A 115343-nucleotide genomic window follows, 5' to 3' on the forward strand; every position below is an offset into this window, starting at 1 on the left:
CCATTTCGGCGATGCGAGACGCCAGATCAGCTTGTTGAAGTCGTGACGGTTCTTGTCGTAGCCCGCGTAGCCGCGGTCGGTCGTGAAGTAGAACTGATACCACCAGGCCAGTTCCGCTTTCGGCGGCAACGGTGTCTTGTTGGCTTCCTGGCTGCCGATCAGATAGCCGCTCACCGACACCAGCGCCTTGACGCGCTCCGGCCACAATGCAGCGATCACATCCACGGTACGTGCGCCCCAGTCGAAACCGCCGAAAATGGCCTTATCGATTTTCAGCGCGTCCATCAAGGCCACGATGTCGACGGCAACCACTGCCTGCTGGCCGTTACGCGGCGTGTCCGCGGACAGGAATCGCGTCGTGCCGTAGCCGCGAAGATACGGCACGATGACGCGATAGCCCTGCGCGACGAGCAAGGGCGTGACTTCGGCAAAGCTATAGATATCGTAGGGCCAGCCGTGCAGCAGGATCACGACCGGGCCATTCTGCGGACCCGCTTCCGCATAACCCACGTTGAGTGTGCCGGCGTCGATCTGTCGTAGATTGTCGAACGAGGTGACGCGCGCGCCCGCTTTGGTGTCAGCCGTCTGCGCATTGGCGATTCCGCTCAAGCCCAATTCCAGCAAGCTGAGGCCCGCAACGGTGGTGCCGAGCAGACGGCGGCGGCGGATATTGATCTGATCAGACATGGCTCGTTTCCCTTTGTGTACGAAAGCTGTGAAGGAGGTAGCGGCAGTCAAGGGCTCCTGTGAGCCCTGCCACGCCTGGCAGCGCCTACTCGACTAGCATGGACGCATTAGACCCGGCCGACGTATCTGACTTATGTCCGCTTCGGCCGCCGGTGCAACGTTATGTATCGCTCAACGATCCAGATACATTGCGATACAAAAGCCGATAAGAGCGAATGTGCCGACGCTCGCACTCGACTCATGCGTCGATCCGGCGAAAGCCAATTGACAGAATTGTTTCTCGATGTGTACACCGTTCGCGCTGATACACAGCCTTGCAGAGAACTACCTCGGCTTCCCCACCGGCGTATCGGGCCATGAACTGGCGGGCAACGCGTTCGTGCAAGCCGTGAAGTTCGGCGCAGCTACAGGCCAAATCCGAAGTCCTCAATCTGGGCGGCGCCATACCAATCAACTTCAGGACAAACTGCGGCGCGCCACGGAAACCGCGAAGCGGGCGCTGAAGAAACTGGACGCGCACATCTTCAAGGAAAGCGACCAGAGCATGTATTTGTGGGCTGCGCTGCCCGAGTGGCCCGACTCGTTGAAACTCGCCAAGGCGATGCTCGAGCGCGGCGTCACCCTTGCACCGGGCGCCGTGTTTTCGCCCACACCGGACCAAGTGTCAGCATACTGTCGGTTCAACGTTGCCTATCTCGCCGACGAACGGTTCGTCAACGCCTTGCGGGCGGTTTCGGCTTAGGCTTTCATAAGGGTTCGGCGTCATGCGACCATTGAATGCACTCTTCGTGCTGGCCGGCACCTTGCTCGCGGCGAGTGGCTATGGCGCGACGTTTCTGCTCTCCATGCATTTCCGGACCGCCGGCGGCAGCGATCTGAACACGGGTGTCGCGCTGGTCGAAGCCATGATCGGCACCTTTCTCAGCTTGCCGCTGGTCGACTGGTTCGCGCCGCGCATCGGCGCCGCTCGTCTGAGCGCGCTCGCGGCCCTGTGTATTGGTCTCGGTGTCACCGCCTTCGCATTGGTCCCGCCGATGAGCGCGCTGGGTTCGATGCCCGGCTTCCTGGTAGGCTTCGGCTGGGGTGCATTCAGTCTGGCCGCGCCCATGACGCTCTCGGAGCGCACCAGCGATGCCGAGCGCGGCGCCTGGTTTCTGCGTTTCGGCACGATCCAGATGATGGGCATCGGCGGCTGCCCGGCGGTGGCGGCGTTTGCGATTCGCTCGTTGCACTGGTCGGTCGGTGGCGTGCTCTATGTCGTCGGTGGTCTGTGCGCGGTTGCGGCGCTACTGCTGGAAATATTTGCCCGGCGTTCGCCGCATTCGTCCACCTCGCTCGTCCAGGTGCAGGGGCTGCGCAATATCGGAGCCATTGTCCGCACGCGCGCGGCTTATCCGATCCTTATGATCGCGCTGTGCGCCTGCGTCTTTTCGGGTTTGATGACCTTCCAGATGTCGCTGATGCAAGGCACCGGTTCACAGGCGGGCGCCTTTTTCAGCTTCTACACGTTCACGGTCGTGGTGGCGCGTTGGCTGCTCGGCCGGCTGGTCGTCAACGTGCCTCGCGAAGCTGCCACGAAAGTGCTGCTCGGCTTGATGGTGCTCGGCGTCCTCGCCATGTTCGCCGCGCCGTATCACCCGATGTTCCATACCGCGAGCGCCGTGTTGCTCGGCACGGGTTATGGCCTTGCCTATCCGATCATCCAGGTGCAGGCCGTCAACGATTCGCATGCGATACACCGCCAGGCTGCGTTGACGTGGTTTGTGGTGGCGTACTTCGCCGGCGTGTTCGGCTTTCCGGCTGTGGGAGGCTGGGTGCTGGTCCACATGGGCAAGGTCGCATTGATCACGCTGATCGCGGCTTGCGGCCTGACAGCCTTCCTGCTGTCGATCATGCGCGACAGACGTAGCGCCGGGTCGCTATCGAAGGCTTAGCCGCCTGCCGTGAGCGCATGTTGCGTTTGATGATTGACCTGCGCGCGTCAACCGAGATCAGGCCGAGCGCCGCCGTTGCGTAATAGACTGGTCCGGGCGCGAGTCTTCAGGCAGCGGCGGTAGCGTCTGCGGCGACCCGCCGAGATAAGCGGGCACGATGTCGCGATGAGGAACTGCTGAGCTGAAGTGCCGGGAGCACGCACGTGTGGTCGAGCGTTCCTGACAGGTTGAGAGCTACGGGATTTTCGCGATCGACATGACCACGTATCAGGCTGGAACGTTCAATTCTATTCGCTTCACTGCGCGCAGCAACCCTTTTGTTGTTTCGAACCCAACACCGCTCACGTCGCCCGGCAGGTTTGTTCTGGATGTGCAACGATAGACGTGCAACTCGCACTTGTCTGAGGACGCTAGACAACTCAACGGGGTGGTAGATGAGAGAAAATGCCGAGACGCTATTCGTCGCTTCAGAGGACATTGCCACAGCGTTAAATCTGCTGGAGAGCATCGAGGTTGAGGTCGGGTTCGATAGCGATGACCCGGAGAGCGTCGAGCAGGCGATTCTCTCCGTCGAGGCGGCAATCAATACTCGCCTAAGTGGCCATCGCGGCGATGCACGCATCGAATCAGCCATCCTGCGCGTCAAATTGGACTTCCGGTGTGCGATCCTCGACCACGCTTCTTCCGATGAAGACGATGATGAGGCTATCAGCAGCGTCCACGCCCTGCACTGATGTTGTCAAACCCCTATCACTCGATCCCCACTGGGGATCGAGCGACGCACGTCACGAAGCACTGAGCGCGGTTGCCGGTGAAAGCGGTTAGGACCTGCACGGTCCGGACGAGCACGCTAGACAATACTGCCCAACGCCTTGGCAAGCCGGCCCACCGCGCCTTCAACGTCATGCAGTTTGTCCAGGCCAAACAATCCGATCCGGAAGGTCTTGAAGTCTTCAGGCTCGTCGCATTGAAGAGGAACACCGGCCGCAATCTGCAGACCTGCGTCGGCGAATTGCTTGCCGGATCGTATGCCGTCATCGTCCGTGTAGCTGACCACGACGCCCGGAGCCTGAAAACCTTCGGCTGCAACGCTTCTGAAACCCGCACGAGTCAGCAGTGAGCGAATGCGCTTGCCGAGTTCAAGCTGCTCTGCTTGCACCTTGTCGAAGCCGTATGCCTCGGTTTCCTTCATGACGTCGCGCAGCGTCGCGAGGCTGTCTGTGGGCATCGTGGCGTGGTACGCGAAGCCGCCACCCTCGTAGGCTTCCATGATCTGCAGCCATTTGCGGAGATCGCAAGCGAAGCTGGTGCTGGTTGTTGCGTCGATTCGCTCGCGGGCAAGGGGGCTCAGCATGACCATTGCACAGCAAGGCGAGGCGCTCCATCCTTTTTGCGGTGCGCTGATCAGGACGTCTATGCCGCTGGCCTGCATGTCGACCCAGATCGTTCCGGAGGCGATGCAATCCAGTACAAACATCCCGCCGACGGCATGAACGGCGTCGGACACCGCCCGCAAATAGGCGTCGGGCAACATGATCCCGGATGCGGTTTCGACATGCGGCGCAAAGACCAGATCCGGTTTGTTTTCCTTGATCGCCGCGACCACTTCTTCGATCGGAGGCGGCGCATAGGCGGCCTGCCTTCCCGGTTCGATCGGACGAGCCTTCAACACGATCGATTCAGACGGAATGCCGCCCATGTCGAAAATTTGCGACCAGCGGAAACTGAACCAGCCATTGCGGATGACCAGACATTTTTTGTTAGTCGCGAACTGCCGGGCCACGGCTTCCATGCCGAATGTCCCGCTGCCCGGGACAATGACGGCCGACTTTGCGTTGTAGACTTTTTTCAGGCTGCTGGAAATATCGCGGACCACGCCCTGGAAGAGCTGCGACATATGATTGATTGATCGGTCGGTGTAAACGACTGAATATTCGAGGAGTCCCTCGCGGTCGACATTGGGAAGTAAGCCTGGCACCGTCGCCTCCAGTAATAGACGAATAATTAAATCGAGAGCAGATTTTAACGAAAGCCACCTGCAACGACATCGGCTCGGACGCCTGTTGCCCATCCGGCAAGTTTCGGCGTGAACCGGCCGTCGAGCCACGCCGGTTTGGAACGCTCCAGTGCGAGTGTGCCATGAAGACCGAGGGGGATTGGAACAAGGGCTAGCCGGTGCCCAGAGTTTAATCCCCGCAATCGACCGCCGACCGCGCAGCTGTGACCTCTTCGATCTGCGGGTTTGCGATGTCACCCGCATCGATCGTGCCTTGCCGCGGAAAACGTTTCGGTCTATTTCAGCAACGATCCAGGTTACCAACGAAAGGTGAGGCCCGCTTGCGCTCCCACGCAGTAAGCGTATATGATCTGTATATGTTTCATATATCGAGGATGCCATGGGCATTGTAAATATCGACGACGATCTGCACGATCAGATCCGCAAAGCGAGCCAGGTTTCGTGCCGTTCGATCAACGCGCAAGCGGCGTTCTGGATCAAGATTGGCATGCTGTGCGAAATGAACCCGACACAGAGTTTCCATGAAATCGTTACGCAAGAACTGCGAGCAGCCGGCGTGAAGCCGCAGGCCGTCAGGGTGGCGTCGACGTGACCAAGCGGCCAGAAGAAATCCTGTTGCTCGCAGAGTCCGGCAAATTGCTAGCCGATGTGTTTGAGCATCTGGACGGGTTGAACATGATCGGCATGTCGACGATGCAGGTGAACGATCTGGTCGATGGTCTCATCGTCAACGAACTCAATGCCCGCCCCGCAAGCAAAGGTCAGTATGGCTATGCCTACGCGCTGAATTCCTCTCGTAACAACGTGGTTTGCCACGGCGTTCCGTCGGCGACCGAGATATTGCAAAGCGGCGATATCGTTAATTTCGACATCACGTTAGAGAAGAACGGCTATATCGCGGATTCCAGCAAAACGTATCTGCTTGGTGAGGTATCGCCTGCGGCCAGGCGGCTCGTGGAAATCACCTATGAAGCGATGTGGAAAGGCATCAAGGCCGTTCGTCCCGGCGCGCGACTGGGGGACATCGGGCACGCGATCGAGCGGCACGCACGGAGAAACGGTTATTCGGTCGTGAGGGAATATTGTGGCCACGGCATTGGGCGCGAAATGCACGAGCTTCCTCAGGTACTGCATTGGGGAAAACCGCGAACGGGTCTGGTGCTACAAGAAGGCATGGTGTTCACCATCGAGCCGATGATCAACCAGGGACGGCATGCCGTTCGGACCGAGGACGATGGCTGGACAGTCGTTACGCACGATGGACAACTGTCCGCGCAATTCGAGCATACCGTCGCCGTGACGGGAAACGGCGTGCGCATCCTGACGCTGCGTTCAGAGGAAAAGATGTTGAATTGACGTCTTGCTGAACGTGAGAGACGTCCTGACTCATAGCGGGCAGCGTCATAACCGACGTTTGGACTGCGATAATCGGCTCGCGGCGCTGTCGGCGCCAAGGCGTTAAGCGACTTAGTTACGCTGGACTGACTTGAGCAATCGCAAGGAGACCTGGATGATACGCAAGATGCTCAACGCTTCGCAGCTTCAGCAAGAGGTCAACCGGCGGATCCATCGACTGCAGGAAATCGTCGAAGATGGCGTGAAGATTCGTGTGCCTCGGCCACAGTTGCAAGAGGCTGACAAGACCGGCTGCAACTGGAACATGGCTCACTTCGGCAACGCGGTCGGCTTCGAGCGCGACATAGAGAACGTGCTCAAGGCTGTGCGTGCGGAATACAACCTCAGTATTGAGGTGAAAGACACGGGTAACCCGTTTGGGGACTAACGGTGAGGAATACCGTTCCTGTCTTTTGTATTCAACACTGCTCCCGAAGCGCTGGTTAGAGCGCGCGCCCGCGCGCCCTCCAATAAAGCTCAGCCAGCCGGTTTTTCAGCTTGCACAAACGACGACTCGACCGCGCCAAACTCCGAGGCGTCAACTGACCCGTTGTGGTTAGTGTCCATCAGTTGAAGAATCGATTGAGCGAATGGACTACTGCCGTCCTTCAATGTACGGGCGAGGCCGACCAGAAACTCTTCGTTCGAGATCGAACCGTCCTGGTTGGTGTCGAAGGCCTCAAACATTTGATCCGCTTCGTCTTTCGTCGCACCGAGCTTCGAGGCGAATTTCTCGAAGTCCGATTGCGACACGGAACCCTGCGCTGTCGGACCTGCCTTCGCCACTTTCTGCCACAACGCGCTGAATTGCTCAGGGGTTTGTGCGTTCTGGAAGTCGTTAGCCGTTAAACCCATACTCGCAAAGCTTTCCGTTTCAAACGTGATGCCCGCCGCTGCGAGCGACGCGAGTCCCTGAGCCCCGGGAGTGAGCGAGATCATGCTCGACGAGGACTGGGAGTCCGTTGAAGTTGACGCCCCCGTGTTTCCGGAGGATTGCGCGGCATCGCCGGCGGCCGCTGCGCCTGACGAGTCAGCTGTATTGGCGGTGTCCGAGGACTCTGCGCCTGTAGGCTGATACGTTTGTCCAACCAGTGTACTAATGGATGAAACAGACATGATGAGCTCCGGTCAAGTTATAGATAGACGCTTCTTCTGAATTTATGACAGACGGTCCCGCTGTAGGAATAGTGCTGCCTGCTCGCCAATCACCACACTGGGCGCCATCGTGTTTCCCGTCGTCACACGAGGAAGAACCGAGGCATCGGCGACACGTAGACCTTCAACGCCGTATACCTTCAATTCCCCGTCGACCACGGACATTTCGTCACGGCCCATTTTTGCAGTGCCGCACTGGTGCCAAAACGTACTGGCTGCATCGCGGAAAAACTGTTCGATTCCATTCTCGTGCAAAGCGCCTTGCATGATTTCGCGGCCGCTATAGGGGCGTAAAGCTTCCGAATTGCCGATCGCTCGCGCGGTGGCGAGCCCCGCCATCAGATCTTCGAGGTCCTGCGCCTCGGCGAGATAGTTTGCCTCGATTCTCATCGGGTCCGACGGGCTTGCGCCAGTCAGATGGACCGAGCCTCGACTACTCGGCCGCATACCCACTACCAATGACCAGGAAGACGCAGGCGGACTGAAGCGCTTCGCGATCTCCGGCGTCGTTACTGGACCTTGAATGGCATACGCGTAAAAATTAGGGCTCCCGATATCGTCACGCGACTTCCAGAAGCATGCAGTCTGACTTCTCGGTTCAGCGGGCAAGGTCTTGCCGGTGTTTTCCCACGCCCACCCAAACGAAACATGATCGTGGAGATTACGCCCAACACCCGGGAGCGATTGCACGACTGGAATGTTGAAGCGGGCCAGTTCTGCGCGGTCGCCAATACCGGACTGCATGAGCAACTTCGGCGTGTGAATCGCACCCAGAGAGAGGACGATTTCGCCCGTGGCATCGACGTGGATCGATTTGCCCCGGTGTTCAAAATCGATACCTGTGGCACGGCGCTTATCGAAGGTAATCCGAGTCACCAGTGCGCCAGTCAGTACGGTGATATTAGGCTGATCCATCAACGGATAAACATAAGAGCGGAATAGCGAACGTCTTTTGCCGTCCGTCACTGTTTCGTCGACGAGCGCGCACCCGCCCTCCGCTTCCATCATGCGACCGTTTGCGTTGGGAAAGCGGCTCAAGCCCGCCGATTCGGCACCCTTGAGCAGCGCCGTGGAAAATTCGTGAGGATTCGCTGCCGGCTGGACATGCACTGCGCCACCGGTACCGCGGTAATCTGGATCGGGGTTTCCGTTCCAGCTTTCGATTCGATTCCGGTAGAGCGCGAGAACGTTTTCGTAACTCCACGCTGCATGCTCTGTTTCAGCGGCATAAAAATCCCAGTCCGCCTGATGCCCTCTTGACCAGGTTGATACGTTGATACTGGACCCGCCGCCGAGCCCTTTCCCCATCGAGTAAGGAATAGCTCTTCCGTTGAGATGCGGGTTGGGTGCCGCGGCAAAGCCCCAGTCGAATTCGCTACCCAGCGTCATTGGCCATTTGTTGGGATCGGAAATCAGATCGGCTTCGTCGTCGAGGCCTGCTTCGAGAAGCAGCACCTTGACCTTGGGATCAGATGCAAGTCTTGCTGCGACCACGCAACCTGAAGTCCCTGCTCCACAAACAATATAGTCAAACCTGGATTCCAGATTCAACAGAAGTTCTTCCTGGTTCTTTCGCGCTCGTTCTGTAAAGCCTGACACGGTGTCGTTTCTCATGATTCCGGTACCTACATTTCTTCAATTGAAGGGGTGCGGCGAACCAATGGTCATTCCCCTGCACTGAATACGATGCGGGACGAACGCGCTCGAGTCGCGATCCGCGTGCCCAGATGATTGCGTCGCGTCTACTGTAGAGGAACTGCTTAGGCGCACGAGCATTCAAACGGCTCAAAAAATAGCGCGTTCGTCTCAAACTCGCCATCTGGAAGATTCGTGCACGCCTTCAGAAGGCCTACACCGGGCGGCCGTGTAGTAGCGTGCGATCAAATAGAGTTGATTACAGCCACAGCGCTGAAAGAAGAGGATTGCAAAGCGGCCACGGCAATATACTGTCGGCATGAGAACAACCGGTTCGCGATGTTCTAGATCGCAAGATCTCTGCGGCTACAGACAGATCACGACGAATTTCTTTTTACAACGGCGCCCATGACGGAATTGACCGACTATTCACTCGTCCTGCTTCGCCCCGCGCCGCGGGTGCTGCAGCGTGGCACGAGTCCTACGGCGGCACGGGCTCTGTTCGCGTCGATCGAAAACCCACACGCTGAACGTGACGCTTCTCGCCGGCTACATCACGAATACGATTTGCGCGCCGAGTTACATTCACCCTGGGCGGCACGGCCAACCGACCTGCTGCATCAGAACAACAAGCTCGTGCTGATGCTGGACGATCCCGGCGGCGACCTGCTCCGTGACAAATGCCGGGCGCCCTTGCCCATCGACGTTTTCCTGCGACTGGCAACCGGCATCAGTTCCGCGTTGAGCGGTGCGCATGAGCAGGGTCTCGTTCACTGCGACCTGAACCCCGATAACATTCTCGTGACCCCGGACGGCGCCGCGCGGCTGACAGGATTCGGCTGTGCGTTTCGCAACGACCCGAAACATCGCGAAAGCGACTTGCGGCATGCGGGTCAGGGCGCAGTGGAATATATGGCTCCCGAAGTGTGTGGGCAGATGAATCGTCGCATCGATGCACGCGCCGATCTGTACTCGCTCGGTTGCACGTTCTATGAAATGCTGACGGGCAGCTTGCCGGCCGCCGGCGACGACCGGCTGGCGCTCGTGCATGCGCACCTCGCCCGGCGCCCCGCGCTGCCATCCGAGCTGGTCGCGGGACTGCCCAGACAGATCGAGATAATCGTCATGAAGCTTCTCGCGAAAGGTCCCGAGGAGCGGTATCAGTCAGCCGCCAGCCTGAGCGCCGACCTCGAACGCTGCGAGACGATGTGGAGGGCCGGCGAGTGGATCAGCCTGTTTCCGCTGGACATACCCGGCCTGTCCGGGTACCAGCGCACCTCGCAGCAACTGTTCGGACGAGAAGGCGAAACCGGCGTTCTGCGAAGCGCGTACGAGCAAACTGCCGCCGGCGAAGCGTCGCAACTGATTCTGGTGAACGGATATTCGGGTGCCGGCAAGACCTCCCTCGTGAGCCAGTGGACCAAAGAGCTCGGTGCGTCGTCGCATCTGTTCGCGGCCGGCACCTGCGAGCAGGTCAATAGCTCGACGCCTTATGTGGCGCTGATTCAGATCATCGAGCAACTCGTCCGTCCCATTCTCGGCGAAGATCAGGATACGTTTCTGGTATCGCAGCGTCGTCTGCTCGACGCGCTCGGGTCCAAGGCACGCATGCTGTGGACCGTCATCCCCGACCTGAAACTGATCCTGGGCGATAAGTTCGCGGATGACGGCGCGACCGTGCCCGTCGATCGGGAGCGATTCCTGACCGCCGCTGCCGATCTGATCCAGGCGTTCTGCAAACCCGAGCGTCCACTGATTCTTTTCTTCGACGATCTTCAGTGGTCGGACGAAGGCACGATGAGCGCACTCGTGCATCTGAGCGAAAAGTCATGCGCGCCCTATCTTCTTCTGATCGGTGCTTATCGCAGCAATGAGGTTGGCGCGGATCATCCGCTGCGGCAACTCATGGCATCTGAGCGCGCCAATCTGCAACACCTCGAACTGGCGCCGCTCAGTCGTGACGACACCGCACGGTTGATCGCGAGCACCCTGCAATGCTCGCTCGAACAGGTCAATCCCGTGGTCGATCTCGTCGAGGAGAAAACCGGCGGCAATCCATTTTTTGCCACTCAGTTCGCAATCGAACTGGCGCAGGAAGGCCTGATCGAATTCGAACACCAGTCCAGCTTGCACGTCCGCGACATCGACCGCATTCGAGCCAAGGCCTACACGGACAATGTCATCGACCTGATGCTGCGCCGCCTGGACCGGCTCGGCGCCGCGACACGGTCGGCGCTGAGACATTTTTCCTGTCTGGGCAGTTTTGCGCCGGTGACGACACTCGCAACAGCCATGGAGTGTTCCGAGGCCGATCTCCACGATTCGCTGATCGACGCCGTGCGCACCGACCTCGTGTATCTCGCCGAAGACGCATATCACTTCAGACATGACCGCTTTCGCGAAGCCGCCTATGGTTCGATGACGGAGCACGGGCGAATCGCCCTGCACCTCGAGATCGGCCGGCGCATGATCGCGCGCGTGATCGACGACCAGACCGTCGAGGATGTGTTCGACATCGTCAGCCAGATCAATTTCGGGATTGAGCAGGTTGCGCCGGGCGACGAACGGCGGCGCTTCGCCAGGCTGAACATCATGGCTGGCAGGCGAGCCAAAGCGGCGACGGCCTATGCTTCGGCACTGACCTATTTCGTCGCTGCGGCTGCGCTATTGAACACCGAACCCGAAGACGAGACCACGCATTGGGCCGAGTTCTACCGTGCCGACTGCGAATGCCTGCTAGGCATGCTCAAGCCCGCCGAGGAACGGCTGCTAAGGCTGGGCACTCGCGAGATCAGCATGACGTTGCGCGCCGAATTGACGCGACTGATAACGGGTCTTTACACCGCGCAGAGTCGCGCCGATCTCGGCATGGAAGCGGGCCTCGACTATCTGCGCCGCCTTGGCCTGCATATCGAAGCAAGGCCGACGCACGCGCAGGTCGACGAGGCATTTGCCAGTCTGCAGCAGCGTATCGGCGACCGGACAATAGCGGAGCTTGCGCAGTTGCCCACGATCAGCGATCCGCTCTGGCACAGCGCCATCGAGGCGCTGGCGGACATGATCCCACCCGCGCTGTTCATCGACGTGAACCTGCTCGACATCATCCTGCTGCATGTAGCGAACCTTAGCGTCGAGCACGGCTTGTGCGATGCATCGAGCTTTGGATTCGTCTTTCTGAATTTTGTGTACGGCGCGCGCTATGGCGACTATCCAAGCGGCTATGAATTTGGGAAGCTGGCCATTCAGGTGATCGACCGTTGCGGCCAGTCGCGCTACAAGTCGCGGGTCTACATGCGCTTTGGCAGCCTCGTGATTCCGTGGACCCGACCGCTCGACGAGTGCACGCTGTTTGTCGAACAGGCTTACCGGATTTCGTCGGAAATCGGCAATCTGGTATTTGATGTCTCCAGCGCGAGAAACGTGGCGAGTCTTCTGCTTCTTGCGGGCGCGCCGCTCGAAGAGGTTCAGCGCGAGGCGGAAAAAGGCTTCTCGATCGCGAGCGCTTCACGGTTCGCTCTGTACCTCGGGGTATTGGGCGGCCAACTCGAACTCGTGAAAGCCCTTCGCGAAACGGGCATCGTGGGTCACCCCTCTATCGACGAACCCGCGCGGGACACGACGACCAGCGTGGCATTTTCCGAGTGGACGTACCGTCTGCAGGCCCGCTTCACATTCGGACAGACCCATGCGGCGCTCGAAGCCGAACAGATGGCCCGGCCGTCGCTTGGTGCGTCGACAACCATTCTCGAAGTCATCGACTATTACTTCTACGGTGCGCTCACGCGAGCCGACGCTTATGCGGCGGCCGTCGATGAAGACGCCCGCCGCATTCATTGGGACGCGCTCGCAGCGCATTCCGCCCAGTTGGCTACCTTGGCGCAAGCCTGTCCAGTCAACTTCGCGGGCCGCAGTGCCCTCGTCGCCGCACGGATCGCCCAACTCGACGGGCAAGAGGATGCTTCTGCTCGCGCGGAACACCTCTACGACGAAGCGATCCGCCATTCAAAAGCGAACCGGTTTTTGCCGATCGAAGCAGTGGCCAATGAACTTGCGGCTTCGTTTTTCCTGACGCGCGGACTGAGGGAAAACGCGCACGCCTATCTGCGCGACGCGCGTCATGCTTACGCGCAATGGGGCGCCCACGCCAAGACCGATGAGCTGGATCGTCGCTATGGCTCGCTGCGCGAAATGGATCCCCCCGCCATGGCACCACGGCTGGAAGATCCGGCCTTTCAGCAACTCGATATCGCGGCCGTCATCAAGGCGTCGAACGCTCTCGCCAGCGAAATCGTTCTGGCCCGCCTGATCGAAACATTGGTCACGACCGCGCTGCAACACGCAGGAGCCAGGCGCTGCGTGCTAGCCCTGGCGCATGGCACGGAGATGCGGATCGAAGCGCAGGCGCGGGTAAGGTCGGAACGCATCGACGTTAGCGTCGCCTCCTCGCCGATTTCGTCTGCCGATGTGGCGACCTCGGTGGTACACGCCGTCGTTCGCACGGGCAAGCACGTGGTGCTGGACAATGCCTGTGAGATCGGCGCATTCGTTCGCGACGAGTATGTGCAGCGCAACCGCTCCCGCTCGATTGTCTGCACGCCGCTCCTTAAACAGGCGAAGCTGGTCGGGGTGCTCTACGTAGAAAACGAACTGGCCGTCGGCGCGTTCACGGCCGACAAGACTGCCGTGTTGTCGGTACTGGGAAGCCAGGCTGCGATCGCCGTGGACAACGCCCGACTCTACGAAGACCTGATCGAGCAAAACCGGGCGCGGGCGAAAGCCGAAGAAGCGCTGAGCAGCGCACTGGCCAACCTGGCGCGAATGACGCGGGTGACGACCATGGGCGAACTCGTGGTGTCGATCGTCCACGAGGTCAGCCAGCCGCTCATGGCCATTCAGACGTCGGTCGGCGCCGCTTTGCGCTGGCTCGACCGGCCGACGCCCGAGGTCGCCGAGGCGAGGGTCATGCTCACCAACGTCGCCGAAGACAGTTTGCGGGCGTCACAAGTCATCAAAAGTCTGCGGGCGATGGCGAAGCAATCGGAGCCGACTTTCAGCGTGTTCGATCTCGGCGATGCCGTCTTTGAAGTGCTGACGATGTTGCGCGGCCAGATACAGGACCATCGTGTCGAAGTCATCCACCGCCCGCCGGACGAAGTACGGGTGAATGGCGATCGTATTCAGGTACAGCAGGTCGTGCTGAACCTGATCATGAACGCGACCGAAGCCATGAGTGCCGTGGACGAACGCCCTCGCGTCCTGACCTTGGCATGCGAAGCGCTGCAGGGACAACGCGCCCTCGTACGAGTCGAGGACACGGGGCCGGGGCTCGCCCCCGAGGTGGCCGAGCGGCTCTTCGAACCATTCGTGACGACCAAGCAATCGGGCATGGGCATGGGGCTGTCGATATGCCGGTCCATCGCCGAAGCCCATGGCGGTGAACTGACGGTCGCGCCGGGCGATCCTCACGGCGCCGTGTTCAGTCTGGTCCTGCCCGCTGGCGGGATGGCAGAGCAGGACGGCCGCGCGCTTCAATAAGTTCGTGTTTGCGTGCGGTCGTGCAGGGTGCACCTACCGCACGCACACTTTCACTACGGCTTCTTGACGAGTGGGCAAGTACTTTCGGCGAGCGGCCGGAAAGCCTTGTCCGCGGGTATCACCGCTTTGACACTATAGTAATCCCAGGGATAGTGGGATTGCGCCGGGCTCTTGACCTGCACGAGATACATGTCGTGCACCATCCGGCCGTCTTCGCGAATCCGGCCGTTCGTGGCGAAGAAGTCGTTGATCGGCATTTCTCTCATTTTCTTCATCACGGCGGCCGTGTCGTCCGTGCCCGCCGCCTTGACGGCCTCGAGATAATGCATGGTCGATGAATAATCGCCGGCCTGGATCTGGGTCGGCATGATTTTCATCTTGTCGTAAAAGCGCTTCGACCATTTGCGGGTCGCGTCATTCAGGTCCCAGTAGAAGCCCGTGGCGAACTGGAGGCCTTGCGCGGTTTGCAATCCAAGCGCGTGAATGTCGGAAAGGAACACCAGCATGCCCGCAATCTGCTGCTTGCCGGAGCGGGTGACACCGAATTCATTCGCGCTCTTCACCGCATTGACGAAATCGCCGCCCGCGTTCGCGAGCCCGATTACCTTGGCGCCGGAGGACTGCGCCTGCAGCATGTACGACGAAAAATCAGCCGTTTCGAGCGGCGCGCGCACGGTGCCGAGCACGGTGCCGCCGTTCGCCTTGATGGCCTCGGTCGTGTCCTTGACGAGTGCCTCGCCGAACGCGTAATCGGCCGCGATGAAAAACCAGCTGTTGCCGCCGCGTTTCGCCATGGCCTCGCCCGCGCCGTGAGCCAGTGCGTAAGTGTCGTAGACGTAATGCACGCTAACGGGCGTGCACTTCGTGCCGGTCAATTCCGAGGTAGAGGGTCCGGTGGCAATCGCTATGCGGTTTTTCTGATTAGCGACGTCGACTACCGCAAGGCCCGCGCCCGACGAAGCCAGATCCGTAATCATGTCGACCTGCTGCGTATCGAACCATTCCCGTGCTTTGCTCGCCGCGATATCAGCCTTGTTCTGATGATCCGCGTAGATGACTTCGACCTTGATGCCTGGATTGGCCTTCATGAAGTCGTCCGCCGCCATTCTCACGGCTTCGACGGCGCCCCGTCCGCCCACCGCCGAATAAAGACCCGACAGGTCGGTCAACACGCCGATCTTGACGATCCCGTCCGACAAGCGAAGCGGCTGAGCACTGGCGTAACCGGAGCCGATCAATGCGGCCGCCGCGAGACTGAGTAAGGCGACCGACTTGAGTTGCACCATGAATGGCATCTGTCCCGTCTCCCTTCTAATCGAGAAGTTATGTGGTCCTGCGAGACGGGCATTGTCGCATCGTCAGCAAACTTCGGGAATCCTTGAAAAGACCAGGGGCAGAAGTTCGAGTCTTCTGGCTTAAGGGACGGCGAGTGTGCGTGCCTGTGTACGTGCAGTCAGCGAATGCACGCACCAAACGACGAGTCGTGAAAGTTCATCTTTCAATCCAGTCGTGGAGGTGAGTTGTCATAGCGCATTCGCGCAGTTGATTCAGGAACACCTGACCAGGTGTACTTATTCCCGATGGCGACCCGTCCCGTTATCTGCGCCTCGCGACCGTCACCATCGGATTGGGTCGATACAGCCTTGCCGTCGCGCGACTCGAAAGTCAAGGCAACCCCAACGCACGCGTGAGGCAATCGGCCAGGGCGGCGGCGTCAATAGGTTTTTCCAGAATGGCGACCACGCCCGGCTCCTGAAGCTTGGCGTTGAGCGCCGGCGTAGTGAACGCCGTGATGAAAATGGTGGTCAGCGAGTAGCCGGCCTGCACGAGCCGGTTGTGCATTTCGATGCCGGACATGTTCGGCATCCGCACGTCCGACACCAGACAGTCGGTTTGCGCGATGCCGGCCGACTGCAGAAACATACTGGCCGAGTCGAACAGGCGCACGTGCCATCCAAGCGAGCGGACGAGACCGCCCGTGGCGTTCCTGATGGCCTCGTCGTCTTCCACGACGGCGACAATCTTGATGGGTTCGGTGCGCAATCGGTGCTCGATAGAGAATGCCTGCAGAGGCCGGGACGGCACTCGACGAGGGCTTGACCTCAGCCTATCGACTGCGTCGTCTGACGAAAAGCATACTAAAGTATGGGACGCGATGCGCCTCTTGCCGCCAACAGTCGGGCTGCGCCGATCGGCACGGAGACCAGCTCGCGAACACCCCTAGACCAATGGATAGTGGCGCATGCCGCTTGCCCGGCCACTGCCACACTCAACCCGCCCCATCGCCAGAAGTAATCGCTCTATTGGCGGTCCAACCGTGTGCCGGGTCAGCTCCGCGACGACATGGCTTCCTTACACTTCGTTAGCATGCCGGACCGTCCCCCGCGACCGGCGACAGGTTCCTGCTCCGTACGTCCCGAAAGTATCGCGGGGCTCTGGCGCGGCAGGGTCATGCTGGCCTAAAATGAGCCAGCGCAGCGTGATACCACCGATTCGATGCACCGCGCGCCGTGACAACCGACTGAGTCAGTCAAACCTAATAACAATCAACGAGCGCGCGCCGACCGCAGGTCCGGTCAAGCAAGCCAGTGCGTCGCACCGATGGACGAAGGAGCACCCCAGATGATTCCACCGCGACATCCCGCCGCGAACCAATCGAGCCCAAATATGGAAACATCGATCGTCTATGTCGTCGACGACGACGAATCCGTGCGGCGAGCGATGGTTGGCCTGCTGCGATCAGTGGGGCTCTCGGTCGAGACGTTCGCGACGTCGCAAGAATTTCTCGATCATCAGAAACAGGACGTGCCCAGCTGCCTGATTCTCGACGTCCGCTTACGCGGCGAGAACGGACTGCAGTTTCAGGACGCAATGGCGAGCCGCAACCTGCGCATGCCGGTTGTTTTCGTGACCGGCTACGGCGACATTGCCATGACAGTCAAAGCCATGAAAGCCGGGGCGCAGGACTTCCTCGCGAAACCATTTCGCGATCAGGACATGCTCGACGCGGTGTCGCACGCGCTGGCGAAAGACCGTGAAAGAATGCTCGTCGAGCAATCCGAGTTGTCGTTGCGGACGTCTTATGAATCGCTCACGCCTCGCGAGTGCGAAGTGGTGAGTTTCGTGCTGGCCGGCCTGCTCAATAAGCAGATCGCCTCGGAAATGAATATCAGTGAAGTCACGGTGAAGATGCACCGCGGACAGGCGATGCGGAAGATGGCAGCCCGCTCGGTGGCCGATCTGGTCCGCAAGGTGCAAACGTTGGGTATCGAACCTGGCATCAAAAGCGACACGCTTCGCCGTAGCCCGGTTTGATTCAGGCTTGCTTATCCCGCACACGGACTGGAGCCTGGTGAGACCGACCTGGCGTGTGCGAGCGACAACGAACGACGACACATGCGATGGAGCGCGCCGCGCTCCATCGTTTCCCTCTGGCGCCTGCCGCAACGTTCAACCGCCTTTCGAATAGGTGAACCCCCTGCTCTGGAGGTCGACCATGAACGACACCACGCTCGGGACCAGCACGACATCGGGAATCAGATTGTTAGACAGATCAGCCGCAATTTTATCGGCCGATGCCGCAGGCTGCCCCGCCGAACTCTGAAGCATGCGCGAGATGGCGTGAATGGAATCGTGACAGGCGATAAAGACCGCCCCACGGCGCTGCAGCGAAGTCACGTTGTTATTCGCCGGCCCATAGAACCCGGCTACGTCTTCAACGCTGTCCGATCGCGAAGCCCCTGGTTTTTCCACGATCAGCGTGTTCGTTGCGAATTTCGGCCCCGCAAGCGTGGAGAGTTTGTACTTGTCCCACATCGGTTGCGCGAACAACGCCAGGTGCGCAAGACCGTGGGTCGCCGAAACCGCCAGAAAATCCGCATTGCCGTTGGCGAACACCTGCCCGTTCATCGCCTCGCGCATCAGTCCCGGCCACGGGCCGGCGAGATCCGTGTTTTCCCAGACCTGACGGGCTTTGTTCCGATAGCGTAAAAGCTCCTCGGCGGCGTCGAAATCCCAGTATTGACGATCCGTCAGCATGAATGGCACAGACTCGAAATTGCGACGACGCGGCGCTGCGGCGAGGCGCTTGCCGAGTTGCGTCAGCGCCGTCGCACCATCCAGCCCGGACAACATCTCGATGTCATGTGCGTCCTTCGCTTCTGCTCGCCGTTGCGGCAGCAGCGCGGTGACGGAGAGCGCGGCAAAGCCCATTGTTCTGAGAACGTCCCGGCGTTTCGAACCTTGCAGAGTGGTCGACATGTCAAACCTCATGATTGGTATTGGTGTATTTGTCAGACGGTGAGTGTCTGGCGGCGCTGTGCGCACGCCAGACCGATCACCCGGTTCAATAGGCACTGCTCGATTTGCGCACGAGCTCAGCAACGCCGGCTTTCATGGCTGCGATAGTCCTGGCGTCGTGGATGCCATAGCGCTCCGCAAGCCGGTCGAAATTGGTGTAGCTCACCCACGTTCTGCCGCGCTCGTCTTCCCAGACCGCGACGCGCAACGGCAATTCGCTGGCGATACCCGGTTGTTCCTGCATCAGTCGCGTGCCGGCTGTCGGATTGCCGAACACGAGTACTTCAGTCGGCCGCATCGTGAGTCCCGCCTGCTGCGCGTTCATCTGGTGATCGAAGTGCGCGAAGATCTGGCCGTTCGCCGCTTTGATGTTCTTTTCGAGGCGTGCCGCCGTTTCCTTCACGCCGAATACACTCTCATACGTGGACGTTTGCGCGGGATCGTTACCCGAGCCCAGACGGGCGTCATAGGCTGCGGCAATGCGCCGTGCGAGATCGGTCAGATCGACACCTTCGGTGTTCGCCAGCAGCGTCACGCAGACCAATTCATCGGGATCGGTAAAGCGGCTCAGGTAAGCGCTATAGCCCGGCGCGTTGCCCTTGATATCCATGAAGCCCTTATGCTTCGTGAACTGCCAGCCGGCCATAGCCGGAACCACCGTGCCGTTGTCGAGCCGGGTCGGCTTGTAGACGAGATCGCGGTGCGCTGCATCCTTGATCACCTCGTTGCCGGCCAGCGCGATATCCCAGGTGCTGACATCTTCCGCCGAAGCCCACAACGAACCGAACGCCAACGAGCTCGACGAGGTTGCGGGCGGCGCATCGACCAGCTTTCCATTGACCAGCCGGTAGCCGGCAGATGGCTCCACGGGGTTGATATAGTGGCCGTCGGTGGTGAACATGTGGTGGCGCATGCCGGTCTTCTCGACCGGGTCGATAGCGGCGTGCGCGGGAAAGTCTTCAATGAACATGGTGTGCGTCAGATTCAACGGCTTGATCTGGTCGTTCCAGATGAAGTCGTGATAGCTCATGCCGCTAGCCGTTTCGATTGCCATACCCAGCAGCAGAAAATTCGTCGCGCTCTGGGCCACCGCGGTCCCCGGCTTGAATGCCAGCTTGTTGTCCTTCACCAGATCAATGAGCTCCTGCGGCTGATACTCGTGGGTCGCGTCATAGCCCGCCGCTTGTCGATAGTCAGCGAGACCGGTAGCGTGTTGTAGCAATTGCATCACCGTCAGCTTCGACCAGGCGGACGGCAGGCCCTGAACATAGTGGGCGATCGGTGCGTGAAGATCCATCTTTCCGGCTTCGACCAGCTGCATCACCGCGACTGCCGTATAGCCTTGCGTGATCGGGCCGATGTTCCAGAGCGTTCCCTGAGACGCGAGCAGTTTTTTGGTAGTGTCGCTTTCGCCATAGCCTGCGACGCGGGGAATATAGGGCGCTTCGACGATGGCCATGCTCAAGCCGGAAATGTGTTTTTCCTGCATGAAATCGGCAATCATCGTGTCGATGCTTTGTCCGTAATATTCGAGACGCGCGTCGCCTCGTGCTGCGTAGGTCGCCGGCGATACGACCGACAATGCCATACCGAGGGACAAGACCGCGGCGGCCAGGCTGATGCTGGAAGTTTTCATTTGATCTGCTCCGCAAATAGAACGTTGTTTATTCGTGGGATGCGCTTTTTCAACGTTGTCGCTGATTCGCTGGGTCCCAACCGGAAGCCGGATTCATCTGTATCCGGATGTGACTAGCGTAGATTTGGCGGAGGCTGACGACCATCGTACCTTCGGGGTTCGAAGGGTAGTCTTATCAGTACTTCAGGGTAGCCTTTGGTATTGGATAAGGCCGTTTTCCGGCCTGCGCGCGGCGGTTAGTCGGGGCTTCGCCGCAGCAGGGAGCTAGCTGGCGAGAGCACCGAAGTCCAGACGGGGGCGTAGATACAGAGCGAATAGAATCGCTGGACGTGAGAGTTCGATCCGCTCCGACGGATGACGCAATCGCTCGAGTACTTTTGCGGAGCGTACTTTCTAATCGCTCGCCGTAAAGGCAGGATTTTCCGCGATGATTTTTAGTAGAAAGTCCATGACCGCCCGCACTTGGGGCAATCGGCGCAGATCCCGATGCACGGCCATCCAGATATCTCGTGTAAATCGTTCGCCGTCGTAGGCGACTCGCTGCAGATTCGGGTCGGCGTCGGCCAGGAAACACGGTAGGCCGGCCACGCCGGCGCCAGCTTGAGTCGCGGCGACATGACCCGTGATGTCGCCGATTTCGCATGCAATCGGTCGCCCTCTTGCAATGTTCATCAACCAGGTTTGCTGTGGCCTGTCCGCGAATCCGGCATCGTAGACGATGAACTCCCAGGCAGCCGGATTATGCAGATGCGGGTAGTCCTTGCTTGCGTAAAGGTCAAACGACATGCGCCCCAGCTTACGTACCACCGTGGTCGCTTCGGTTGGCTGAACCAGCCTTAGGGCGATGTCCGCTTCGCGCCGACTCAGAGAAACTTGCCGGGGCTCGCCCGAAAGAGACAATTGCACACCGGGATGCGCAATCCGGAAATCCGCCAGATGCTTCACCAGATAACTGGCCACCAGCACAGGCGGTGCGCTCAGTGTGACCTTGCCCTGCAGCGGGGAAAGGCTGACATCGAGGAAGCGTTCGATTGAATAGGCGTTGTCTTCCATTGCCTGCGCCAGTTCGAACACCCGCTGGCCCGCGCGAGTGAGCTTGCAGGATCGGGGGAGACGCTCGACCAGGCGCGTCTTCATCTCGTCCTCCAATGCGCTCAAGCGTCGGCTCACCGTCGCGTGATCGACCTTCAGGCTTCGTGCGGCCCCCGAAAACGTACCGATGCGGGCGAGCGCGAGGAAATGACGCAAATCTTCCCAGTCGAACATCGGTGCATTTTCTCAAGGATGGTGCGCAGTTATGGGGAATATTCGCACAAAGCTAAAACCCATACCATGGGGAATACCTCAGCCGAAAAGGTTAATTCCCGATGAAAACATCCCTGATCCAGCATCGATGCGCCGAGGCCCCCGATAGGCGGCCAGTCGGCCTTGTACGTCGACTGGCGCGGCATTTCCCGCCTGGCTTGCCGATTCGGCTTCGCACGACATACAGGTCGGCAGCATGAGAATGACCGAATCTCAGCGTGTCATGTCAGCCGTGCTTATTTCGCTCTGCTTCATGGGCGGGATGGCCGGAGCCGCATCGGCGGCCGGCGTGGCTCTGCTCCTTTTCCCCGAGTTAGCCGCGCTGTCCTACGACGTGTTCATGCGACCGCGCGGCACCTGGGCCCGTGCGCCCTGGATGCTCGCGTTCTCTCCGGCGGCAACCGCTGTGCTGGGTGTGCTCGTCACGCGCTATCTGCCGTATTCCGCTGCATCCGTTGCGATCTGCATCATGGGGGCGATAGTCATCCTCAAGTTGATGCGCTCGCCGATCGCGCCGGCCATCTCGGCCTGCGTTCTCGCGCTTTCGCTTGGCGAAAAAAGCTGGCTGTACCCGCTGGCGATTCTGCTAGGCACGGGTGCGCTTGCCGTCCTGTCCTCGGCATACCGGAGATTTTTCGACAAAGGCGCACACGCTGCGCCGAGCAGCGCCGATCGGGTCAACGACGAAATCGAATCGCTGCCGGGGCAGTTCCGCTGGGTGCCTTATTACGTCGCGTTTCTCAGCGCCGCTTACCTGCTCTCAATGGCGACCGGAATGAGAATGGTATTTTTCCCGCCACTTGTCGTGATCGCCTTCGAAATGTTCGCACATGCCGACGTCTGTCCCTGGGCCCAGCGGCCGGTACTGTTGCCCGCGGTATGCACGCTCGCGGCGGCAGCGGGCGTCGCCGCGCTAACGGTATTTGGTCCGGGCGTCATCTCCACTTTGCTGGCCATGCTGTTCGGCGTCGTCATGCTGCGCGCGACTCGCCTGTATGCAATCCCCGCACTTGCCATAGGACTCCTGCCACAAGTCATGACTCGCGCTGACTGGCATTTCCCGCTAGCGGTTGCTATAGGCAGCACGCTCCTGACGGCGAGTTTCCTGCTCTTCAAGAAAGCGTCGGGAGTTGGACGCCAGGTCGCGCTTTGAGGATTTGCCGCAGCAAGGTGGCGTGCTCATGCTGACGGGACCTGAATGCGCAACGTGATCGATGAACCAGAAGCCGGCGCACGGCCGGTCGGCGATGCACGTCTCGCCATGTGCGCCGGCAAGGGCCTACCTCCACCTTGGTATGGGTGACCCCGTCGAAGGATCATGCGGCGCCACACGTTTGCAGAATGGCGTAGACACGTCGCCGCCTCTACGCTTCTTACAGCACGGTCGAATACGAACGCGGACAAAACCGGATCGCAGAAGCGATATCCGTGCACCGTGTTCGTTATCGACCGGCTCGACGTTCGTGCATCGCCTGGCCGACAAACTTCCGGACGGCAGGCGCTGTACTCGCCGCTCTTTGCTGCACTCACTCGCCACCATGCGTTCAAAGGAGTTGCCATGAAGTCCTTCGCTTCCCTCGTCGTCGCGACGAGCTTTCTCATCGTCCCGTTGTGCGGATTCGCCCAGCAAACCAGCGCTCCGCTCACCCGCGCCGAAGTTCGCGCAGACCTGGTTCGGATCGAACAGGCCGGGTACTTGCCGGCAAGCGGCGAAAACCAGGCGTATCCCAACGATATCGAGGCTGCTGAAGCCAAGGTGAGCGCCGAAGGCACGGCGCTCGCGACAGGCAGCGTAGGCGGTTCGACCAACCGCAGCGAATCCGGGCGGCGTCCAAACCATGCGATGAACGACAACTGCGTGGGCCCGACCAGCTACTGCATGCCGTATTTCGGAAGCTGAGAAACGGTAAGCAAATCTACCGGTTCGCCTGAACGGCCCAATGGCCGGCCGGAACACGGCGAACCGCCTCTCCTTTTTTTTTCGACGACCTACGTATGATCAACTATAAGATCGGCGCTTCCCCTCCCGCAAACACGAACGTCTCAAAGACTTGTTCATTCGGCTCAATTGATTCCACGGTTCGCACACCTTGAATACTGGCCGCGCTGCTGGTCGCATCAAGGCACGCGCGCAATCAATTGATGATGCGCCGTCTCACCGATCGCACCACGCTCGCTGCCGTGCGTCTCATTGTCAGAGTGGTACACGACGAGCACTGCGTTGGCATGGGTCATCTGAGCGGGCGCAACCATGCTGACGCTCGCAGAGCCAGTCGAATCCGCGACGAAGGAGTTGCCGTTTCCGGTGCCGTCAACCGGCGTGAACCCAATGGGTTGCTGGTCGAAGTGATTTTCGAAGAGGCTGAATTCGCCACCGGGCTTCAGACCGTGCAAATGCACCGTTACGTCTTCCCGGCCATCCGCACGCGCCGTCAAGGTCACGGTGCCACCGGCGGTGAACCACTGCACAGCCGTCATCCCCAAGGGGGCACCTCTGGCCGTATAGAGATCAGTTGCGGCGGGGTCATCGATGCGTGCGTTGCGGACACCCGCGACATGTTCGATACCCTGCCAATGGCGCTCCGCCTGCGCGCTTTTGTCGTGCACGAAGACCTGTGGGTCGAGAATCGTTTGTGACGCCACTTCCCGGGAAAAATACGCGGCATGTGTTTCGAAGGGCAGTGTGACCGCCGGGATGGCTTGCGCGTGCGCGAAGCCTGATAACAAGGAAACGGCACCGATGAGTATGTAGGTCAGTCGCATGTTCAATGAGTAATCCGGGAAAATTTTGTTATGCAGACGTAGCCGCATTGCCTAAAAGGCGAAGGGTGGCCTGAGACCAGCTATGAAGAAAAAACCCGTCGGAAACTGAATCAATGCTGCGCGACGGCCGCCGATTCGGCGTAGAGCCTCTGAAGCGCCTGCTCGAAGGTTGCTCGCGAGAACGGCCCCAGATGCACCGCCAGCAGCTTGCCGCTTCGGTCATAAAACAGCGTGGTCGGGAACGCTCGCGCCCCGACCGCACGCGCAACCGACAGGGTTGGATCACGCGCGAGGTGGTGCAGCACAAGCCCGTGCTCCGTTACGAAGTCGTTCACCGTGGCTTCCGATTCGCCCTGGTTGATAAAGGCAATGTCCACCTGCGCGAAGTCTCTTTGCGCTTCGGCTAGAACCGGCATTTCGGCTCGACAGGGTCCACACCAGCTCGCCCACAGATTCATGACTAGCGGTTTGCCGTCTCTATATGCAAGGGGCTGCGGGTTGCCATTCATATCGAGCACCTTTACCGCGGGCAGAAAGGCTGCGTCCTTTCCGGTGTCGGCGAAAGCTGTCGCCACGCCCCAACTCGTGCAACCGGCGAAGACCGCGATCACCGCAGCGCGGCGCACGTGTCGCCGCTTCGCGAGCATCCCTAGTAGAACCAACCCACCGGCTACGACGCCAGGTACCAGGTCGAAGCCTAGATCGCGGAAATCGAGCATTGTCAGCAGATCGCCCCGATAGGCCGGCAGATATTGCCCGACGAACGCGAGTCGGGACACCACCAGCCCGGCCACCACGCTATACAGAATGGTCGTTTCCGCCGCGGCCGCGCCATTGCTGGCTTTGCGCGCCACGAAAAGAGCAATGCCGATGCTCAGCAAAAGGATGAGCGGCGCGACAGGGAACGAGTAAGGGCCGATGCTCATTGATTGGTGGCGCGTGCCGGAACCTTGCCCAGGAGGATATTCAGGCCTTCTGAAATCAACGGATGGGCGATGATCGCGTCGCGTACAGCCGTATAAGGGAGCTTGCCGATCATGGCCATCTGCACGGCCGTCACGACGTCGCCGGCATTCGTGCCCAGCATCGTGAACCCAAGGATCTGGTCCGAATGCTGATCGACCAGCACCTTCATGAAGCCTTTCGTCGCCCCATTCGTGCGGGCGCGCGGCACCGCTGCCATCGGAATCTTTGCTACCCGCACTTCGATACCGCGTGCCCTGGCTTCGGTTTCATTCAGTCCGATTCGGCCGAGTTCTGGTTCGATGAACAGCGCGTAAGGAATGATGCGGTCCTTCGTCGTCATGTTGCCGCCAGCAAGTTGGGACTTCAGGACGCGATAGTCGTCAAAGGACGCGTGGGTAAACATCGGCGTGCCCGCCACTTCGCCGATTGCCCAGGTGTTGGCGGCTGTCGTCGCGAGCCGCTCGTCGACCTTGATGAAGCCTCGTTCGTCGGTTTCGACGCCGGCAGCGTCGAGCGCCAGGCTCTTCGTCACAGGCGTGCGTCCTGCGGCGACGAGCACGTGCGTGCCGGACACCACCGCGCCACTTTCCAGTTCGATCGTGACGGCATGACCCGACTTGCCCGTCACCTTCACCGGCTTGGCGCCGACCAGAATCTCGACGCCCTCGTCGGCGAGCGCAGCTTGAATTTCCGACGTGACGTCTTCATCCTCGCGCATCGCGACACGGGGACCTTCCTGAATGAGCGTGACGCTGCTGCCCAAACGCCGGAAAGCCTGGGCCATTTCGAGCCCGATATAACCGCCGCCGATCACGACGAGACGGTCCGGAAGCGACTCCAGTTGCAGCGCTTCGACGTGCGTGAGCGGTTGCGCGTCTTTCAGACCCGGCACGTCGGGAATCGCGGCCGTCGTTCCCGTGTTGATGAAAACGTGCTGGCCCTCGATGATCCGGGCGGCACCTTCGTTCATCTCCACCTGGATTCTGCGTGGGCCGACAAACCGGCCGGTTCCCAATACCAACTCGAGGCCTGAACCGAGAAACGCTTTCATATTGATGTCCACCATGCCGGCGACCACCGAGCGCACGTTGTCGATCACCTTTTTCATATCGGTTTTCGGGCGCTCGGTCACTTCGCTGTCGCGCAGATGGGCGTCGTGCAAATGGGCGATCCGCGCATTCTGGATCAACGCCTTCGTCGGGATACAGGCGATATTGATACACGATCCGCCGATCATTCCACGCTCGATCAGCGCGACGCGCTTTCCGGCTTGAGCCAATTCCATTGCGAGCGTTTTGCCGCCCTTTCCGCCGCCGAGGAAAACATATTCGTAGTGTTCGACATTCGACATTGCCAACTCCAGTTTGGGTTATCGCTCGGTGCGTTTCGAAGGGAACCGCATCGGCTCACATCTCAGTGAGTGGATTCTATGAGCCCAACCGGCGGTTGCCGACGCTCGCGACGCTCGAAAACTAGCTCGATCGTCTCAACTTCCAAGGTGAATTCGGATTCTGGTGGTCACCGCTGCGCGGCCTGGCGACAGGAGTTAATGGCGCCGCTCGTTTGAAGTCGCCAGGCCAGATGCATGGCGCAAGCCGACGGCTGCGCCACGTCACCGTCGGCGCGTCGTCAAAGGCGCGTGATCCCATGCCTGCTCGATAGCCTGTAGCGCGCCAAGCACGATAGACCTGTTCAGGGCAGCGGCAAGTACGCCGTCACGCTCGGCGTAGGCTTCACACAATCGCTGATGATCGGCGCATGAGCGCTGCAAACGTCCAGGCAAAGACGTGCTCAGACGACGCAAGCGGTTCGTTCGCATCCGCATCGAATCCAGCACCTCCTTGAAGATGCCATTGCCGCACACACGCAACTCCTCGTCGCGGAAGGCAACATTCCCCCAGAAATAACCGTCGACGTCACCTTGCTCGGCCGCTTGCGCGAGACGACGATGCGCATCCGATAGTGAGGCGAGGTCCGCATCGCTCGCGTGCTCCACAATCGCTGCGGACACCTCGGCGTAAAGAATTGCGCGCAACTGGTAAATCTCGCGCACGTCCTGCAATCTCACTGCCGACACGCGCGGACGCCTGCGCGGCGACCAATCGACCAGCCCTTCGCGACTCAACACGAACAAGGCTTCACGCACCGGCGTGCGGCTCACGTTAAAGCGCTTGGCAAGATCGACGGAGGTCAGGTCATCGCCCGGCAGCAAACGTCCCTCGATAATGCCGCGCGCCACCCACTCGACGATATCGCCGACCGCCGACGGCTCGCCGTGGCCCTCACCTTCGAACTTGCTTCTGTCAACACTTCCGCTCATCGCGATTCCTTTTGGCGGCAAACTCCGCCAGGCCGACGCACGCTCGTTCTACGCGAACGACACAGCGTCGGTTTGACGACGCAGCCCCGCTACGCTATCAAACACTGTACGGCAAAGTGTGTACATCTGGCATTTCACTGTTACCAATTCGCCAGATTTCCTGGTTAAACTACGGAAGATGTCGACACTCCAAGCCATTCGCCGACATCGCACACAAAGTCAGGGACACGCTATGGAGAAAGTTGGAGACATCAATCGGAGAGATCGTCTGGTGTTGCGCCGGCGGTTGCTGCGATCGGCCGGTGCGCTTGCCGCGTTATCGATCGGCCCGTTGCGCTTCGCCGGCGCGCATGACGCGGCCTCGAACGTCACCGCCAGCGAGAGTGGGACGGCAACCAACACGGACATCACAGGACGGCTGGCGCGCTACATGGTATCGGCCCGCAGCGCGCCATTGCCCGACACCGTGATGATTGCCTGCAAGCGCCGCATACTCGACACGTTCGGCGCGATGGTGTCGGGCTCGCGGATGCGCCCGGGCATCATGGCAACGCAATATGTGCGCGGACTCGGTGGCACGCCGCAGGCGTCCGTGATCGGTTCGAACGTACGCACCACCACGGTCAACGCCGCACTCGCAAACGCGATGTGCGCGCACTCGGACGAAACCGACGACTTCGAGCCGGTAACGAAGGCGCATCCGGGCAGTTCAGTCGTGCCGTCCGCGCTGGCAGTCGGCGAACATGAAGGACAAAGCGGCGAATCGGTACTGCGCGCGGTAGCGCTCGGTTACGACCTTGCCTGTCGTCTGCTTATGGCGCTTGGACCGGACCTCGTACGCGGCTCGAGTCGCAGTGCCGAAGGCACTGCATCGACGTTCGGCTCGCTCGGCGCGGCGGCATCGCTGGCGCAATTCAACGAGCTGCAGATGCGGTACGCCATCTCCTACTCGGCACAGCAGGTGTCGGGTTTGTGGAGCTGGGTCAAGGACAAGGACCACATCGAAAAGGCCTTCGACTTCGCCGGCATGGGCGCGCGCAACGGCGTCGAAGCCGTGGGCATGGTGCAGTCGGGCATGACCGGCGTGTTCGATGTACTCGACGGCACACATAACCTGTTCATCGCGCTATCGACTAATCCGCAACCCGAAGCGATGCTCGACGGCCTGGGTCGCCGCTTTTACGTGACCGAGACGGCCATAAAGACCTACTCTGTGGGCTATCCAATCCAGTCGCCGCTCGATGCTTTGCTGACCCTGCGCAAACAATACGGCCTGACACCGGACAATGTGCGAAGCATCGTCGTCAAAATTCCTCCCGATGCGGAAGGTATCGTCGGCGACAGCGCGATGCCCGACGTCAACTGTCAGCATCTGGTCGCGCTGGCGTTGGTCAAGGGTGCCGTCTCGTTCCACGACAGTCATGACGTCGCGCTGATGCAGGACCCCGCCATCCTTGCCCAGCGAGCCAAAGTCACCGTGCAACCAGACCCGTCCTTGCTGGACCCAAACGCGCCGCGCGGCGCGAAAGTTCAGGTCACGATGACGGATGGCCGTACGGTGGAGCACTACACGCGTTTCGCGCCAGGCACCAAAGAAAATCCGCTGTCCACCGAGGACGTCAACGCAAAGGCCCAAGATCTGATGGCACCGGTTCTCGGCACGGCGAAAACGGCACGCTTGATCGAGGCGATCAACCGCCTTGAAACACTGAAAGATATTCGCGAACTCAGACCGTTGATGACAACGTGATTGCCGCGTATCCAGCAGTCAACCTCGAACTGAAGGAGACAAGCCCATGCCCGCTATCGATCGGCGTAACTTTCTAAAGACCGGCGCCGTAGGCGCTTTGGCGTCCGCCGCCGTCAGCACGACGGTGCTCGCCCAATCCACGGACGCCGCAAAAGGCGTCTCCGCGCCGGACTCCAGAAGCGGCACGAATTCCCGTCCGCCGAGGGTCACGCGCATCCTTGCCGAGTTCATCGTCAAGACGGGCTACCAGGACCTGCCCGCCGAAGCCCGCACGGAAGGCGTGCGGACCTTGATGAACTGGGTGGGTGTTGCCGTGGGCGGTTCCCACGACGAGACGGTGAATCGCGCAGTCACCGCGCTGACGCCTTTCTCCGGCCCCCCTCAAGCGAATCTGCTGGGGCGCACCGAGCGTTTCGACATCATGAACGCGGCCTTTCTCAACGGTGTCAGCAGTCATATTTTCGACTACGACGATACGCATCTGAAGACAATCATCCATCCGGCCGGACCGGTCGTATCCGCAATTCTGGCGTACTCGCAATACCGTCACGTGTCGGGCAAGGACTTTCTGAATGCGCTGGTGCTGGGTGTCGAGACGGAGTTGCGGATCGGCAATGCGGTGTATCCGAATCACTATGACGTAGGCTGGCACATCACGGGCACATGCGGCGTCTTCGGTTCAGCGGCGGCCACCGGCAAGCTGATGGGGCTGAGCGTTCAGCAGATGGTATGGGCCCTCGGCCTCGCCGCGTCTCAGCCGGTCGGCTTGCGTGAATCGTTCGGCTCGATGAACAAGAGCTTCAATCCGGGCCGCGCAGCGGCGAACGGCATTTTCGCTGCCCTGCTGGCCGCGCAGGACTACACCAGCTCCGATGGCATGATCGAAGCGAAACGCGGTTGGGCGAACACGATCAGCACCAAGCAGGACTATCGCGAGATCACGGAGGGACTCGGCACGCACTACGAATCGACGCTCAACACCTATAAGCCGTTTGCATGCGGCATCGTGATCCATCCCGCCATCGATGCGGCGATCCAGCTACGCAATCAATATCATCTGACGCCCGATCAGATCGAACGCATCGACCTGCGAGTGCATCCGCTTGTCATTGAGTTGACGGGTAAAAAGACGCCACAAATCGGTCTCGAAGGCAAGTTCAGCATCTATCATGCGGTGGCCATCGCGATGATCGACGGCGCGGCGGGCGAGAAGCAGTTCAGCGACGCAAAAGTTCGCGACCCGGCAACGATCGCTTTGCGCGACAAGGTCAATACCGTCATCGATCCAGCGATCAAACCGGAACAGGTCGACATGACGATCACGCTGAAAGACGGTCGCAAGCTGCACAAATTCATCGACCACGCGATTGGCAGCACCCAGGTGCCAATGACGAACCAGCAGCTGGAAAAGAAGTTCTCAGATTTGACCGACGGTATCCTGTCGCCGTCGCAAACGCGCAAGCTGATGGACACGTGCTGGCATGTCGAGCAACTGGACAGCGCCGCCGATATTGCACTGGCCGCGTTACCGTAACAGACAACAAACCGGGCAGAGTCCGTCGCTGCAAAGATCAAACCATAACCGGCAACGACGGCAGCCCTCGCCCTGCGGGCGCATCGCAGACGCTCGCTCTGGCGACGACCCGGTCCGCGGTGCAACTTAGGAATGCAAGAAATTCGCTGGCGGGCAGCGGCCTGCTCAACAGAAAGCCCTGCATCTGATCGCAGGCAAGTTCACTGAGTGTGCGGAACTGCAACTCGGTCTCGACGCCTTCTGCCACGACCTCGATCTGCAACGCACGCGCCAGCGTCACGACAGCGGACAGCAATGCACTGCCGCGCTGGCCACCGGCGTCAAGATCGCGCATGAACGAGCCATCGATTTTGATCTGGTCGAATTTGAAGCGCTGCAGATAGCCGAGGCTTGAATATCCCGTGCCGAAGTCGTCAATGGCAACGGTATAGCCGCGCGATTGCAGCGCTTCGATCGTGTGACTCGTCTTCTCGATGTTCTGCATCGCTGCCGTTTCCGTGATCTCGAACATCAGACGGCACGGCTCGACCCCGGCTGCGGCGATCAACGCGTCGATGCGGCTCACCAGATCCGGCACATTGAACTGGATTGGCGACAGATTCACCGCCACAGAAATCGGGGGCAGCCGTTTCTCGTCCCACAGCGCAATGTTGCGGCAGACCTCGCGTAGCACCCAATCGCCGATCTCGTTGATGAGGCCTGAACGCTCCGCGATGGGGATGAATTCCAGCGGCGGAATCTCGCCGAGTTCGGGATGGCGCCAGCGAATCAATGCCTCGACGCCAGTGACCGATTGCGATGCAACGCTGAATTTCGGCTGGAATGCAATGCTGAGTTCGCCGTCGTTCAACGCACGATGCAGGTCACGTTGCAGGGTCAGCGATTTCAGCGCAGTGTGGTCCATCTTCGGCTCGAACACGCGGAAGGTGTTGCGGCCGCCCTGCTTGGCGGCATACATGGCGGCGTCCGCGCTATGCAGCAGTTGCTCGGCATCGCCACCGTCACGGGGATAAAACGCAATGCCGATGCTCGCGCTCACACGCAGCGGCAACCCGTTGACCGTGATCTCCTCGCTTAGCCGTCGCAGGACGCCCTCGGCAACGGTCTCGGCCGACGACGCATCGGACAGGGTCTCGACCACGATGACGAATTCATCTCCGCCGAGTCGGGCAACCATGTCGGTATGGCGCAACGCCTGGCGCAGTCGCTCAGCGCACACTTCGAGCAGGTCGTCACCGACACCGTGGCCGAGCGAGTCGTTGATCGACTTGAAGCCGTCGAGGTCGATGAACAGCACGGCGAACATCGACTCTTTACGCGCGCATTCGACGATCGCCTGCGCGATGCGCAACGAGAGTTGCTGGCGGTTCGGGAGGTTCGTCAGCGCGTCGTGCGTGCCCAGATAGTGCAACTTGCGGTTGGCGCGCCTGAGTGAGGCGGACAGGCTGCTTGTATGAAAACCAAGCAAGGCGAGCGTGCCGACCAGGGTGGTGAATGACGTCGCCGTGACGCCGAGCGCGAGCCAGTTGGCATCGAGCCTACCGCCGGAGAGGCAAAGGCTTCCGGCGGCGAAGTTGGCGGCGCTCATGCCGAAATAGTGCATTCCGGTAATCGCGAATGCCATGATGAAGGCCGCGCCGAGCCGTTTTACAACCAGGTTCTCAAGGTCTGCGGTGCGCAGCGTAAAGGCGAGCCAGAGCGCCGCCATCGAAGCGGCGATTGCCACACCTATTGACAGGACGACCTTCCAGATCGTGTATTCGATTCCCGGGGACATCTTCATCGCGTGCATGCCGGTGAAGTGCATGGCGGCCACGCCCGCGCCCATCACCGTTCCCGCAACGCACAGACGTCGGTACGACAACGTTCCGCGGCTGGCAGTGGCAAGCGCGATCAACGACGCGCTGATCGCGAGTAACAGCGACGCGGCAGTGAGGGTGAAATCATAGCCGACTGCAATCGGCAGCGAGAACGCGAGCATGCCGATGAAGTGCATCGACCAGATACCGACTCCCATTGACACCGCACCACCGGCGAGCCATAAAGGGCGCCGTTTCGCGCTTGCGAGTGCATTCAGGCCGCCGGACAACTCCACTGCCGTGTAGGACGCAAGAAATGCGACTACCAGCGACAGGCAGACCAGCAGCGGGTTGTATTGTCCAGTCATCGGCCCTCTCTCTCTTTTTGTATCAGTCCTGTTCGACTGCTTCTTCTTTCGCGCCGATCTGGCCGCGGCAAGCCGCGCCGCGTCACGCGGCACATGCCCACCGGTGCTTTATCGACAATCTGACGGATAACTTTATGCATTTCCCGCATCTGAGTGCGGTTCGTACGAAATAGAAGGTTCGGGTGGCCTTCGGCAGTGGATAAGGGCGAACCATGGTGGTCGCTTGCCGGATCAGGCAACGGGATTAGTGCGGCCACCGTCGCCTCGAGGCGATAAAACCGGCGCGATACTTACACGTCCGCGACCGGCTTCCGGATAATGCTTATCTCGCCATCGCGCTCCAGAATCGCGCTGTGAACTTTATCGAGCGCCTCCGTCCCGAGTTCCTTCCTCACCGTTTCAAGAATGTCGGTTCGCGACACGAGTGCAGCAAGCATCTGTTGCCGGTCGAAACTCCCATCGCGATACAACTGGCGCTCGACACCTCCCACAAGCCGTTCCAAAGCGTGCGACCGTACGCACGCCCACGCCAACGTTCGATGCATGAACACGATGACTAGCGACGCGGCGAACGTCGGCAATGCTGGCGACGCACCGACTATCGCGCGACTCATCGTTGCGCCCAGCAGTATGGCGACGACATAGTCGAAAGGTGAGCGTTGGCCGAACGAGCGCCGACCCGAAATTCGAATGAAAATAAGAGCGATGAGAAATGTTGCTGCCGCGCGTGCTCCCATTTGAATGGCGGAGAGGTCCTTGCCCTCTCCGAACAGTGCAATAAGTGCGTTTACGTTTGTCTCCTTGCCGTTCTTGTGAGTGCAGCCGTCGCCGTCAGGCCGACCCGCATGCACCCTGCAATAAACGTCGGACTCTGCAATCCCTATGCCCGATGCCGCCGCCGTGCGCCTGCGCGACATGCGTTGGGCTGGCGGTTGGAACAGCCTTCTGAAGACCGTCGACGCGACGCATCAACGCCGGAGTCCGACGATGCCGCACCATGCTCGCGTTCCGGCCGCAACTTGGGCTCAGGCTGGCAGTTATGTTCTGTGGCAATTGTCAGTGAAGCGCTGACTGCGGGAGCGCGGGCCTGGCGGGCATACCCGTTGCGCAGGGATGTTCTCTATCTAAAAAATTTTGGAGGACATATGAGCACATTGAACCCACAAGGCGGCGCGCGGATTGTCGGTGGCGGCACGGGCGACGGACCCGGCCCCAACGTGATGACCAGTTCGACCCTCGACGGCACAAAAGTCATCTCGTCGGACGGCGAAGACATCGGCAAAATCTCCGACATCATGCTCGACGTGCAAAACGGCAGGATTGCATATGCGGTGCTGTCGGAGGGTGGCTTCCTTGGGATGGGCACGACGCTCCATGCGATACCGTGGAATGCGCTGACGCTCGATACGGAGGAGAAATGCTTTCACGTCAGCATTGCCGCCGAACAAATAAAGAGCGACCCGGGCTTTGACAAGGACCATTGGCCGTCCATGGCAGATTCGACGTGGGGCACCACCGTCCATCAGTATTACAACCGGAACCCCTACTGGTCGGCGTCGCCTGAAATCGACCCGACCCGCCCGGGCGATATCTAAATCAGAATTCGTGCGCGGCGGGCCTGTACGGCGAATCTGACCGCGCACGGATGCTATCAGGGAGACAGCGATGAAATCAGCCAACAAGGCGGCGATTTGTTCCGTTTTGATGCTCATGTGCGCAGGAACAGCATTCGCTCAAGGCGCTGGAGGCGGAAATGGTGGCGGCGGTAGCGGCGGCGGGTCCGCCGGCCAGGGTGGCACCGGAATGAGCACCCCCAACGCTGGCGGGACAACCGGTACTACATCGACTTCAAAAGGCTCTACCACGATGAAGTCACCTACTCGAATGCCTCAGAACGACCCGCATGCCAAGGGTGCGTCCGATACTGCTGCTTCGGGTGCCCAATAAAATTTTCTACAGGTACGAGAGGCGAAATTTGCGAGGTGCACTGGCCGGTGATTCCAACCCGGTTACGTGGATGTTCCGCCGCGTGACCGTTGTGGATGGTCGGCCGCCCTGCAAAACCACGCTAAGGGCGGGACGTGTCCGGCACAAACGAGACACGCAGCCGACACGACCACCACACTCTACATCGCACACCGTTATGGCGACGCCAACGCGTGCGACATGCAATTTGTCGAGCTCGCACTCGGGCTACGTTGAATCAGCGAACCGGGCCCACCGCGCTTAGCCATTCCCACCGTGCCACAACGTCAGTTTGTTCGACACCACCAGTACCCCCGGGACGGTTCGCGCGATTTGCTCAGCCTGACGGATCTGATCGGCGCTGTGCACCGTCCCGCTGAGGAACACTGCGCCGTCGCGCGCACGGACAAACACGCCCGCCACATTGAAACCAGGCGCCTGGGCCAGTGCTTGCCGGACTGCCCTCGACAAGGCGCGGTCAGACTGCCCCTCAGCGTCGCCACCGATCGGCTGCTGCGGTGCGGGCACGGTGTACGTCGGACCCGTCTGCACGCAAGCCGACAAAGCCGTCGTCACCCCTACAGCCGCCCACAGAGTCCACACAGGTTTTCGGATCATGACCTTTGTCCGGTGGCAATTCGTGGCACTCGCCAAAGCACTGCCTATATGGAGCCCCCGGGGGTATAGCTAATGCGGACGTTAGCCGCAAGAGCATCGTCGGAGGCGAGTTTCCCGTCGACTTCGCTCAGGGCTTCGTCTCCTCTGACCCGGGGCTCCTGACATCGGCAAAGCGGCCCTGTATCGCGACGAGCTGGTCGTCGGTGGTCGCCACCACCCACGAGCGCGCGTGCTCTGCGATTTGGCGGTTGTGATCTTTCAACGGGCCCATTGCCGCGGCTGACTTCCAGACCACGGGGCCAATCCGGCTGCTCCTGCCCGACGGCGCACCCACCAGCAGGCAATAAGGCCCAAGGGGAAGCGAAACAAAAGGAAGGGCCGGACTGGCGCGCACGCGCCAGTCGATGAACGGCGCCTCGCTGAAGAGCAGCGGCGTAGGCAAGCCGTAAAGCACACTGAAATCGTATAGCGCCAATTGTTCGCGCGTGCCCACGTACATACGCCGGATATCGGCGACTACGGCAGCGCGGATTTCATCTTCGAACATAGGTTCCTGCGCGTAACGAGCGAAGGCCTCCCGGGCGCTCAACTGGTATGCGCTGAACAGACCGAGGTCCATGCAGTCCCGCACTGCGCGCTGGACCTCCGCGATCGTGCCGGCTTCTTCGGGCTTGCCTAACTGGGTGGCCCTCAAAAACCGCGCAAGCCCTGCTTCCTGAATCGCAGGACCTTCCGTCGACGAAGCTTCGTCAGGATCCTTGTCGAGCTGAACGTAAATGTATTCTTCGTCCGCGAAGCGCGACTTCTTGCCTTCGTCGAACTTGACTTCGCCATCGGTGCAATCCAGATATCGAGTGCCGACTCGGCCATGCTCCCAAATCCAGTTCTTGAGGAGCGGACGTAACGGATGCAGCCTTTCTTGATTCGTCATTGGAGCCTCCAGTTACCCCAGTATAGATCTACGTGGTCGCTTCCTCTGTCAGGCGGAGACATCGTCGCGCAGCGGGTAGTCGAGCTTCGAGCTTCGAGCGCGAGATCGGAATTGCGCGCCGCTCGGGCCGTGCTTCATGACGACAGCCGTTACCGCCTGTATATACGCGAGCCTGCGTAGCTATCCGTTCTTAAATATTTGTCAGCGGATGCTCCCGTTGCTTAGCATCAGAGCCTCTGCAACGACACGAACGTGATCCAGAAAATGAAAAGAGAAAAATTCCTTAAAACAGCGCTGGCCGTTCTGACTCTCGGCTGGGGTATCGCGGGTACTCAGGTGGCTCAGGCGGCCGAGCAAACGATCCGGGTAGGCATCATGTCCGGTGAAGACGAAGACGTCTGGCGCGCGGTCGCAGCGAATGCGGCCAGGCACGGCCTCGCGATCAAGGTCACGACCTTCAACGACTACACGCAGCCGAACGAGGCACTGTCCCAGCACGACCTGGACGCGAACTCGTTCCAGCACAAGCCTTACCTCGATGCGCAGATAGCCGCGCGCGGCTACCACATCGTGCAGGTGGGTTACACCTATGTTCAGCCGATCGGTCTGTATTCACGCAAGGTCAAGTCGGTCGCCGATTTGCCGACCGGCGCGACCATCGGCGTGCCGAACGATCCCAGCAATGAAGGCCGCTCGCTGCTCCTGCTGCAAAGCCTGGGTCTGATCACACTGCGCAGTAACGTGGCGCTGCTGCCCACCATTCGCGACATCGCGAACAATCCGAAGCAGATCCACATCAAGGAACTCGACGCGGGTATCGTCGGACGCGCCATCGGCGATCTCGATGCGGCGGTCATCAATACGGATTGGGCCATCAAGGCCGGCATCAAGATCCCGCAGGAACGCATTGCCCAGGAGAAGGTTGCGGGCAATCCGTATCGCAACTTCCTCGCAGTGAACGAGAAGGATGTGAACGCGCCCTGGGTGCATACGCTGGTCGAAAGCTACCAACAGCCGAACGTCGAGAAGGTCATCCTCGATGTCTATCACGGCGCAACGTTGCCGGCCTGGAACGAATCGTCCAGGTAAGTTTCAAGCCGCGCGGGCTGCGTCCCGCCAGCGCGGCATTCGTAGGCTTCTGCGGATTCAGGCCTTATCGGAGAAGCGCCTTGAACCAGTCGATCGCTGCACGCGACGCGGTTTCGAGCTCAGCCCGGCAGGGGTCGAAGTGGCCTCCCTCGATCATGGCGAGCCGCTTCGGTTCGAGCGCACGCTGATACGCCTTGAGCGCGAGTTCCGTGGCATCTCTTCTTTGCTCGCCAAAATGATGTCCTCGTTGCATCAATCGTCAGTCAGTTCGACGAGCAGGCGGCCAAGATCCATTTCCGCGTCACGTGTCTGAAAGCCGCGCCCGATCGCGGCCTGGATTCGCTTCTGTGCCGCCGGCTCGCGTACGCCCTCGCCAAACAGATCCGAGTCGTGGCGAAAATCTTCGATTGGTGCGAGCGCGATCGAATTGACGCGCCGCTTGACGACGGCACTTCGAGCGCGCGAAGCGGCCCGCGCGCACATCGAACACTCCGCCAAGGTGATTTCATCGCTTCCCGACGCTGGGGAAAAAATGCTATCTGAGCCCGCTTTGGCACGACTGCTGGGATCGATGCTGCAACGAGATTGAACCTGCGGCGTGGGCTTATCGGCGCTGGTGGAAAAGTTCGCGCCCGCTATAGATACCCAGAAACACGCCGATGAGCATAGCGGCTGTCGCCGACGATTCGTCGAGCCCCGTGGGCGCCGTCGACGACGAGGCGTGCCACCAGAGTCCCGCGCCGACGGCCGTCATGAAAAAGCCGAACAGGAGACCCCACACCGGCCCCGTCGATTGTGAACCCGCTAGTCTGTGAGACATTTTCATCGTTCTACCCTTCCGTCCTGCACTGACGTTTTTTGTTCCCGCGTCCCGCGAGTTGAGCGCTTGCACGGCTAATCCGTAGCCTACTTAGCCACAAAAAAATCGACAATCGCGACAAAAATGATCCGGGCGAAGCATCGAAACCAGCGGCCCGGTCGAGAACCGCCTGCGTTTCCCGCTCGAAGTCGTCACGGCAGTCGTCGACGTCTGGGGTGTGAGCAAACCGTTCAGGCTCTGAACAGCCGTGGCCGCTCCGCGAAGACCGGGCACGCCGCCTGTCTGAACTCATCGCGCCCGATCCGCTTGTCCATCTTCCGATCGCGAGCAGAAGATCGCCGGCTTTTCGAATACGCACGGGAATCGACGCGATCGCCTGAATTACCTTAAGGTAATTACAAGGACCTAGGTCGAGGTATCACCATGGAGATTTCCCCGGACGCTCTCAATATCGTTCGCGCGCGATTCAACCGCTATCTTCTGTTCGCAGAGTTCCTGGGACTGGTAGCGACAGCGCTCGCCGCCGTCGTTGCGATGGGCCAGGAGATCAGAAACATGGTGTTGAGCGGAACCGTCACCCTGACGGATCTCCTGCTGATGTTTCTTTATCTGGAAGTACTGGCGATGGTGGGTCAGTATTTCAAATCCGGACAACTGCCCGTACGGTTTCCGCTCTACATCGCCATGGTGGCGCTCGCGCGGGAACTGATTCTAGGCAACGGTACTGCCACGGGTTCGCACATGCTGGAAACCGCCGGTGCCATTCTCGTGCTGGCACTCGGCGTCCTCGTGATCCGCATCGGTCAGGTCAAGTTTCCGACACAGGACGACGGCAAATTCGAGAAGTAGTGGCTTAACGCGCTCAGGCGTTATGGGTTTTTCTTCGCCAGCTCTGCGGTTAGCGCCTTTAGTCCGTCTTCGTAGATCCCCTGGAAGAGTTTGACCGCCTCCTGGTCGCTCACGCCTTTCGGTGTGAAGCGGCCAGACCATTCGACCCGGCACGCGCTCCCCCCGTTATCGACGACCTTCAGCGTCGACACATAGTCCGTCACGGGAAACGGTGCCTGGAGAATGGCGTAGCTGTAGCTTCGCGCGGCGTTGTCGAATGCGATGAGTCGCTCGACTATCGCATCGCCATCCGGATTCGCGAGATGCCGCACGCGCCCGCCCTCACTCAACTCGCTCTTCGGTATATAAGGCAACCAGTCCGGCAAGGAGCCGAAGCCGCCAATCAGTTGCCATACCTCGTCCGCAGGCAGCGAGACGTCGATACCGGTAGATGCTTCAGCCATGACAACCCCTTATTATCGGTCGATTGGCAACGGTGCGACTGGCGAGACGAGTCCTTCCGCACGCATCTCGTGCCAGAAGTCGTCGGGAATTTTCGCGCTCAGCGCGGCAACGTCTTCGGCGATGCGGCTGGGATGGCTCGCACCTGGAATAACGGACGCCGATGCCGGATGCGCAAGCGAGAATTGCAACGCCGCAGCCTTGATCGGAATCTGATGGCGCTCAGCCAGCGCTTTGATGCGTTCGACTTTAGCGAGAATCTCGGGCGACGCCTTCTGATATTCGAAGTGCGATCCGCCCGCGAGCACCCCCGAGCTATAGGGGCCGCCGATCACGATATCGACCTTCTTCGCCGCAGCGGCCGGCATCAGACGTTGCAGGGCAAGTTCATGATCGAGCAGCGAATAGCGGCCCGCGAGAAGCATGCCGTTGGGGTGCGCATCCTGCAGGTCCAAGGTCAGTTCGATTGGCTCCACGCGATTCACGCCCAACCCCCAGCCCTTGATGACACCTTGCTCCCGCAACGTCGTCAACGCCCGAAATGCCCCTGTGCGTGCTGTTTCGAATAGTGCAAGCCAGCCATCGCCATGAAAGTCCTGCGCGATGTCGTGAATCCAGACGAAGTCCAGACGATCGACCCGCAAGCGCTTCAGGCTGTCTTCGATTGATTTGTGGGTTCCGCTTTCCGAGTAGTCGTAGAGGATACGATTCGGCCGACCGAACTCGAACAAGCCACCTTTCTCGCCAAAGTCGCGCTTTCCGGTTTCCACTTCGTCCAGAATGATGCGACCCACTTTGGTGCTGAGAATGTACTCGTCGCGCTTATGGCCGGACAACGCCTCGCCTACCCGCAATTCCGACAGGCCCGCACCGTAGAACGGCGCCGTGTCGAAATAGCGAACGCCCTGCTGCCAGGCCGCCTCGACGGTTTCCAGCGCTTCTTCCTGCGGAATGTTCCGGAACATATTGCCCAATGGCGCGGCACCGAAGCCCAAAGGACCGTTCAACAAGCTGCTTCTGATACTCATAGCTGGCTCCCGGGGCACGACGACCCCAATTCAGTTGACTAACTTAGCCGCGGTCATACCGGCGTTGGTTTGAGTTCAGCTGACCCACCTGCCAAAGCAGGAACGCCGCAGCCGCGGTACCGGACGCATCCGTTGAAACCCACTGCGTTGTCTGCATTAGTTCGAACTACAGATGGGTTAAGTTAGCTTCGTGAGGTGCCGGGAACAAGCCCTACAAAAGTCGCGTGTCGTCGCGGAGAAATTGCGTGACCTTATACCGAGGTATATATCGCGTGATTTTCGGTTCAGGTGCAATACACGTGACGACAGCTCGCAGAAAAACTACGCACGTTCGAAGTCACTGTCCGTCGGGCAGTTCCGGTCCGCCATCCGGTCCGAGCTCCATTTCGATCTGCTCGATCGATGGCAAGTCGGGCACGAGCGGAGCGGGGATATCACGCAGCAGCTGATATTCGGCTACGCCCATCGGATTGGCAATGCCACGCAACGCGTACTCCGCGACAAGCCGATTGTTTTCCTTGCAGAGCAGCAGCCCGATCGTGGGATGGTCGTCGGGCGCCTTCACTTGGGCGTCGATCGCCGACAGATAGAAGTTGAGTTGGCCGGCGTACTCGGGTTTAAACGGCGTCGCCTTGAGTTCGACCACGACGTAACAGCGCAGTTTGAGGTGATAAAACAGCAGGTCGATAAAAAACTCGTCGCCGGCCACCTCGAGCCGGTATTGTCTGCCGACGAAGGCAAAACCGGCGCCCAGTTCGAGCAGGAAGCGCGTGATGTGCCGGGTAAGCGCGGTCTCGATGTCCCGCTCCTGGGCACTCTCGGTCAGTCCGAGAAAATCGAAAATGTACGGGTCCTTGAGCGCATCGCGAGCGAGGTCGGATTGCGGCGGCGGCAGGCGATGGGGGAAATTGGTCACGGCACTCCCCTGGCGCTCCTGCAGCCGGCTCTCGATCTGCATCACGAGCACATTGCGCGACCAGCCGTGCTCGATGGATTTGACGGCATACCAGGCGCGCGCTTCGGGCTCCTTCAGCTTGTCCAGCAACGTGATGACGTGAGACCACGGCAATTGTGCAACAGGCTGTTGCACAAATTCCTCGCCGGGCCAGGCCTCGGCCAGCGCACGCATGTACTTCAGATTTCGCGGAGAAAATCCGCGCATATCCGGAAACGCCGCGCGTAGATCGCGCGCCAACTGGTCGACGATTTTCGCGCCCCAGCCTTGCTGCCGTTGCCGCTCGAGGATCTCGCAGCCGATCTGCCAGTACAACGACACCAGCTCCCGGTTGACGGCCACGGCGGCCCGCTGCCGTGCCTGCTCGACGCGGGATTTGAGGCCGGCGAGCCAGGCCAGGTAGTCAGCGCTAGTGAAGGATACTTCGGTCATAGGGCCCAGAGTGAATAGCAACGGCAACGTCTACCAGATTGCATCGATTATCGATGCTCACGCTTGAGAGGGCAATCGACGGCGGTCGCCGGGCGGTGGGGCATCGGCGCGGCGCTCGCTGCCTACTTGCTGGTCTGCCGGCTCACTGGCTGCGAAGCAGCGGCGCCGGGGGCGGCCGCGACTGACCGTTAGTTGCAATATGGGGAATTGGACAACAACGCTACACTACGGATTCCATCCTTCTCCGTCCGCATGCACGCACATGTTGTCGGTCCTTCGGATTGTCGTGTGGTCCATCCGTCACCGGTTTAGCGTGATCGGGTTTTCGCTTGTGCTGGCATTCACGAGCGGCTACTACGTCGTCCATCACTTCAAGATCAACACCGATACCAGCCGCCTCCTCACCGAGAGCAAGCGCTGGAGTGCATTGTCGGACGCGCAGAATCGCGCGTTTCCGCAGCGTGGCGGCTCGATACTCGTGGTTGTCGAAGCGCAAATCCCCGAATTCGCCGACACCGCCGCCAATGCCCTCACGAATGCGCTGCAAAAGGATTCGGGCCGATTCACGTCGGTCACGCAACCGGGCGCCGGAGCGTTTTTCGCTCACAACGGACTGCTCTTTCTCCCCTTGCACGACGTGCAGTCCACCATGAATCAATTGACGCAAGCGCGTCCGTTGATCAATGCGCTGGCCCACGACCCCAGCCTCGCCGGCCTTGCCAATCTGCTGACAACGACCCTGCTTCTGCCGCTCCAGATCGGCACGGTCAAACTGAGCGAGATGGCACCGCTTATCGATCGCAGCGCGACGGTGCTCGACGGCGTGTTGGCCAATCAGCCCAGCGCTTTCTCCTGGCGCACGCTGACCGATCACAGTGCGAAGCCGCCTGCCCGCTCGTTCATCCTCGTGCAGCCCGTGCTGGATTACGCGTCGCTGAAAGCGGGCGGCGGCGCGACAGAGTCCATCCGCAAAACCGCTGCCGCGCTGAATCTCGATGCGAAATATGCAGCGCGAGTGCGCCTGACGGGCGAACAGCCGCTCGCCGACGACGAATTCGCGTCCGTCCAGGACGGTGCGGCTGTCAATGGCGCCGCGACGTTTATCGTCGTGCTGGGCATTCTGTGGCTCGCGCTGCGTTCGGCCAAGCTGGTGGTCAGCGTCTTCATCACGCTCATTGTCGGGCTGCTTGTGACGGCTGCAGTCGGGCTCATGATGGTGGGCTCGTTCAACATGATTTCCGTCGCGTTCATGGTGTTGTTCGTCGGTCTTGGCGTGGACTTCGGCGTCCAGTTCACGGTCAAATACCGGGACGAGCGCTTTGCCGATGGACGACTCCTGAGCGCGCTGGTCAATACGGCCAGCAAATTGGGCGCCCGATTGCGGCTTGCGGCCATCGCCGTTGCGGTGAGCTTCTTCTCGTTCGTTCCGACCGCCTATCGCGGTGTCTCCGAACTCGGAAAAATCGCGGGTGTCGGAATGATCGTCGCCTATCTGACGAGTGTGACGCTCTTGCCCGCGCTCATCAAAGTGATGCGCCCCGGCAAGGAGACCAGTTCGCCGCACTTCACGCGACTCGCCGGCGTCGACGAGTTCCTCGAGCAGAACCGCAAGGTGATGCTGGTCGTAGCAGCGGTGATTATTCTGGGTGCGTCGCCGTTACTCCTGCATCTACGCTTCGACTTCAATCCATTGCATCTGAAAGACCCGCACTCGGAGTCGATGGCGACACTCAATGCGCTAAGGGATTCACCGGAGACCGGCGTCGACAATGTTCGCGTGCTGGCCAACTCGCTCACGGACGCCGACAAAGTCGCCACCGGTTTGTCGGCGCTTCCCGAAGTCGGCCGCACCATTACCCTCACCACCTTCATTCCCACCGATCAGCCGCAGAAGCTCCCAGCAATCGCGAGCACAGCAGAGGCTCTGCAAACTTCGCTCACGCAAACCGCAGCGCCTGGCGTGAACGATGCAGCGCGCGTCGACGCCTTGCGACGCGCGGCGAACCAGTTGTCGCTCGCTGCCGACGACCATCCCGGCCCCGGCGCAGCGCAAGCGAAACGGCTCTCGCAAACGCTGACGAAACTCGCCGAAGCCTCGAGCGCCACGCGCGACCGCGCCGAATATTCGATGACCGCGTCATTGAAGATCGCACTCAATCAGCTCTCGACGCTGCTCAAGCCCGCCGAAATCACCCGTGCGAGTTTGCCACCCGATATCGCAAAAGACTGGATGGCCGCCGACGGCCAAGCCATCGTCGAAATCTCGCCGAAAGTGCCGGCGGGCGTCGATCCGGGCGACGACGCGATGCTGCGACGGTTCGCGCGAGCTGTCAGCGCAGCGCAGCCGGATGCGATCGGCGGGCCGATCTCGATCCTTCATTCGGCCGATCTGGTGATCAAGGCCTTTGTCGAGGCGAGCGTGTATGCGCTGGTCTCGATCATCGTTATTTTGTGGTTTGCGCTACGCCGGTTCGACGACATGCTTCGCACGGTCGTGCCGTTGCTGGTCTCCGCGCTGGTGACGCTGGAGCTTTCCGTGGCACTGGGCTTGCAGCTGAATTTCGCCAACATCATCGCGTTGCCGTTGATGCTTGGCGTAGGTGTCGCGTTCAAAATCTACTACGTGATGGCATGGCGCAGTGGTGAAACGCGGCTGCTCGAATCCAGCCTCACGTATGCGGTATTGTTCAGCGCAGGAACGACCGGCGCGGCGTTCGGCAGCCTCTGGTTCTCGCATCACCCCGGCACCTCCAGTCTCGGAGCGTTGCTTGCGCTATCGCTGATATCGACCTTGATCGGCGCCGTCGTATTCCAGCCAGTCTTGATGGGCAGGCCACGAGCGGCGCAAATTGAAACGGTCAGTCAGACAGGGTAAGCGCGTTTCCCGTTGCTCACTTGCCGCCCGTGACGTCGAGGAAAGTGCCGGTGATAAAGGACGCCTCGGCGCTTGCTAGCCAGAGGATCGCCCGCGCAACCTCTTCAGGCTGACCACCTCGTCCCATCGGGATCGAGTCCTTGACGCGATCCACGCGCCCCGGCTCTCCGCCGCTGGCATGCATGTCGGTATAGATGTGTCCGGGGCGAATGCAATTGACCCGTATTCCTTCCCGCGCGACTTCTTTTGCAAAGCCGATCGTGAACGTCTCGACGGCGCCCTTCGACGCAGCATAGTCGACATATTCGTTTGGACTGCCGAGCCGGGCCGATGCCGATGAGATGTTGATGACCGCGCCGCCCCGCCCATTGTGACGATAAGCCATCCGCTTGATCGCCTGCTGTGCGCAGAGGATAGGGCCGATCGAATTGACGGCGAAAATACGCTGCATACGCTCGAATTCAAGATCTTCCAGGCGAGACTGGGGCGCCAGTACCGCGGCGTTGTTCACCAGAACATCGATCCGACCGAATTGCCGGTCAATCTCGGCGAATAGTTGAACAACCTGCTCCGGATCCGCGCTATCCGCCCGCACGGATAAAGCCCGGCGCCCCAGCGCTTCTACGTCGGCTGCCACCGCAAGGGCGGCTGATTCGTCGGAGACGAAGCTTATCGCTACATCGTAGCCTTGTGCAGCAGCAAGCCGCGCGGTCGCCGCGCCTACGCCACGACTTCCACCCGTGATAAGAATCAACGGCGCCTGCGAGACGGTATCCATTTAATGAGCCTTCATGTGATGGTGTTGCAATGCTTTACGGCTGGGTCTGACTGAATGCAGCCACAAGAATAACCATAGCGCGATGCAAAGACAAAGCAGATTAAGTCCCGGCTCGCGTTAGGAAAACTGCTTCGACAGAAAGCATGCTGACCGCCGCGCGATATCTCGTGCCCGGTTTCCTTCGATATAACGTGCAATCGAGAAAGAAGCCGAATCGACCGCGAGATAGACTGCGAACGCTGCATGAAGGGCGCCGCCCTGCCGCTCTATATCTATCGCGACCCGGGTTCTCTCGTATCGCTCGGCCATTCTTCTGCGGTCGGCAGTCTGATGGGCGGTCTGATTGGCAAAAATATGTCTGTCGAGGGGCTTCTTGCACGCTACATGTACGCATCGCTGTATCGGATGCATATCGCCGCGCTACGTGGTTATCCATGGATGGTGCTGGACATGTTCGCGGATTGGATGCGCCGCAAGATCGCGCCGTGCGTGAAGTTGCACTAACTATCCCGCGATCGGTTACGCCGCCTCGCCACTCGTCGCAGCGGTCACTTCGAACGCCGCGCCCGTTTCGAAGAATGAGCCGCCGGCCACGTAATGGCAGGTACGTAGATCGGGATCGTCGCCGAAATGCCAGCGGTTGTTCGAATACACGCGGGTGTCCGCATAGGCCGCGACCACTTCTCCAATAATCAGATCGAGCCGCTGACTGTCGTCGGGAATCACCTTGCATTCCAGCCACGCAATGCAGCCGGACATCATCGGCACATCGATGTTCTGAGCCGGAAATGTTTCGAGACCGAAGGTCGAGAATTTGTCGAGATCGACGCCGCTGTGAGTGCCGACCGCCAGCGTCTGCGAGGCAAACGCGCGGCTGGGCAGTTGCAGGCCGAACACGCCACTCGCCCCGATCAGGCGGCGCGTCTGCGTATGGCTATCAACCACGACCACCACCTTGGGCGGGTCGAAATCGAGCGGCATCGCCCATGAGGCCGCCATCACGTTCGTGCGCCCGCCATGTGCGCTGGTAACTATCGTGACGGGTCCGTGATTCAGTAGTCGCGTCGCCCGCGACAACGCGACGGGTTCTCGAGTAACTTGCATGCGTCCTCTTCGCGTCGAAACTTGTGAACGTAGTTCGGCATTTTATCATTCGGCCCGATTACGCATGTCGACCATGCGATTGAAACCGGAGCGAACCAACGTCCAACGCGCCTTCGTATAGCGTTCGCTCCGGTCGTCGACGGCCGACCATTTCTTACCGCCCACCCTATCGGTGTTTAATGCCCTTCTTCGCGCACGCCGACGTTGTTGGCTATCGACGTCACCCCTGGAACCTTGGAAGCGATAGCCGGAACCTTGGAAACGTCATCGCCCTCGGGCACGGTGCCGTCCAGCGTCACCACGCCACTTCTCGCCAGAATTCTGATGTCATCGACATTGAGTTGGGCTTTCTCCAGGGCTTTGCGAACATCGCGAGCCAGTTTCCGGTTCGCTTGCCGCTGCGTCTTCGCATCAGTAGCGGCCGGAGTCGTTTGAGCAAAAGTGACAGGTGCAACCACGATCGCACCGATGGAAATCGTCGTTGCAGTAAGAATGCCGATTGCGCGGGCAAGCATTGAGTTCACGTTCAACTCCTTTGAGTGAGAAACCGTTTAAAAAAGTGCTGCTGTACAAGCCATCATTCCGTAACTAACCGCCTTTGTCTTTTTCAATCGCCCTGTTTTTTACGCATAGTCACGGGGAGTCCCCGCTTCACGCCCGCGCGTTACTATCGTTCCATCAGCGATGCAGCGCGCGTGATATCGCGTATGCTGAGCGCTGTGAAATACTTTCCATGACTGATCGTGCCGGAATCGGATGAATTACCTGCGATGAGCGCAAACCCCCTGTTCGACGTCGAATGGGATGCCGGAGAGCTCGGCTGCGGCGAACTGTTGCTCAAGCTGCGGACGAAGCTACGTGGCATGCCCGGTCAGGTGATCAGACTGGTCGCCATGGATCGAGGGGCAATCGAAGATATTCCGTCGTATTGCCGTATCACGGGTCACCAGCTGCTGCTGGCCGACCCCCAGAAGGGCATTTTCCTGATCAAAGCCAAAGGTTGACGCCGCGCACGGTGGAGCGGCGTGGATCTCGATCCCGTCCACCGATCGTAAGGAGAATATCGTGTCCGGAAAATTCGTGGTCAGTCTGACTCGAGCCAAAGACGACACCGATCGCGCCACGGTCGCTTTCGTCGTGGCCAACGCGGCGGTCGCCAGCGACAAAGACGTTGTCGTGTTCCTGAATGTCGACGGCACCCATCTATCCCAGTCCGGTTACGCGGACGATATCCATGAGCCCGGCTTCGCGCCGCTCAAGGAACTCATCACCAGCTTCGTCGACGCAGGGGGCAAGATTTATGTCTGCTCGCCGTGCTTCAAGAAGCGCGCACTCGATGAAGACAAGCTGATTCCCGGCGCCAAAATCGTCGGCGGTGCGATGCTGGTCGAATTCATGGGCGAAGCCTGTCCCAGCCTGAGCTACTGAGGCGCCCACGACAATTCGGACAAGGTTCGTTGCCGGTGCGGCCGGCATCGATTCGTCCCTGACCGCTCGCATCGTTCGGGCCGCCTTAGCGCGCAAGGCCCTCCGCTGCGGCGTCAGCCCCCCGCTACCTACACCTCGCGCAGCCTCTATGGGACCTGCTTGATGGACGCTTCGACGCACCACCTCTACACGCCGGCCGTCAGCTTCGACGGCGGCGATCTCGATTGCGGAAATGGCCTGCTACTGCTGATTCGCAAGCATATCGACCCGCTCGAGCGCGGCCAGTTGCTCGAAATCCGCTCGACCGACACCTCCGTCGAATCGGATTTGCCGGCGTGGTGCCGGATGACAGGCAATCAACTCGTATCGTGGACAAAGACCGGCAAGCGGCGCAGCTTTCTCGTCAGCCGGGGCTCGTTCACAAGCGAAGCATCGCCGCCGCTCCAGGCGCAAACCGAAGCTTCGCGGGACGCACACCCACGCGCGTCGATCCACGTGGTACCTGTCACGATTCCGGACACGCTGCCGGCGCCGGCGCCCGCGCCCGCCATTCAACCGCTTGCCGTGATGGGCATCGGCAGCTGGCCGCGTCCACGCTGGATGTTGCAGGCCTTGCATGAGCACATCGAGGGCAAGCTCGACGCCGCCAGTTTCCAGTCGATTGCCGATGATGCCGTCCAGCTCGCAATCGCCGCACAGTTGCGCGCAGGCGTCGACGTGGTCACGGACGGCGAGCAACGCCGCGACGCCTACGCGAGTTTCGTCGGCGGCCTGCTCGACAATTGCCAGCTGATTCCACTCACCGACCTCCTTCCCTACGTCGACGATCCTCAGACGTTCGAGCAGGAGTTGCGCGCGCTCGACGTGCCGGCCGGCGAGGTCCGTCATCCGGCTGTATTCGGTCCAATCGGGCGCGGCAAACCGCTTGCAACGCACGAGCTAGCCTATGCGCGCAGCCTGACGGACCGTCCAGTGAAGGTGGCGTTGCCGGGCCCCTATCTGCTGACTCGCACGATGTGGATGGAATGCATCTCGGAGCGCGCCTATCAGAATCGCGAGATGCTCGCAGTGGATATCGTGCGGGTGCTGCGCGAGGAACTCGCGGCCTTGTTGGCGCAAGGCGCCGCACTCGTGCAATTCGACGAACCCGTGTTGTCGGAAGTGGCGTTTTCCGGCACCACCAGCCAACGCAGCTTCATGTGCGGTGCGCTATCCGGAAAGAGCGACCCTGCCACTGAACTGGCCTTTGCGCGCGATCTGCTCAATGCGGTGGTCGAAGGATTTCCACAGGATCGGGTTGCCATGCACATGTGCCGCGGAAACTGGACGACCGACGAGAGCAAGGCGATGACTGGCGACTATCGTCCACTCATCGACATCCTCGCTGCACTGAACGTCGGTACGCTCTTCCTCGAATTGTGCACGCCGCGCTCCGGCGAAATGGCGATACTGAAACAGCTGCCTGACCTGCAGCGCATCGGTATCGGCCTTTGCAATCAGAAACATGCGCATGTCGAATCGCTCGAACATCTGCTACACAAAGGTGAGGAAGCAATCAGCCTGTTCGGCAAAGAACGCGTGCTGTTCAATCCAGACTGTGGATTTGCGACATTCGCCGATGCACCGGTCAGCAGCAGCCAGATTGCCGAGGCAAAGCTGCGCGCACTTGCAGAAGCCGCCATGATTTTGCGGGATCGGCACAGCGTGTGACCGGACGCCGGAAAAACCGGCGATCCTTTTCAAATCGAACGGAACGGCTCGATTGTGGGTTCGCACGTTTTATGAACGCGCATTTGCAACCCGCATGTTTCGGCCGACTGGATTACCGTAGGGTCGGGACGCAAAAATTACGCGACCCACTGCACCTCAACGGGCTGCAGTAGCGGGTCTTTCACATCAAGACAGCGCCGATAGATCCTCTTCCAAATCATTGACTGGGTGCATCGATGGATGACAGACAAGGTTCTAACCCTTCCCCCGTCGGTTCTTTCATTATCATTGCCGTCGTGGTGGTCGTGATCGTCGCGGCTTTCGTTTTCACAGCGGGTTGGCTTTCGCCCGGACGATTGACTCCCGCCCGGCTCGTCGACAAGCTCGCGCCGCCGGGCGGCGCGGCGCTGGGATATCGGCGCAATCACGCAAAAGGCATCTGCTTCACCGGCACGTTCGAATCCAATGGCAACGCGGCTTCGTTATCGAAGGCGCCGATGTTCGTCGCCGGCTCTTATGCCGTCACCGGCCGATTCAATCTGGGAACGCCCGATCCGAAAGCAGCAGACCCGACAGTGCGTGTGCGCGGCCTGGGGTTGCGCATCGTCGCGCCCGATGGCAGCGAGTGGCGCTCGGCGATGATCGACGCACCGTTCTTCGCCGTCGCCACCCCTCAGGCGTTCTATGCGTTGCTACAGGCGCTCGGAAACAAAGACGACCCCGATGCGATGAAGCATTTCATCGCCGCTCATCCCGAGTTTCCCGCATTTTTTAAGTGGGCAAGCACCACGCCCATGACCGGCTCGTATGCGCAGGAACGTTTCAATAGCCTCGACAGTTTCGTATTCACGAATGCTACTGGACAGGACAGTACCGTACGCTGGTCGCTGGTACCGGACGCGACGCCGCAAACCCTGTCCGCAGAAGAACTGAAGCAACGTGGGCCGGATTTTCTGGATGCGGATATCACCCAGCGCGTCGCCAATGCGCCGCAACGCTGGACGATGATCGTTACCGTGGCCAATCCGGAGGATCCGACGGCCGACCCCAGCAAAGCGTGGCCCGATGACCGCCGCACAGTGACGGCCGGCACACTGGTCGTGAAAGCCATCGAGTCCGAACCCGACGGGCCCTGCCGCGATCTCAACTTCGATCCCACCGTGCTGCCAGGCGGCATGCATGTATCGGACGATCCTTTTCCCGCCGCACGCTCAGCTGCCTACGCTGTGTCGTTCAATCGCCGAACCGCCGAAGACAACCACTATCCGCATACCGACGCGGGAGGATCAGGACAATGAGCCCGACTACACTGCGTTTTACAGCGCTGCAGCGTACCCTGCACTGGTTGATGGCGATCTGTATCCTGGCGATGCTCTTTATCGGTGTCGGCATGGTATCGACGATTCGGCCGGACTCTCTGTCACTGGTATCCGCCCATAAGCCGCTGGGCATTCTCATTCTTGTCCTGGCGCTGATCCGGCTCGTCGTCAGATTGAGGCGCGGCGCGCCGCCCTTGCCGGAAGCGATGCCGCAGGTTATGAAGTTGGCTGCGCATCTGTCACACCTGGCTTTTTACGTGCTGATGATTGCGTTGCCGTTACTCGGCTGGAGCATGCTGTCTGCCGCAGACTATCCCGTCGTCATACTCGGGATTCAATTGCCGCCCATCGCACCGCATAGCAATGGACTGCATACGCTGCTATGGAATGCCCACCGGTTTCTCGCGCTTTGCTTTTTTGCGCTCATTGTCGTTCATCTGGCGGCGGCCCTGTTTCATGGACTAATCCGACGCGACGGCGTTTTTCAAACCATGGCGCCGTGGAGTGCATCGCGTTCGACACTTTCCACGAGCACTGATCTGCCACGCGACAGTAGTGTCACGCGAAACTAGATCGGCGTCCGACAGGCAACCGCAGGTTCAGGTGCGGGACATCTCGCGAGCCGCGAGCAGTCTCTCCACCATCCAGTGGATGAGTGCGGCGACGAGACAGCCGATCACGATTTCAATGGAGCGATATAAGCCTGTGGTCAGCACGACTTCGCCGCCCAATTTCCCCGACATCAAAACAAGCGGGCAAGTCCACATGCAAACCCGCAGGCCCCGATCGGCACGTGCGATGGTCGCGCAGAAAGCGACTGCGACCAGCAGCTGCATCAACGGCGGGACGTGAAACGGCATGGCCAGAAAGTTCACCGCAAGCGAAATGCCGACGCCGAGCAAGGTTCCCTGAATACGCTCGTGAAGCGAAGCGCGTGTCTCGTGCCAACGTTCCTGCGATACGACCAGTGCCGAGATGGAGGCCCACACGGGCATGGAAAGGCCCAATAGCTCGGCAACCTTATACGCCACCACGGCGGCAAGGGCACAACGGATCACGAATGCCAGTTGCTGTCCGATCTCAACTCTCTTCATCGATAAGCGAAGCATATTCATTAGACGGTTTCTCTCAATGGCCAGCGGTTCACCCCGTTCTCGTCCATCGCATGACCCAATCGCCGTGGGCCGACGCTAAATTTCCAACCGCTGCGATCTGATCAACAAATGCCGCAAGTATCGACCTCGCCAGCTTCGTTGGGAACACAAAGGTTGCGAAAACTCATTTGAAACGGGAGCAAAGATATTGGGCAGGGTCAGACAGGACGCGTGATCGATTCATCCTGCTCGATCTCGCTTCTGCTTTTTAGCTGATCGGCGACGAAGTCGAGAAAAATGGAGATCCGCGCAGACAGGCGGGTGTTGCGATAGTAGACCGCATGAATCGGTCGCAACAGTTCAACCCTGTCGTCGACCAGCAGCTCAACGAGGGCGCCGCGGCGTCTTGCCGCGCTCGCCATGTAGTCACCGAGGCATGCGATGCCCGCACCCTCTGTCGCGAGCGCCAGCAGCATTTCGCCACTCGATGCGCGCAGGGCCGGGCGAACCTTGAACGACAATTGTCCATCGTGACGAAGCGGCCAGTTGTTCAACACATCGAGTTGCGAATAGCCCAGTAGCGTGTGTCTCTCCAGATCCGCGGGATACCTCGGCGTACCGGCCCGTTCCAGGTAGCCGGGGCTGGCCAGCACACGTAACCGGCTGCTGCCTAGTTTGCGCGCATGCAAGGTCGAATCCTGCAGTTCCCCGATTCGTATCGCAAGATCAGTGCGATGTTCAATCAGATCGATCACCTCGTCACTGGTGTTCAACGAGTTCGATGTCCGGATAGGCTCGATGAAATTCCGGAATCAGCGGCGCGATGACGTGCTGCATGAACGGTGTGGCCGCGTTGATACGCAATCGCCCGGCGGGTTGCCTGCGATAAGAAACGGTTTGCTCCTCCGCGACCTCGACTGAAGCGAGAATGCCTCGTGCGTGCTCGAGGAATATCTGCCCTTCTTCGGTCAGTTCGAGGCTTCGGGTCGTGCGCCGGATCAGCGTCGTGTCGAGTTTCTCTTCAAGGCGGCGCAGCAGTCGGCTCATCACCGAGGTTGGCTGATGCAACTTCTCCGCCGCGCGTGTCAATGAGCCGACGTCCGCGATGGTGACGAACGTGAGCATTTCGTCGAGCGTGGTTTTCATGACGCCGGTGCGCGACAGGATGTCACGACGCTCATACCGGCACCGCTTGCCGCGCTCTCGGTAACGTAGCGACAAACACGACAAGACCTGCGAGTGTCAGTACGAACCCCGCCCACACCGCCGACAGCAATCCCCATCCGGCGCCAATCACCATTCCGCCGGCCGCTGCGCCAATTGCATTGGCGACATTCAACGACGCAAGATTCATCGCCCCCATCAGGGTGGGTGCTTCGGGGGCGAGTTGCGTGAGACGGACCTGAATCGTCGGGATGGCCGTCATCATCGTCATGCCGACACCAAACAACGAGAACATGAGTACCCATTCGTGCGCGCCGAAGGTCGCCAGCAAGGCGAGCACCACCAGCGCACAGCCGAAACCGAGCATAAGACCTAGTGAAGCGTGCATATCAGCGAGACGGCCGCCGACCAGATTGCCGACTGTCATGCCCACCCCGAACAACGCCAGCGCAAGGGGAATCAGTGAGGGCTTCAGCGATGCGACGTCGGTCACGAACGGACCGATGAAGGTGTACACGGAGAAGATGCTGGCCACGCCCAGCGCGGCCACGATCATGGTCGTCCACACGGGCGGCTTGCGCAGCGCACCCAATTCCTGACGCACGGGTCCGCCTTTGAGTGCTTCGTTGTGAGGTATCCAAACCCACAGAAAAGCGAGCGCGAGAATGCCGATGACAGCCACGGCAATATAGGTTTCCCGCCAACCGAGATGCTGACCCAGCAATGTCGCGAGCGGCGATCCAACGATGGTGGCGATCGTCAGCCCTGCCATGACGGTGGCAAACGCCTTTCCAGAACCGCCTTCACCGACAAAATAGGAAGCCACCACGGCACCGGCACCGAAATAGGCGCCCTGCGGCATGCCGCTAAGGAACCGCGCCGCGATGAACATGCCGAGGTTCATGGCAGCGGCCGACAACAGGTTCCCTACGATGAACAGCGCCATCAGGCACAGCAAGAGAGTGCGCCGGTTGAGGCCGGCCGCCATCAGCGTGACGAGTGGTGCACCGATCACCACACCGAATGCGTATGCGGTAATCGCATGGGTGGCTTGCGGAATGCTCAGACCCAGGCTACCTGCGAAGAGCTGAAGCACACCCATGCTCGCGAACTCGGAAGTGCCGATACAGAAGCTGCCCAACGCCAATGCAAACAAGGCGAGCCCGCGCGTACGGGATTCCGATGCTTTGGTGCAGTGGACCTTGACCGATTCACACTGCGCCTCGTACGCTTTCTCGTGCATGTCTGGCTCCTGCTCGCTGACGCAACATGCTCACCCTATTCACGTTTGTCCGAACGTGCATGGCACGATTCAAACTGGCAAGCCGTGTGATCGCGTAAATCTCCTCTGCCGGTCGGCGCTAACGACGTCGGGAAATGTCCAGCTGCACGAGAGAGATTAGCGAACGATACGCGCGGTGCCAGTCGTCACTACGCGATCGTATCCACGATGCCGCCATCGACGCGCAATGCCGCACCCGTCGTGGCCGACGCCTGTTTCGAGCACGCATACACGACCATGTTGGCCACTTCTTCCGTCGACGCCGCTCGCTGGATGATCGACGAACCACGCGTCGCCAATACGAATTCGTTCAGCTTCTGTTCAATCGTCTTGCCTTCGCTCTTCGCCGCGTCCGCCAGCATTTCACGTACACCGTCGGACAGCGTCGGGCCTGGCAACACCGAGTTCACGGTCACGCCACTGCCGGCGGCGAACTTCGCGATGCCGCGCGCGATGCCCAATTGCGCGGTCTTCGAAAACGAGTAGGCGAGCATGTCGGGTGGAATGTTCAGCCCCGATTCGGAGGAGAGGAAAACGACACGCCCCCACTTGCGCTCCATCATGCCGCGAAGATAGTGGCGCGTGAGTCTCACGCCCGACATGACGTTGATCTGGAAGTACCGCTCCCATTCTTCATCGTCCGTACTGAACAGGTCGCCGGGACCGAAGAAACCCAGATTGTTGACGAGAATATCCGTGCTCTGTATAGCTTTGACGAATGCATCGACTCCCGCGCGTGAGCCCAGATCTCCAGCTACGCCGCTTACCTTGGCGTCGGGTGCCGTTTCGCGGATTGTCGCGATCGCACGATCGACGGCTTCTTGCGTACGTCCATTCACGATAGTTTCCGCGCCCGAACCTGCAAGACCGGTTGCAATCGCGAGGCCAATACCTGCAGTCGATGCGCTGACCAGCGCCGTTTTGCCAGATAGATCGATTTTCACTTTGTCGACTCCGTGATAAAAAGAGGCATTCCTTAACAATGGATCGCCTCAGGTAAGAGAATCTGATTCTATGCCGCAGTCTGCTGCTTTGTCAGAGAGGCCTTGCCGTCTGGCTCCGATGCTATCGACGCAACTGCGCAGATCGCAACCTGACTTCGACGATGCCGAATACCAGCAGCCCGACGACGGTGAGCGCAAAACCTGCCCACACGGTCGAGAAAAGACCGAGTCCCGCGCCGATCGTCAGGCCACCGACCGACGCGCCGATTGCGTTCGCCACGTTGAGCGAGGCCATGTTCATCGCGCCCATCAATGTCGGCGATTCGGGCGACAGACGCGTCAAGCGCACCTGGATAGTCGGAATGGCGATCAACGTGGTGACGCCAACCGCAAAGAGCGCCGGCAATAACAGCCAGGCGTGAGAGCCAAACGCAGCAAGCGCGGCCAGTACGAAAGTCGCCGTACCGAAGCCGATCACGAATCCCCGCGCGGGATAGGCATCCGCGAGACGGCCGCCGATCAGGTTGCCGGCCGTCATCCCGCAGCCGAAAAGCGCGAGCGCCACCGGCACCATCGAGCGGCTCAAACCCGCCCCATCGGTCACGAACGGACCAATGAAGGTGTACACGGCGAAGATGCTCGACACCGCGAGCGCCGCGACGGCCATCATGATCCACACGGCGTGTTTGCGCAGCCCCGCCAGTTCCTGTGCAATCGGGCCGCCCTGGAGAGACTGCGAACGCGGCACCCACAACCACAGCGCACCCAGCGCCAAGGCCGCGATGCCGGCCACGGCCGCGTAGGTATCGCGCCAGCCAAGGTACTGACCCAGAAACGTCGCGAACGGCGACCCGACGATCGTAGCGACGGTCAGCCCCGACATGACGAGCGAGAAGGCTTTACCCGCGCGTTCCTTGCCGACTATGCCCGACGCCACGACGGCCCCGGCACCGAAGTAAGCGCCCTGCGGCAGCCCGGCGATAAAGCGGGCAACGATCAGGGTGTCAAGATTGGGCGCCATTGCCGACAGAACATTGCCACCGACAAACAGCGACATCAATGCGAGCAGAAGTGCGCGCCGGTTCATGCGGGCAGCGGCGAGCGTCACCAGCGGCGCGCCGATCACGACGCCGAGCGCGTAAGACGTGATCGCGTAGCTCGCCGTCGGGATATCGACATGCAGACCGCCGGCGAAGAGCTGGAGAATGCCCATGCTCGCAAATTCGGAAGTACCGATTGCGAAGCTGCCCAACGCCAGCGCAAAGAATGCGAGAGCGTGATTGCGGGGGTCCGAAAGGGTGTCGGTCGATGAGTGCATCGCACTGCCGCGCGCAGGCGTGTTTGCAGCACGACGAGTCCCGGCGCCTCGCACGGCCACGGGCTCGTGAGTTGTCATGTGAATTTCCATCGAATTGAAAACGGGCAAGAAGCGCTGTCGCGCTTCTTGCCTCGAACAGGTAACCGTCAGAGTCCGGCTTTGCCGGCGAACGACATCGCCAATGCCTGCAGGCCATCCCGATAGATACCTTCGAACAGAGCCGTTGCTTCGGCGTCGCTGACGCCTACCGGCGCGAACTCTCCGACCCAGTCCACCTTCGACGTCCCATCGTCCAACGCCTGCACACGCAACGTCGCGCGATAGTGCGTGACGGGGAACGGCGCCTGCAGAATCGAATAGGTGTAGCTACGGGCGCTGTTATCGAACGCTTCCAGCCGCTCGATGATGACGTCGCCGCTCGGCGTGGCGAGGCGCCGCACGCGCCCACCTTCGCTCAGTTCGCTGCCCGGAATGTAGGGTAGCCAGTCGGGCAGCGAATTGAAGCCGCCGATCAATTGCCACACGGCATCGGGTGAAGCGGAAATCCCGATGGATGCATTGGCGTTTGCCATGGTCAGCTCCTTAGGCCTTGTCGATCGGAAGCGGTGCGTTGGCGGCAACCAGACGCTGCTCACGCATGTCGAGCCAGAAGTCGGCCGGAATGACTTCCTTGACGGCGGCCTGGTCTTCCACGATGCGCTCGGGACGGCTCGCACCCGGAATCACCGCCGCGACGGCCGGATTGGCGAGCACGAACTGCAGTGCGGCCGCCTTCACGCTGACGCTATGACGCGCGGCGATCGCCTTGATGCGCTCCACCTTCGCGAGGATCTCCGGCGACGCCTTCTGGTATTCGAAGTTCGGACCGCCGGCAAGTACGCCCGAGCTGTACGGGCCGCCCGCGACGATCTCGACCTTGCGCGCAGCCGCGGCCTGCATCAGACGCTGCAATGCACGGTCGTGATCGAGCAGCGAATAACGGCCCGCCAGCAGGAAACCATCGGGCTGAGCTTCGGCCAGATCGAGCGCCAGTTCACAAGGTTCGACCTTGTTGACGCCGAGACCCCACGCCTTGATGACACCTTCTTCGCGCAGACGGGTCAGCGCGCGGAACGCGCCCTTGCGAGCGGTTTCGAACACGGACAGCCATTCGTCGCCGTAGAAGTCCTGAGCGACGTCGTGCACCCAGACGATTTCCAGATGATCGGTTTTCAGCCGCTTGAGGCTGTCGTCGATCGAGCGGAGCGTGGCGTCCGCGGAGTAGTCATTGACGATCTTGTTCGGTCGGCCAAAAGCGAACACGCCGCCTTTCTCGCCGAGCTCGCGTGCGCTGACGTCTTCGACTTCGTCGAGAATCACGCGGCCCACTTTCGTGCTCAGCACGTATTCATCGCGCTTGTACTGCGCCAGCGCTTCGCCAAGGCGGATTTCCGACAGGCCGGCGCCGTAAAAAGGCGCGGTGTCAAAGTAGCGCACACCTTGTTGCCAGGCGGCCTGGACCGTCGCCAGTGCTTCCTGGTCGGGGATGTTGCGGAACATGTTGCCCAGCGGCGCGGCGCCAAAACCCAGCTGAGTTCCAGCGGGCAATTTATCCTTGATGCTCATCTAGGTGCTCCAGAAATTGATTGAGTGGAGGCAGTCTAGAGTGGCAACTTAAGTCTGTCTAAGACATAATATGCAACATCTAAGTCCTAGGAGGTCTTAATGTTAGACATCCGCCAGTTGCACTATTTCGTGGCAGTCGCCGAAGACGAGCATGTCGGGCGCGCTGCCGAACGCCTGCATATCTCGCAGTCGCCGCTCAGCCGGCAAATCGCCCAGCTTGAAGAAAAGCTGGGTTTGACGCTCTTCGAGCGCTCGCAGCAACGCATCCGCCTGACCACCGATGGACGGACCTTCCTTGAAGAAACGAAGGCCTTTCTGACGCACGCGAACCGGCTCGAGTCGCTGGCGGCCCGTCTGGGACGAGGCGACGAAGGCGGTCTTTGCATCGGCTACCTGGAAAACGCGATGCATTCGGGCGTGCTGCCCACTGCGCTGCGGGAGCTGCAAGTCGAGCGACCCGACGTCCATATCGCGCTGTACAACTATCACTCCGCTCAACAGCTCACCGGTCTGCGCCAGCGCAGCCTGGATATCGCACTGGTGTGCGAGCCACCCGCTGCCGACGACCCTGAACTCGCGTGCGCGCAAGTGCTCAACGACCCGATGCTGCTGGCCGTTCCCGAAGGGCATCCTTTTGCCAAGGCCAAGAATTTCACCGCCGACGATCTGGCGGCGCAAAAGTGGATCGGCGTCATGCATAAGGAAGGCGCATTGCGTCATGACAACTTCGTGGCCGCTTGCGCGAAGGCGGGCTTCACGCCCAACATCGCCCTGGAAGCGACGGAGCCTCTTGCGGCTTTGGGTCTCGTCGCAGCCGGGCTTGGGCTGACGATGGTCCAGCAGAGTCTTCGCCATCAGGCACCGGACGGTGTCGTGCTGCACGAGTTGTCATGGTTTAGCTACCGTAGCGCGCTGTGGGCGGTCTGGCATCGCATCAATCTGCGGCCGCTGGTCGAACATTTCCGCCTGACACTGCTGGATTCGAGCGCGATGCTCGCTAGCGCGCCGGCGCTGTCCTCGAAAACCCCGGCATTGGCGGGGACCGGAAAGTAAGGCGAAGACATCGGCGCTTCGAATCGTCAACGCATCGCCGCCAGATTAAAAATTTTCTGAGGTCTGACCGGGTGAAATGAAAAATTTCCTCGGATTGCGAAAGAGGCGCAACACGGATTAAGTCAGTATGAGCGAGCAACGCAAGGAGGCTATCTTGTCGAAACCCGCTCTTTTTACGCCGATCAAGGTGGGCAGACTCGATCTGACCAATCGAATCGTCATCGCACCAATGTGCCAGTACTCGGCAAAAGATGGCTGCATGAACGACTGGCATCTCGTTCATCTGGGACATCTCGCCATCTCCGGCGCGGCGTTGCTGACCATCGAAGCGACCGCCGTGGTGCCCGAAGGCCGCATCACGTACGCGGATGTCGGACTCTACGACGACGCGACGGAAGCCGCGATGCGCCGCACGCTCGAAGCGGTCCGCTACTGCTCCGACGTTCCCATCGCCATCCAGTTGAACCACGCGGGGCGCAAGGCATCGACCGAGGTGCCCTGGAAGAAAGCCCACCAGTTTCCGCCCGATTCCCCTCTAGGCTGGCAAACGGAGGCACCGTCGGCGGTACCCTACCAGGACAGCCAACTGCCGCCGGTCGCGCTCGATCGTGACGGGCTGCTGCGTGTTCGCGAAGCTTTTGTCGCCGCCACGCGCCGCGCGCACAGGTTAGGCATCGACGCGATCCAATTGCACGTCGGCCACGGTTATCTGTTGCATCAGTTCATCTCCCCGTTGTCCAACCGACGCGAAGACGAATACGGCGGCTCGCTCGAAAACCGGATGCGCTATCCACTCGAAGTGTTCAGCGCGGTGCGCGAGGCATTTCCCGCGAACAAGACGGTCACGGTCCGGATCTCAGGGACCGATTGGGTCGACGGAGGCTGGGACCTGGAACAGACCATCGCCTTCTCGCAGGCAGTCGAGGCGCTGGGTTGCGACGCCATCCACGTGACCAGCGGCGGCTTGCATCCCGCGCAGCAGATTCCCGTGGGACCGAATTACCAGGTACCGCTCGCGCGCGCCGTCAAGGAGGCGGTCAGGATGCCCGTGGTGACCGTCGGGCTCATCACGGAATTCCAGCAGGCCGAGGCCATCATCAGCACCGGTGAAGCCGATCTCATCGCACTGGCCCGCACCATACTCTATGACCCGCGCTGGCCGTGGCACGCCGCCGCGGAACTCGGGGCAAGAATTCACGCGCCCAATCCCTATCTCCGCTCTCAACCTCGTCGCTTCAAGGAACTGTTCGAAAGCGAATAGCGACGCAAGCGGACGTTACGCCTGCGGCGATACGGTGATCGATCGGTCATCGTGCCGCATGCGTTGCCTTCCTCAGCTTCGCGACTTCGGCCGCGTCGACCGCCGGCGCACCGTTGTTCCAACCGGCTCGGATGAAAGTCAACACATCGGCGATCTGCTGATCGTTTAGCACCGGTGCGTATTTCGGCATCGGGTAGGGCGCGGGCACGCCGCCAAGCACGATGTCCTCCGTACCATTCAGCGTCACGTTGATCAACGACAGCGGCGTCTTTTCCAGCACGTTAGGATTGTCGGCAAGCGGCGCGAGCATCGGTGCGAAACCACGTCCATCGACACCATGACAATGCATGCAGTAAGTCGTGTAGACGCGGCTACCCGCATTGTTGGCAGGACGGGCGAGCGACACCCTGGTCGCTTTCGGATCGTAGGAATAAGCGGGGCCGCCCGCGCCTCCCTGTGCCGGCAGTGACTTCAGATAACGCGCGATAGCGCCGACATCGGCGTCGGTCATCGACTGCGTGCTGTTGTTGATCACGCTCGTCATCGAACCGAAGGCCGACGCATGCTGGTTCGCCCCTGTCTTCAGGAATTGGCCAATATCCGCGTCCGACCAGCGCCCCAAGCCCGCGTTATGGTCTCCCGTCAGATTCGATGCAAACCAGTTGTCGACAGGACCGCCGGAGAGATACGCACGGCCGCTTTCATCGAGCGCCTTCTCCTGGAAGGCAACGCCGCGCGGCGTATGACACGAGCCGCAATGTCCGAGGCCCTGGATGAGATACGCGCCGCGATTCCATGCGACGTCGTGCTCCGGCTTGTTCTGGTAAGCGCCTTTGTCGAGAAACACCATGTTCCAGAACTTCAGCGGCCAGCGCATGTTGAGAGGCCATTTGATGTCCGATTCCCGGTTCGGCTGCTTCACAGACGCGACGCCTTTCATGAAGTACGCGTAGAGCGCCCGCATGTCGTCGTCGTTCACCTTTGCGTACGACGGATACGGCATCGCGGGGTACAGGTTACGACCGTCTCTCGCGACACCTTCGCGCATCGCACGCCTGAAGTCTTCCTCGCTGTAGCGACCGATGCCCACGTCCGGATCAGGCGTGATATTCGTCGAGTAGATCGCGCCCATCGGCGTAATCATCTTCAGGCCGCCCGTGAATGGCTTGCCGGGCGCCACGGTATGGCATGCGGCGCAGTCCCCGGCTTTCGCGAGGTATTCGCCCCGCTTGATGAGGTCGGTGTCGGCGGCATCGGCATGGACCGACACCAGAGACGGCGCGAGCACGCACCCGATCGCGAATGCCTTCAATACGCTTGTCATGGTCGGCCGTCCTTTACGCAGTCTGCAACTGGCTGCCTACGGGTAAGCGCCGTAGCCGCTTGCCCGTCGCTGCATAGATCGCGTTGGCGAGCGCAGGCATCGCCGCGGCCGTGCCGGGCTCGCCGATTCCGCCCGGCGCTTCGCCGCTCTTCACGATATGCACGTCGATCTCAGGCGTTTCGTTGATGCGCAGAATGCGATAGTCGGTGAAGTTGTTCTGCTGCACTCGCCCACGTTCGATCGTGATTTCGCTGTAGAGCGCCGCAGTGATTGCGAAGATCACACCGCCCTGAATCTGCGCTTCCACCGTGTTCGGATTGACGACCATCCCGCAATCGACGGCGCACACCACGCGATTCACTCTGACCTCGCCCTGCTCCACCGTCACATCGGCGACCATCGAAAAGAAACTGCCAAACGCGTGCATCACCGACACGCCGCGCCCTTGCCCTTTACCTACCGCACGACCCCAACCCGCCGCCTGCGCCGCAACGTTCAGAACATTCAGTGCGCGCGGTGACTTGCCGAGCAGATCCTGCCGGTATTTCACCGGGTCGACTTTGGCTTGCGCCGCGAGTTCGTCGATAAAACTTTCGACAACGAACGTGCCGCGGGTTGGACCCACGCCCCGCCAGAATGCGGTGGGAATATCGTGGGGCTCCTGACGCACGTAGTCGATCAACTGATTCGGCAATTCATAGGGAAGGCTGGCGGATACTTCGACCGCATCGGGATCCACGCCATTCTTGACGAACGCAGGGGCAAACCTCGCGATGATCGACGACCCGACGATGCGATGCTGCCACGCGACCGGTCGGCCATTCGCGTCCAGCCCCGCCGAGATTTTGTCGTAGTAGTAAGGACGGTACATGTCGTGCTGGATGTCTTCCTCGCGCGTCCAGGTCACTTTCACCGGCACGTTCAGCTGCTTGCCGACCTTCAATGCCTGCGTGATCGCATCGACTTCCAGCCGCCGTCCAAAGCCGCCGCCGAGCAGATGGTTATGCACCACTATTTTGTCGGCGGGCAGGCCCGTCACTTTGACGCCGGCATCGACGGCACGCGTGGGCACCTGGGTGCCGACCCAGATATCGCAGCCGTCCGCACGGACGTGCACCGTGCAGTTGATCGGCTCCATCGTCGCATGTGCGAGAAACGGTTGCTGGTAGACGGCATCCATGCGCGTCTTTGCGTGGGAGAACGCAGCGTCCACATCGCCGTCCTTACGCGCAACGGCACCGTCGCGCAGCGACGCGTTGGCCAGATCGTCGACGATCGTTTGCGTCGAAACCGCAGCGCCGGCGCCCTCGTTCCATACGATCTTCAACGCCGCCGCCCCGCGTTTCGCGGCCCACGTGTGATCGCCAATCACGGCGACACCATTGTCGATTTTCACGATCTGACGCACGCCCGCAATCGTCCTCGCGGCCGAGTCGTCGACGCTCGCCAGCGTACCGCCGAACACCGGACAATTGACGATCGCCGCGTACACCATGTCGGGCAAACGGACATCGAGCCCGAACATTGCGGTGCCATCCACTTTCTCCGGCGAATCGAGACGCTTTGCCGTCGTGCCGATCAGCTTGAAGTTCTTCGGATCCTTCAACGGTACGTTCTGCGGTACGGGCAACTTCGCCGCGGCATCGACCAGTTGACCGTAGGCAATGCTGCGTTTCGTGTCGGTGTGAACCACCTGTCCATTTTCCGCGTGGCACGTCGAAGGTTCGACTTGCCACTGCTGTGCGGCCGCATTGACGAGCAGCGCGCGTGTCGTGGCACCCGCACGGCGCATCGGCTCCCAGGCGTAGCGGATCGACGTCGAGCCGCCCGTTAGCTGGCCACCTAGCAACGGGTCCGTGAAGAGCTTTTCATTGGGCGGAGCATGATCGACCGTCACGCTGTCGAGCGGCACTTCCAGCTCCTCGGCGATCAACATCGGAATCGATGTGTACACGCCCTGTCCCATTTCAACCTTCGGGATGATCAGCGTGACTTTGCCGGCCTTATCGATCTGAACGAATGCATTCGGGGAGAACACGCCCTCTTGCGGCGTCTCCACACCGTCGCCGCCGATCACCGTCTTGCGCAAATCGTCATTGCCGCCCTGACTACGCGCCTGCATGCTGAAACCGACCAGCAGACCACCGCCCGATAGTGCGACGACACTTGCGCCGAACTTCAGAAATGCGCGGCGAGTGAAAGGTGGGGTCTCGTATTCGTGCTTTTTCCCGTTCTGCGCGTCGAGCAGTCCTTGCGACATGTCACGCCCCTCCCGCCGCCTGCCTGATCGCCGCGCGAATGCGGTTGTACGTGCCACAGCGGCAGATGTTTCCCGACATCGCGGTATCGATGTCGGCATCGCTCGGTTTCGGATTCTGGGTCAGTAGCGACGCCGCCTGCATCACCTGGCCGGACTGACAGTAGCCGCACTGGACCACGTCGATTGCGCGCCACGCCGCCTGAACGCGCTTGCCGACCGGCGTGTCGCCGACGGCCTCGATCGTCGTGATAGCCCGGTCACCGACCGCGGCGACCGGCAGCACGCACGAACGCACGGCAACACCGTCCAGATGCACCGTGCAAGCGCCGCACTGGGCGATGCCGCAGCCGAATTTCGTGCCGGTGAGCCCGACGATGTCGCGCAACACCCAAAGCACGGGCATGTCCGGCGGCGCATCAACGGGATGAGGCTGGCCGTTGATATTGAGCTCGATCATTGCAGTTCTCCGACCTCGTTATTGGTCGGGTCGGGGCTAAACCCCGACCCGGGTTCAGCCATTCACTCGTTCAGGGCTTTGAGCAAGGCGTCGGCGAGGCCATGATCGGAACGGGGATTCTGGCCCGTGATGAGCTCGCGATCGCGTGTGACGTGGGGTTCGAAAGCCTGGGTATTGCTCGTGAGAATGCCTCCGGCGGCCTGCAGCGCATCGCCCACGTAAAATTTCATCTTGCCTTTCAGCAACTGGTCTTCGGCGATCTTTTCTTCCTGGTCGGAGAAGATCGTCATTTTGTAGCCGGCATACTGCCAGCCGCCTCCGACCGCCTTGGCGGCGGCCATGTCGTCCTTTTCCAGGGCGGCGCGAAACTCTGTCATTTCCGGCACCGCTGCGATCAACGTAATGGGGCCGTGACACAGCAACGCAGTCGGCTTGGCCTTGCCGTGGAAGTGACGCAGGATCACGGCAGTATCGGGATCCTGGGATATGTCGATGATCGGCGCGTGGCCTCCAGGAACGAATACGGCAGCGTACTCATCCAGACCTCCGTCGATCACGGAGCGCAATGTGCGCGGCTTGGTCATCGCCGGATAGGCGTTGAAAAAGTCGAGCGCGGCCTGGAAGGCCTTAGTGCTGTTGTTGAAATGCGCAGCGCTGCGAGAAACTTCGTCGATGATCGGCTTTCCGCCCGTAGGGGTAGCGAGCACGATTTCGTATCCGCCCTCCACGAGCGCCATCGCCGGTACGACCAGCTCGTTCAGGTAGGTTCCAATCGAAGCAACCTGCCCGCCTCGCAGTTCGAGTTTGTCCGCATTCGATCCTACGATCAATACCGTTCCCTTACTCATATAGCCTCCGTTGGCCTGATTTAAAGCGCCGTCACCCGTGAGTGCGTCTCGTGATCCGACACGCCACAAAAAATAGCTTTGCCCTACTGCAGTCGTGCGCTAGAAGTCCTGCCTGGCGCGTAGGCAATGGCACCACCCGCGCCCTCGATCCCGGCCACCACTTCATCGAGCTTCTCTTTACGGCGAGCCGCGACGGCAACCTTCGCGCCATTACTCGCGAGCAGGCGGGCCACTTGGGCGTCAATGCCGGTGCTGCCACCCGTAATCAGTACGACTTTCCCTTCAATACCCGCGCTCATGGCGATACCTATTCGGCAGTGGTTAGTTCAACCCGGAATTCCGTCACATCTGGCGCATCACCATCAGGCGCATCTCGGTCATGTCTTCGATCGCGTAGCGCACCCCTTCGCGGCCGATGCCCGAATCCTTCACGCCGCCATAGGGCATGTTGTCGACGCGGAACGACGACACGTCGTTGATGACCACACCGCCCACGTCGAGGTCGTCCCAGGCTCGATACGCATGGGCTAACGAATCGGTGAAAATGCCCGCTTGCAGGCCGAAGTCGCTGGCGTTGACGACGTCGAGCGCCTGGTTGAAGTCATCGAATTTCTCGAGAATGGCGATCGGGCCGAATGCCTCTTTGCGATACAGGTCCGTCTCGCGCCCGACACTCTCCAGCAGCGTCGCTTCGAACATCGCGCCGTCCACCTTGCCACCCGCGATGATCTTTGCACCCGCCGCGACGGCACTCTCCATCCAGCCGGAGAGGCGCCGCGACTCCGACAGGGAGATCATGGGACCGACGAATGTTTCCTCGTTCTTCGGGTCACCCATCTTCAGAGACTTCGTCTTCGCGATCAGCTTCTCGCGCAGCGCATCGTAAATAGACGCGTGCACGATGATCCGCTGCACGCCGATGCAACTTTGCCCCGACTGGTAATACGCGCCGAAGGCAAGTCGATCCACGACGTAGTCGAGTTTGTCGCCCTGATCTCCATCGACGATCACGGCCGCATTGCCGCCCAACTCCAGCACCACTTTCTTCTTGCCCGCCTTTGCCTTCAGATCCCAGCCGACGGCCGGCGAGCCGGTAAACGACATCAGCTTGAACCGGGGGTCGGTGGTGAAGAGATCGGCACCGTCACGATGCGCCGGCAGGATCGAAAATGCGCCCTTTGGCAAATCTGTTTCAGCCAGAACTTCACCGATAATCAGTGCGCCGATCGGCGTGCGGCTCGCCGGCTTCAGCACGAACGGCACGCCTGCCGCAAGTGCGGGCGCGACTTTGTGAGCGGCCAGATTCAGAGGAAAATTAAATGGCGAAATAAACGAACAGGGGCCTATCGGTACACGCTTCACATACGCGTGATAACCCTTGGCGCGCGCCGAGATTTCGAGGTTCAGGATTTCACCGCCAATGCGCACCGATTCTTCCGCCGCGACCTTGAATGTATCGATCAAGCGGCTCACTTCGCCGCGCGAGTCTTTGATCGGCTTACCGGCTTCGATGCAAAGCGCCATCGCCATTTCATCGAAGCGTTCGCCAAAACGCTTCACGCAGTGTTCGAGTACGGCTTGACGTTTGAACGGGGCAAACGCGCGCATCGCCGGCATAGCCGCAACGGCCAGGCCAATCGCCTTGTCGATCGCCTTCGCGTCGGCCAGCGCTACGCGCGTGGCCACTTCGCCGCTGAATTTATCGGTGACCTCAAGATCGGTATTCGCCGCGACCGCCTCATTGGCGATGTAGTACGGGTAACTCTTCTGCAGCATGGCACGCTCTCCTTCGATTGACCACGGCGCGTAGCGTCGAAACGAAGCCCCGGTCTTTCCAGAACTGCCGTACGCCACTCACACCAAGGTCGAGAATAGTCGGCGACCGACCAGGCGTCTTTCCAGAAACGACTGCGAATGTCCGCTTTCCACGACGCATCTCAACGCGCCGGACGCTTTGAATCCAGCGTAATGGTGCAGGTCATACCCATCGCGATATGAATGCCGTTCGGTACGCGGTCGAGATGGATGCGCACCGGCACACGTTGAGCCAGCCGTACCCACGTGAATATCGGGTCCACGTTGGCAAGCAGTTCGCCCGAGCCGGTAGGATTGTCGCGGTCGACAATTCCGCTCGCGATGCTGTCCACATGACCGTCGATGTCGACATTGCCGCCCAGCAACTGGATGGTCGCCTTGTCGCCTACGTGCACCCCCTGGATTTTCGTCTCCTCGAAATAGCCATACACCCAGAACGAGTTTGAATCGATCATGGCCATGCGCGCCACGCCCGCGCTGGAGAAGTCACCGGGGTAAAGGTTCAGATTGGTGATGTAGCCGTCGGTGGGCGCGCGCACCTCGCTTCTCACGAGGTCGAGACGAGCCGTTTCCTGCCGCACGAGCGCCGCCTTCAGGCTGGCTTGTGCCGCTGTATAAGCGGCCCGTGCGGCGTCGAGTGCCGAGTGAGATTGCTGCGATTGCAGCGCGTAGTCCGAGCGTATTTCTTCCGATACGACATCGCCCGACAACTTTTCGCGCCGGGCGGCCTGGTCTTTGCGCATTTTCGATTCGAACAAGCTGGCATTCATCAGCGACTCGGCCTGTTGCAATTGCGCCTTCGCCCGCTCCGTGTCCGCATCGGCCTGCTGCACCGCATATCTGAAGCGATCCGGGTCCAGCACATAGAGCACTTCACCCTTGCGGACCCACTCGTTATCCTTGACCCGCACTTCCTTGACGAGACCGGACACATCGGTCGACAGGTTGATCACATTCGCGCGAACGCGCCCGTCACGCGTCCAGGGTGCATACATGTATCGTTGCCAGATCGCATGAATCAGCAGGAGGGCGATCACTAACGCAACCAGCGTTACGGCGATTCGAATGAGATACTGCTTGTTCATCTTCCGCCCCGTTCGCTCGACGCACCGTCCGGTGCGTAGTTGGCTGTCACGCTTTCTGGATGATGAGCGCCGCCCCGCAGAACAACGATGCGAATAGCGCTACTCGGAAAAGACCGGGATGCCACGCAAACCGATATACGCCGACTCTTGCCAGCAGTAGGTCTAGCGCTATGAAAACCACCACGCTCGCAACAAACACGAGCAGCAGCACGGGTGCGAGGAATCCGAACAACTCGATTTCAACGGGCATCGCCTTCACCTGAGTGGGTCGATCTATGTCTGGGGAACGTGCCATCCAGGCCAAGCCAGATAGACGAGCCGTTCGTTGGAATCATTGTGAGCTTCCGACTTTGCGGAGATTGCCTGAGGCATCAGCCATACCATCTCGCCTGCGGGAAAGATGGCGTCGCTTGCTTCCGGGAAGTCATCTTGCTTCGCATATTACTGCGGCTGGAAACGACACGTTTTCCGCTACGCACGGCGAATTTCGAAGACAAACTAACATTCGATGCATTCGCGGTGGGAATCACCGTCATTCAAGTCGCGACCACGCCCAAGCGATTGAGATTCGCTTGCGTCGAGCCAGTATTTCTCGACACCACGCCTTCATTCGAAATGGCACGGCGTCCTGATCTATTTGATCCAGCCGTGTATTTTTGAAGCCTTGGTGATCCGAAAGTACTGGAGGTTACGATCATGAAGACACATTCACTCGCGCTTGCGTTGCTGGCCGCCGTTACTCTGGCGACTCCGCTCGCGTCTTCGGCGCAGTCCAACGATCCTGTCAGCCGCTCGGAGGTCAAGGCAGAGTTGCGACAAATCGAGCACGCCGGCTATAACCCTGCTCGCGCTGAAGATGCTAGCTATCCTGCCGACATCGAGGCCGCGGAAGCCCGTCTGACACCGGAGACGCCGGCATCGCGAGGCGATTCCGTAGGTGCTGGTGCGAGCATAGCGGGGAGCTTGCCTGCGCCGGGCGCACGCTTGCCTTGAAGGCGTCATGCCTCCATCGCACACGGTCTACTTCGTATCTTCGCTAACGGAGATGAAATTGAAGCCGCTGCGTACTACCGCTCTGCTTGCGGTAATCATGGCATTCCCGCCTGTTACGTTCGCGCAGAACGCGAATGGACCGCTCACCCGTGAGCAGGTTCTTCAGGATCTGCGCGATCTCGAAGATGTCGGCTATCGGCCGGCACAGGCGTCCAGCTTGCGCTTCCCTTATGACATCGAGGCGGCGGAGCAGCGTGTCGCCGCGAAGAAGCGCTCGCAACTTTCGCCAGGTGAAGCGGAGCCCGGACCACGATCCGCTTCCGAACCCGACAACGCATCGATATCGAACCCAGCGAGACAGCCTTAATGCGGCGCCCGTCGTTTCAACCGGCAACGCCAACTGCTATCCGTAACGATGTCAAGGTCCGGCTTGACGTGACTGTATTCATGACTGGAGGTTTACCATGCACCGCAGCCTTATCGCGGGACTCCTCTTCGCTGTGACCGCTTCTCTTGCATCGCCAGCCTTTGCGAGCGGATACGGTCCGGCGCCTTTCTACCGTCCTGATACGGGTGCACCAGCCTCACAGCGAGGACCCGGTGACCATTCGTTCTTTTCCCGGCACCGGAAAATCGATGCCGCAAATGGAACCGATGCAGGCGGAGTCGAGACATACGGGACTCAGTCCGGCACCGAAAGAACGTCGCCCGATCGTCAGTAGGTATTCAGCCTCGCTGACAAGACGACCGTCGGTTCCGGATGCAATGTCTGTATCGCTCGTCAGGACTCGACAGCGTAAGTGGTGGGATTCTTGCGTTGACTGGGCGCGAAATACCGGAGGGCGGCAACTAAAGCGGCCGCCCACAACGACTGCATCGCATAGAACACCGCCTGGGGCAGCGCGGAGAACGTCGCCATTTTCCAGAACGCGTGACTGCGGAGGATATGGCGCGTGCCCTTGAACTGATCCGCGATACTCGCTCTGGACGCGACCGCTCCGGCGGCGGGCGCGCCAGTCCAGATGATCGCGGCGACGCAGGCCGTCAAAGCAGCGAGTGCGGCCGAAGCGGTACGCCGCGCGTCATCGATTCGACGCGTAGTGCACCGCTATGTCAGCACCATCCGGCATTCAGCTCTAGCTTTCAGTTTCAGCCAACACGTGCGGCATGCGGACGGCTAAGCCGCCGTCGATACGTAGCCCGTTGCGCGGCTGGTCCGGTGGCAATTCGACGGGGGCGCACGCATCCACAGCCGACGCCAGTACCATTGCACCCACGTTGCGAGGCGTCGGCCTGGCCGGACGAGGACGAAATATCTCATCGCCTGGGAGGATCGCGGCCCCGCTCATCGCGCAGCGGCCGGACACGCGTGCTCGCGCAGATACCCACAACTGTTCGCGATAACAGCACCTCGTCGGATCTCGCCAATCGAGCGTGACCGTCAACGCGCTGGGCCGGTCGATGACCCGCACAGACGGCTGCCACTTCGAGACACTGCTTTCGACACAAGGCCTGCGTCTCACAACGGTTTCAAAGGCTTCTTCGATGGCGATTTTCGGACCCACGGGCAATGACAGAAGATTGATCGTTTGGGTCCACGGATCGACGAGGGTTGCATCTAGCAGCATTTGCGCCTCCATTCGACAGTGACATTCGACGCTTGCGGACTGTTGTTGCGAGAGCCGCAGGCCTGTACCCAAGATATCTCCGCGGGACGCGACGGGCCAGCCCTACGATGGGTTGCGGCCCATCAAGGAACAATGCGCAACCCCATACCTTTGTTTAGCGTGATATCGAAATGAGTGACGTTCGCGGTGTCGAGGAAATGGATCGCGACACCTTCAAACCATTTGGACGCGCTCGCAGCGCGCGGTCGCGGCGGTATCGCGTGGGCATCCCCGATCGACACTCGCTGTAGTCGCGTTGGGTACCCTTTCATCGGCAATCGGATACGGTGCGCCAACAACCACCCTATACGCGGGTATAGGGTGCTGCGGCTGCCGTACATTCTCACCATACTGCAGTACGATTTCGCGACGCGCCCCCTCGGGTTAGTGTTCTGCTATCGGGAGAGAAGAGTCAGCGGTGCCCGAACGTGTGCCCTGCATCGTATGCCCACAGAACCAGGGTGTGCCGAGACATGAAATTCGCATGCCTTAACGAAAGGTGATAACGATGGACGCCAACGCGCTGGATCTGTCACGGCTGCAGTTCGCCATCACGGTGTCCGTTCACATTATTTTTCCCGCCATCAGCATTGGGCTTGCCAGCTTTCTGGCCGTGCTCGAAGGTTGCTATCTGAAGACCGGCAAAGCGCACTACAAGGAACTGTGCGTTTATTGGGCGAGGATCTTCGCCGTCGGCTTCGGAATGGGCGTGGTCTCCGGCGTGGTGATGGCGTATCAGTTCGGCACCAACTGGTCGGGCTTCGCGAAATTCGCCGGTCCGATCACGGGTCCGCTTCTCACGTACGAAGTGATGACCGCTTTCTTTCTCGAAGCGGGGTTCCTCGGCATCATGCTGTTCGGCTGGGACAAGGTCGGGCCCAAAGCTCACTTCGCGGCCACGGTACTCGTTGCGATCGGTACGCTGATCTCGACGTTCTGGATACTGTCCTCCAATAGCTGGATGCAAACGCCGCAGGGCTACAGAATCGAGAACGGGCACGTCGTGCCGGTGGACTGGCTGGCCATCATCTTCAACCCCTCGTTCCCCTATCGACTCGCGCACATGACGATGGCCGCCTTTATCGTCGCGGCGCTGATCGTCGCCGGGACGGGGGGATGGCACCTGCTGCGCGGTCGGCGGGACCCTGAAGTAAGGACCATGTACTCCATGGCGCTGTGGCTATTGCTCGTACTCGCCCCTATCCAGGCGCTCGTCGGCGATCAGCACGGTCTGAACACGCGTCACTATCAGCCGGCCAAGATTGCCGCCATCGAAGGTCTGTGGGAGACCGAGAAGGGCGGCACTTCGCTCAATCTCATCGGCTTTCCGGACATGCAAGCCGAACAGACTCGTTATGCCATCAAGATTCCGCATCTCGGCAGCCTGATCCTCACGCATAGCTGGGACGGCGAAATCCGCGGCCTGAAGGAATTCCCCAAGGAAGACCGTCCTAACTCGTCGCTGATCTTCTGGACGTTCCGCATCATGGCCGGCCTCGGCGTGCTGATGATCCTGACCGCGATCGTGGGCGCGCTTCTTCGGCGCGGCGGAAAACTGTTCGAGTTTCGCCCCTACCAGTGGTTGACGGTTCTCATGGGACCAATGGGCATCGTCTCGTTGATCGCCGGCTGGATTACTACCGAGGCGGGCCGTCAACCGTGGGTGGTCTACGGTGTCCTTCGAACCAAAGACGCGGTGTCGCCCTTGACCGCACAAAGCGCGGGGCTATCACTGCTGATTTTTATCATGGTCTATAGCCTCGTATTCGGTACGGGCATTTACTACATCCTGAAGCTTATTTTCGTGGGTCCAGGTCACGCAGAAGATCACGCATCGGTCTCCGCGCCCGCCCAGCCGGCGGAAGCGAGCGGCCGACGTCCGCTTGCTGCGGCCGCCACCGAGTAAGTGCGGGTCAACCAAGCCGGTTCGGCGCAAAGGAGGGTGGCATGGATGTCACTGTGATATGGGCCGCCATCATCGCCCTGGGTCTGTTTATGTACATCGTCCTCGACGGGTTCGACCTCGGCGTCGGGATGATCTTTCCATTCTTCCCCGCCGATTCCGAGCGGGACATGATGATGCATAGCATCGCACCGGTATGGGACGGCAATGAAACGTGGCTCGTGCTCGGCGGCGCCGCGCTGTTCGCTGCCTTTCCGCTGGTCTATTCGGTGGCGCTGTCGGGCCTCTATCTCCCGATCATCTTCATGCTGGTTTGCCTGATTTTTCGCGGCGTGTCATTCGAAGTGCGCGGCAAGGCTACGCGTACGAAAAATGTCTGGAGCCTCGCGTTTATCTGCGGCTCCGCGGGCGCAGCATTCTTCCAGGGTGTGATCCTGGGTGCGTATCTTCATGGCATCCCCGTGAGCAACGGTGTTTTTTCAGGCGATCCGTTTTTTTGGGTAACGCCCTTCAGCTTTTTCACGGGGATGGGCCTGATGTTCACCTACGCCCTTCAGGGCGCTACCTACCTCGTGATGAAAACCGAGGGGGATTTTCAGGCTCGCCTTCGCACACTCGTGTGGCCGCTCACGCTCGCCTTGCTCGGATTCGTCCTGGCTGTGAGCATCTGGACGCCGCTGACGGATGCGCAGATCGCCTCGCGCTGGTTCAGCTCGACATTTCGTTACAGGTTATATCCCATCCCCGTGCTGGTCGCGATTACTGCGGTGCTGATGTACAACGCGGTCAAGCGCAAACTGGAGGCCGCTCCGTTCGTGCTATGCCTCGTCCTAATTTTGCTGGGTTATATCGGCCTTCTGGTGAGTATATGGCCGTATGCCATTCCAAATAGCGTGACGCTGTGGGATGCGGCTTCGCCTCGCTCCAGTCAGCTGTTCACGCTTGTCGGTGCGGTGATCATCATTCCGGTGATTTGTGTTTATACGACCGCGGGCTATTGGGTCTTCCGCGGAAAAGTCGACCCAGAAAGTCAATATCATTAACGGAGCGCTTCGCCATGTCGAACTCGTCATCCGGGTCGGAATCCACGTTCGGAAAGCGCATGATGTGGTTCGTCTTATTGTGGCTAGTGGGGTTTGGCGGCACGGTACTGCTCGCGCTGCCCTTTCACCTCATGGTTGCCGCAGCCATGCGTCACTAGCGTGGCCAGCCCGCTTCTGGCGGTATGCATCTGCTATCGATCGTGAGTGGACTGGACCAGACAGCTCCACTGCCTGGGCGCGCCCGGTTTGCTCGTGACAGTACAGTTGCAAGCGCTGACTTTAATCAGGCGCCCGTGCGCGACTTCTTCGTCGGGCGATTCCGCAGCCTGCTTGGCCAAGGTACATGCCTCGATCTTGCTTGCGCCCACGCCGTGATACGTCTTGATCGTGTAGGCCAGCGCCGAACCCGCACCGCATGCGAGCGTTAGCGCCACGCCGATAGTCGACAGCTTCATATCCGCCCCTTACTCCACCGTTTCGTCTTGAGCATCGGCCGGTTGCTGTTGCTGTTCGCCGGCTGGCTCGAAGGTCACCTCTTTCTTCTCCGCATCGTAACGACACACGACGCGCAAGCCTTCCAACACACTGCCGCCAAGCATCGCTTTCGCCAACTGGTTTTCTACCTGCTGCTGAATTTGCCGACGCAATTCCCGCGCGCCGAATTCCGGACGATAACCTTCCGCGGCCAGATGATCGACAATGGACTCGTCGAAAACCAGATCGACATTCTGACCGCTTGCCATCCGGCTGACGTTTTCGAGTTGCAGGCGCACGATGTGCCGCGTCTCTTCACGGCTCAGCGACTTGAAAAGAATGATGTCGTCGATGCGATTGATGAACTCCGGTCTGAAATGCTGCCGTAGCACGTTCATCACACCGCCCTGCACCGAGGCTGAACCTCCCTCGCCAAGAAAGCCGGGGCCGGCGCGCTTCTGCCCTGCGATCACATCGGCCCCGAGGTTGCTGGTCGCGATGATCAGCGTATTGCTGAAATCGACGACACGACCCTTGCCGTCAGTCAGCCGGCCGTCGTCGAAAACCTGAAGCAGCACGTTGTACACATCGGGATGCGCCTTCTCGATTTCGTCGAGGAGAATCACACTGTAGGGTTTGCGACGAACGCGTTCCGTCAACTGGCCGCCTTCGTCGTAGCCGACGTAACCCGGCGGCGCTCCAATCAACCGCGCGACCGTGTGTCGTTCCATGTATTCGCTCATGTCGAAGCGCAGCATCGCGTCTTCGTCGCCGAACACGACTTCTGCCAGCGCCTTCGCCAGTTCCGTCTTGCCTACGCCCGTCGGTCCGAGAAACAGAAAAACCGCCGTCGGACGATGGCGTGCCTGCAGACCGGCGCGGGAACGACGAATCGCGTCGCTAACGGCGACAACCGCCTCGTCCTGACCGATGACGCGCAGATGCAAGCGCTTTTCCATATCGAGAAGCCGCTTCTTCTCTTCGGCAGTCAACTGCGCTACCGGAATACCCGTCAGCCTCGCCACGATCTCGGCAACCTCGGTCATGCTCACGTGCGAGGTATGGGTGCCCACGCTCTGTTGCCACGCAGCTGTCGCATCGCGCAGCGCCTGTTCCCTGGTGGCAATTTCGCTATCGAGCGCGTGCGCCCGGTCGAACAGTTTGCGCGACGCGGCGTAATCCTGTTCGCGGCGCAGTTGCCTCAGTTCGGATTCGAACTCGAGTACGGCGGCAGGCCGGGAAGTCGACGAGAGGTTGACGCGCGCCGCTGCCTGATCGATCAGATCGATCGCCTTATCCGGCAGAAAACGTCCGGTGATATAACGATCCGATAGCTCGGCTGCACCCACGATGGCATCGTCCTGAATGGTGACCTTGTGATGGGCCTCGAGTCTGTCGCGCAATCCGCGCAAAATATTGATGGTCTGCACGACGCTCGGCTCGGGAACCAGCACCGGCTGAAAACGACGCTCAAGGGCCGCATCTTTCTCGATGTACTTCTGATATTCGGCGAGAGTCGTCGCGCCGATCAGATTGAGTTCGCCGCGTGCCATGGGCGGCTTGATGACATTGGCGATGTCGAGCCCTCCCTCATTGCCGCCCTGCCCCGCGCCCACGATCGTATGAACCTCGTCGACGAACAACACCAGCGAGTCCTGATGCGCAAGAACTTCGTCGACGACCTTCTTCACGCGTTCCTCGAATTCGCCGCGGTATCTGGCGCCCGCGACCAGCGAATTGACGTTCAATTCGACGAGTCGCTTGTTGCGCAGTGATTCGGGCACGTCGCCATTGATCATTCTCTGTGCGAGGCCTTCGACAACGGCTGTCTTGCCGACACCCGGTTCGCCGATCAGCACCGGGTTGTTCTTCCGTCGGCGCGCAAGTACTTCGACCATCGTCTCGATTTCGCTCGAGCGGCCGATCACCGGATCGAGCCGGCCTTCGGTTGCCAGAGCGGTGAGGTCGCGGCTGTATTTGTCGAGCTCGGGCGTAGGGGAAGGCTGGCGAACTGCCGATGGGTGCTCCTGCGCGCCCGACGCGAGAAGCGTCTGCCGGCGCAAGGTTTGCCTCTGGATACCCAGTCGCGCAAGCAATTGCCCCGCGAAACTTTCCGGCACCTCACTGAGCCCGATCAGCAGATGCTCTGCCCCAACATAGTTGTGCCCGAGTTGCCTCGATGCCACGAAGGCGCGTTCCAAGGCGCTTTTCAACCGCGGTGACACGCCAATCGGCTCGTTCTCACGAGGCGCGGCTCCGCCGAGCTTTTCTGCATTGGCATCGACATAGCCGCGCACCTGTTCGGCGTTGACGCCGAGCGCGTTCAAAATGGCCACGACACCGGCGTTTTCGGCCAGCACATACAAAAGGTGTTCCGTGTCGACCTCGCGACGCCCCCATTGCACGGCAACTTCCGCCGCCCGCTGCAACATTTCGCGAGCAAGCTCGCTGAAATGCTGCTCGATGCTCACCGAGTCGGTGCCTTCCATCGACTGCTGCGTACCGCCAGTGTCCAGCTCCGACGCCTGAGCGCCGCCAAACAATGCCTCCAGCGGAGAGATCGCCCGTTGGTGACGAGTGATCTGAGCGTAGTGAAAATCGCAAACATCGAGCACGCGTCGCTGGCCGTTCTGGAGGACGGCGAGTCTGACCGTCGCGGGCCTTACGCCGCAGATATCGCAAAGCAATCGAGCCATGGTCTGGAATCTCCATGCGAGGGCGAAGCGGACAAGCACGTCACGTCACAAGGCTGCGCCGACGCGGGCGTGCGATGGATAGTCGAATGGCGGACACCACCTACCTTATCGAAACCGGTTATAGCATGGGATGTATTGGCATGCGGTGTAGCGTGTTCGGATCGGCAAAATCCACATCGATCACGAAAAACAATGCGGGAGGCTGGCGCCGATGCTCCTTCGAACCCGCAAAAACCGTGCAAACTGGAAATACATGGCGATTGAAATCGTTGACGATGAGATTCGACGCGAGAGCCTCTCGCAAGCAAGCTGATATCGAAAAATCATTCTCGATACCGTGCGCTACCCATACGGGGAACATCCATGGAACGATTGAGCCGTCGTCAGTTCCTCAAGGTCTCTGCTGCAACCTTAGCGGGCTCGAGCGTTGCCCTTCTGGGCTTCTCGTCGAGTGAAGCCGTCGCTGAGGTTCGCCAATATAAGCTCAGCCGGGCAACCGAGGTTCGCAATACCTGCACGTACTGTTCAGTCGGGTGCGGGGTACTCATGTACGCCCTCGGCGACAACGCCAAAAACGCCAAGGGCAGCATCATCCACATCGAGGGCGATCCGGACCATCCGGTCAATCGGGGGACGCTGTGCCCAAAGGGCGCCAGCCTGCTGGATATCGTTCATAGCGATGCCCGGCTCAAGGTTCCGGAGTACCGTGCCCCGGGTACCGACAAGTGGGTACAGATATCGTGGAGTGATGCATTCGACCGGATCGCAAGGCGCCTGAAGGCCGATCGCGATGCGAATTTCATCCACAAAACTGCCGAAGGCAAGACGGTCAACCGATGGGTCACCACGGGATTTCTCGCGGCTTCAGCGGCCAGTAACGAGGCCGGCTATCTGACCCACAAGATCGTCCGCAGTATGGGGATGCTCGCATTCGACAATCAGGCGCGCGTCTGACACGGCCCCACGGTGGCAGGTCTTGCCCCGACGTTCGGCCGCGGTTCGATGACGAATCATTGGGTTGATATCCGTAATGCCGATGTGATTCTGGTGATGGGCGGCAACGCAGCCGAGGCACACCCTTGCGGATTCAAATGGGTGACCGAGGCAAAGGCACATCGTAGCGCGCGTCTGATCGTGGTCGATCCGCGCTTTACGCGCACCGCGTCTGTTGCCGATTACTACGCGCCTATCCGGACCGGCACCGACATCGCATTTCTGGGCGGGGTGATCAACTATCTGCTCACGACAGACAAGATCCAGCACGAGTACGTTCGTCACTACACGGACTTCAGCTTTATCGTTCGAGAGGATTTCACGTTCAGCGAGGGACTCTACTCCGGCTACGATCCCGAGCGCCGGACCTACGATAAAAGCAGTTGGGACTACGAGTACGGCGAAGACGGCTACGTGAAGACGGATATGACGTTGTCACATCCTCGATGCGTCTATCAACTCATGAAGGCCCACTATTCCCGATACACACCGGAGATGGTGGAGAAAATCTGCGGCACACCCAAGGCCAGGTTTCTGCACGTGTGCGAACTGCTGGCCAGCACCGCGGTGCCCAATCGCGCCGGTACGCTTCTGTATGCGCTCGGATGGACACACCACTCGGTCGGCGCGCAAATCATCCGGACCGGCGCGATGGTTCAGCTGCTGTTGGGCAACATCGGCATCCTGGGCGGCGGCGTCAACGCATTGCGCGGTCATTCGAACATTCAAGGGCTGACCGATCTCGGGTTGTTGAGCGAGATGCTGCCGGGTTATATGACGCTGCCCACCGAGAACGACCAAGAGTACGACGCGTACATCCAGAAGCATACGTTGAAGCCTTTGCGGCCCAACCAGCTGAGCTATTACCAGAACTATCCCGCCTTCTTCGTCAGCCTCATGAAATCGTGGTGGGGTACCGCCGCGACCAGGGAGAACAATTGGGCGTACGACTACCTTCCCAAACCCGACAAGCCCTACGACGTCATTCAGAACGTCGAATTGATGACCCAGGGAAAGATGACTGGGTACGTCTGCCAAGGGTTCAACATGATCGCCTCCGCGCCGGATAAGGCGAAGGTTTTCGACGGCCTCTGCAAGCTCAAATGGCTGGTCATCATGGACCCGCTGGCGACCGAGACGTCCGAGTTCTGGAAGAACTTCGGGGAGTACCACGACGCCGATCCGGCCAGGATTCAGACCGAGGTCTTCCGGCTACCGACGACGTGTTTCGCCGAAGAGAGTGGCTCGGTCGTCAGTTCGTCACGCGTGCTTCAATGGCACTGGAAAGGCGCCGATGCGCCAGGCGAGGCGCTCGGCGACGCTGAGATCATGTCGAATATTTTCACGCGAATTCGTGAAATGTATCGCAATGAAGGCGGGGCTTTTCCCGATCCCATACTGAACCTGGACTGGAAATATTTCGATCCGGCAAGTCCCACTCCCGAGGAACTGGCCAAGGAATATAACGGCGTTGCAGTCAACGACCTGGTCGATCCGAAAGACCCTGAAAAACCGCTCGTGAAATCCGGGGAACAGCTCGCCGGTTTCTCCCAGCTTAAAGACGACGGTAGTACCGCCAGCGGATGCTGGATCTTCTGCGGCGCGTGGACTGAAGAAGGCAACATGATGGCGCGTCGCGACAATAGCGACCCCGCCGGTATCGGCCAGTCGTTAGGCTGGGCGTGGGCATGGCCCGACAATCGCCGGATTCTGTATAACCGCGCGTCGTGCGACGTGAACGGTCAGCCCTTCGATCCGTCCCGCAAGATCATCCAATGGGACGGCAAGAAGTGGGTCGGCGCCGACGTCCCCGACTACAAGGAAGATGAAGCACCTTCGCTCGGTATGGGGCCGTTCATCATGAACCCGGAAGGTATCGCACGCTTTTTCGCGCGATCGCAACTGAACGAAGGTCCGTTCCCGGAACACTATGAGCCGTTCGAGACGCCGCTGGGGTTCAACCCGTTGCATCCGAACAATCCGACCGTGACGAGCAACCCGATAGCCAGAGTGTTCCCATCGGATCGGGCGAAATTCGGCACCGCCGCGGAATATCCGCACACCGCCACCACGTATCGGCTGACGGAGCATTTCCACTTCTGGACAAAACACTCGCTTCTGAATGCGATCGTTCAACCCCAGCAATTTGTCGAGATCAGCGAACAACTGGCCCTCAAGGTTGGCGTGGTCGCCGGCGATATGGTCAAGGTCTCGTCGAAGCGAGGTCACATCATCGCGGTCGCCGTCGTGACGAAACGGCTCAAACCGTTGCTGGTCGACGGAAGAAGTGTCGAGACCGTCGGCGTACCGCTTCATTGGGGCTACAAAGGCGTGGCGAAACTCGGCTACCTCGCTAACACGCTCACTCCGTCGGTAGGCGATGGCAACACGCAAACCCCCGAATTCAAGTCCTTCCTTGTCAAAGTCGAAAAGGCGTGAGGCGAGACCATGTCATTACAATCTCTAGATATCAGACGCCTGTCCGCCACGACGGTTCTCCCACCGGGGGATCGTCGTCCGGTCACCGGCACGGTTGCCAAGTTAATCGATGTGACGAAATGCATCGGTTGCAAGGCATGCCAGACGGCCTGCATGGAATGGAACGATCTGCGAGACGAAGTCGGCGACAACATCGGCGTATATGACAACCCTCGAGACTTAACCGAGCACTCGTGGACCGTCATGCGTTTTACAGAATACGAGAACCCTGAAGGCGATCTCGAATGGCTGATCCGCAAAGACGGATGCATGCATTGCGAAGATCCGGGCTGCCTGAAATCCTGTCCGTCGCCTGGCGCGATCGTCCAGTACACCAACGGCATCGTCGACTTTCACGAGGAAAACTGTATTGGATGCGGCTATTGCATAGCTGGCTGCCCGTTCAATATTCCGCGCATGTCGAAAAAAGAGCATCGCGTTTATAAATGCACGTTGTGCTCGGACCGCGTCGCCGTCGGGCAAGAGCCGGCGTGTGCAAAGACGTGTCCAACCGGCGCGATCATGTTCGGCACCAAGGAAGACATGAAGCAGCAGGCGGCCGACCGCATCGTGGATCTGAAGGAGCGGGGCTTTCAGAACGCCGGACTGTACGACCCCGCCGCCGTTGGCGGAACGCATGTCATGTACGTTCTGCATCACGCTGACCAGCCGTCGCTTTATCACGGCTTGCCGGACCACCCGCGAATCAGCCCGATGGTGGAACTCTGGAAAGGCATTGCGAAACCGATAGCGTTGGCTATTCTTTTCCTTACCGCGATTGTCACTTTCTTCCACTACATCCGGATCGGACCTAACCAGGTGCACGCATCCGACGAAGAAGCCGCGCGTGCCGACATGGAAGCCTACAGGGAGAACCCCGATGAGCACCGGTAACGATGAACATCGCAATCTGATCGAGCGCTACAACGCGAACGAGCGGACGATACACTGGGTCACGGCGATCAGCTTCGTGATGCTGGCCTTATCCGGCCTCGCGATGTTTCATCCCGCGATGTTCTGGCTATCGGCGTTATTCGGCGGTGGTCAGTGGATGAGAGTCTTGCATCCGTTCATCGGGTTGGTCATGTTCTGTGGTTTCTCCGGCCTCGCGCTGCGGTACTGGCACCACAATCTGATCGACATGGACGACATCAAGTGGCTCATGCACATTCTCGATATTCTCAACAATCGCGAAGAAGGTGTGCCCGAAGTCAGCCGATACAACGCCGGCCAGAAAATGCTGTTCTGGACACTGCTGCCTTGCATGATGGTGTTGCTCGCATCGGGCGTAGTGATATGGCGGCGCTACTTTTCCGGCTATTTCCCGATTGACGTGATCCGGCTAGCGGCACTCGCCCACGCGGCCACCGCGTTTGTTCTGATCGCTGCCATCATGGTTCACATCTACGCCGGCATCTGGATTCAGGGAACCCTCGGCGCCATGCTGCACGGCTATGTAACACCTGGGTGGGCAAGAAAACACCACCCGAAATGGTTTCGCTCGCTGCTGAAGTCGCGCGATCCGCACTGACAATGTGTGCGCACGAAGGACGTGCGCACCTTAACGCTACACCGGAATATCTTCACCGGCGTTCGGGTAGCGCGGATACCAATTGTCTTTGACGCCAAGGGTGCGCACGTCGAACTCAACGTCGTTTTTGTAGCGTGGCGCATAGGTCGCGAATGCGGCCTCGATCTCTCGCCAACGCGCCTGCATACGCACGAGGTTAAAGGCGTGAGACACGATATAAAACTTGCCCGCAAGAATCTGCTTCATGACCAGTGCCGCATACTTGTCCGTCGCCATCCCTTCCTGAGTTTCCTTCGCCAGTTCAGACAGCACGAGACCCGGACAGATCAGCGCCACATCGATATGGGGCGGCACTTCTTCGCGTAGAGCGACCGTCATGGCCAGCACGCCGTGCTTACTGACGACGTAGCCGGCACCTTCGGGAATGGCATTGAAGAAGGAGTTTTCCGATCCGATGTTATAGATCGCCGCCGGGGTTCCTTGCGCAACGAAGCGCTTCCCGAACACCGAGACCCCGTTCCACACGCCGAACAGGTTGACGTTCAGGACCTTCTGCACGTCTTCAGGCGTGGCGTCGATGACGGTCGAGGGAATCGGCCCCACGCCCGCATTGTTGACGATCACGTCGACGCGTCCCAACTTGTCCCACGCGAAATTTGCCAGCGCTTCGACCTGATCCCGATGCGTCACGTCGCATTCGAAAATCTCGACCTGCGCGGCATCCTCACGCAACGCTTTGGCGGCCTCCTCAAGACGATCGAGCTGAATACCGGCCAGAACCAGATGCGCGCCCTGTTGTGCAAATTGCTTTGCCAGTGCAAAACCGATGCCCGTGGCACCGCCTGTGATGACTACCACCTTGCCGTTGAAATCCTGCATGACGACCCTCTCGAATGAGACCCATTGAATCCACGCGAACCCACATCGCACAGGGCCGACCTTATTCGACTTCACGGAACACTGCCCGTGCCAGTGCGCGTGGGAAAAACCTGCAGAACAGTAAGATGGAGGTATCCCTAAGGGGAGCGTGCGAATAGATAAATAGCGGTGTTTCCTGAGAACATCGATTCAGTTCGACGAGTCAAAATAAGCTGACGGCTGCGTCCAGGTGCTGTCGTCTTCTTCGGTGATTGAACACAACTACGTGACCCTATGTTCGAACGCAGCCGCTATACGCTTGACCAGATCGATCCGGACCTGGAGGCCGCAATCCGGAAGGAGGACCGGCGTCAGGAGGATCACATCGAATTGATCGCGTCCGAGAATTACACGTCGCCAGCCGTCATGGCGGCACAAGGCTCGCAGCTCACCAACAAGTATGCCGAGGGCTATCCCGGCAAGCGCTATTACGGCGGCTGCGAATACGTCGACGTGATAGAACAGCTGGCGATCGATCGCGTCAAAGAACTCTTCCACGCCGAAGCGGCCAACGTTCAACCTCACTCGGGATCGCAGGCCAACGAAGGGGTGTTCTTCGCCATGCTCAACCCGGGCGACACCATCATGGGTATGAGTCTCGCCGAAGGCGGACACCTGACTCATGGCATGCCGCTGAACATCAGCGGCAAGTGGTTCAACCCGATCAGCTACGGTCTGAACGCCGAGGAAGATATCGACTATGTCGGCCTCGAAAGGCTGGCCCACGAGAAGAGGCCGAAACTCATCATTGCGGGTGCGTCTGCATTCTCGCTACGGATCGACTTCGAGCGAATCGCGCGCGTGGCCAAAGACGTTGGTGCTTACTTTCTGGCCGATGTAGCCCATTACGCGGGTCTGATCGTCGCAGGCGAGTATCCGAGTCCTTTGCCTCATGCCGACTTCGTGACCACCACGACGCACAAGACACTGCGCGGCCCGCGCGGCGGCGTGATCTTGATGAAGTCCGAGCACGCGAAGGCCATCAACTCAGCGATTTTCCCCGGCATTCAGGGAGGCTCGCTGATGCATGTCGTCGCTGCAAAAGCGGTCGCTTTCAAAGAAGCCGCGTCGCCTGATTTCAAGGCGTATCAGCGACAGGTCGTCAAGAATGCGGCCGTGATGGCGGAAACGCTGGTCGCGCGCGGATTGCGTATCGTCTCGGGCCGCACGGAAAGCCACGTGATGCTGGTCGATCTGCGCGCGAAGAATATCTCAGGCAAGGCGGCCGAAAGCCTCCTCGGCGAAGCGAACATTACCGTCAACAAGAACGCGATTCCCAATGATCCGGAGAAGCCGTTCGTCACGTCGGGCATCCGCCTCGGCTCGCCTGCGGTGACCACCCGCGGCTTTCGAGAGGAAGAAGTCCGTCTGACGGCAAACCTGATCGCCGACCTGCTGGACGACCCGCAAGACACAGCCAGAATCGCGGCGGCTCGCCAGGAGGTCATTGCATTGACGCGACGCTTTCCGGTTTATGGTTGAACCCGGTATCCGCCAACTCAGAAACTCAGGCCATGCAGCTTGCGCACGCCGTCGAGCAGCCATTGCACGAAAGATTCCTCGGAGTGCACGGCGGGTGCGGGCACACCCACCTTATCGAGCAAGCGCTGCCTGCGCGACAGCGATTGACACATCAGCTTCGCAACATCCGGATTGCTCTTGAAGACCGGCGTCAAATCCTCGGTTTTTAGCCGATAAGTCACGGCGTGCGTCAGCGCCGTGATCTTGACGCGTGCCGCCATCCCCGCAAGCGGGCCCGTCTCGCCCACGACTTCGCCCGGCCCGAGCCGTCCAAACTCGATTTCGGCGGTCCCTTCTGCCACATATGCACAAAGAACACCGGAATGGATCAGGGTAAGGCTATCCGGTATGGTCTCCGGCGTAATCAGCACTTGATCGACGTCGAATTCCTGACGCGACATTCGCGATGCCAGTTGCTCCGCCTCCTCGTCGGTGAGCGAAGCAAACAGATCGACGCATCGCAAGAGTCTGATGCGGACATCGCTCGGCGTGCTCGCACCACTTGGTGGCTGGCCGGGCGGCGTTAGTTGAACGCCCGCGGCAACCAGATGACGGTGGCACACATCGTAGAGGTCGTTCGCGACCGCGAGCTTCTTGCCGGCGTCGTCGACATAGGCGGTCACTGCGTATTTGAACGACTGAGCGTCCGTGCTTTTCACCAGCGCGTAAGGAGCGGGGTCTGCAAGGATCAGGCGTACATTCGCGAGCGCCCGGTTCAGCGCGTCGAGCACGATCTTCGGTCGCGCTTCAGGCGTGATTTCCAGCGTGATGCTGACGCCATGCAATGCGGCCGGACGGCTGCTGTTGGTGATCTTCGCCTTGGCCGCCACCGCGTTGGGCACGATGACGACGTCGCCCAGCGAAGTCAGCAGATTGGTCGCGCGCCAGTTCATTTCCAGCACCTTGCCTTCGACGCCGTCGATGGACACCCAATTGCCGACCTCGTAAGGCTCGGTCGTGTTGATCACGATACCCGCGAAAACGTCGCTGAGCGTGCTCTGAATCGCGAGGCCGAGCACGATCGCGAGCGCGCCCGACGTCGCGACCAGCCCGCGCACGGGCAACTCCAGTACGAATGCGAGTGACGCGACGGTGGCCGCGAGAAACGCCAGCGCGCTGAACACGTCCTCGAAGAGACGCTGGCGACGCCATGTCTTCGGCAGCAGCAGCGTGTCCAGCACCATGCTGAGCAAGCGTGCGCCGGTCAGCCACCAGATGATCTCGAGAACCTGGCCCAGCATGTGCAGCGCCCGGGAGTCCGGATACGGCGCCTGTGAAAACGGACTCAGCCCCGAGGTGAATAGCAGCGCACTGAAGGCCGCGTAAATGCATAGCCGCGTGAGCAGGCGCGCGACCTCGTTGGGAGGCACGGCGCAACGCCAGATCACGGCATCGAGTGCGACTATCGCAAAGCCGAAAATCAACGGATCGTTCAAGCGGTCTCCAATGCGGGTTAGCCAGACTGACCAATGAAGAAGCTTAGTCGCACGAGCAGTACTGCATCAATCCTACTGTCGCATACGCCTTGATCGGGTCGGCAGCGCAAAGCTATACATCGGTATAGTCGGCAGCCGGGAGACCCACGCGTTCAGCGCTGTCCCTCTTCACGCCCACAGCAACGTCGTCGTATTGTAATCACGGATTCGTAGCGGTTGCCAGGTCGAACTGGAATATTGCCCCTTGCGGTTCGTTCGCGAAAACACGCAGCGTGCTGCCATGCGCTTCGACAATCGAATGGCAGATCGATAACCCCATTCCCATACCGGTCGTCTTCGTGGTGAAGAAGGGCTCGAATAGATGCTCCACGTTGTCGGCTTCGATTCCCGGCCCCGTATCCTTGACTGCGATACGTAGATGGTCGTCAGCGGCCGAACACGTAACAATGGTCAATGTACGGGTATCGGCGCTGTTCCCGCTCATGGCTTCAATAGCATTGACCATCAGATTCATGATGACCTGCTGCAGTTGCACACGATCCCCTTCCACATGGGGCAGGCCCGTTGCGAGATCCACGTTGATCGAGACATGATGTTTGGATGCTTCGCCGCGCCCAAGCTCGACGACCTCGCGGATCACATCGTTGATCACCAGCCGCTCGCGCTGCGCAGGTGTCTTCTTGACGAGGGCGCGTATGCGCCGGATCACATCGTTCGCCCGCATACCGTTTTTGACGACGCGCGCAAGCGCGGCTCTCACCTCGTCGAAATTCGGCGGCTGCGCGTCCAGCCAATGTGTGGCTGCCTGCGCGTTGAACACCGCGGATGCGACGGGCTGCCTGATTTCATGGCTGATGGATGCCGTCAGCTGCCCAAGCGTCGCTATCCGGTTGGCATGGGTGAGTTCGATCTCGATCTCATGGATGCGACGCTCACTCTCGCGCGCGGTCGCTTCGGCCTGCTTCCGCTCAGAGAGATCCACGACGAAAGCCACCATCTGGTCTCCCGTGCTGCCGAACGTTGCCGCCCCCAGCAATACCGCGACGCGGCTTCCGTCTGCCCGGATATATTCCTTCTCGAGCCCCTGCAGCGTGCCGTTTCTGCGCAGATCGGCGATCGCGTGCAGGTCCTGATCGTGCCATTCGACAGGCGTGATCTCCATGCAATTGACCCGACCGGCCGCGAGGTCCTCGCGGCTGTAGCCGATCATGCGCAGAAAGGCGTCGTTGGCCTCGTAAATCGGCCCCTGCATGTCCCATATGAATACGCCGACGATATTCGCATCCACGAGCCGCCGGATTCTTGCTTCCCGTTCGGCGAGGTCACGATAGAGATACGAGTTCTCAAGCGCGATCGCCGCCTGCGACGCAAGTAGCTTGAGCACTGCCACCCGGCTCTCCGTAAAGACGTGAGACGCCAAACTATTCTCAAGATACAGCAGCGCAATCGGCTTGCCCTGATGCAGGAGCGGCATGCACGCCACGGAATTCGTACGAGACCGGCGCAGGTAGTCGTCCGTGCCGAATTCGGGTTGTCGCGAAGCATCGTTCAGAATCACGTTTTCACCCGTGCGCAGCGAATAGTGAATGACCGACAGCGCCAGGTTGTCGGGTCGCAACGGTGTCCTTTCCAGATTGACCGTGATGACACCGTCCGCCGTGACCGCTTCCGCTTCGATCCGCAACGTCGTTTCTTTAGTGGCGATCAACAGACCACGCTCTGCACCGGCGTGCTCGATGGCCGTGCGCATGAGCGTGTGAATGAGCTTGTCCAGAACGATCTCGCGCGATATCGCCTGCGATACCTTGAGCACCGTTGCGAGGTCCAGATGCTCGACAGATGCTTCGATACCGCTCGCGGCAGCCTGGTTGTCGCTCTGCTGGGACAATTGGCGATGCCGGTCGTCCATGTGCCGAAGCTTGCCTTTCGCCCCCCACCTCACATAGGCATGCCGGGCATTTCTCAGGTACATGTCGGCAATTTCGGTAAGTCGGCGCGACGCGTAGAAACGTGAGGCAACCTCGCAGGCGATGGCCTCATTGTGGACAAATCCGTTCGCGCGTGCCGACTGCACAGCTAGCTCATAGAGCCGTTCAGCCTCGACAATGTTCCCTTCGATACGTGAGATTTCGGCACTCACCAGCGCAGCGCGGTTGACGAAATTCTCAGGACAGTGAGATGCCCAGATCTCCAGTTGCTCGCGGTGCGCAATCAGCGCATTCGCATGAAACAGACGACCTGCTTCATTGGCATCGTGCCAGCAGGCAGCGTGGCTGAGCGCTCCGTAAAAGTGAAACTCCGCCGTTTCGAATTGAGACGTTGCGACCCACAGCACGCGCTCGGCCCTCGCTTTCGCGTCCAGCGCTTCAGCGAACTCCTCTGCGAGATATCGGGCCTGTAACTTACGCACCCAATAATCGAACTCGGGCAACGCCAGCGTGGATGAACTGGCCAGGTGCGACTCGAAAGCATGTTCATTGAACTGGTCGTCGTCGAACGAGCCAAATCGCGGCGTCAAACCCAGCAGCGTGCGCACCAGGCCGCGATACGTCCCGAGCATGTCGCTGACAAGGCCAAATCCGATCCGGTCCGAGATCGCCACGGCCTTGTCGACTTCTATCTGCACGTCACCGAGCGAGTCGCCCACGGAGAAGAAGTTTTGAATCAGATCGCAACACGTGTACAGCGTGTACGTAAGGTCTCCGCATGCATTCGCAATATCGAAGGCGCGCCGAATCGGCTCGCGTCCTTCGAGGACGTGCCTTGACCATGGCACCACGATATTGCCAAAGGAGGTATAGGTGCGGGCTTTGAACCGCGTCAGCCCTCCGTGTTCGACGAGACCATAGCCGAGGCGGCCGAATCGATAGCCCATCTCATACTGGGCAAACACGGGCCCCGCATAGGTGGCAAACCAAACGTAGGCATAGCACGACGCATCGCAGTTCCCGTACTCGAGGCTCAAATTCACCATCCGGCACAATACCAACGCGCACAGATTCTGATCCGTGAAAAACGCGGGTGTCACGATCTCCGTCAACACGTCGAGCGTATCCAGTACATTGGGATCGCTCATCAAAGGCAGATCGATCAGGTCTTCAATCTGACGCTTTCCAAGTAGCGAACCAATGCGGTGGTACTCGTTGTGAACCGCCTGCCTGTCCGGGTGCGCCGACCACTGCGTCCCGCTGCGCCGCAGATAATCGAGGCAAATTTCCACGCTGCGCTGGCTTTGGTCCAGCGTCGTGTAAAGCGTGATACGCAGCCGCGTGACCAACGCGATGTGATGATTCGTCCTTGCACGCTGATCGAGTTCGGAAAGGCGCCCCTCCGCCGACTGCATCCGCGCGCTCAGCACCTCGCATTCGGCAAGCAGGTATTCGAGCGAAAAGATCAGTTCGTAGTTGCGCGTCCAATCGTCGTCGCTCAGCAGCGAGCGGCCCACGGCGAGATACGTTAGCGCCGAGGCATAGGCTGTCGAAGCTTTCGCGCGCTTGCCGGCCAGCAGATTCAATGCGGCAACCTGATCGCGTTCCGCACGCGTGATGACGAGGTGCGCGGCACGATTGAACTGGCTGACGATATCGAAGACAGACTCCTCCCTATGCTCAAGCGGCGTTTTTTTAAGGAGAAGCCTGGCCATCTGCAAATGCATATCGGCACGATCGCCCTCGGCGATGAGCGTATAGGCCGCCTCCTGCACCCGGTCATGAAGGAATCGATAGGCACTATCCGTACTGAGAACGAGGCCGGCGCGAACTGCGTGTGAAAGCGCATCGCGCACGCTCTCCCATGGCTGCTCGCAGATCATTTCGAGGAGCCGTGGCGTGGACGAGTTTCCAATGCAGGCGAACCGCTGCAATACAAGCTGCGTGACAAGAGGTAATCGACTTAGCTTGCCGATTACCAATTCGATCACGTTCTCCGTGTAGCCCTTGGCGTGAATACGATTGACGTCCCATGACCAACGTCCCGCAGCGTGGTCGAACGAGAGCAATCCCTCGTCGACGAGCGAGGAGAGAAACTGAAGAGCGAAAAACGGATTACCGCCCGTTTTCTGATGCAGGATGCGGGTCAGCGGCACGGCCCTGGTCGGTGCGCACTGGAGCGCGTCGGTGACGAGCCGCTCCAGATGCTCGCTGGCAAGCGGCTCCAGCACAATTTCCTGCATGGGAACGCCGGACGCCCGGATGCTCCCCAGCGTGCCGTACAGCGGGTGAGCGGTGTCTACCTCGTTGTTCCGGTATGCGCCGATCACCAGCAGATGACGCAGATCGCCGTGAACGAACAGGTCCTCCAGAAAGTCGAGCGTCGCTGTGTCGAGCCATTGCAAATCATCGAGAAACAGCGTGAGCGGATGCTCGGCGCGCGCAAAGACGGCAATGAAGCGCCGGAGAACCAGATGGAATCGACGCTGCGCGTCTTGTGGAGGCAAAGCGGGGACCGGCGGTTGATCGCCGAGCATCATCGCCAACTCGGGAACGAGGTCGACGATCAGAAGGCCATTTGGACCCAATGCCTCGTGAAATGCCTCACGCCAGGGAGCGAGGTCGATCTCGCTCCGGGTCAGCAGCAAACGGACCCCCGCCTGAAAAGCATTGGCCAGCGTCGAATAGGGGATGTCACGCTTGAACTGATCGAACTTGCCCGCCAGAAAGAGACCGCCGCGTGGCAGCAGCGCTTTCTGCAGTTCGTTGGCAACCGCGGATTTGCCAATACCCGAATATCCCGCGATGAGCACCAGTCCGCCCGGTTCGCCCCGTGTGACGCGATCGAACGCGGCGAGAAGCCGACTCAGTTCGACGTTGCGGCCATAGAGTTTCTCGGGGATGAGAAGGCGGTCGGAAACATCGCTCTGAGCGAGCGGGAAGTCGCTGATGAGCCCCTTGGAGTCCCATTGTGCCAGGCATCGTCGAAGATCGTGGGCCACGCCCGCAGCGCTCTGATAACGGTCCTCGGCGGTCTTTGCCAGCAACTTCATGACAATCGCGGAGATGGCCGGCGCAAGCGTCGGCATCCACTCCAACGGGGCGGGTGGCTGCCTTGCAATGTGACAGTGCACGAGTTCCATTGGATCGGTTGCGCTAAACGGCAACCGACCGGTCAACATCCGATAGAAGACGACGCCGAGCGAATACAGGTCGCTGCGCAAATCGATAGAACGGTTCATCCGACCGGTCTGCTCGGGCGCCATGTAAGCGAGTGTGCCCGCAATGAGTTCCGGCGGTTCGGGCGCCTGTCTTTCGCGCTGTGCCAACGAGGCGATGCCGAATCCGGTCAGGCGTGCGGCACCGCTCGTTCCGTTGACCAGAATGTGAGTTGGATTGATGTCTCGATGGATAAGACCACGCGCGTGAATTTTGCCGAGCGCGGACGCAATGGTTATCGCAAAGCGTAAAAACACGATGGAATCGAACGGCATCGGAAATGCTTCGAGCGGTTCGCCCTCGCAATGCTCCAGCACGAGCAATGTCTGCCCGTGCTCCTGCAGCAACTCCACGGGACGTACCGCAGAGGTGCAGTTCAACGTGTCCGCGAGTGCATATTCATGCGCGAGACGATCGACGATTTCAACTCGCGGATGAAGTTGAGCAGGCCGCACGATCAAGACGGGAATGAAGATGCCATCTTCGGTTTGCCGTCGTCCCCGGCAAACGACGTACGCGCCATCTTCCCACGCGACCCCGAGAGGTTCGACAGTCGCTGCGTCGAGGGGCGAGGTCAACAGATTCAAAAGAAAACTCCCTGAAGGAAGTCCGCCAGATGACAGCCGGCGTGTTGGCCTCAGAAACAGCCGCCGGCCAGGCCCGTTCTTCGGAACGTACCGAAAGCCACATCAACCGACGGAGAATCTGTTTGGTATTTGCGAGAGTGCTTCACTATCGCGGCCATGTCCCGCGCATAACATGAAGTTACCCTGCCGCAACGCGATGTGCAACCGGCGCAACATGCGTTGCTAACCGGCCTGACTGACTGAAGGATAATTGAAAGAAAAAGACTTTTGATACGCGGTGCTAACGTTGCGTCAGGTCGGCCCCGGCGAGCAATTGAGATTCACGGAGGATGCCGCACAATTGCACGGCGAACAAGCGATCATCGCGCCAACCGGCACTAGCCAGGGTTGGTCAGCCAAGTACCTGGCGAGACAGCGCGGACGGCGCTGAAGTGCCCAGTACTCCGGAAGCTACGCCGCTGCGTTGTCCTTATCCATGAAGAATGCCGATCTTTTATGGTTGAGCGCGTCCCCCTCTTCGGAGAATCGCCTATGACAATCATCGCTGCGACGACCTGGCTCCTTATTTTCCGCCCCGAGCAACGGCGGCGCCTCCTCTATCTCGTTCAACACTCTCTTCGCCGCACGCTGCGCCGGCGAAGAAAGCGTCTGCAATTCCTTAACGAGTGAATCGGTCGCACTCTCAAGTTCACTATCGACCACAAATTCTGTTGCGATACCCCAATCGTAGGCCTGTGCTCCCCGGATATACCGTGAGCGCATCACAATATCCTTCGCACGCCCGACCCCCACCATGGTCCTTAACAGTCGAGCGGGCCCGGCAAGCGACGCTTCCGCTTGGGCCGGCAGCGCGTAGAGCGTCGTTTCGGTGACGATCCGGAAATCGCAAGCCAGCGCGAGTTCGAAGCCCGCACCGAAGCAGTAGCCGCGATTCGCGCTGATGACCGGCTTGCTGCAACGCGATGGCGCGCTCAGCGTCCACGCTAACCTCGACAGTTGCCTCGGCGACGTCTCCACCCATTCCTCGACGTCCGACCCTCTCGAGAAATGCTCCCCCGCCGCGCGCACCACGATCACCTGGATCGTCGAATCTTTGTCTAGCATGTCGAACACTGCGGATAACTGCTCGCGCTGGATCATGGAAATCAGATTGAACGATGGCCGATCAAGGACGATGTCCGCCCGCGCCGCTTCCGCGTTGACTTCGACGCGGAACCCATCGAGATCCGGCTGCATTTTTTGGACCGGGAAGATACGGTTTGCCATGGATATTTCGCCTTGGAGCGGTACGAAGTGGGAGGCACCTGTGCGAGACGGCAGGCTCGACGTCCGCTTCATCCGCCCCGTGTTGTCATCCGCGATCTGCTCGGCTTGCGAACTCACGCATACAGATGCGTAGCCGGGCGAGGTGGATGGTCAGTCTCGTTGAGAACCGCTTTCTGACCTGACCGGTTAAATTGGGCGGGAGAAGGTCGACGTATCCGCCAGAAAACGCTCTGCGGACTGGAGCGCCTCTGGCGCACGCAGCCTGACCCGATTCGCTAATTGATAATGTCCCACGCGCGAAGGCAATCGCCAACTTAAGCGCGGTAAAGAATGGTAAAGGCTGCGTTCAGAACAGCGCGATATGGGAAGTGTCGATTCTCAAGGAGCCGTCGTATCGCCCTTGGCACTAACATTTTCGGGCACCGCGTTCACCTCGGCGCCGCCTCCGAGGTCTTTCATCAGCAAAACCCACGCGTCGACCCGCTGGGCTCGTGTCACCGCGAGATCCCGCTCCTGTTGCAACATGACTTTCTGGGCGACCAGAACGTCAAGGTACTCAGTGATGCCGCCGCGATAGCCGAGATTGGCGAGATCGTACGAACGTTTCGACGAATGCAGCGCGGCCTCGTCCACCCGTTGCTGGGCTTGGAGCGACTCCAGCAAGGTGGCCTGCTGTGCAACGGCTTGCATGGCCGACAGGACGGTTTCGTTGTACCTCAGCACGGCGTCATCGTATTCAGCAGTCGCGACGCCATAGTTTCCGCGCCGGCGTTGCGCATCGAAAATGGGTAAGGAGCCCGCCAGGCCGACACTATGGCCAACTGCGTCACTGTTCAGGAAATTGAAAAAGCCGCCGAACGGCGTGAGCGACTGGAGCGATGCGCTCGCCACCAGGTTGATGTTCGGGTAGAAATCCGCGTGGACGGCTTCGACCTTCTTCGCCGCCGCCGCCGCCCGCCAACGTTGCGCAACCACATCCGCACGATGGCCGATGATTTCCGCAGGCAACGAACTCGGCAAGGGTACGCCCACGTCGGGCGGCAACGCCGGCCGCTTCAACGTATCGGCAAAGCCGGGATCCGCGCCCGCGAGGTTGGCAAGTTGCAACTGGGCAATCGCGATATTGGAGCGGGTACGAAGAATGTCCGACACGCCTGACTCGTATTGCGTCCGCGCCTGGCTCGCATCGATATCGCCGCTGATACCGGCAGTGCGACGCATCTTAGCGATGTCGGCGTTGCGCCGCTCTTCGTCGTTGATCGACTGGTAGATGTCCAGAAGCATGTACTGCAGCGCCAGCTCCGAGTAAGTCCGGGCCACGGCCACCTGAAGTTCGACCTTTGCAAACTGTTCGTCCGCCACCGCCGCCTGGACGCTGTCCAGCGCGCCTTGCTCGTTCGCGCGATTCTTTCCCCACAGATCCAGATCGTAGGACAGCGTGATCGCGGCGGAATTGTTCCAAACCGTCGTTCCGCCGGGTGGAGACGGCGTTGCATATCGTGGGAATCGCGTGCGTGCCAGCGCCGCGTCGCCATCCACGTTCGGCAGCTCATCCGCGCGAATGGCGCGAGCTTGCCAGATGGCCGCCGTGACGCGGGAGCGAACGATCGCGAGTGTCGGGCTGCCCGCCACCGCGCGCGCCATCAACCTGTCGAGTTGCGGGTCGTGCCACGCTTGCCACCAGTCGCTGGTCGGCCAGTTGGCGTCGTTGGCGGCGGCCCGCAAGGTTTTTCCCGGTTCGAGCCTGGCGGGATCGATGAAGGAAGCCTCCGGCTTGATGCCCGCACCATTGATGCAACCGCACAGCAGCGCCGACGCCACCCATGCGATGACCCACTGTCCGCGTCTGCCTGAGGGACGTTGAAGTGGCTTAATCATGGCGTGACCGCGTTCTCTGTCGATACAGCGGGCAACCGGTCTTGCAACGCCGCCAGCGTCGAATAGAGGCGCGCGCGCATCTGGAATATGGTTCGGCTGTCGTTCAACGGCAGTTGCTCGCTACGCGTTCTGAGAATGCTTAAACTCTGCTGGGTCGCATCGAGCGCCGCCTGAATGTTGGCAGCGTCCGCGTTCTGCGCGACGGTCTCCATGGCCTTGAGCCAGATGCGCCGCATGTCGCCCCATGCCTGGGGTAATGCGTCCGATTGCGACGCGCACAGCGATCGCATCTGTATCAGGGTGCTGGCGATCCAGAGTTGGCCAAATGCCCATTCCGTAGTCTGCTCGCGATAGGCCGTCGTCACGTTGGGAACGGTCACGATATGCACGATCAGATCGCGGATCGTCACGCCCATCTGTTCTGAGTCTTCGGAGTCGATATCGCCGCTCGCCGCGTCTTCCAGAAGTTCATGAATACGCGCCGTGTATTGTCTTGCCAGCAACTCGCCTTCCCGCGGGATGACCAGAGAGAACGCCACAGCCGACACCGCAATGCCGATGAGCAAAGCAAAGCTGCGATCCAGCAGATACGGCGGGTCGTAAACCGCGACGTTCGTCGGGCTCAGCACGTAGCCGAAATACACGTTGAAAATGGCGCCCAGACCCGTGTATTTTGGGAAACTGTTGATATAGGTCCCGAAAAATATGACGATGCCGATGCATATCGCGAAGAGCGAGATGTCACCCAATCTCGGCATCACGAAGAAGTTGAGGCCGCAACCGATGAGCATCGCGAAGAAACATCCCGTGACGGCTTGCCAACTCGATTTTACGGGGGTGGGGGTGATCGAAAAAAAGCCGCTCGTAATGCCCGCAGAGACGACCGCGTTGTAACCGTTCGTCCATCCAGAAGCAATCCAGACAGCGCCGACGATTCCCACTGCCGTCGTGGCGCGCAGGCCGGACAGAATCGCCGCCGTGCCGCTTGCCCGGATCGGCGCACTGCGCATGAACGCGATGGCCTGCACGATCGGCTGGGTGAAATGCACTGTCGGCGGCTCCAGAACGACCATGCAGGCGTCGCAGAATTGCCGAAGCGATGAAACGGCCACGAACACCTCGGCCCCCACCGTTTCAAGGATGCGGGCGTTCGCTGCGTCGTGCGACTCCTCGTCGAGCACCTGATGGTCCACGTAGACCGGTAACGCTTCTTCCAGAATGCGCAGCCGGCTATGCAGATGTTCCAGACCACCCTGCGTTTGTAAAGCGTCTGGATCCACGTCCGCCGTCACTGCCACCAGCTTGCCGAAGAGCTCGTCGATCTTCCCTCGTATTTTTATGTCGACACCCGTGGTGTGTTGCCTTGCGCGATAGACCGCATGAATGCGCGTAATGACATCCAGGAACGTTCGATCGAGCGTCAGCAGCGAATCGTTGCGCAAGCGCATCTCCGGTTCCTCGAACACGGCAGCGGTACGCAAGGCCTCAATCGATACGCTTTCCTGAATGAGCTTCATGTAGCTCTCGATCTGTTCGTTCGAGGGCTCGCCCTGGGCCGCTTCGCGGAGCGCCGGCAACAGCGCCGCCAGCGCCGAGTCGCGCCACTTCACCAACGCCGGCACGACTTTTTGCGGGAACACGAGCGCACTGACCAGGCTGCCAGTGGCGACCCCAATGACGACTTCGCTCACGACGTAAATGATATTGGTCGTGACATCGTAAGGATTTGGCCATTCGGGCACGGTCGTGATGCAGGCGACGTATCCCGAAAGCACGAATCCATAAGACTGGAAATTCTTGTAGTAAGACGAGCCGGCAACGCAGAAGCCGACCCACACCGACAAGCCGGCGAGGAACAAAACCGGTTGCTGTGCAAAATTACTGATGAGCAGGAATCCAACAATGCTTCCGCAGCAGAAGCCCAGCACACGATAGAACGCACGGCCAATCGTCATGCCGCTTTGCTGGGGGATCATCACGATGGCTGCGGAAACCATCGCCGTACCCGGCGTACGCAATTCAAGCCGCATGCAGATCAACATGCTGACGATCACCGCCAGGGCGGTCTTGAACGCGTGAAGGACGCGCGGATATTCGTCTTTGCGATAGACAACCAGTTCTTTACGGAGATCATCCAGGATCGCAATCATGTCCACTCGACCTCGATCATCCACTGTTCGCAAGGGTTGCCGTTATGGTTCGTTTGCCTGATCGACCCGCACTCATCTTACAGAGAACACGATCGGCGCTCTTTCGACAACGCATGGTAAATTGCGGGCGCAAATGATTTCGCGCGCACGTGCGATCACGAAAGACGGCGTGAGCCGCCGGCAAGACAATACGCGGGCGGGCCAGTCCCACACGACGTCCGGCAGGTACAAACGAGACCAGTCATATCAACCCACCTCTGGCACCCCACATGGATTCTTTCCGCTCGCGCATGGTCTGTAACGAAGTCCATGTGGCGCCGAATTCATTCCGTTTCTATCGCACACGCCTGCATCGGCTTTCCGCTGTTTTGTAATCACCGCCGCACGCGCGAACGGGCTTTGCTACCCTGTTCCAGGGACGATAGGGGTAAGTTCGCAAAACGGTCTGTTGCTTCAGTCAACAATCGACCGCCAAAGCGAGCGACAGTACGGCATGGACGGGGAAGAAGTGCGTACGTTGCAACATCCGGTGATTCAACGCTCTAACTCTCGACGATCGGCGTAAACTCAAGCCATTCCGAGTCGACCGCACGTTCAAAAAAACGTGTGGAGCAAAAATGATCGAAGCTAACAATTGGACGAGGCAATCAAATTTGCGCCTCCGATGCGATTGGCACGACGGTGGGTACTTTTTTGAAGTGCCGCGCAGATAAGTGGTCACGCAGGCATTGCGCTAGCTGATTGTCAAACACCTGGGAAACGGCACCATGTCGAGTCATCAAGAAGAGGCTAACAATAAGGTTCCCGTTACCTTCTCGAAGGCGTTGTCGCGTGAGGTCGTAATCGATTGTGTGATCGAGACAATCATGCGGATGATGCTGTTGAGCGCAGGCGCGACGGCTGGGCAATTGATGCTCTCGGAGTCGGGCCGGCTTCGCGTACTGGCGCGCGCAGAATCGAAACCGGACATCGCGGTAGCGTTCGGGGCCGCCATCCAGGGGGCGCCGTTTGTTTCCACGATCACGCAGGCGGTCGCGCGTTCCGGTCACGCGGTGACACTCGACACGGCGGCCGAAGCCGCTCAAATGTTCGCCTCACCCGAGCCTTGCAACCCTCTTCCGAGTTCGGTGTTCTGTCTTCCCCTGCTTATCAAGCACCGTCTCGTTGCGGTCCTATATCTGGAAAACGATCACACCGAAAAGGCATTCCCGGCAGACAAACGCGCGCCGATCGAACTACTCGCCTCGCAAATGGCGCTGGCGATTGAAAACGCGTGCTTGAGCCAAATACTTCATGATGAAGATCGGCAACGCTACGTGACTGAAAGGCAGTCGAGCGACCTTCAGTTCGAGTTGACCCAGGCATCCAGGATCACGGCAATCGGCGAACTCGTTTCATCGATCATCCATGAAATGAGCCAACCCCTGAGTGCGATCGATGCGTCGTCAGGTGCTGCGCTTAGATGGCTGCAGCGCGACGCGCCGGACGTCGACGAAGCGACGGTCAGTCTCGAGAAAGTTCGAACCTGCACCGTGCGGGCAAAAGCGATCATCGACCGCCTTCGAGAATTGAACCGGCAATCGCAGATCCCGTTCAAGTCTTTCGACATCAATGCGGCTGTTCGTGAAGTGATTTTGGTGTCGCGTGCACGCATCGATAAACTGGGCGTCAACATCGCCTACGAGGACGCAAGCGTTGAGCACCCCGTATTCGGGAACCGCGTGCAGGTCCAACAGGTTATCGAAAATCTTATCGCTAACGCACTCGAAGCGATGGCCGACACCACCGACCGTGCGCGCGTCATTCAGATCTCGTCCGCCCATTCGGACTCCGGCGTCGTCATCTCTGTCTCGGACTCGGGTCCCGGCATCGCACCCGGCTGGGAGGACAGCGTATTCCGGCCTTTTACCACCACGAAACCCCAGGCCATGGGAATGGGATTGTCGATCTGCAAACGCATCGTCGAGGCGCACGGGGGCACCATGTGGATCGAAAAAATCGATCCACATGGATTACGCTTTTCGTTCACATTGGAAGCAACTTAAAAAGAATCGGCAACGGTTCTTAACCAGAAAGATAACGACCATCACGTAAGCCGGCGCTCACCACCCCAGTAGCTTTGTTTTCTGAACGAACTCGGCCAGTGTTTCCACTCCGAGGCGTTTCATGCCTTCACCCCGATATATTTTCACTGTGATTTCGCTTACGCCCAATTCATCCGCGATCTGTTGCACGAGCATACCGTTCGCGACTTGATGCATAACCTGCTTTTGCCGTGGCGTAAGTTCGAGCCAGCGCTTCTGGAAATCCTGAAGCGCCGACGCGTCGGCCAATCGCGTTCGGTCCTGGTCGACTGCTTCCGCGATCGCGTCGAGCACGTCCTGATCGCGTAGTGGCTTGGTCAGAAAATCGACTGCACCGGCTTTCATTGCTTTCACAGTCATGACGATGTCGCCATGTCCCGTGATGAAGATGACCGGATGGGAAATTCCGTGCCGCGACAGTTCCTGTTGCACCATGAGACCACTCAGGCCTTTCAGGCGAACGTCGAGCACGATGCATGCGGGCCCTTCCCGGACGGGACCATCCTTCAAGGCATCGATTAGCGCTTCACCGTGAGAAAACACGTTCGCGTTCAGACCCGCTGACTTCAACAGTTGGTGTAGCGAGTCGCGCACATCTTCATCATCGTCCACGACGAAAACTGTCGGCACCTCAGTGCTTCGCAGTCCAGTAAGTTTGCCGCTCACCGTTCTATCCTGTGTAAGGGATCACTTGTACTATAGGTGCGCGCCGTTGCTATGGCTAATTTGTTTAGCATACAGCGGCATGGTGAAAAACAGGTGAAGGATTTAATCTGACCAATCCATCCCGCTCACCTGTGAGGACTATTTTCTTCGTAGGATATAAGGCGGCTTGCGGGAGTTCGACGAAGCTTGCATCGTCGCTTTTCAAATAGCGGGATCTTTGAAAGATAATGGAAGACAGCAGGCGGCGCTTCTATTTTCAATAATCACAGATCGATAATTCGTACGATGCTTTCGGCAGTCCCTGCCTCCCCGTCTCGGGCGTCATCCGGCATCCGGCTATGGACGCCGCGTCGAAGCGCGCGGTTTGACGTCGAGTACCTGCGCCTGACGCACCAGTTCGACCACCGAGCGCGCAGCCATCTTGCGCATGACCTGGCCGCGATGAAGCTTGATGGTGATTTCGCTTACGTGCATTTCGTCAGCGATCTGTTTGTTCAACAGCCCGGCCAAAACGAACTCCAGTACGTCGCGCTCCTTGGGCGTCAGCGATCCATACCGGCTGCGCAGATCGGCGGTAGACGATTCGAACGATAATCGCTCGGCGTCTCGCCGCAGCGCCTGGGTGACCGCATCGAGCATGTCCTGCTCGCGGAACGGCTTGGAGAAGAAATCCATTGCACCCGCCTTCATGGCCTTCACCGACATCTCGACGTCGGGATAGCCGGTGATGAAGAGGATCGGGATGTGCGGCGCAATTTTCACGATCGCCTGCTGGAACGCGAGCCCGTTTTCGCCGCGCAGCCTCACATCGAGGATCAGGCAGCTTGGGATGTTGTCCCGTTTGGAATCGACGAACTCGAGCGGCGAACTGAAGACCTCCACGCGGTGCCCCACCGAGCGCAGAAGGCTGCCGAGGGACTGTCTTACGTCTTCGTCATCGTCGACGATGTAGACCACCGAGGCCAACAGTGCGCCGTCGCTACTGCCGGGCGCCAAACTCATCGTAGTTGTCATCCGACTTCCCCTCAGCCAGGTCATGGTCGTAGGAGCGGCCCGAGCCCTGCTCGGCGCGCTCCTGGGCAGGTTCGCCATACGAACATACCAGTTAAATAACGGACGGCGCCCCTATCGCATGCGTTGCGGTGACGCTCAGGGTGTCAGTCTACTTTTCGTCCTGCCGGTTCGAATAGACTCTGGGGCTATTTTTATACCATTGTATGGTTATCGCCGCACACCCGACTGGTTATTCTGAGTAAAAGGTATCAAACAGCCCGCACTGCAATCGTGGGTTCACTTGTGGAGTCCAGCCAAGGAATCGCGTGACCTCTGTCGCTCTTGTTTCCATAGTAGACGACGACGAATCGGTTCGGAAGGCATTGGAAAATCTCATTCGATCCATGGGATGGGAAGTCTTATCCTTCGAATCCGCCGAGGCGTTTCTCGACTCAGGCGCCGCGCGTCGAACGCGGTGCCTCATCTCGGACGTCACGATGCCAGGCCTGTCCGGCATCGAAATGCACGCGCAGTTGATCTCGCAGGGCTGGGCGCCTCCGACGATTTTCATCACGGGTTATCCAACGGCGCAGGACAAAGCCGTGGCGCTGGCAAACGGCGCGCTGGCCTATGTCGAGAAGCCGATTGATTCGAACGTGATATTGGCGACCGTCCAGAACGTGATCGGCACATCCTGAGTTGCAAGCCGTATTCTGCGAGCACTCAGTTAAATGACACGGCCGGCCTGCAGAGGGCCGGTCCGTGTCACCCGTCTGGAAAAAGTGCGAGGCGACGGGGTGGCGGTTCGACGCTGCGCGCTGCCGCCGATCCGGAAAGGCTTCCGTTCAGTTAGCGCTAACCACGCCACCCCATGCGAGGAAAACCTTATCGTCGCAGACCGTGAGCCGTCGTCATCTGACTCGCGCCGTGCTTGGCGCGCCAGCGGTGCGGCGTATCGTCGACATGGTGACGGAACACTGTCGTGAAGTGAGCTTGCGTGCGAAAACCGACACTGAACGCGATATCGGCTACGGTCGATCGCGTCGTGGCAAGCAGCGTCTGAGCATGCTCGATTCGCCGCCGTAGGATGAACGTATGCGGCGAAATGCCAGTGGCCGCGCGAAACCGCGCCGCGAAATGCATTGGCGACAAACCAACGGCCGCACCCAGTTCTGCGAGACTCAGGCTTCGGTCGATTCGCTGGTCGATGAATTCAATCGCGATCTTCACCCGCCATGCTTCCAGCGGCGAAACCGACGGAATGCGCGCGGGCTTGGCCGACGCACGAGCGACAATGATCTCCAGCAATCGGGCGAGCATGGATAGCACAATGCCGTCCGCGTACATCGAACTCGTCGATGCCCGACCATGAAGAGCGCGCAACAACGTGCCGGTGAGTTTGATGACAACCGAGTCGCGCACATGGAGGGGGCCGGCCACCAGATTCGAGCTCGTGGCCGACACGTCCTCATCGTCGAGCCATTCCGTCAACCAGCGCGACGGTACATGGACGTGCAAAAAGTCGGTGGGCGTTTGAAAGGCGCCGCTCAGTTCAATGCCAGGTGGAATGACCAGAATCGCGCCCCGGTCGATAACGCCATCGTGGAACGGCGAGCCTCCCGCCGACAGCGTCAGAATCGATTGACGCAGGCACAGCGCGACCAATATTTCCGGCTGCTGGACGTAGGTGTTCCAGGCCTTCGGGGTTTCGCTGGTCCATCGCGACACTTCGAACCATTTGGGCGCAGCGCCCGGCGCATCGTGGTGTCGCAGTTTTGCATCCAGCGAGGGGCTTCCCTCCTCATGGCCAAACCCAGCGGGCGAGTCTTGCGAGAGTGCCGCGGACAAACACGAAGCGACATCTGCCGACCCGGCAAATCGATCAATGACAGGTGATTCGTGCATGGACCTTTCCTCAGTTTTCGCTCTTGGCCCTACGCTAGTGAGGGCATGGAACCTCGCGCGCATGTTCCGGACATGCAGGCAAAACGCGAGAGTGTCCGTTCAAGATATCGCCCGCTGGGTAGCGCTGATAGTCTACGGCGGTATGGAGCAACGCAGCATAACCCGCTGCGTACTAAACCAAGGTATAGGCAAAAGCAGTTAGTGATGTTGCCAATCCAGTGGTTTGTGCATGCATGCACCGGAATGGCACGCGCTCCAGCCGAAAGTATGGACGCTCTCCGGCGCGGCGGATTTCACGCATGCGCGTCGCGGAAGCAGTCGAGCAACGCTTGCGCCGCTTCGAGGTCGGGCGTTTCGAATCCCTCTGTAAACCGTCGGTAAACTGACAGGAGCCGCGCTCTCGCCTGCTCCGTTTTGCCGAGTCGATGTCCAAGACGGGCAAGACTCGTCGTGGCGCGCAACTCCCACGACAGCGCCCCCTGCTGTCGCGCCATTTCGATCGCCTGCTCGTAGAGATGTTCGATCGTTTCGCGGTGCTCCGGCAGGTCGATCGACGCCAGTATTTCACCCTTGATGCGCAAGAGTTCTGGCCGGCACCACAACTCGTCGTGAACCTTCGACCACGCCAATGCGTCGTCGATTGCCGCTCGTGCCAGCGCGTGATGGCCAGCGAAGCACAAACCTTGGGCGTAAATTCCCGCATACATCGGATACCCCATGCCGAAATGTTCGCGCTGCATCTGCTCGAGCCCATCGATCATGGTGGGCAAGCCAGCGGGGTCATGGCGGCGAATCAATAGCGCACCTTGCAGGCAACGCGCCGGCGCCGCAAATATGACAAGGCCGTGTCTCGCCAGATGCTTTTGCAGCATGTCGAGCTTCGCTTCAGCCGCGACCAGATCGCCGACGTGAAGAGCAATCGGGACCGATGCGAGCATCAGCACGTAGCCCAAGGTCAACGCGTTGTCTTTCGCCTGTGCATCGTCGGTCGCTTCCTGTGCCAGGCGGAGCGCCTGATCCGGTAGCCCCTGAGTCCAGAGGATATTGCTCATGATGCTTTGAGCCGCGACCCGCCATCCGACGTGAAAACGCGATAGCTGCGGCCGCTGACGCTGGCCCACTTGCCGGCTCAGCACGCGCTCGAGGTAGGCACGCGCGGTGGCCTGCTCACCGATGAAATGCAAGGCAAGTGAGTTCAGTCTTTCGCCATCGGACAGCGCGGCCGCATTCCCTGACGAGGCAGCCACTGAACAGAATTTGCGCAGCAGTTCATCAGCGACCCGATGCTTTCCTGCGTAGACCAGACTGCAGCATGCGCCGAGCAGGGAGCGCAACTGGTATTCCTTGTCGCCCAGCTTCTCGGCGATCTCCAGCGCACTCGCCCACGCGATATCGACCTCGGGGACCATGCCGCGGGTGTACATCGCCGAGGCAGCGAAGGCCGCATGCAGCTTCATCTTCTGATCGTCGGGAATGAGCACGTCGTCTCCGGCTTCCGACAGCGCGTACTCGACGCGACGACGGCACTCCTCCAGCGAGGAAAGGTGTAGCCACGCAGGAATCGCCGACACGGTCAGCGCAATACCAAGCGACGCATCGCCATGGGCGGCGAACGCCCAGTTGAGCGCCGCGCGGAGGTCGTCGATCGCGCTCAAGCGTGTTTCCAGCCAGCTCTCATCCGACGCGGCGCTCCACTGATTTTCCGCCTGCGCATACAGCGCCTGGAAGTGTTCGGCATGCCGTCGCAAGACCGTGTTCAGTTCGCCCGCATCGGCAAGCTTCTGCCGCGCGTAGTCGCGCGTCGTGTCCAGCAGACGATAGCGCACTCTCTCGCCCCTGACGTCGGCCGAAACCATCGACTTCGCGACCAGCCCGGCGATCGCGTCGATCACCGCGGACGCCGGCACATCGCCGCTGGCGGACACAGCCGTGGCGGACGTCAGGAGGAAGCCGCCGGCAAACACCGCGAGTCGGCGCAGCACGATACGCTCGACCTCGGGCAACAACTGATGGCTCCAGTCCAATGTTGCTGCGAGAGTGCGGTGGCGTTGCGGGCCCGCGCGCCGGCCTTGCCCCAGTCTGTGAGAGCGCTCGCCGAGCAAGGTCAGCAACTCGTGCACGCCGAATGCATCCAGACGCGTTGCGGCCAGTTCGATCGCGAGGGCGATCCCGTCCAACCGGCGGCAGATCTCGGCGACCACCGCGGCATCGTCGTCGCGAAGACCGAAGCCAGTGCGGCTGGCCGCGGCCCGTTCCATGAACAACTGCACGGCGGGATATTGCAGCGCTTCGTCTGCGGTCAGACTCGCCGATTTGATCGGACAGACGAGCGGCTCCAGCCGAAATACGTGCTCACCGGTGGCCCGCAGCGGTTCGCGGCTGGTGGCGAGCACCGATACGTTCGACGTTGTCGAGACAAGATGCTCCGCGATGGCGGCCGCCGCTTCGATGACATGCTCGCAACTGTCGAGCACGACCAGTTGCGGCCTGTTGCAGAAGGCGAAATAGTTTGCCAGCGCCGTGGCGACGTCATGCGAATGCACCGCCAGCCCGGCGGCGGTCGCGATTGCCTGAGGCACAAAGCTCGCGTCGGCCAGCGTGGACAGATCGACAAACCACACGTCGCGCTCATGCGCTCCGACCATCCTCTGGGCCAACGCCAGCGCGACAGTCGTCTTGCCGATGCCGCCCGGGCCCGTGACCGTCACCAGTCGCACGCGCGAGAGCTGAACGGACAACGCGTCGAGGGTCGCCGAGCGCCCGATCGGTCGCACCAGCGTGGCTGGAATGTTGTGTGTGGCCTGCGTTTGCCTGTCGGGCGACACCCCAGCTGAAGCGAGCGACCCGTATTCGACGGGCGCGACGAAACGATAACCGTGACCGATAACCGTGGCCAGATAACGCTGATCCTGAGAGTCCTCGCCGAGTGCCTTGCGCAAGGCGGCAATCTGGACCTTGAGATTATTTTCTTCAACGACGGTTTTGGGCCAGGCGCGGGCCATCAATTCCTGTTTGCTGACCAGCTCGCCATGACGCTCCACCAGCACGGTCAGTATCTCGAGGGCCCGGCTACCCACACGCACACGCCGTTCGCCATCAAGCAGAGTCTGCCGGGTTGGCGTGAGTCGAAAAGGGCCAAACAGGAAAACCTGGCCCACGGCATCTGGCGGACTGGTCACGACGATTTACCTGTATTAACCGTTGACAGGTAAATATACACAAATCCAGGTTAATCGTGCGTCGGGTCAATAAGCGCACGGCATCCCCGATCGGATCAGGTTTGCGCGACCGGGTCCGAAGCACGAGCAGTCTGGGCAAGCACCTGCCGCTCGTTCAGCGCCCCATGAATTTGCGCCACGACGGCCGCACCTTCGCCTACGGCAGCAGAGACCCGCTTGATGGAACCATAACGCACGTCGCCGATTGCAAAGACGCCTCTCACTGTCGTTTCGAGCGCCTGAGTTGCGTTGTCATAGCCGGTGCGCGCCGAGGTGCCCGTCAAGACAAAGCCCTTGGCATCCGTCTCGACACTGCAGTCCTTTAGCCATCCGGTATTCGGCTCCGCGCCGGTAAACAGGAAAAGATGCCGGACAGAGAATGAAAGGAGACCATTCGGGCCCTCGCACGCGATATGGGACAAGCCTGCCTCGTCGTCCGTCAGCGCAACGACTTCTGTGGCGGTATAGAGCGTCACGTTAGGAAGCCGGGTGATACGGTCGATCAGGTATTGAGACATATGCTCGTCGAGACTCTTGCCACGGATGATCAGATGCAAATGCTTCGCGTGAGACGCCAGATAGACCACGCCTTGACCGGCGGAGTTACCGCCGCCGACCACCACTACCTCCAGACCCCTGCACAACTCCGCCTCGACAGGAGAGGTCCCAAAGAACACGCCGCGGCCCGTCAACTGCTCGAGGCCCGCAATCGACGGTCTCACGTAGGCGGCGCCAGAGGCAATCACCACCGTGTGCGACGCAACGCGTTTGCCGTCTTCGAGTTCCACCTGCAACGGCATGCAGTCGCAGCGAAGGAGCTTGATGCGCGTTGGAATGGAAATGTGCACGCCGAATTTCTGCGCCTGCACGTAGGCTCGCCCCGTTAGGGCCTGCCCGGAAATGCCCGCCGGAAAGCCCAAATAGTTTTCTATTCGCGCGCTGGTGCCCGCCTGCCCTCCCGGTCCCCAACTATCGAAGATCGCGACCGACAATCCTTCCGATGCCGCATACACAGCCGCCGCCAGACCAGCGGGCCCGGCTCCGACGATCGCCACATCGTAGGTGTGGGATGGGTCGAAGTCCGGCAACCAGCCAAGGGTGCGTGCGACACGATTCTCATCCGGAGCACGCAGTACCGTGCCGTCCGGACAGATCACGATGGGAAAGTCCGCCGCAGTCGCCGAAACACGCTGCAGCAGCGTCGCTGTTTCCGGATCTTCGCGCGCGTCGATCAGCGAATACGGATACGAATTACGTCTGAACAGATCCTGCAGCGCGATCACGCGCCCATCGGTCGAGTCTCCGATCAGCACCGGACCACTGCCGCGTTCGATCAATCCGACTCGCCGTAGAAGCAGCGCGCGCATGATCTTTTCGCCCAGCTCGGCTTCCATTACCAGAAGCCTGCGCAGATCCAGCGAATCGATCACGATCGCCGTGGTGTCCTCGACGACCAGCCCATCTCCCAGACTCGGATGGCCAAAAAGTTGCGCAATTTCCCCGAGAAACTGTCCCACGTGATACTCGAAAACGCGATGTATCCGACCGATGGCATCGCGTCGAACCACCCGAACATGTCCCTTCAACATGATGACCAGACCCGGACTCGCATGGCCCATGGTGAACATGACCTCACCTGCCGCCCACTGCATCTCTTTGCCGAATGCGCGTGTCCTGTCTATTTCCCGCTGCGGGAGTGTCGGGAACATCTGCTCCTGTCTGCTGGACAGTACAGATGCGGCCGCGTCGGGTCCAATCGGATTGACGAAATGCAGGTGTGGATCGAGCAGTTCTTTATTCCGTGTGCCGGTGTGAAGCGGGATGGCGTCATCCCAGGGCAGGTTTTCGATCTGATGCGTCAACTCATTCACAGACTTGTCGTCGCTTTCCATCGACGTGCCTCCAGAAAAGACCATGCGGGTGATGTCGGACCGGACCGAAGGACGTGTTTATTCACTTCACGAAGACCTTAGTCGCGTTCGTCAATTCGTGTTGGAGCCCGTGCGTATTCGCAAAAGCCTGCGCGTTGGTAAATGCGGCGCGTGTCCGTATTGCTACTTCGGCGCGTACTGCATTTCACCATTGCCGAATGACCAGTCCTCGCGAGCAACATCGGTCAGGCTGATTACGATGTCTTCCTTGCGCACGCCTGTCTTCTCGTGAATGCCGTCGGCGACCGCCCTGTAAAAAGCCTTTTTTATTTCGACGGTACGCCCGGTGTTCCATGTCACCTGAATGAAGACCATTTCCGGAGAATAGGTGATGCCGAGATAGCCTTCGGCGGGATAGATGAGCTCGTCCGATGAGTGGCGAGTGATGATCTGAAATTTGTCGCCTTCCGGAACACCGACGACGGTCCTTAACGACTCGTACACGGTATCGCTGATGGCGCGAACCGCCTCCGGCGAGACGTTGCTTGACAGGTTGATTCGCGCGAGAGGCATGTGATTTCTCCTAAGACGTTCATTACCCGTTGCTTCTTTCCAAACTGCGATTAATCGTTGACGAGTCCCAGCGCCGCGGCCGTATCCGCCCGGCTCTTGTTGCACGCGTCGGCATCCTGCTTGAGGTCGATGCCGTAGGTCGGCAGGATTTTCCTCAGCTTCGGTAGCCAGCCGCTTTCGGTCAACTCGGCGGGGAAACATTTTTGCAGAACCGCAACTGCAATCGACGCGGCCGTCGAAGCTCCCGGCGATGCCCCGAGCAACGCGACTAGCGACCTGTCGTCGGCAGCGACCAGTTCAGTTCCAAACTCCAGTACGCCCTCGCGGCTACTATCAGGCTTGATGATCTGGACGCGTTGGCCTGCCACCGCCTTTTTCCAGTCCTGCTGCTTCGCGTCGGGGAAAAACTGCTGAAGCGCGGCGAACATGTGATTTGAGCTTTGCAGCACCTGGCCGACCAGATATTCGCTCAGCGCCCAGTTGTCGCGCGCGACCGCCAGAAGTGGCAAGACGTTATCCGCATGGATCGATTCGAACAGGTCGGCATAGGAACCGTGCTTCAGGAAACGGCTTGAGAATCCTGCGTACGGTCCAAACAGCAACGACCGCTTACCTTCGACGATGCGTGTGTCCAGATGGGGCACCGACATCGGCGGCGATCCATGCGCAGCCTTGCCATAAACCTTGGCGTGGTGGCGTTCGCTGATTGCATCGACATCGCATCGCAGCCAGATACCGCTGACCGGAAATCCGCCGTAGCCCCGCCCGGCCGGAATCTTCGACATCTGAAGCAATTCGACCGATCCGCCGCCCGCACCGATGAAGACGAATCTCGCGGTGGTCGACTGCACCTCCTGCGTCCGCGCATTACGCACGTCGACACGCCAATGTCCGTTGGTGTCCTGTTCGAGTCCGATGACGTGCTGATCGTAGTGAATCGAAATGCCGGGTTGCGCCGACAGATGTTTGATAAGCAGATGCGTCAGCGTGCCGTAGTCCACATCTGAACCCGCGGCGATGCGCGTGGCCGAGACAACTTCGTTCGTGTCACGATTTTGCATGACCAGCGGTACCCAACTACTGATCTCACTGCCGCTGTCGCTGTACTCCATCCCACTGAAGCAATGATGCCTGGACATCTCGCCGAAGCGTGCCTTCAGAAAGTCGACGTTTTCCTTTCCTTGCACGAAGCTCATGTGCGGGCACGCATGAATGAATGCGTGCGGATCGGCGATGGTCCCGGCCTTGACCATGTAGGTCCACAACTCCCGCGAGATGTCGAATTCCGTATTGACCTCAAGCGCCTTCGAGATGTCCACGCTGCCATCCGGCTTCTGAGGCGTGTAGTTCAATTCGCAGTTGGCCGCATGGCCGGTGCCGGCGTTATTCCATGCTGCGGAGCTTTCCTGCGCGCAGTCGTCCAGCGTCTCGAACACGACCATCTTCAGCGCCGGCTCAAGTTCTTTCAGCACGGTGCCGAGTGTCGAACTCATGATGCCGGCGCCGATCAACACGACATCGGCGGTCTCGGGGATGTTTTCGTTTGACATCAGGAACTCCTGCTCTTCACGCCTTAGGGTTGGCAACAAACGGGGCGTCGACGCCCGGCGCGAGGATCACGTACGCCCTGCGCCACGGGTTTTCGTCGATCAGCTTCCAGCTATGGCCGCTTCCGGTTGTGTCCTCGGCTAGCAATACGTCGCCGGGGCGCAAGATGAAGTGCTTGCCTTCACGCGTCTGGAAGTCGAGCGTTCCGCTCAGCGTTATGACGTATTGACGCGTGGGAGCGTCGTGCCATTCGAAGGCGCCGCCGGCATTCGTCTCCCGGAACGAAATCGATTTGGCCTCTACAGTGAGGCTCAAAATGTCGCCTCGATCTCCTTTGGGCAGATCGATCGAGCCCTCCTCGAAGTGACTGTCGTTGTCTTCGCCAGTCCAGATTCTTACGCAACGCATCACGATGTCACCCTCTATACGAGATCACTGCCAGTTGAACAAGAGCTTCGCGCCGACCGTCCTGCCATGAATGACGGGTCGCATGCAGACGTCGCACGCCTGGCGTCATGGCATTACTTTTCTGTTGCGACGTACGGCTTGACCATTTTGGCCGGATCGACCACACGATCGAACTCCTCCCCGGAAACGAATCCCAATTCCAGCGCGGCCTGCTTCAGCGTCAGATCGTGGTCCATCGCGTGGTGGGCGATTTGCGATGCCTTGTCATAGCCGATCACGGGAGCGAGTGCGGTTACCAGCATCAGCGAGCGCTCGACGTATTCGTTGATCTTTTTCAGATTCGGGCGAGTTCCTTCCACGAGAAAGCGTCGGAAATTCGTGCTCCCGTCAGTGAGCAGCGTGATCGATTGAGTCAGATTGAAAATGATGAGCGGCTTGTAGACGTTCATCTCCAGATATCCGCTCGCCCCACCGAAGCCGACCGCCACGTCGTTTGCCATCACTTGTACGGAGAGCATGGCCAACGCCTCCGCCTGGGTTGGATTGACTTTGCCAGGCATGATGGACGAGCCGGGTTCATTTTCTGGAATCACGAGTTCGGCGAAGCCTGCGCGCGGTCCACACGACATCAGGCGAATGTCGTTCGCGATCTTGTAGAGCGAAGTCGCAAGCGTCCGACATACGCCGGAGAAATTGACCAACGCATCGTGCGCGCCTTGCACCGTGAATTTATTCGGCGCGCTGACGAAGGGCAGATGCGTGAGATTGGCGATTTCGACGGCCGCGGCCTCCGCAAAGCCCGGCGCTGCGTTGATGCCGGTGCCGACCGCCGTGCCACCGAGAGCCAGACGATAGACGCCATGCAGGGCGGCGTCGATTCTCGTCAAATTGTCGTCGAGCATGCCCACGTAACCCGACCATTCCTGACCGAGCGTGATTGGCGTGGCATCCTGCATGTGGGTGCGACCGATCTTGACGATGTTCGCCCACTCAGTGGCCTTCGTCGCAATCGCGTCGCGCAATGCCTTTACCGCCGGAATCAGACGCTGGGTCGTATCGACGGCGACAGCGATGTACATCGCCGATGGAAATGAGTCGTTCGACGACTGCGACATGTTGACGTGATCGTTTGGGTGAACCGGTGTCTTAGTGCCGAGCGGTGTGCCCGCGATCTGACAGCAACGGTTGGAGATCACCTCGTTCACATTCATGTTGAACTGCGTGCCGCTGCCCGTCATCCACACGTGCAAAGGAAACATGTCGTGATGTTGCCCCGCGAGAATCTCATCGCAAACCTGCGTGATCAGGCCGTGAATTTTCGCGTCGAGACGTTTGCCTGCGAGATTGGCATTCGCCGCCGCTTTCTTGAGGATCGCATAGGCGATGATCATTTCGCGGGGAATCAGATCGCTGCCGATGCTGAAGTGCTCGAGAGAACGCTGCGTTTGCGCGCCCCACAGTTTGTCGATCGGAACGTCTACTCCGCCCATGCTGTCGGACTCTGTGCGAACGTCACTCATGGAGTTGCTCCTCTGCGCGATAGATCAGGCTGACTCGTACGTCTGGCCCGAGCACTTGATTTTTTGACCTTCACCCGTGTAGTTACCCGTTGAAAGGTACGGCGGGCGGCTAGTCCGCATTGCCGTCGTTGGCGTGATGCGTTGGTTAGCTCGCTGGCATTTCAATCAGGATTGCATATCACTTTTCGTAGAATGCGTTGGATGAAATCGCGCTCATGACACACGTGTGCGCCACGAAGTTGGCTTTCTTCATCATCCGACTCCGTCGTTGCATGCATATAAACGAGTCGCCGCTAAACTGAGACCGAGTATAGGCAGATCGAACAGAACGAGGCTTCGGGACTGCACGGTGTTTTAAAAAACGCACGAAAAGGTGACGCAACCGGTTGGGATGCGAGGACGGGTTGAGCTATCGGGCAGCGGCCGGTTCCAACTGTGGGAATTGCTTCGGCTGAAAGTTGTGTTGAATCCTCGGCCTACCCTGCCCTCTTCTCATGGCGGATGTTTCTGGGTGGGTTCAATTTCTTTGGCGCGGTTTTGCTTGAGGGACGAGAGCGGCTACATCGGCTAGCGCCGGCAGTTGACGGATTTCGTCCCGATCCTGCGATAGGGCGCCGCGGATCTTTGAATGTGCGACGAGCCGTCGGCGTCCGGTTTCCGTGTATCGGTTCCTGATAGACGGGCCGTTCTGCGTTCGGCTGAGTCGGGCGCGTCGAAGGAAAATTTTTGCGCGTTTAGTCTGAGAGATGGCAGTGGTTGTTCACGGACGAGATCGACTCGTAGCCGGAAGCGCTACGCGCGACGTCACAATGGGCGACAGGGGACGCAACGATCGAAAGGCAATTGCGTGGGGTGTCGAACCAGCGACTGTCATCCCGATCAGAGCAGCGCCTCCGAATCTGATTGAGCCTTACGAGACGTTGGGACATTGGGTTGCTCGGCGCTAGGCGCCAACTCGAGTCTTGACTCGGGCATTGCACGCAAGTGTGAATAGCGCCGACGCACAGCAGATAGCCTGCGCAGAACGCGGAAGCTTCATTTCATAGCTGTGCTCGCTTGTCTTTCTATTCAATGGCGACGGCTTCGCTGACATGGGTGGGCAACGATCCGATTTGTGGGCAAATTCCACCTTCGTCATGACATTACAAAATACGTAGTATTTGCTACGCAAAGTACGACGAGCTGCGTCTTTTCGTAATTATGCGGTCCTCGACAGCTTGCGCCGCCGAGAATGGTGTCGGATCGTGAAACAGTGCTTCAAAATTTGCCCCTATTACTCTGAAGATCCTTTACTGGAAGGGCTTTTCGGCACTTCGCACGTTTGCGTCAGATGTTTCACGGGTCGCTGCCTGCCGCGAGTTGCACCAGTCGGCGAAACTTTGGATTTCTCTTTCGAAAATATGATGTTTTGCCGCTTATTTTAATTCGGAGTGCAAATCAATCGTGTTAGTTGGCATTGAGCAAATTTGCTTTGGTGCGGGCGAATCTAAAAAATTTCGTGACTGAAAGGTCGACTACGGACCCCCTTCACCCGAAATCGCACGCTGAACTTGGCAATCGTGAGGCTTGTTTTAGAACTGCAATGACGGGCGACCTTTTCGCCAGTCGGACCCGCTTATGTGCGGTACGTATGGGTGGCTGTTGTGCAATCGAGCCGGTCGCGTACGTGATTCCGAGGGACTATTTCCCGGTTTGAACCTTGGCGCGTGGCTCACGTTTGACAGTCCCCGAATTATCGAAGAACAGCAAACTTGTCAAATCGCAACAAAGCGAAATGCGGCTTTTTGGTTAGCATTCGCGTACGGACATTGCCGGGGCGGGTGCGCCCCGACACGGTCAAAATCCAATGTTCAGCCGGGTGCTTTTGCGGTGGCGTGAGTCTCACCGTCTAGTTTCGACCACGCTCGTGGCGATCCGCATTACATGGTGCGAGGCCGGGCTGACAAAAACACTTGGCTTTCCCGTGGACTGGCACGGGGAAATTTCGCCCAGATAAGCCTTGCTTAGTCCGTACTGCAGCCACGTTGCTGGCCACGACAGGGCGTTCGCAATCGATTTTCCAAGCACGAAGGGACACATTGCTACGCGCCGCCAGTCTGGTTCTGGCTGCATGTTTGGTCGCACTGCGGCGTCGGATGGTATTGCGCGAAGTGTCAAATTAGCTAGTGAGCAGTTCACTAGCTTTCGGAAATCCGAAGCGTCGTGCTTAGCTCGATGGAGCGGGCCAGCCTGCTGGTTGGCCGGCGGGCGCTCCGATAGATCTAGCCACATCTGCCCGCGGCAAGTCGTAATGTGTGGGCGCACAAATAGAGACCCGCGCGGCGACGGGAAGGTAGCTGATTTTGGGCAGGGACTGGCGCGCGCGGTGGACGCGCCAGTCGCCTAGATTATGAGGCGGGGTGGGAAGCGAGGTACCTAATGACTGTAGTGAATTCGGCACGGCCGCATGAGATCGACCGCGTGCTCGTACTCTCCAGCGCATCCCGACTTTGCCGTATGACACATCTCTGACTTCGAAGAGCATCCCCGCGCGTCACCCCTGCGAAACGTCATCTGCGCGGACGGACGAGTCAAACGATGATTTCAAGCCTGACAAGTTGAACGCGACGTGCCGGCGGGTATCACGCGCATCGCGTGATTAACGAAGGCAATATCCATCACTCCCGCGGCGGTCGACGCCCCGCCGCTATTTGATCCGATATGCGCGGACACATCCTCGTTCATGTCTCATGCCTCCATTGACCGAGAGTTCCCTTGCATTTCGCGGCAGCGGATCCAACCGCCTCGACACAACGCTGGCGCGCAATGCGCCAATTGCGATGGTCATCGCTCCCACGAAACTCGTCCACGAAGCGGGCCGTCGGTCGTTGACAATGGCTTTCTGCCTCGTCGATTGACGTCGGTATTTTCGCTGCTCGAAGCTCTG

General features: G+C 59.8%; 92 protein-coding genes and 2 pseudogenes (1 of these 94 cut by a window edge). 35 read left to right on the forward strand and 59 right to left on the reverse strand.

Going from position 1 to position 115343, the window contains the following annotated elements; all coding sequences use genetic code 11:
* Window positions 1-687, reverse strand: partial view of an alpha/beta hydrolase gene (locus FQ705_RS28380; protein ID WP_144147069.1) — the 5' portion only. Its footprint begins 345 nt before the window's first position; 687 of the gene's 1032 nt are visible here — the first part of the coding sequence; it begins with the start codon at window positions 685-687; the stop codon falls past the left edge of the window.
* A 283-nt stretch (window positions 688-970) separates the two neighbouring features.
* On the opposite strand from FQ705_RS28380, the gene FQ705_RS28385 reads away from it, so the two are divergent.
* The 3 genes from FQ705_RS28385 to FQ705_RS28395 all read left to right on the forward strand — a co-directional run bounded on the left by FQ705_RS28385 (window position 971) and on the right by FQ705_RS28395 (window position 3355).
* Complete coding sequence (locus FQ705_RS28385; RefSeq protein ID WP_260854644.1) at window positions 971-1429, forward strand: hypothetical protein; 459 nt, start codon at window positions 971-973, stop codon at window positions 1427-1429.
* A gap of 22 nt (window positions 1430-1451) precedes the next feature.
* Window positions 1452-2621 (forward strand): MFS transporter, encoded by a 1170-nt coding sequence (locus FQ705_RS28390; protein ID WP_144147072.1) that lies wholly within the window; start codon window positions 1452-1454, stop codon window positions 2619-2621.
* A gap of 434 nt (window positions 2622-3055) precedes the next feature.
* Window positions 3056-3355 carry a hypothetical protein gene (locus tag FQ705_RS28395; RefSeq protein ID WP_144147075.1) on the forward strand — a complete coding sequence of 100 codons (300 nt, stop codon included), beginning with the start codon at window positions 3056-3058 and terminating at the stop codon, window positions 3353-3355.
* Window positions 3356-3471: 116 nt separating this feature from the next.
* On the opposite strand, the gene FQ705_RS28400 is transcribed toward FQ705_RS28395, so the two are convergent.
* Complete coding sequence (locus FQ705_RS28400; protein WP_144147078.1) at window positions 3472-4599, reverse strand: aminotransferase class V-fold PLP-dependent enzyme; 1128 nt, start codon at window positions 4597-4599, stop codon at window positions 3472-3474.
* A gap of 418 nt (window positions 4600-5017) precedes the next feature.
* On the opposite strand from FQ705_RS28400, the gene FQ705_RS28405 reads away from it, so the two are divergent.
* The 3 genes from FQ705_RS28405 (at window position 5018) to FQ705_RS28415 (ending at window position 6421) form a co-directional block, all read left to right on the forward strand.
* Complete coding sequence (locus FQ705_RS28405) at window positions 5018-5230, forward strand: ParD-like family protein (protein ID WP_144147080.1); 213 nt, start codon at window positions 5018-5020, stop codon at window positions 5228-5230.
* Entirely contained in the window at window positions 5227-5994 is a 768-nt protein-coding gene (gene map / locus FQ705_RS28410; protein WP_144147083.1) for a type I methionyl aminopeptidase, read from the forward strand. The genes FQ705_RS28405 and map overlap by 4 nt, the downstream gene beginning before the upstream one ends.
* Before the next feature lie 154 nt (window positions 5995-6148).
* Window positions 6149-6421, forward strand: coding sequence for a hypothetical protein (locus FQ705_RS28415; protein ID WP_144147086.1), 273 nt, complete (start codon window positions 6149-6151; stop codon window positions 6419-6421).
* A gap of 89 nt (window positions 6422-6510) precedes the next feature.
* On the opposite strand, the gene FQ705_RS28420 is transcribed toward FQ705_RS28415, so the two are convergent.
* Together FQ705_RS28420 and FQ705_RS28425 are read right to left on the reverse strand one after the other, a co-directional pair.
* Window positions 6511-7149 carry an EF-hand domain-containing protein gene (locus FQ705_RS28420; RefSeq protein ID WP_144147089.1) on the reverse strand — a complete coding sequence of 213 codons (639 nt, stop codon included), beginning with the start codon at window positions 7147-7149 and terminating at the stop codon, window positions 6511-6513.
* Between the two features lie 42 nt (window positions 7150-7191).
* On the reverse strand, window positions 7192-8802 hold the full coding sequence (locus FQ705_RS28425; protein WP_144147092.1) for a GMC family oxidoreductase: 1611 nt from the start codon (window positions 8800-8802) through the stop codon (window positions 7192-7194).
* Window positions 8803-9231: 429 nt separating this feature from the next.
* Here FQ705_RS28425 and FQ705_RS28430 point away from each other — a divergent pair, with 429 nt between their 5' ends.
* The gene (locus tag FQ705_RS28430; RefSeq protein WP_144147095.1) at window positions 9232-14358 is read left to right on the forward strand and encodes an AAA family ATPase; all 5127 of its coding nucleotides are present in this window, start codon (window positions 9232-9234) and stop codon (window positions 14356-14358) included.
* A gap of 53 nt (window positions 14359-14411) precedes the next feature.
* Here FQ705_RS28430 and FQ705_RS28435 read toward each other — a convergent pair whose 3' ends face one another.
* Entirely contained in the window at window positions 14412-15653 is a 1242-nt protein-coding gene (locus FQ705_RS28435; protein WP_144147097.1) for an ABC transporter substrate-binding protein, read from the reverse strand.
* 370 nt (window positions 15654-16023) lie between these two features.
* A complete protein-coding gene (locus FQ705_RS28440) occupies window positions 16024-16401 on the reverse strand; it encodes a response regulator (protein WP_144147100.1) in 378 nt (125 codons plus the stop codon).
* A 624-nt stretch (window positions 16402-17025) separates the two neighbouring features.
* Between FQ705_RS28440 and FQ705_RS28445 the strand changes: the two genes are divergently transcribed.
* Entirely contained in the window at window positions 17026-17673 is a 648-nt protein-coding gene (locus FQ705_RS28445; RefSeq protein WP_260854645.1) for a response regulator transcription factor, read from the forward strand.
* Between the two features lie 135 nt (window positions 17674-17808).
* Here FQ705_RS28445 and FQ705_RS28450 read toward each other — a convergent pair whose 3' ends face one another.
* The 3 genes from FQ705_RS28450 to FQ705_RS28460 form a co-directional block, all read right to left on the reverse strand.
* Window positions 17809-18714 (reverse strand): transcriptional initiation protein Tat, encoded by a 906-nt coding sequence (locus FQ705_RS28450; protein ID WP_144147106.1) that lies wholly within the window; start codon window positions 18712-18714, stop codon window positions 17809-17811.
* Window positions 18704-20293: a serine hydrolase gene (locus FQ705_RS28455; protein WP_144147109.1), complete on the reverse strand. Its 1590-nt coding sequence runs from the start codon at window positions 20291-20293 to the stop codon at window positions 18704-18706. The genes FQ705_RS28450 and FQ705_RS28455 overlap by 11 nt, the downstream gene beginning before the upstream one ends.
* 393 nt (window positions 20294-20686) lie before the next feature.
* Entirely contained in the window at window positions 20687-21559 is an 873-nt protein-coding gene (locus FQ705_RS28460; RefSeq protein WP_144147112.1) for a LysR family transcriptional regulator, read from the reverse strand.
* A 262-nt stretch (window positions 21560-21821) separates the two neighbouring features.
* Between FQ705_RS28460 and FQ705_RS28465 the strand changes: the two genes are divergently transcribed.
* Window positions 21822-22751 carry an HPP family protein gene (locus FQ705_RS28465; RefSeq protein WP_260854646.1) on the forward strand — a complete coding sequence of 310 codons (930 nt, stop codon included), beginning with the start codon at window positions 21822-21824 and terminating at the stop codon, window positions 22749-22751.
* A 405-nt stretch (window positions 22752-23156) separates the two neighbouring features.
* Window positions 23157-23498, forward strand: coding sequence for a DUF4148 domain-containing protein (locus FQ705_RS28470; RefSeq protein ID WP_144147118.1), 342 nt, complete (start codon window positions 23157-23159; stop codon window positions 23496-23498).
* Between the two features lie 218 nt (window positions 23499-23716).
* On the opposite strand, the gene FQ705_RS28475 is transcribed toward FQ705_RS28470, so the two are convergent.
* The 4 genes from FQ705_RS28475 to FQ705_RS28490 all read right to left on the reverse strand — a co-directional run bounded on the left by FQ705_RS28475 (window position 23717) and on the right by FQ705_RS28490 (window position 27647).
* Window positions 23717-24361 carry a hypothetical protein gene (locus FQ705_RS28475; RefSeq protein ID WP_144147121.1) on the reverse strand — a complete coding sequence of 215 codons (645 nt, stop codon included), beginning with the start codon at window positions 24359-24361 and terminating at the stop codon, window positions 23717-23719.
* 110 nt (window positions 24362-24471) lie between these two features.
* Window positions 24472-25287 carry a TlpA family protein disulfide reductase gene (locus FQ705_RS28480; protein ID WP_144147126.1) on the reverse strand — a complete coding sequence of 272 codons (816 nt, stop codon included), beginning with the start codon at window positions 25285-25287 and terminating at the stop codon, window positions 24472-24474.
* Window positions 25284-26678, reverse strand: a complete 1395-nt coding sequence (locus FQ705_RS28485; RefSeq protein ID WP_144147129.1) for an FAD-dependent oxidoreductase — start codon at window positions 26676-26678, stop codon at window positions 25284-25286. The genes FQ705_RS28480 and FQ705_RS28485 overlap by 4 nt, the downstream gene beginning before the upstream one ends.
* A gap of 261 nt (window positions 26679-26939) precedes the next feature.
* Window positions 26940-27647 carry a GntR family transcriptional regulator gene (locus FQ705_RS28490; RefSeq protein ID WP_144147132.1) on the reverse strand — a complete coding sequence of 236 codons (708 nt, stop codon included), beginning with the start codon at window positions 27645-27647 and terminating at the stop codon, window positions 26940-26942.
* Window positions 27648-27879: 232 nt separating this feature from the next.
* On the opposite strand from FQ705_RS28490, the gene FQ705_RS28495 reads away from it, so the two are divergent.
* Together FQ705_RS28495 and FQ705_RS28500 are read left to right on the forward strand one after the other, a co-directional pair.
* A complete protein-coding gene (locus tag FQ705_RS28495) occupies window positions 27880-29397 on the forward strand; it encodes an MmgE/PrpD family protein (RefSeq protein ID WP_144147135.1) in 1518 nt (505 codons plus the stop codon).
* Between the two features lie 46 nt (window positions 29398-29443).
* The gene (locus FQ705_RS28500) at window positions 29444-30931 is read left to right on the forward strand and encodes an MmgE/PrpD family protein (protein WP_144147138.1); all 1488 of its coding nucleotides are present in this window, start codon (window positions 29444-29446) and stop codon (window positions 30929-30931) included.
* 37 nt (window positions 30932-30968) lie between these two features.
* Here FQ705_RS28500 and FQ705_RS28505 read toward each other — a convergent pair whose 3' ends face one another.
* A complete protein-coding gene (locus tag FQ705_RS28505) occupies window positions 30969-33098 on the reverse strand; it encodes a putative bifunctional diguanylate cyclase/phosphodiesterase (protein WP_144147141.1) in 2130 nt (709 codons plus the stop codon).
* 290 nt (window positions 33099-33388) lie between these two features.
* Window positions 33389-33835 (reverse strand): DUF421 domain-containing protein, encoded by a 447-nt coding sequence (locus tag FQ705_RS28510; RefSeq protein WP_144147610.1) that lies wholly within the window; start codon window positions 33833-33835, stop codon window positions 33389-33391.
* Between the two features lie 408 nt (window positions 33836-34243).
* Between FQ705_RS28510 and FQ705_RS28515 the strand changes: the two genes are divergently transcribed.
* Complete coding sequence (locus FQ705_RS28515; protein ID WP_144147144.1) at window positions 34244-34693, forward strand: PRC-barrel domain-containing protein; 450 nt, start codon at window positions 34244-34246, stop codon at window positions 34691-34693.
* Between the two features lie 631 nt (window positions 34694-35324).
* Here the strand turns inward: FQ705_RS28515 and FQ705_RS28525 are convergent.
* Window positions 35325-35681 (reverse strand): BON domain-containing protein, encoded by a 357-nt coding sequence (locus FQ705_RS28525; protein WP_144147150.1) that lies wholly within the window; start codon window positions 35679-35681, stop codon window positions 35325-35327.
* A gap of 127 nt (window positions 35682-35808) precedes the next feature.
* On the reverse strand, window positions 35809-36612 hold the full coding sequence (locus FQ705_RS28530; RefSeq protein ID WP_144147153.1) for a hypothetical protein: 804 nt from the start codon (window positions 36610-36612) through the stop codon (window positions 35809-35811).
* 264 nt (window positions 36613-36876) lie between these two features.
* On the opposite strand from FQ705_RS28530, the gene FQ705_RS28535 reads away from it, so the two are divergent.
* The gene (locus tag FQ705_RS28535) at window positions 36877-37701 is read left to right on the forward strand and encodes a MetQ/NlpA family lipoprotein (protein ID WP_144147156.1); all 825 of its coding nucleotides are present in this window, start codon (window positions 36877-36879) and stop codon (window positions 37699-37701) included.
* A gap of 252 nt (window positions 37702-37953) precedes the next feature.
* On the opposite strand, the gene FQ705_RS28540 is transcribed toward FQ705_RS28535, so the two are convergent.
* The gene (locus FQ705_RS28540; protein ID WP_144147159.1) at window positions 37954-38184 is read right to left on the reverse strand and encodes a hypothetical protein; all 231 of its coding nucleotides are present in this window, start codon (window positions 38182-38184) and stop codon (window positions 37954-37956) included.
* A 121-nt stretch (window positions 38185-38305) separates the two neighbouring features.
* Window positions 38306-38521 (reverse strand): hypothetical protein, encoded by a 216-nt coding sequence (locus FQ705_RS28545; RefSeq protein ID WP_260854649.1) that lies wholly within the window; start codon window positions 38519-38521, stop codon window positions 38306-38308.
* A 423-nt stretch (window positions 38522-38944) separates the two neighbouring features.
* On the opposite strand from FQ705_RS28545, the gene FQ705_RS28550 reads away from it, so the two are divergent.
* Window positions 38945-39370 (forward strand): phosphate-starvation-inducible protein PsiE, encoded by a 426-nt coding sequence (locus FQ705_RS28550; RefSeq protein WP_144147165.1) that lies wholly within the window; start codon window positions 38945-38947, stop codon window positions 39368-39370.
* A 20-nt stretch (window positions 39371-39390) separates the two neighbouring features.
* On the opposite strand, the gene FQ705_RS28555 is transcribed toward FQ705_RS28550, so the two are convergent.
* The 3 genes from FQ705_RS28555 to FQ705_RS28565 all read right to left on the reverse strand — a co-directional run bounded on the left by FQ705_RS28555 (window position 39391) and on the right by FQ705_RS28565 (window position 42226).
* Entirely contained in the window at window positions 39391-39813 is a 423-nt protein-coding gene (locus FQ705_RS28555) for an SRPBCC family protein (protein WP_144147168.1), read from the reverse strand.
* Between the two features lie 12 nt (window positions 39814-39825).
* The gene (locus tag FQ705_RS28560; protein ID WP_144147171.1) at window positions 39826-40839 is read right to left on the reverse strand and encodes an aldo/keto reductase; all 1014 of its coding nucleotides are present in this window, start codon (window positions 40837-40839) and stop codon (window positions 39826-39828) included.
* Window positions 40840-41176: 337 nt separating this feature from the next.
* A complete protein-coding gene (locus FQ705_RS28565; protein ID WP_144147174.1) occupies window positions 41177-42226 on the reverse strand; it encodes a YhcG family protein in 1050 nt (349 codons plus the stop codon).
* A gap of 262 nt (window positions 42227-42488) precedes the next feature.
* On the opposite strand from FQ705_RS28565, the gene FQ705_RS28570 reads away from it, so the two are divergent.
* Entirely contained in the window at window positions 42489-45101 is a 2613-nt protein-coding gene (locus FQ705_RS28570) for an MMPL family transporter (RefSeq protein WP_144147177.1), read from the forward strand.
* 16 nt (window positions 45102-45117) lie between these two features.
* On the opposite strand, the gene FQ705_RS28575 is transcribed toward FQ705_RS28570, so the two are convergent.
* Entirely contained in the window at window positions 45118-45879 is a 762-nt protein-coding gene (locus tag FQ705_RS28575) for an SDR family oxidoreductase (RefSeq protein WP_144147180.1), read from the reverse strand.
* A 243-nt stretch (window positions 45880-46122) separates the two neighbouring features.
* On the opposite strand from FQ705_RS28575, the pseudogene FQ705_RS28580 reads away from it, so the two are divergent.
* A pseudogene (locus FQ705_RS28580) lies at window positions 46123-46383 on the forward strand (NAD(P)/FAD-dependent oxidoreductase); the annotation flags it as partial.
* Window positions 46384-46398: 15 nt separating this feature from the next.
* Here the strand turns inward: FQ705_RS28580 and FQ705_RS28585 are convergent.
* Together FQ705_RS28585 and FQ705_RS28590 are read right to left on the reverse strand one after the other, a co-directional pair.
* The gene (locus FQ705_RS28585) at window positions 46399-46983 is read right to left on the reverse strand and encodes a flavin reductase family protein (RefSeq protein WP_144147183.1); all 585 of its coding nucleotides are present in this window, start codon (window positions 46981-46983) and stop codon (window positions 46399-46401) included.
* Between the two features lie 176 nt (window positions 46984-47159).
* The gene (locus FQ705_RS28590; protein WP_260854660.1) at window positions 47160-47498 is read right to left on the reverse strand and encodes a BON domain-containing protein; all 339 of its coding nucleotides are present in this window, start codon (window positions 47496-47498) and stop codon (window positions 47160-47162) included.
* 255 nt (window positions 47499-47753) lie between these two features.
* On the opposite strand from FQ705_RS28590, the gene FQ705_RS28595 reads away from it, so the two are divergent.
* The 5 genes from FQ705_RS28595 to FQ705_RS28615 all read left to right on the forward strand — a co-directional run bounded on the left by FQ705_RS28595 (window position 47754) and on the right by FQ705_RS28615 (window position 52012).
* Window positions 47754-47987: a sulfurtransferase TusA family protein gene (locus FQ705_RS28595; RefSeq protein ID WP_144147189.1), complete on the forward strand. Its 234-nt coding sequence runs from the start codon at window positions 47754-47756 to the stop codon at window positions 47985-47987.
* 61 nt (window positions 47988-48048) lie between these two features.
* Entirely contained in the window at window positions 48049-48411 is a 363-nt protein-coding gene (locus tag FQ705_RS28600) for a DsrE family protein (protein WP_144147192.1), read from the forward strand.
* Window positions 48412-48573: 162 nt separating this feature from the next.
* Window positions 48574-50121, forward strand: coding sequence for a sulfurtransferase TusA family protein (locus FQ705_RS28605; RefSeq protein ID WP_144147195.1), 1548 nt, complete (start codon window positions 48574-48576; stop codon window positions 50119-50121).
* Window positions 50122-50357: 236 nt separating this feature from the next.
* Complete coding sequence (locus FQ705_RS28610; RefSeq protein ID WP_144147197.1) at window positions 50358-51419, forward strand: catalase family peroxidase; 1062 nt, start codon at window positions 50358-50360, stop codon at window positions 51417-51419.
* Entirely contained in the window at window positions 51416-52012 is a 597-nt protein-coding gene (locus tag FQ705_RS28615; RefSeq protein WP_144147200.1) for a cytochrome b, read from the forward strand. Before FQ705_RS28610 ends, FQ705_RS28615 begins: the two co-directional genes overlap by 4 nt.
* 27 nt (window positions 52013-52039) lie before the next feature.
* On the opposite strand, the gene FQ705_RS28620 is transcribed toward FQ705_RS28615, so the two are convergent.
* The 7 genes and pseudogenes from FQ705_RS28620 to FQ705_RS28650 form a co-directional block, all read right to left on the reverse strand.
* Complete coding sequence (locus FQ705_RS28620) at window positions 52040-52534, reverse strand: FUSC family protein (protein WP_186308039.1); 495 nt, start codon at window positions 52532-52534, stop codon at window positions 52040-52042.
* A 218-nt stretch (window positions 52535-52752) separates the two neighbouring features.
* Window positions 52753-53680: pseudogene (locus FQ705_RS28625) on the reverse strand (LysR substrate-binding domain-containing protein).
* A 31-nt stretch (window positions 53681-53711) separates the two neighbouring features.
* Window positions 53712-54941 carry an MFS transporter gene (locus FQ705_RS28630; protein ID WP_144147206.1) on the reverse strand — a complete coding sequence of 410 codons (1230 nt, stop codon included), beginning with the start codon at window positions 54939-54941 and terminating at the stop codon, window positions 53712-53714.
* 188 nt (window positions 54942-55129) lie between these two features.
* The gene (locus FQ705_RS28635; RefSeq protein WP_144147209.1) at window positions 55130-55924 is read right to left on the reverse strand and encodes an SDR family NAD(P)-dependent oxidoreductase; all 795 of its coding nucleotides are present in this window, start codon (window positions 55922-55924) and stop codon (window positions 55130-55132) included.
* A 121-nt stretch (window positions 55925-56045) separates the two neighbouring features.
* Entirely contained in the window at window positions 56046-57242 is a 1197-nt protein-coding gene (locus FQ705_RS28640; protein ID WP_144147212.1) for an MFS transporter, read from the reverse strand.
* Window positions 57243-57388: 146 nt separating this feature from the next.
* Window positions 57389-57814, reverse strand: coding sequence for an SRPBCC family protein (locus FQ705_RS28645; RefSeq protein WP_144147215.1), 426 nt, complete (start codon window positions 57812-57814; stop codon window positions 57389-57391).
* Window positions 57815-57824: 10 nt separating this feature from the next.
* A complete protein-coding gene (locus FQ705_RS28650; protein WP_144147218.1) occupies window positions 57825-58847 on the reverse strand; it encodes an aldo/keto reductase in 1023 nt (340 codons plus the stop codon).
* A 99-nt stretch (window positions 58848-58946) separates the two neighbouring features.
* On the opposite strand from FQ705_RS28650, the gene FQ705_RS28655 reads away from it, so the two are divergent.
* Window positions 58947-59900 (forward strand): LysR family transcriptional regulator, encoded by a 954-nt coding sequence (locus FQ705_RS28655; protein WP_144147221.1) that lies wholly within the window; start codon window positions 58947-58949, stop codon window positions 59898-59900.
* A gap of 154 nt (window positions 59901-60054) precedes the next feature.
* Window positions 60055-61161, forward strand: a complete 1107-nt coding sequence (locus FQ705_RS28660) for an NADH:flavin oxidoreductase/NADH oxidase (RefSeq protein ID WP_144147224.1) — start codon at window positions 60055-60057, stop codon at window positions 61159-61161.
* Window positions 61162-61207: 46 nt separating this feature from the next.
* Here the strand turns inward: FQ705_RS28660 and FQ705_RS28665 are convergent, their stop codons facing one another.
* The 8 genes from FQ705_RS28665 to FQ705_RS28700 all read right to left on the reverse strand — a co-directional run bounded on the left by FQ705_RS28665 (window position 61208) and on the right by FQ705_RS28700 (window position 69200).
* Window positions 61208-62485, reverse strand: a complete 1278-nt coding sequence (locus FQ705_RS28665; protein ID WP_144147227.1) for a cytochrome c — start codon at window positions 62483-62485, stop codon at window positions 61208-61210.
* A gap of 13 nt (window positions 62486-62498) precedes the next feature.
* Window positions 62499-64745 carry a xanthine dehydrogenase family protein molybdopterin-binding subunit gene (locus FQ705_RS28670; RefSeq protein ID WP_144147230.1) on the reverse strand — a complete coding sequence of 749 codons (2247 nt, stop codon included), beginning with the start codon at window positions 64743-64745 and terminating at the stop codon, window positions 62499-62501.
* A gap of 1 nt (window position 64746) precedes the next feature.
* Entirely contained in the window at window positions 64747-65202 is a 456-nt protein-coding gene (locus tag FQ705_RS28675) for a (2Fe-2S)-binding protein (RefSeq protein ID WP_144147233.1), read from the reverse strand.
* Between the two features lie 62 nt (window positions 65203-65264).
* Window positions 65265-66050 carry a type 1 glutamine amidotransferase domain-containing protein gene (locus FQ705_RS28680; RefSeq protein WP_144147236.1) on the reverse strand — a complete coding sequence of 262 codons (786 nt, stop codon included), beginning with the start codon at window positions 66048-66050 and terminating at the stop codon, window positions 65265-65267.
* Between the two features lie 83 nt (window positions 66051-66133).
* The gene (locus FQ705_RS28685) at window positions 66134-66349 is read right to left on the reverse strand and encodes an SDR family NAD(P)-dependent oxidoreductase (RefSeq protein WP_144147239.1); all 216 of its coding nucleotides are present in this window, start codon (window positions 66347-66349) and stop codon (window positions 66134-66136) included.
* Between the two features lie 43 nt (window positions 66350-66392).
* The gene (locus tag FQ705_RS28690) at window positions 66393-67826 is read right to left on the reverse strand and encodes an aldehyde dehydrogenase family protein (RefSeq protein ID WP_144147242.1); all 1434 of its coding nucleotides are present in this window, start codon (window positions 67824-67826) and stop codon (window positions 66393-66395) included.
* A 161-nt stretch (window positions 67827-67987) separates the two neighbouring features.
* Window positions 67988-68950, reverse strand: a complete 963-nt coding sequence (locus tag FQ705_RS28695; protein WP_144147244.1) for an HlyD family secretion protein — start codon at window positions 68948-68950, stop codon at window positions 67988-67990.
* A gap of 46 nt (window positions 68951-68996) precedes the next feature.
* Window positions 68997-69200 (reverse strand): DUF1656 domain-containing protein, encoded by a 204-nt coding sequence (locus tag FQ705_RS28700; RefSeq protein ID WP_144147247.1) that lies wholly within the window; start codon window positions 69198-69200, stop codon window positions 68997-68999.
* Between the two features lie 446 nt (window positions 69201-69646).
* Between FQ705_RS28700 and FQ705_RS28705 the strand changes: the two genes are divergently transcribed.
* Window positions 69647-69943, forward strand: coding sequence for a DUF4148 domain-containing protein (locus FQ705_RS28705; RefSeq protein ID WP_144147250.1), 297 nt, complete (start codon window positions 69647-69649; stop codon window positions 69941-69943).
* A gap of 58 nt (window positions 69944-70001) precedes the next feature.
* Window positions 70002-70310 carry a DUF4148 domain-containing protein gene (locus FQ705_RS28710; protein ID WP_186308041.1) on the forward strand — a complete coding sequence of 103 codons (309 nt, stop codon included), beginning with the start codon at window positions 70002-70004 and terminating at the stop codon, window positions 70308-70310.
* A gap of 769 nt (window positions 70311-71079) precedes the next feature.
* Here FQ705_RS28710 and FQ705_RS28720 read toward each other — a convergent pair.
* The gene (locus tag FQ705_RS28720) at window positions 71080-71571 is read right to left on the reverse strand and encodes a DUF3331 domain-containing protein (RefSeq protein WP_144147259.1); all 492 of its coding nucleotides are present in this window, start codon (window positions 71569-71571) and stop codon (window positions 71080-71082) included.
* A 547-nt stretch (window positions 71572-72118) separates the two neighbouring features.
* Between FQ705_RS28720 and FQ705_RS28725 the strand changes: the two genes are divergently transcribed.
* Genes FQ705_RS28725 through FQ705_RS34220 form a run of 3 tightly spaced genes read left to right on the forward strand, consistent with a single transcriptional unit; the run spans window position 72119 to window position 74714 of the window.
* The gene (locus FQ705_RS28725; protein ID WP_144147262.1) at window positions 72119-73516 is read left to right on the forward strand and encodes a cytochrome ubiquinol oxidase subunit I; all 1398 of its coding nucleotides are present in this window, start codon (window positions 72119-72121) and stop codon (window positions 73514-73516) included.
* A 41-nt stretch (window positions 73517-73557) separates the two neighbouring features.
* Window positions 73558-74556 carry a cytochrome d ubiquinol oxidase subunit II gene (cydB, locus tag FQ705_RS28730; protein WP_144147265.1) on the forward strand — a complete coding sequence of 333 codons (999 nt, stop codon included), beginning with the start codon at window positions 73558-73560 and terminating at the stop codon, window positions 74554-74556.
* A 14-nt stretch (window positions 74557-74570) separates the two neighbouring features.
* Window positions 74571-74714, forward strand: a complete 144-nt coding sequence (locus FQ705_RS34220) for a hypothetical protein (RefSeq protein ID WP_186308043.1) — start codon at window positions 74571-74573, stop codon at window positions 74712-74714.
* Between the two features lie 33 nt (window positions 74715-74747).
* Here the strand turns inward: FQ705_RS34220 and FQ705_RS28735 are convergent, their stop codons facing one another.
* Both FQ705_RS28735 and FQ705_RS28740 read right to left on the reverse strand, forming a co-directional pair.
* Window positions 74748-75011, reverse strand: a complete 264-nt coding sequence (locus FQ705_RS28735) for a hypothetical protein (RefSeq protein WP_144147268.1) — start codon at window positions 75009-75011, stop codon at window positions 74748-74750.
* A gap of 9 nt (window positions 75012-75020) precedes the next feature.
* Window positions 75021-77726, reverse strand: coding sequence for an ATP-dependent Clp protease ATP-binding subunit (locus FQ705_RS28740; protein ID WP_144147271.1), 2706 nt, complete (start codon window positions 77724-77726; stop codon window positions 75021-75023).
* Window positions 77727-78089: 363 nt separating this feature from the next.
* Here FQ705_RS28740 and fdnG point away from each other — a divergent pair, with 363 nt between their 5' ends.
* Genes fdnG through FQ705_RS28755 form a run of 3 tightly spaced genes read left to right on the forward strand, consistent with a single transcriptional unit; the run spans window position 78090 to window position 82728 of the window.
* Window positions 78090-81158: a formate dehydrogenase-N subunit alpha gene (gene fdnG, locus FQ705_RS28745; RefSeq protein ID WP_144147274.1), complete on the forward strand. Its 3069-nt coding sequence runs from the start codon at window positions 78090-78092 to the stop codon at window positions 81156-81158.
* 9 nt (window positions 81159-81167) lie between these two features.
* Window positions 81168-82091 (forward strand): formate dehydrogenase subunit beta, encoded by a 924-nt coding sequence (gene fdxH, locus FQ705_RS28750; RefSeq protein ID WP_144147277.1) that lies wholly within the window; start codon window positions 81168-81170, stop codon window positions 82089-82091.
* A complete protein-coding gene (locus tag FQ705_RS28755) occupies window positions 82078-82728 on the forward strand; it encodes a formate dehydrogenase subunit gamma (protein WP_144147280.1) in 651 nt (216 codons plus the stop codon). The genes fdxH and FQ705_RS28755 overlap by 14 nt, the downstream gene beginning before the upstream one ends.
* Window positions 82729-82764: 36 nt before the next feature.
* On the opposite strand, the gene FQ705_RS28760 is transcribed toward FQ705_RS28755, so the two are convergent.
* Entirely contained in the window at window positions 82765-83607 is an 843-nt protein-coding gene (locus FQ705_RS28760; protein WP_144147283.1) for an SDR family NAD(P)-dependent oxidoreductase, read from the reverse strand.
* Window positions 83608-83880: 273 nt separating this feature from the next.
* Between FQ705_RS28760 and glyA the strand changes: the two genes are divergently transcribed.
* Entirely contained in the window at window positions 83881-85128 is a 1248-nt protein-coding gene (gene glyA / locus FQ705_RS28765; RefSeq protein ID WP_144147285.1) for a serine hydroxymethyltransferase, read from the forward strand.
* A gap of 17 nt (window positions 85129-85145) precedes the next feature.
* Here the strand turns inward: glyA and FQ705_RS28770 are convergent, their stop codons facing one another.
* The 5 genes from FQ705_RS28770 to FQ705_RS28790 form a co-directional block, all read right to left on the reverse strand.
* Window positions 85146-86603 (reverse strand): mechanosensitive ion channel domain-containing protein, encoded by a 1458-nt coding sequence (locus FQ705_RS28770; protein ID WP_144147288.1) that lies wholly within the window; start codon window positions 86601-86603, stop codon window positions 85146-85148.
* A 199-nt stretch (window positions 86604-86802) separates the two neighbouring features.
* Window positions 86803-92337, reverse strand: coding sequence for an ATP-binding sensor histidine kinase (locus FQ705_RS28775; protein WP_260854650.1), 5535 nt, complete (start codon window positions 92335-92337; stop codon window positions 86803-86805).
* A 450-nt stretch (window positions 92338-92787) separates the two neighbouring features.
* Window positions 92788-93603 carry an enoyl-CoA hydratase/isomerase family protein gene (locus tag FQ705_RS28780; protein ID WP_144147290.1) on the reverse strand — a complete coding sequence of 272 codons (816 nt, stop codon included), beginning with the start codon at window positions 93601-93603 and terminating at the stop codon, window positions 92788-92790.
* Window positions 93604-93981: 378 nt separating this feature from the next.
* Window positions 93982-95481 (reverse strand): efflux transporter outer membrane subunit, encoded by a 1500-nt coding sequence (locus tag FQ705_RS28785; RefSeq protein WP_144147293.1) that lies wholly within the window; start codon window positions 95479-95481, stop codon window positions 93982-93984.
* Window positions 95478-97631: an FUSC family protein gene (locus FQ705_RS28790; protein ID WP_144147296.1), complete on the reverse strand. Its 2154-nt coding sequence runs from the start codon at window positions 97629-97631 to the stop codon at window positions 95478-95480. The genes FQ705_RS28785 and FQ705_RS28790 overlap by 4 nt, the downstream gene beginning before the upstream one ends.
* Window positions 97632-98398: 767 nt before the next feature.
* Here FQ705_RS28790 and FQ705_RS28795 point away from each other — a divergent pair.
* Window positions 98399-99676: an ATP-binding protein gene (locus FQ705_RS28795; RefSeq protein WP_144147299.1), complete on the forward strand. Its 1278-nt coding sequence runs from the start codon at window positions 98399-98401 to the stop codon at window positions 99674-99676.
* 57 nt (window positions 99677-99733) lie between these two features.
* Here FQ705_RS28795 and FQ705_RS28800 read toward each other — a convergent pair whose 3' ends face one another.
* Both FQ705_RS28800 and FQ705_RS28805 read right to left on the reverse strand, forming a co-directional pair.
* The gene (locus FQ705_RS28800) at window positions 99734-100381 is read right to left on the reverse strand and encodes a response regulator transcription factor (RefSeq protein ID WP_144147302.1); all 648 of its coding nucleotides are present in this window, start codon (window positions 100379-100381) and stop codon (window positions 99734-99736) included.
* Between the two features lie 336 nt (window positions 100382-100717).
* Window positions 100718-101395, reverse strand: a complete 678-nt coding sequence (locus FQ705_RS28805; protein ID WP_409934747.1) for a response regulator transcription factor — start codon at window positions 101393-101395, stop codon at window positions 100718-100720.
* Between the two features lie 305 nt (window positions 101396-101700).
* On the opposite strand from FQ705_RS28805, the gene FQ705_RS28810 reads away from it, so the two are divergent.
* Window positions 101701-102072, forward strand: a complete 372-nt coding sequence (locus FQ705_RS28810) for a response regulator transcription factor (RefSeq protein WP_144147304.1) — start codon at window positions 101701-101703, stop codon at window positions 102070-102072.
* A gap of 187 nt (window positions 102073-102259) precedes the next feature.
* Here FQ705_RS28810 and FQ705_RS28815 read toward each other — a convergent pair whose 3' ends face one another.
* The 8 genes from FQ705_RS28815 to FQ705_RS34225 all read right to left on the reverse strand — a co-directional run bounded on the left by FQ705_RS28815 (window position 102260) and on the right by FQ705_RS34225 (window position 115141).
* The gene (locus FQ705_RS28815; protein WP_186308045.1) at window positions 102260-103279 is read right to left on the reverse strand and encodes a helix-turn-helix domain-containing protein; all 1020 of its coding nucleotides are present in this window, start codon (window positions 103277-103279) and stop codon (window positions 102260-102262) included.
* Between the two features lie 293 nt (window positions 103280-103572).
* Window positions 103573-106356: an ATP-binding protein gene (locus tag FQ705_RS28820; RefSeq protein ID WP_186308047.1), complete on the reverse strand. Its 2784-nt coding sequence runs from the start codon at window positions 106354-106356 to the stop codon at window positions 103573-103575.
* 197 nt (window positions 106357-106553) lie between these two features.
* Complete coding sequence (locus FQ705_RS28825) at window positions 106554-108389, reverse strand: FAD-dependent oxidoreductase (protein ID WP_144147312.1); 1836 nt, start codon at window positions 108387-108389, stop codon at window positions 106554-106556.
* A gap of 162 nt (window positions 108390-108551) precedes the next feature.
* Window positions 108552-108941: a tautomerase family protein gene (locus tag FQ705_RS28830; protein ID WP_144147315.1), complete on the reverse strand. Its 390-nt coding sequence runs from the start codon at window positions 108939-108941 to the stop codon at window positions 108552-108554.
* Window positions 108942-108991: 50 nt separating this feature from the next.
* Window positions 108992-110491, reverse strand: coding sequence for a malate dehydrogenase (quinone) (gene mqo, locus FQ705_RS28835; RefSeq protein ID WP_144147318.1), 1500 nt, complete (start codon window positions 110489-110491; stop codon window positions 108992-108994).
* Window positions 110492-110507: 16 nt separating this feature from the next.
* Window positions 110508-110804: a hypothetical protein gene (locus FQ705_RS28840; protein ID WP_260854651.1), complete on the reverse strand. Its 297-nt coding sequence runs from the start codon at window positions 110802-110804 to the stop codon at window positions 110508-110510.
* Between the two features lie 206 nt (window positions 110805-111010).
* Entirely contained in the window at window positions 111011-112417 is a 1407-nt protein-coding gene (fumC, locus tag FQ705_RS28845; protein WP_144147324.1) for a class II fumarate hydratase, read from the reverse strand.
* 2583 nt (window positions 112418-115000) lie between these two features.
* Window positions 115001-115141, reverse strand: a complete 141-nt coding sequence (locus FQ705_RS34225; RefSeq protein ID WP_186308049.1) for a hypothetical protein — start codon at window positions 115139-115141, stop codon at window positions 115001-115003.
* Window positions 115142-115343: the final 202 nt, after the last annotated feature.

Origin of the sequence: Paraburkholderia sp. BCC1884 (genome assembly GCF_900996225.1) — a bacterium.
Taxonomy (GTDB): domain Bacteria; phylum Pseudomonadota; class Gammaproteobacteria; order Burkholderiales; family Burkholderiaceae; genus Paraburkholderia.

Bases quoted from the DNA above. Each gene is read 5' to 3' on its own strand.
- FQ705_RS28490 (WP_144147132.1), bottom strand. From the start codon at position 27,647: ATGAGCGGAAGTGTTGACAGAAGCAAGTTCGAAGGTGAGGGCCACGGC.
- FQ705_RS28430 (WP_144147095.1), top strand. From the start codon at position 9,232: ATGACGGAATTGACCGACTATTCACTCGTCCTGCTTCGCCCCGCGCCG.
- FQ705_RS28390 (WP_144147072.1), top strand. From the start codon at position 1,452: ATGCGACCATTGAATGCACTCTTCGTGCTGGCCGGCACCTTGCTCGCG.
- FQ705_RS28575 (WP_144147180.1), bottom strand. From the start codon at position 45,879: ATGGATACCGTCTCGCAGGCGCCGTTGATTCTTATCACGGGTGGAAGT.
- FQ705_RS28505 (WP_144147141.1), bottom strand. From the start codon at position 33,098: ATGACTGGACAATACAACCCGCTGCTGGTCTGCCTGTCGCTGGTAGTC.
- FQ705_RS28415 (WP_144147086.1), top strand. From the start codon at position 6,149: ATGATACGCAAGATGCTCAACGCTTCGCAGCTTCAGCAAGAGGTCAAC.
- FQ705_RS28665 (WP_144147227.1), bottom strand. From the start codon at position 62,485: ATGACAAGCGTATTGAAGGCATTCGCGATCGGGTGCGTGCTCGCGCCG.
- FQ705_RS28605 (WP_144147195.1), top strand. From the start codon at position 48,574: ATGGACGCTTCGACGCACCACCTCTACACGCCGGCCGTCAGCTTCGAC.
- FQ705_RS28815 (WP_186308045.1), bottom strand. From the start codon at position 103,279: ATGCACGAATCACCTGTCATTGATCGATTTGCCGGGTCGGCAGATGTC.
- fdxH (WP_144147277.1), top strand. From the start codon at position 81,168: ATGTCATTACAATCTCTAGATATCAGACGCCTGTCCGCCACGACGGTT.
- FQ705_RS28420 (WP_144147089.1), bottom strand. From the start codon at position 7,149: ATGTCTGTTTCATCCATTAGTACACTGGTTGGACAAACGTATCAGCCT.
- FQ705_RS28590 (WP_260854660.1), bottom strand. From the start codon at position 47,498: ATGCTTGCCCGCGCAATCGGCATTCTTACTGCAACGACGATTTCCATC.
- FQ705_RS28675 (WP_144147233.1), bottom strand. From the start codon at position 65,202: ATGATCGAGCTCAATATCAACGGCCAGCCTCATCCCGTTGATGCGCCG.
- FQ705_RS28760 (WP_144147283.1), bottom strand. From the start codon at position 83,607: ATGCAGGATTTCAACGGCAAGGTGGTAGTCATCACAGGCGGTGCCACG.
- FQ705_RS28435 (WP_144147097.1), bottom strand. From the start codon at position 15,653: ATGCCATTCATGGTGCAACTCAAGTCGGTCGCCTTACTCAGTCTCGCG.
- FQ705_RS28460 (WP_144147112.1), bottom strand. From the start codon at position 21,559: ATGTTCGACTGGGAAGATTTGCGTCATTTCCTCGCGCTCGCCCGCATC.
- FQ705_RS28540 (WP_144147159.1), bottom strand. From the start codon at position 38,184: ATGTGCGCGCGGGCCGCTTCGCGCGCTCGAAGTGCCGTCGTCAAGCGG.
- FQ705_RS28500 (WP_144147138.1), top strand. From the start codon at position 29,444: ATGCCCGCTATCGATCGGCGTAACTTTCTAAAGACCGGCGCCGTAGGC.
- cydB (WP_144147265.1), top strand. From the start codon at position 73,558: ATGGATGTCACTGTGATATGGGCCGCCATCATCGCCCTGGGTCTGTTT.
- FQ705_RS28655 (WP_144147221.1), top strand. From the start codon at position 58,947: ATGTTAGACATCCGCCAGTTGCACTATTTCGTGGCAGTCGCCGAAGAC.
- FQ705_RS28425 (WP_144147092.1), bottom strand. From the start codon at position 8,802: ATGAGAAACGACACCGTGTCAGGCTTTACAGAACGAGCGCGAAAGAAC.
- FQ705_RS28780 (WP_144147290.1), bottom strand. From the start codon at position 93,603: ATGGCAAACCGTATCTTCCCGGTCCAAAAAATGCAGCCGGATCTCGAT.
- FQ705_RS28630 (WP_144147206.1), bottom strand. From the start codon at position 54,941: ATGCACGAGAAAGCGTACGAGGCGCAGTGTGAATCGGTCAAGGTCCAC.
- FQ705_RS28670 (WP_144147230.1), bottom strand. From the start codon at position 64,745: ATGTCGCAAGGACTGCTCGACGCGCAGAACGGGAAAAAGCACGAATAC.
- FQ705_RS28755 (WP_144147280.1), top strand. From the start codon at position 82,078: ATGAGCACCGGTAACGATGAACATCGCAATCTGATCGAGCGCTACAAC.
- FQ705_RS28535 (WP_144147156.1), top strand. From the start codon at position 36,877: ATGAAAAGAGAAAAATTCCTTAAAACAGCGCTGGCCGTTCTGACTCTC.
- FQ705_RS28680 (WP_144147236.1), bottom strand. From the start codon at position 66,050: ATGAGTAAGGGAACGGTATTGATCGTAGGATCGAATGCGGACAAACTC.
- FQ705_RS28790 (WP_144147296.1), bottom strand. From the start codon at position 97,631: ATGATTGCGATCCTGGATGATCTCCGTAAAGAACTGGTTGTCTATCGC.
- FQ705_RS28495 (WP_144147135.1), top strand. From the start codon at position 27,880: ATGGAGAAAGTTGGAGACATCAATCGGAGAGATCGTCTGGTGTTGCGC.
- FQ705_RS28700 (WP_144147247.1), bottom strand. From the start codon at position 69,200: ATGCCCGTTGAAATCGAGTTGTTCGGATTCCTCGCACCCGTGCTGCTG.
- FQ705_RS28515 (WP_144147144.1), top strand. From the start codon at position 34,244: ATGAGCACATTGAACCCACAAGGCGGCGCGCGGATTGTCGGTGGCGGC.
- FQ705_RS28565 (WP_144147174.1), bottom strand. From the start codon at position 42,226: ATGACCGAAGTATCCTTCACTAGCGCTGACTACCTGGCCTGGCTCGCC.
- FQ705_RS34220 (WP_186308043.1), top strand. From the start codon at position 74,571: ATGTCGAACTCGTCATCCGGGTCGGAATCCACGTTCGGAAAGCGCATG.
- FQ705_RS28735 (WP_144147268.1), bottom strand. From the start codon at position 75,011: ATGAAGCTGTCGACTATCGGCGTGGCGCTAACGCTCGCATGCGGTGCG.
- FQ705_RS28785 (WP_144147293.1), bottom strand. From the start codon at position 95,481: ATGATTAAGCCACTTCAACGTCCCTCAGGCAGACGCGGACAGTGGGTC.
- FQ705_RS28610 (WP_144147197.1), top strand. From the start codon at position 50,358: ATGGATGACAGACAAGGTTCTAACCCTTCCCCCGTCGGTTCTTTCATT.
- FQ705_RS28825 (WP_144147312.1), bottom strand. From the start codon at position 108,389: ATGGAAAGCGACGACAAGTCTGTGAATGAGTTGACGCATCAGATCGAA.
- FQ705_RS28595 (WP_144147189.1), top strand. From the start codon at position 47,754: ATGAGCGCAAACCCCCTGTTCGACGTCGAATGGGATGCCGGAGAGCTC.
- FQ705_RS28685 (WP_144147239.1), bottom strand. From the start codon at position 66,349: ATGAGCGCGGGTATTGAAGGGAAAGTCGTACTGATTACGGGTGGCAGC.
- FQ705_RS28805 (WP_409934747.1), bottom strand. From the start codon at position 101,395: ATGACAACTACGATGAGTTTGGCGCCCGGCAGTAGCGACGGCGCACTG.
- FQ705_RS28585 (WP_144147183.1), bottom strand. From the start codon at position 46,983: ATGCAAGTTACTCGAGAACCCGTCGCGTTGTCGCGGGCGACGCGACTA.
- FQ705_RS28550 (WP_144147165.1), top strand. From the start codon at position 38,945: ATGGAGATTTCCCCGGACGCTCTCAATATCGTTCGCGCGCGATTCAAC.
- FQ705_RS28555 (WP_144147168.1), bottom strand. From the start codon at position 39,813: ATGGCTGAAGCATCTACCGGTATCGACGTCTCGCTGCCTGCGGACGAG.
- FQ705_RS28485 (WP_144147129.1), bottom strand. From the start codon at position 26,678: ATGTCGAATGTCGAACACTACGAATATGTTTTCCTCGGCGGCGGAAAG.
- FQ705_RS28645 (WP_144147215.1), bottom strand. From the start codon at position 57,814: ATGGCAAACGCCAATGCATCCATCGGGATTTCCGCTTCACCCGATGCC.
- FQ705_RS28705 (WP_144147250.1), top strand. From the start codon at position 69,647: ATGAAGACACATTCACTCGCGCTTGCGTTGCTGGCCGCCGTTACTCTG.
- FQ705_RS28385 (WP_260854644.1), top strand. From the start codon at position 971: ATGTGTACACCGTTCGCGCTGATACACAGCCTTGCAGAGAACTACCTC.
- FQ705_RS28445 (WP_260854645.1), top strand. From the start codon at position 17,026: ATGGAAACATCGATCGTCTATGTCGTCGACGACGACGAATCCGTGCGG.
- FQ705_RS28510 (WP_144147610.1), bottom strand. From the start codon at position 33,835: ATGGGAGCACGCGCGGCAGCAACATTTCTCATCGCTCTTATTTTCATT.
- FQ705_RS28525 (WP_144147150.1), bottom strand. From the start codon at position 35,681: ATGATCCGAAAACCTGTGTGGACTCTGTGGGCGGCTGTAGGGGTGACG.
- FQ705_RS28725 (WP_144147262.1), top strand. From the start codon at position 72,119: ATGGACGCCAACGCGCTGGATCTGTCACGGCTGCAGTTCGCCATCACG.
- FQ705_RS28620 (WP_186308039.1), bottom strand. From the start codon at position 52,534: ATGAAGAGAGTTGAGATCGGACAGCAACTGGCATTCGTGATCCGTTGT.
- FQ705_RS28395 (WP_144147075.1), top strand. From the start codon at position 3,056: ATGAGAGAAAATGCCGAGACGCTATTCGTCGCTTCAGAGGACATTGCC.
- FQ705_RS28465 (WP_260854646.1), top strand. From the start codon at position 21,822: ATGTCAGCCGTGCTTATTTCGCTCTGCTTCATGGGCGGGATGGCCGGA.
- FQ705_RS28455 (WP_144147109.1), bottom strand. From the start codon at position 20,293: ATGAAAACTTCCAGCATCAGCCTGGCCGCCGCGGTCTTGTCCCTCGGT.
- FQ705_RS28640 (WP_144147212.1), bottom strand. From the start codon at position 57,242: ATGCACTCATCGACCGACACCCTTTCGGACCCCCGCAATCACGCTCTC.
- FQ705_RS28830 (WP_144147315.1), bottom strand. From the start codon at position 108,941: ATGCCTCTCGCGCGAATCAACCTGTCAAGCAACGTCTCGCCGGAGGCG.
- FQ705_RS28695 (WP_144147244.1), bottom strand. From the start codon at position 68,950: ATGAACAAGCAGTATCTCATTCGAATCGCCGTAACGCTGGTTGCGTTA.
- glyA (WP_144147285.1), top strand. From the start codon at position 83,881: ATGTTCGAACGCAGCCGCTATACGCTTGACCAGATCGATCCGGACCTG.
- FQ705_RS28560 (WP_144147171.1), bottom strand. From the start codon at position 40,839: ATGAGTATCAGAAGCAGCTTGTTGAACGGTCCTTTGGGCTTCGGTGCC.
- FQ705_RS28650 (WP_144147218.1), bottom strand. From the start codon at position 58,847: ATGAGCATCAAGGATAAATTGCCCGCTGGAACTCAGCTGGGTTTTGGC.
- FQ705_RS28545 (WP_260854649.1), bottom strand. From the start codon at position 38,521: ATGTCTCACAGACTAGCGGGTTCACAATCGACGGGGCCGGTGTGGGGT.
- FQ705_RS28740 (WP_144147271.1), bottom strand. From the start codon at position 77,726: ATGGCTCGATTGCTTTGCGATATCTGCGGCGTAAGGCCCGCGACGGTC.
- FQ705_RS28470 (WP_144147118.1), top strand. From the start codon at position 23,157: ATGAAGTCCTTCGCTTCCCTCGTCGTCGCGACGAGCTTTCTCATCGTC.
- FQ705_RS28480 (WP_144147126.1), bottom strand. From the start codon at position 25,287: ATGAGCATCGGCCCTTACTCGTTCCCTGTCGCGCCGCTCATCCTTTTG.
- FQ705_RS28720 (WP_144147259.1), bottom strand. From the start codon at position 71,571: ATGCTGCTAGATGCAACCCTCGTCGATCCGTGGACCCAAACGATCAAT.
- FQ705_RS28570 (WP_144147177.1), top strand. From the start codon at position 42,489: ATGTTGTCGGTCCTTCGGATTGTCGTGTGGTCCATCCGTCACCGGTTT.
- fumC (WP_144147324.1), bottom strand. From the start codon at position 112,417: ATGAGTGACGTTCGCACAGAGTCCGACAGCATGGGCGGAGTAGACGTT.
- FQ705_RS28405 (WP_144147080.1), top strand. From the start codon at position 5,018: ATGGGCATTGTAAATATCGACGACGATCTGCACGATCAGATCCGCAAA.
- FQ705_RS28795 (WP_144147299.1), top strand. From the start codon at position 98,399: ATGTCGAGTCATCAAGAAGAGGCTAACAATAAGGTTCCCGTTACCTTC.
- FQ705_RS28615 (WP_144147200.1), top strand. From the start codon at position 51,416: ATGAGCCCGACTACACTGCGTTTTACAGCGCTGCAGCGTACCCTGCAC.
- FQ705_RS34225 (WP_186308049.1), bottom strand. From the start codon at position 115,141: ATGAACGAGGATGTGTCCGCGCATATCGGATCAAATAGCGGCGGGGCG.
- FQ705_RS28690 (WP_144147242.1), bottom strand. From the start codon at position 67,826: ATGCTGCAGAAGAGTTACCCGTACTACATCGCCAATGAGGCGGTCGCG.
- FQ705_RS28475 (WP_144147121.1), bottom strand. From the start codon at position 24,361: ATGCGACTGACCTACATACTCATCGGTGCCGTTTCCTTGTTATCAGGC.
- FQ705_RS28530 (WP_144147153.1), bottom strand. From the start codon at position 36,612: ATGACGAATCAAGAAAGGCTGCATCCGTTACGTCCGCTCCTCAAGAAC.
- mqo (WP_144147318.1), bottom strand. From the start codon at position 110,491: ATGTCAAACGAAAACATCCCCGAGACCGCCGATGTCGTGTTGATCGGC.